We start from the raw sequence: 112,714 nt of genomic DNA on the forward strand, positions 1-112,714 counted from the left end.
CGCTGTAGGTCGATTGCAGCGCCAGCAGCGTTGCGGTGTTGGCCGCGAGCGCCATGCCGGTGCCCGCGGTTGCCGGCCGTGCGATCAGGAAACCGTAGAGCAGGAAGGTCGGCGCAAGCGCCACGACCAGGACCTCGAGATGCGAGATCGCAGGCACCAGTGCGAACAGATAGATCGCGACGACGACGATGGCGACCAGCGACCACAAGCCAAAGCTGCGAATGAAACGTGCGGGCTCATCCTGCGCGGCAAAGAAGGAACACGCGACCGCCGCCATCATCGGCGCAGAGGCGCCATCCGGCCAGCCGGTCCCGATCCAGAACGCGCAGCAGATCAGGATGGCCGCGGCCGCGCCGGCCGCCGACCACAAGGCAAGGCCGCGGTCGCGATGGCGTACCGGCGCGGCGCCGGCCTCGGACTGGAAGGCCAGATCGAGCGTCGAAACATTGCGGCTCTCGGCGATGGCCTCGCTAAGCACGCGGCAGTCGCACGAGAGGTCGACCAGCTCGCGCACCCGCAACAGCAGGCTCGTGGTGATGATCCGCTCCCACGAGGCGCTGTCATCGAGCACCGCCTGCCGCTCTGCGATCGCAGCGCGGATCCGCTCGGCCGGTTGCCGCGCGCCGACGTCGCTCGCAATCCATTGCGCAAGATCCTCCAGCAGCCGCTTCAGTTCGGGCTGCCGGCGCAGCGCCTCCTCCCCCAGCGCAGCCAGCCGATCCTCCAGCGAGGCGATCACCGGCAAGAGCATCAGCATGCGCAGCCGGATCTCGCTGAGGCCGTTCACCGCGTTGCGATCGGTCAGCCGGTCATACGCAAGATGGGTGGAAAGCGTGTCGATCTCGACGATGTCGGTCGCAAGCTTGAGCCGCCTGCCGCGGCGCGTTTCACTCGTTCCCTGACGAAGCAGCACCGCCTGGCTCAGGCGCTGCGCATCGGACAGCCAGGCGTCGACGCGATTGGCAACGGCTGGCGCGACGCTGCGGGGAAAGACGATGGTGGAGACGAGGCTCGCGCAGATGATGCCGAGGGAAATCTCCTCTACCCGCGCAACGGCGGTATCGAAGATGGAGCCGGGCTCGGAGACCGAGGGAAACCCGATCAGCGCGACCGTGTATCCCGCCAGCATGAAGATGTAGCTGCGCGGCGTGCCATCCAGCAGCGACAGATAAAGGCAGAGCCCGACCCAGAGCGCGATGGCAAGGCACAGCAGCTCCGGTGCATCGACCAGGTTCGGCACCAGCGCCACCGTCATGGTCGCGCCGACCAGCGTGCCCAGCACGCGGAAGAACGCCTTCGAGCTGGTTGCGCCCGCCAGCGGCTGCGAGGTGATGTAGACGGTCGCCATCGCCCAATAGGGCCGCGGCAGGTCCATGGCGAGTGCGATGACGAGCGCGAGCATCGACGCGGCGAACGTCTTCAAAGCAAAAATGAGGTCCGCGTGGCGGACCAGGAACGGCTCTTGCGCACGCATGCTATTTCGGCTCTGGACCGGTCTTGGTATCCTGCAGGCGACCGGCGCGCTGCTCGATGCGCTGAAGGGTCTCGAAGGTTATCGCAAGTTCCTCGGGCCCGATATCCTTGAGCAGGCTTGCCCGGACGCGCCGCAAGATCCGGTTGGTCTCCTCGACCTTGGCCTCGCCCGCTTTGGTCAGATGTAGCGTTTTGGCACGGCGGTCGCTCGGATCCTCGCGGCGTTCAACGAGCCCCTCGGCCTGGAGCAGATCGATCAACCGGACCAGCGACGGCCCCTCGATGCCGAGTTCGTCGGCGAGGACGCCCTGCCGCACGTTCTCGCCCTGCCGCGACAGCACCAGCAGCGGGATTGCGGTCGCATAGGACAGGCCGTGATCGGACAGCGCCTGATCGGACTCGCGGCGCCAGATCCGGCCAAGGCGCGCGATGAGCCGTCCAATCTCGGCGTGGATGAAGCCTTGCGAGGGAGCCATGCAAATTAGATAGGACACGAACTATTAGGCTGCAACTATATTAATCCGACGGATCGAGGCCAATCACGCAAATGCGAACGAGGACGACGTTGGATGGGACTGGGTTCCGCCACTGAGGCGCGGGAGGCAATCGTAGGCGACAGCGCGTTGACGCTGGTCCCGACCTTCGTCGTCGTCGCCGTAGATGCCACGGGCATGGGGATCATCCTGCCCCTGCTGCCCTTCTACTCGCAGCGGCTCGGCGCCACACCGTTCCTGATCGGCGCACTGATCTCGGTCTATGCCGTCTGTCAGCTCATCGCCGGCCCTGTGGTCGGCATCCTCTCGGATCGCTATGGCCGGCGGAAGGTTCTGGTCGTCAGCCAGATCGGGACCCTGATCGGCTTCGTCCTGCTCGCCTTGGCGGGCAATCTGACGCTGGTGTTTCTGGCACGCATCATCGATGGCCTTACATCAGGCAACATCTCGGTCGCGCACGCCTATGCCGCAGAGCACAGTGCGCCTGCAACCCGCAAGCAGGCGCTCGGCATGACCAGCGGCGCAATCGGGACCGGGCTGTTGCTCGGACCTGCGCTGTCGAGCTTCCTCGTCCATTACGGCCAGACCGCGCCAGTGTGGGCCGCGGCCGCACTCTCGCTGATCAGCATTTTCGCGACCATCGCCCTGCTCCCGCCGGATCACCCGGCCTCCGAGCCGCTCTACCACCACCGCGTGCCCGAGCCGACGCTGACCCTCAGCCTGCTCGGCATGCGTTACGCCTGGCGGCTGCTCGGCCTGCTCATCGTGTTCTTCTTCGTCAACTCGATGTTCCTGTCGCAGATCGGCCTGTTCCTCTCGGCGCGGTTCTCATGGGACGGGCATCCCTTCGGCGCGCGCGAACTCGGCTGGATGTTCGCCTATGCCGGCTTCATCAACATGGTGGTGCAGGGCCTCTTGATCACCCGCGCGAACCTGATCGCCTCCGACCGCAGCATCGTGATGGCGGCGTTCGCCTGTATGGGGCTCGGATTTGCGGGGCTGGCGGCCGGCAGCAGTGTCAGCCTGCTCGCGATCTACCTGACCCTGATCATCATCGGCACCATGTTCGCGCGCAGCACGCTGACGGCGGAGCTGTCGCGCTCGACCGCCATCAACCGCCAGGGCATGATCATGGGCCTTAACCAGTCGCTGATGTCGGGCGCGAATATCACCGCACCGCTTCTGAGCGGCGCGCTGATCGGTCATCGGATGTTCGTCTCGTGGGCGCTTGCGATGGCCGCGATCGCGGCGATCGGCGCGGCGCTGGCGGGCCAGTTGCTGGACACGCCGCGGACGCGGTAGAGCATGATCCGGAAAAGTGCGAAGCGGTTTTCCGAAAAGATCATGCTCCAATAAAGCCTAAAGCCCGCGTTTCACTTCACGAGATACACGTCCGGATCGGCGCTCGAGCTCGGGTTCTTGAAAGCGTTGCGCAGGGCCGGCGACATCGGGACGTTGTAGTTGATGCCGTTCGGCGGCGTCGGCGATTCCAGCCACTTCCGATAGAGCACCTCGATCTCCGGGCTTGCGTAGAGCTCTGCGGTGGCGCGATCGGCCAGCGCCTTGAACGGCGCATCCTCCCGCCGCAGCATGATTCCGAACGGCTCGGCCTTCGCGAACGTCTCGTCACTGATCATGAACAGGGCCGGCTCCTTCGAGCGCGCAATGGCGACCGCGAGCTGGACATCGTCGAGCGCGTAGGCCTGGGCGCGATCGGTCTCGAGCAGCAGGAACGCCTCGGCCTGATCCACCGCCGGCATGATCCTGATGCCGAGATTGCGCTCGGTATTGACCTTGGCGAGCTGGTTCAGGTTGACCGAGCCCGCGACCGCCGTGACGGCCTTGCCCTTGAGATCGTCGATGGTGTTGATCTTGGAAGCCTTCTTGGCGGCAAAGCGCGTCGCGCTGAGGAAGTGCGTGTTGGTAAAGGCGACCTGCTTCTGCCGGTCGGCATTGTTGGTGGTCGCCGAGCAGTGCAGGTCGAGCGTGCCATTGACCATCAGCGGGATGCGGTTCGACGAGGTCACGGCGACATAGTCGACGGCGATATCGGGCGTGGCGAGCTGCTTCTTCACGGCGTCGACGATCTTCAGGCAAATGTCCATGGCAAGGCCGACCGGCTTCTGGTTGCCGTCGAGATAGCTGAACGGGACCGACGCTTCCTGATAGCCCAGCGTGATCTTCCTGGTCTCCTTGATCTTCTGGAGCGTGCCCGAGAGATCTTCGGCAGACGCGGCCCCCGCAAGACAGGTGACGGCCAGGAGAATGGTGGGAAGACGCATCGGGGGCTCCTTAAGGGGATCATCGGCCGCGCCGGCGCGCAGGCCGCGCAGGTGTAGCCCAAGGGCACGGCGATCGCCAGACGAGGTTCCGCCTATCAGCTATCGCGGATTTATATGTATCGATGCGGGAGCAGGCAGCGCGCCGCGTCGTCAGGGTTGAGCGCGTTGCGGCGCAGGTGCGTCTAGGCGGACAACCAGTCAGCACAAGTTTTCATGGTGGGCGCGCAATACCTTGAGTCTCGCGAGGCCGCCCTTCCCTGCGATTTGATTCCGCATCGATTGCCGTGCGCTGCCTCGCCAAAAAGGACCGGTTGCCGTAAGCGCGGCCGGGACAACAAGGAATGGATGGCCGGGTGGCAGGTTCCGGGGAAACGCGTCGCGGCGCGAGCGAGGTGCTGCGCGTCGAAGGGCTGACCGTGCAGTATGGCGCGCTCGTCGCCCTGCGCGACGTGAGCTGGTCAGTCCATAACGACGAGATCCTTGGCATCATCGGCCCGAACGGCGCGGGAAAAAGCAGCTGCTTTGCCGCCGTCACCAATGCCGTCACCCATCGCGGCCGCACATTCCTCGACAAGGCCGACGTCTCGGCGCTCCGGACGTTCGACCTCGCCGGCCGCGGCCTGCGCCGCACCTTTCAGCAGAACTCGTTCTTCGGCGAGCTGACCGTCCTGCAGAACGCGGTGTCGGCCATCTTCCGCGATTTCTCGACCGATCTCGCCACATCCCTGTTCGCGCCCTGGCGCGAGGCCACCACGCGCCGCGCAGCCGAACTGGCCGCCGCACAACTGCTCGACTTCTTCGGCATCGCCCGACAGTACTACGACCAGCTTCCCGGCGACATTCCCTACGGCGTGCAGCGCCTGCTCTCGGTTGCACTCGCCTATGGCACCGGCGCAAAGGTGCTCCTGCTCGATGAACCCGCGGCCGGCCTCAGCGGCGGCGACATGAAGAAGCTCGCCGACGTCCTGATTGGCCTGCGCAAGCGTAACCTCGCCCTCGTCGTCATCGAGCACCACATGGACCTCATCATGTCGATTGCCGATCGCATCGTCATGATCGACCAGGGTGCGACGCTGGCGACGGGAACGCCTGTTGACATCCAACGCGATCCCCGCGTGCGCGAAGCCTATCTGGGACGCGACGAATGAGCGGCGTACTCCAGAGCGACGGTCTCTCGGTCCGCTACGCAGGCAATGTCGCGGTGTCAGGCGTCAATATCGGCGTGCCCGCGGGGCGAATGGTCGGCCTCGTCGGCGCCAACGGCGCCGGCAAGACCACGTTGGTCAATGCGCTCGCCGGCTGGTCCCGTGGCCGCGCCGCGGTCACCGGCAGCGTCCAGCTCGAAGGACGCAGCATCGAGAAACTCGCCGCGCACGAGCGGGTGGCACGCGGCCTTACGCTGGTGCCGGAGGGCAAGAACATCTTTGCGGAGCTGACCGTCGACGAGAACCTCGCGCTTGTGCGCCCGCCCGCGGACGCCACCGGGCGGCACCTCTTCACCATCCCCGAGGTCTTCGAGTTCTTTCCGCGCCTCGCCGAGCGCCGTTCGAACAAGGGCGCAGCACTCTCCGGCGGCGAACGGCAGATGCTCGCGGTCGGACGCGCCTTGCTCGCCGGCCCGCGCGTACTGATGCTGGACGAGCCTTCCGCGGGCCTCGCGCCCCGGCTGATCACCGACCTGCTCTCTCGCATCCGCCTCCTGGTCGATCGCGGCCTGCCGGTGCTGCTGGTCGAGCAGAACGTAAAGGCGGCGCTAAAGGTGGTCGATCACCTCTACCTGCTCGAACGCGGCAAGATCGTCGGCGAAGGTCCTGCCGACGTCATGGCCGCGGACCATCGCATCATCGAGGCCTATCTCGGCACCATCGCCGATGGAACGCCGGCATGAATATCGCGCAGCAGGTCATCAACGGCATCGTGCTCGGCTCCGGTTATGCCTGCATCGCGCTGGGCTGGACCATTTTGCTCGGCGTCGCACGACTGGTGAATTTCGCCCATGGCCAACTCTACATGCTCGGCGCCTTTGTCTCCTGGTACGCCATCACCAAACTGGGCCTGCCCTACCCGCTCGCCATTCTGATGGCGATCATCGTGCTCGGCGTCATCGGCCTACTGATGCAGAGCGCGATGATGCGCCTGGTCATGACGCAAAACCTCACCAGCCTAATGATCGTGACGCTTGGCCTCGGCTACGTCCTGCAGGGCGGCAGTGCGCTGATCTTCGGCGGCAATCCGCAGACGCTGCCCGGAACATTGGCGCGCGCCAAGATCGACATCGGTCCGCTCTGGTTCACCTGGCAGGACGTGCTGGTGTTGGTCGTAACCCTTCTTCTTTATGGCGCAGTCTGGCTGTTCACGCAGCGAACCCGCTTCGGCTCGGTCATCCGCGCCGTTGCCGAGGACCCGAAGCTCGCAGAGCTGTTCGGGATCAACGCAAAGCTCGTCTATCTCGGCGTCTTCGTGTTCGAATGCTCCGCGGTCGCGCTGGGGGCGGCGCTGGTGGCGCCCCGCTCGCCGATCCTGACCAGCATGGGTTTCAATGAGGTCATCATGACCTTTGTCGTGGTCGTGCTCGGCGGCATCGGCTCGATCGGCGGCGCGCTCGCAGCCGGACTCGGGCTCGGCCTGTTCACCGCTTTCTTCGGCGCGTTCGTCGCGCCGGCCTATACGACGGCGGCGGCCTTTGCGCTGTTGCTGGCGCTGCTCGTGATCCGTCCCGCAGGGCTTGCAACCAAATGACCGCGATCGAATCCCCGCAGCCCGCCTCGATCCCGCTCCTGCGCCTCGCCGCGGTCGCGGCCTTCATCGTGATGGGCTTCCTCCTGCCGCGCTTGCTCGGCGGTACCTCGGTCGCCTATTCCACGCTGACCACGATCGCGATCTTCGCGGTGATGTGCTACGGCGCCGACATCGTGCTGTCTTATCTCGGCGAGGTCAGCCTCGGCCACACCGTGTTCTGGGCCATCGGCGGCTATGCGGCCGCGAACCTCTCGGTCAAATACGGCCTGAACGGCTGGGCGACGGCGGCCGCAACGATCGCGCTGTGCCTCGCGGCCGCGACCTTCCTCGGCGCCGTCACCTTGCGGACCCGCGAGTTCGTGTTTTCCCTCGTGACCTATGCGGCCGCCGTGGTCGCTTACGAGATCGCGTTCAACTGGGACGCCGTCGGTGGATCCGACGGCGTCGTCGGCATTCCGCCGCTGAAGCTCCCATTGCTCCTGACCAACTTCTCCGGCGCTATGCAGGAAGATCTCTGGCCGATCGCCTTCGCGCTGCTGCTGCTCACCCTAGCCTTCATCGCGCGCTTCCGCCGCTCGCGGCTGGGCACCACCGCGCTGATGGTGCAGATGAACCCCGCGCTGGCCGCAAGCCTCGGCGTCGATCCGCGCCGGATCAGGCTCGCCGTGTTCGTGATCTCGGCACCGATCACCGGCCTTGCCGGCTGGCTTTACGCCTATCAGCGCGCCTATGTCGGCCCCGACATGTTCGAGTCCTACTTCCTCGTCATGATGCTCACCGCGATCGTGCTGGTCGGGCGCCGTATCCTGCTCGGCCCCTTGATCGGCACCGCCCTCCTGATTGCCCAGCAGAACTTGCTGTCGCTCGGCGGCGACTGGAACAAGATCGTATTGGGATCGGTGCTGGCGCTCGTCCTGATCTTCTGGCCCGCCGGGCTCGTGGGCCTCTACCGCCGTATCACCAAGAAGACGTAGAACGCATTGGGAGGAAGCGCATGCACAAGACGAAACTGGCTCTCGCGCTATTATTGGGTCTCGCATCTGTGCCTGCCGTGGCGCAGGACATCAAGGTCGGCACCATCTTTCCGCTCAGCGGCGGCGCCGGCCCTGATGGCCAGACCGTGACCAACGCCGTCAAGCTGATGGTCCAACAGATCAACGACAAGGGCGGCCTGCTCGGCCGCAAGCTGACGGTGATCTCCAAGGATGACGAGAGCACGCCCGCGGTCGGCGTCAGCCGCGCCAACGAGATGGTTGCCGAGAAGGCGGACGTCGTCATCGAAGGCTGGAACTCACCGGTCACGTTGGCGATGCAGCCGATTCTTGCCCGCGGCAACATTCTCGACTTCACCGCGGTCTCGAAGTCGGATCTGATCCTCAGCGGCGAGACGAACCCTTACGCGATGCGCATCAACAGCTCGAACGGCTTCGATGCGGAAGTCATCGCAAAATACGTCGCCCAGACGATGAAGGCGAAGAAAGTCGCCTTCCTCACCCAGAACGACGTCTATGGCAACGGCTTTCAGACCGCCGTCGAGGCCGAATTCAAGAAGATGAACTTTTCGGGCGAAGTCATCATGACCGAAAAGTTCGCGTTCAAGGACACCGATTTCCGCGTCCAGCTGACCAATATCAAGGGTGCCAATCCAGACGCCGTCATCGTCACTAGTTCGTCGAATTCCTCAGGCCTTCCCGCGCTGGTCGACCAGTATCGCCAGGCCGGCATAAAATCCACCTTCGTCGGCGCCGTCGGCATCATGCTGAGCACCGTGTACAAGGTCGCCGGCGAAGCCAACAACGGCGTGATATCGGCCGACATCTTTTTCCCCGACCTGCCGCCGTTCACGACGCAGCCAGAAAGCGTAGCGTTCGTCGCGGCCTACAAGAAGGCCTACGGCGTTGATCCGGACAAGAGCGCCGCGCTCGGCGCCGCCGCCGTGCAGGTGTGGGCGCAGGCGGTCGAACAGACCAAGTCGCTCGATCGCAAGACCGTGGCAGAGGCGATCCGCGGCAAGCCCGTCAAGGGCACCGTGTTCGGCGACGTCCAGTTCCTGCCGAATGGCCAGATGCAGCCTCGCTATGTCGTTTTCGAGGTGGTCGACGGCAAGAGCACCAAGCTCAAGGCATTGCAGTAACGACGGCATTCGTGCCACTGGAAGCGCTCGCCCGATCGTCAGGCGGGCGTTTTCCTGGTCGCCTCCTACTCGCAAGTGAGCTGCTGCTCGAACCAACCGGAGACGCGCTCCGATAGGGGCGGCCACATGTGCTGAAAACTTCCGAGCTTGCCGACATTGGCGCGGTAGATCGCCCGCAACTCCTGCTCGATGGCCGGCAGATCAACACCCACACAGATCCCGTCCCGCGCGATCGTCCTGCCGGCCACGACGACCTCCCTCACCAGCGAGGCATTGCCACGCGTGAACAGCAACGCCATGGGATCGACCGGCATGATCCTGTCGCGGTCGAGCCGATCCAGATCGATCACGACGTAATCGGCGGGGTTGCCGGCGAAGAACTCGCCGCTTCCGGGCGCACCGGTCGCGCGACGCCCGTTGCGAATGGCGAGCGCGAACATCTCGGCCGGCGTCCATGTCGCCTTGAAGCCGAGGCCGCCATGGACCATCTGCACCAGCCGCATCTCGCGCAGGATGTCGTCGTCCTCGTCCAGCGCCAGCCCGTCAACGCCGACGGCGATGGCGCAGCCGCACTGATGCGCGGCGGCGATCGGGGCGAGGCCCGAGCGCAGATGCATGTTCGAGCTGAAATTGGTGACGATGCGCGCCCCCGAAGCCGCGATCATCTCCAGCTCATCCGGGCGCGCGTGAATGCAATGCGCCAGCGTCAACCGCTCTGAGAGGAAGCCGATATCGCGCAGCCAGCGCACCATGTCCGGAAAATTCCGGTCGGCCCAGGCGCGCTGGTACACGGTTTCCAGCAGATGCATGTGGATGCGGCGGCCGGTCCGCGCCGAGTTGTCGGCGATCGCCTCCAGCAACGGCTTCGAGCACCATTGCACACCGGCGGGCCCGAGCTGCACGTCGACCATCGGGCCGGAGATGGCGGCGGCAATCGCATCGGTCAGCTCGATATACGCCTTGGGCGAGATCGGCGCGCGGACGAAGAGGTCTTCGATCGTCTTGCGCTCATCGCCGGAGAGGCCCGAGAGCACGGGCTCGGCATCGCCATAGACGATCGGATTTTGATCACGCACGGCAAGCGCAAAGGCGATGCGGATGCCGACGTCGGATGCGGCCCTGGCAATCGCCTTGGCCTCGTCCAGCAGCGGCATCGTCCCGCTCGGGCGGGTGTAGTGCACCATCATGGCCGCGCAGCCGGCCTTGGCCGAACGGGCCAGTGCCGACGCCGCGGTCAGATAGGGATCGACGGGCGTGCCGAGCGCGGTCCGCAGGATCCAGCTTTCCAGGGGAATACCGACCGCGCCGAAGGACGACGCGGTGGCGCGGGCGTGGTCATGCGCGTTGACGAAGGCCGGAATGACGAAGGAGCGCGGGCCGCGGGCAGGTTCCGCTCCTTCCGAGATGCCGGTGATCACACCACCGTCGTGCCGCAGGACGACGTTATGACTGATGCCGAGATCAGGGCCACGGAACAGGCTGGTTGCCGATATCTCCGTGGCCATGATCGTCTCTCCGGGTTTAGTTGGCAGTATACACCAGCTCCCGCTCCGCGCGCGGCGGCAGGAACTCGCGCGAGAACACCTCTGCCGGAGTCGGCGCGCGGGTGAGCTGGTAGCCCTCAACCACGATGCCGATGGCGCGCGTCATGCGGTCGTCCTTGATGTCGCCGATACCGATCTCCTTCATCTCCGGCGAGACGATGAGCTTGTCGAAGGAATATTGCAGCCGGCGCTTCTCAACGGTGACGTCGATCAGATTGTCGTAGTTCAGCGCCGCCTTCATGCCGGCGTTCTGGTCCTTGGCCACCGCGATCGCGCCCTTGTTGATGGCACGCACGAGGCCGGCGACCGCCTTCGGGTTGGCCGCGATCAGCTTTTTCGAGACCATCACGCCGTTAGAGTAGAGGTCGAGGCCGTATTCACCGAACGAGAACCATTTGAAATCCTTGTCCGGATCCTGACGGTTGAGCACGAGGTTAAAGTAGCTGGTGATGTTGAAGACCAGGGCCGCGTCGATGTCACCCTTGATCAGCATCGGCTCCTGGAGGTTCGGTGCCATGTTGGAGATCTTGATCTTCTCGCCGTCGAGCCCGTTCTTGCGCGTGAACACCGGCAACAGGCGCGTCGTCGGTGTGCCCTGCGCGCCGCCGAGCGTATGGCCTTCAAAGTCCTTGATGGTGTTGATGCCGCTGGTCTTCTTGGCGACGATCGCGAAGGGCGGCTGGTTCCACATCATGTAGACCATGACCGGCGCTTCCTGCGGCTTGGTCGAGGCGTTCTGGATGATGGCGTTGACGTCGCCGAAGCCGGCGTCATAGGCTCCGGACATGACGCGGGTGACGGTCGCGCCGGACCCCTCGCCCTGGTCGATCACGACGTTGAGGCCCTCTTCTTTGAAATAGCCGTTGTCCTTTGCGTAGAAGAACGCGGCGTCGCTGCCCTGCGTCTTCCAGCCCAGCGTGAACTTGATCGTGGTTTCCTCGGCCGCAGCAGCGCCCGCGGACAGGGCCAATCCCAGCAGCGCGACAGTTACTCTTCTCAACATCGAGACCTCCTCAGCTTCGTTGCGTGACGGTTCGGAAATTCAAGTGGCGATGACGTCGTTCTTGCGCGTGGCCCAGCCGGTGACACGGCCTTCGATCAGCGAGAACAGGACGTAGAGCGCGACGCCGAGGCCCGCGAGCACGAACAGGCCCGCGAACACCAGCGGCACATTGAAATTGGAGGACGCGGTCATCATGACGTTGCCGATGCCGCGGTTGGAGGCGACCGTCTCCGACAGCACCGCGCCGACGAAGGCGTAGGAGATCGCGACCTTCAGCGAGGCGAAGAAGAACGGCATCGTCCTGGGCAGACCGACATTCCAGAGGATGTCGAACTTGCTGGCGCCGAGCGCCTTCAACACGTCCTCGAGCTCGGGCTCGGTGGTCGCAAGACCTGTCGCGATATTGACCACGATCGGAAAGAAGCAGATCGACAGCGCGGTCAGCACCGCCGGCACCGTGCCGGAGCCGAACCACAGCACGAAGATCGGCACCACCGCGACCTTGGGGATCGAGGAGAAGCCGATCAGCAGCGGATAGCAGGTGTCGTAGGCCGTCTTGGACACGCCGATGATCGCGCCGAGGGCGACACCGAGCGCGACGCCGAGCACAAAGCCGAACATCGTGGTCGCAAGCGTCTGCACGATATGCGGCCACAGCACCGGAAAGCGCTGAAACAGGGTCACGAACACCTGCGAGGGCCGCGGCAGCACCAGGTCGGACATACCTGTCATCAGGCAGAACAGCTCCCAGGCGACGAAGAACAGCACGATCAGCCCGGCCGACCACGCCTTCTGCCTGATATCGATCCCGAACATCATGAGGCTGTCCCTTGCTGGGCTGAGCTACGCGCATCCTCGATGAAGGCGCGCAGCTTCTGGTTCAACGCGACGAAATCCGGCTCGAAGGTCATGGCCACGGTTCGCGGCCGCGCGAACGCGACGCGGCTGTCGTCGAGAATGCGGCCGGGACGCGCGCTCATCACGCAAATGCGGCTCGCAAGGAAACCGGCCTCGCGAAGGTCGTGCGTCACCAGCAGCACCGTCGGCTTGTGCGTCATCCAGAGATTCTGGAGGATTGCCCACAGCTCCTCGCGGGTGAACTGGTCGAGCGCGCCGAAGGGCTCGTCCAGCAGCAGCATGCGCGGCTCGTGGATCAGCGCACGGCAGAGATTGGCACGCTGAAGCATGCCGCCCGAGAGCTGCCAGGGATAGCGGCTGCCAAACCCTTTAAGGCCGACCTGCTCCAGCAGCGCGTTGGCCTTGTCGCGAAATTCGGTCTTGCGCAGCCGGCGAAAATTGGACCGGAACGGCTCGACGATCTTCAACGGCAGCATGATGTTCCGCTCGATCGTCATCCACGGCAGCATGGTCGGGTTCTGGAAGGCCATGCCGACGCGCAGCGCCCGCGCAGCGACTTCGCGGCCGCCGACGATGACGACGCCGCTGGTCGGCTGCATCAGCCCGCTGACGAGACGCAGGATGGTCGATTTGCCGCATCCGGACGGGCCAACCAGTGCGACAAACTCGCCGTCGGCGATCCGCAAGCTGGTCTTCGACAGAGCGGGCACGGCGCGATCGCCGCGCCCGAAGGTCACGGAGGCCTCGGACAGCTCGATGGCGACAGGGCCGGAGCCTTCGGGAACAGGCTGGCCGTCAAATTGGGCATTGGGTTGTATGCGCATCACAGAAAAAGTGCATGCAAGCTGGATGCCAGCCATCAGACCACCGAAAATCAACGGCCTAGCCGAATGATCCAGCAAACGGCCGGATTCGATTTAGGCACTTCCAAGGTGAAACTGCATGCAATTGGAGCGCTGGTTTGGCGCAGGGCTGTGCTAAAGAGAGCTTTCGACCCGACCCTCAAGGATTCGCCGATGGCGGCGCGCCCCACCAGCAAGACTTCTGAATCGTCAGACAAGGTCAGCGTGATCTGCCGCGCGCTGCGGCGCGCCATCATCGAGCAGGCGCTGGAGCCCGGCGCAAAGCTGCCGGAGGATTCGCTTGGTGAGCGCTTTGGCGTCAGCCGCACCATTGCGCGCCACGCGCTGGGGCAGCTTGCTGCCGAGGGCCTCGTCGAGCTCCGCCGCAACCGGATCGCGGTGGTGGCGACGCCGAGCTGGCAGGAGGCGCGCGATGCCTTTGACATCCGCATCGAGCTCGAGCGTCTGGTCGTCCGCCAGCTCGCGGGCAAGCTAACCAAGGCCCAGATCGCCGAGCTGAACTCCCATGTCGACGCCGAGGACGGCGCGCGCGGCGGTGCGGACGCGGTCTCGATCCGGCTCGCCACCGAATTCCACATCCTGCTCGCGCAGATGACGAACAGTCCGATCCTGGTGCGCTATGTCAGCGAGGTCGCCTATCGCTGCTGCCTGACGCTATCGCTCTACAGCCGGCCGCATTCCACCGAATGCGCGATCAACGAGCACCGCGCGATCATTTCGGCGCTGGCCAAGGGCGACGAGCGCAAGGTGATGGAATTGATGCATCATCACCTCGATTCCGTGGCCAATCGTGCATTGGTGGCCCCCACCCCGCAACGTGGCCGCGACCTGCTCGATATCCTTGCGCCCTATGCCGACGACGTCGCGAGCGATCGCGTCGTCAAGCTGCCCAAGGTCGCGCGAAGGGGTTAAGCCTCGATCCCGCGCTGGACCAAAATCCGCTCGGCGCTGTCGTTCCAGACGTCCATCTTCACGATCTGCCCACCCCGCACGACGAAGCGATCGACGTAGCGATTGCCCTCGAACGGCGTGCCGTCCATCCACTCGCCATAGAGCGTACCGACACTGTAGACGACGGTCTCGTCCGTGCCCGGACAGACGTCGAACCGGTCCATCGTCTTCTTGACCCAGCGATAGCGCTTGGCGTTGAAGCCGGTCGGCCCGCGCGGGTGATCGAACTCGCGCCCGCCGGTAAACGTGATCACGGTACCCGGCTTCATATAGGCCGCAGCCGCATCGGGATCGGGTATCATCGACGCCGTGAGATAGGCCTCCACGATCTCTGCGTCGGTCATCGGGCGTTCGGCTTTTGCGGGGACAGACATGGCGGGCTCTCCGAGGTGCCGGCATCCTACAATTCATACCACAAAGTGCATGCACATTTTTTGAACAATTTGGTGGCATAACTGCACACAATCTGGAGCTGCCAGCTTCCAAAGCTTCCGCTAGGCTACCACAGCTGAATCCGACGCCATGATCGCCCAACCCGCCTTCGACCTGATCTTCCGCAACACGCTGTTGCGATCATCCGCCGCACCCGTCGATATCGGCGTGAAGGGCGGCCGCATCGCCGCGATCGAGCCCAAGCTAACGAGCGAAAAGCTTGCCTGCGAGGCCGTCGAGGTCGATGTCGGCGGGCGCCTCGCGCTACCCGGGTTCGTCGACACCCACATCCATCTCGACAAGGCCTGCCTGCTCGACCGCTGCGGGCACAATCACGGCAGCGTCTCGGACGCGATCCGCGCCGTGGCCGGGATGAAGAAGGACTTTACGGCCGAGGACGTCTACGCGCGCGGCGCAAAAGTGCTCGAACGCGCCATCGTGCACGGCACGACGCGCATGCGCACCCATGTCGAGATCGACCCGCGGATCGGCCTCCGCGGCTTCGAGGCGGTCAAGACGCTGAAGCGCGACCATGCCTGGGCGATCGACCTGTCGCTCTGTGTCTTCCCGCAGGAAGGCCTGACCAACGACCCCGGCAGCGAGGAACTCCTGATCCAGGCGCTGCGCGACGGCGGCGAAGCGATCGGCGGCTGTCCCTACATGGACACCGACCCGGACGCCCATCTCGAACGCATCTTCGATCTCGCGCAGGAATTCGACGTCGACGTCGACCTCCATCTCGATTTCGACCTCGACCCCTCCTGGTGGCATCTCGACGAAGTCTGCCGGCAGACCGAGCGGCGCAACTACGGGGGACGCGTCGCCATCGGCCACGCTACTAAACTCTCGGCGCTGCCGCCGGAGCGGATGAAAGCCGCTGCCGCGCAACTGGCAAAATCAGGCGTTGCCGTCACCGTGCTGCCGGCAACCGATCTTTATCTGCTGGGCCGCGAAGCCACCCACAACGTGCCGCGCGGGCTGACACCCGCGCACAAGCTCGCCGGCGACGGCGTGCTGTGCTCGGTCGCAACCAACAACGTGCTCAATCCGTTCACGCCGTTCGGCGACGCCTCCTTGCTGCGGATGGCGAACCTCTATGCCAACGTCGCGCACGCCTCGATCAGCGACTTCGATACCTGCCTCGATCTCGTGACCGAACTGCCGGCGCGGCTGATGAACCTTGGCGATTATGGCATCAAGGTCGGCAACCCCGCCGATCTCGTCGTGCTCGAAACCCAAGACAGCCGCTTCGCCATCGCCGAGCTGCCGGATATCGTGATGGGCTTCAAGAGCGGCCGCCAGACGTTTGAGCGGCAGCGGCCCAACTTGTTCAGGCCCGGCTGACCGGCTTTCCGCGCCTTGCGCCCTACCTGCAGCTTGCGCGATGATCATCGCAATCGACCAACGGAGGAACCGGATGGCCTTCGACACGATCTTCCTGAACGCGCGCTTCGACGGCGGAGCCCGGCATCACATCGCCGTCGAGGACGGCCGCATCGCCGCGATCACGCCCGTCGATGAGCGTCCCGCAGCGAACGAGACCATAGACCTCAGCAACGCCCTCGTCGTTCCCGGCTTCGTCGAAGGCCACATCCATCTCGACACCAGCTTCTATGGCGACGCCTGGTGCCCGCACAAACCATGCACCAACGGATTCGACGTGCATGAACGCGTGACGTTTCAGGCCCAGAACATGGCCGCGGCCGCGCCGATGGATGTGCGCGCACGCAATCAGCTCGATCTCTGCATCGGCCACGGTACCACACAGATGCGCAGCCACGTCATGGTCGACGGCTCAGTCGGCCTGAAATCGCTCGAGACGATCTTGCGCGTGCGCGAGGAATACAAGGGCCTGATCGACATCCAGCTCGTCGCCTTTCCCCAGAGCGGCATCTTGTCGAGCCCGGGCACGCCGCAATTGCTGGACGAGGCCATCGGGCTCGGCGCCGACCTCATCGGCGGGCTCGATCCCGCAAGCTTCGATCGCGACGTCGAGAAGCACCTCGACGTGGTGTTCGGTGTGGCCGGCAAGCACGGCGTCGATGTCGACATCCATCTGCATGACATGGGCACGCTGGGCGCGTTCGAAATCGAGCAGATCGCAGCGCGCACGCGCGCGCTCGGCATGGAGGGACACGTTGCCGTCAGCCATGCCTACGGGCTCGGCGATATCTCGATGGATCAGCTCAAGAGGATCGCCGATATCCTCGCCCGTTCCGGCGTCGCGATCATGACCAATGCGCCGGGCGCCCGGCCCTTCCCGCCCATCCTCGCCCTGCGTCATGCCGGCGTCACCGTCTTCAGCGGCAATGACAACATCCGCGATTCCTGGTGGCCCTATGGCGACGGCGACATGCTGCGCCGGGCCACGACTCTCGGCTATCGCTCGGGCTTCAACATCGACGAAGAACTGCGTGTCGCCTTCGATATCGTCACCGTATCGGGCGCCAGGGCGTTGCGGCTCGAAGGCTACGGCCTGGACGTCGGCGCCAAAGCCGATCTCGTGACGCTGCACGCGGAACATGTTCCCGAGGCCGTCGTCGCCGTGCCGCAGGCGCGCTCCGTCTATAAGGAAGGCAGGCTTGTCGCATCGAACGGTAGGATCGTGGGGAAGCGCGGCTGATTGCCAGGGCGACATCCGTTCCATTTTACCGTTGACTGCTCCGACATTCCGAATCCGGTAGATTTCCGGATAGTAGATTCGCTCGGATTTCCCGATAGGTGGGCGCATTGCAAATCCCGCGGTGCCGGTCATGGAGGGCCTGCACTGAAGTCTGCATTCAACGGGGAAGCATTGACATGTTCAACGCATTCAGCAGCATCGACTATCATTCCATCCGGGCGAGAACGCCGAGCGAAGCCGCCATGAAGCGGCTCGACGGCATCGGGCAAGTCCTGTCGGATCTCGATCTTGCGGGCGTCCGGACGCACGATGACCTGACGCGCGCGCTTCTGACGCTCGACACCGCCGACAAATGCATCCGTGCGATCCGCGCAGAATTCCGCACCGAAGCCGCAAGCGATCGGCTGGTGCGCAAGGCCGAGAACCTGATGGAGCTGATCGAACGCGCGCGCGACGAGCTTACGGGCTGTCGCGCCGCAACGTCCTGAGTTGAAGCCCTACTTCTCGCGATTGATCTTCGTCAGGATCCGATCTGCCTCGGTCCGCCAGTCGGCGCTGCGGGCGAACTCCTTGGTGCCCTTGGTGCCGAACAAGCCTTCATCCGCGAGATCGGCGACCCAGGCCTGCCGCTCGGCCGTGCCCTGCGCCGACCACGGCGTCAGCCCGGCCTCGCGCACGGTCTCCGCGACCTCCCGCACCTCTTCGGCGCGGCGACGGCCGTGCTCGATCACGCGTTGGAAGAAATAGGCGCCCTGCTTCTCCCAGTCGATCGCGGGAAAGGTTTCAGCAAGCGAAGCCAGCACCGCATCCTCGACGCCGTAGGCGCGCGCGGTGGTGAAGCTTTCGATGACCATGGCCTCCAGGCCCTTGATCATGATGCTGCGGCACATTTTTACTGCCGAGGACACACCGAGCTTGTCGCTCGCAACCTTGGCCGCGAACCCGATTGCATTCAGCAGCGGCTCCAGCTCCCTCGCGCCGGGGCCGCCGAGCAGGAGCGGCACCTTGATGCGATAAGGCGGCACCGAGGTCATCACGGCGCCCTCGACATAGCGTCCGTCAGCGCCGTCGATCAGCGCGGCGGCGCGCTGCTTGGCACCTGGCGAGGCCGAATTGAAATCGAGGAACCAGGTGCCCTGATTGATCGCCGCCGCGCAGGCTTCTGCCACCGGCACGGCCTGGCTCGCCGTGACCGCGGAGATGATGAAATCGGATTTCGCGGTCAGCTCGGCGTGAGACGCCGCCAGCGCAACCCCGAACTTCGCCGCATGCTCCTTCAGTGCAGCGTCCCGCTCGCCTCCGAGCTTGATGTCGTAAGCGGCGACCTTGATGTCCTGCTGACGCAGATCCTCGGCCAAAATCCTGCCGACCTCACCGTAGCCAACCAGCCCGACCTGCCATCGCTTCGGATCCGCCATCAGTTCAATCCTCGAATCGTCTCGTCGAAGAGCTCCTCGACCGCATAGCGGCGCGGAATCAGCGCCTGCTGGAACGCGTAGTCGACGATCAGCTCCAACGGCTTCCTGTTCGCTTCGATCCCGAACGGAACGAGGTCGGGCGTTGCCGCAGGTCCGGCCTGGGCCTTGTTCTGCTTGAGGAGATCATAGACGCCCGCGACTATTTCGGGGCGCGATTTCGCAAGCTGCTCGGTCACGACCACGAGATGATTGACCGGCACGACGCCACGGCGCGCGAACCATTTGGCGGCTTCGGCGGCCGGATCGGGGAATAGCGGCTTTAGCTTGGGATCGTTCGAGGCCTCGCCGAGGACGGCATCGAGCTCGCCGTCGAGCAGCATCTGAAGAATCTTCTTGTCCTTCGGCGCACGCTCGGTGGTGTCGACATATTCCGCGACGTGCGGATCCTCGAACGTCACCCAGCGGATCTTGTCGAGGTTGACGCCATAGTCGTTGGCGAGGATGCCCCTGATCCATGCGCCCGTCGTCGTGGTGAAGGAACGGATGCCGACACGCTTGCCTTCGAGATCGGACGGCCCCAGCGTTCCCTGCGCCGGATTATAGAGCGCGTAGGAATGCTGGAAACGGCCGAGCATGGTCGCCGGCAGCAGCACCAGCGGCTTGCCGTGCGCCTTGGCCATCAGATAGGTCACGATCGCCATCTCGCAGACGTCGAAAGCCTGCTCGCGCACCATCGGCTTGAACGCCGTGTTGGTCGGCGCGTACTCGATGAAGTCCAGGTCGAAGCGGTCGGAGCGAAGCTCGCCGCTCTTCACCGCCTGGACGTGGGGGTGACTGCCGAGCACGGCTTTCAGCTTGAGGCGATCCATCCACCCGCTCCGCTTCTCCAAAGCATGATCCGGAAAAGTGCGCAGCGGTTTTCCGGAAAGATCATGCGTAAAACAAACACCTAAAGTGCGATGAAGATCATCGCGCTTTAGACGTCCTCGGGATTGTCGACATAGACCAGCCCGGCCTTCGCCAGCGCCTCGCGCATGTTGTACATGTCGAGACCCAGTTCGCCCGAGCCAAGCCGCTTGCGTTTGCCGCCCTCGTCCGCATTGCGCTTCTTCGCCTTCTCGGCGACCTCAGCGGCATATCGCTTCGGCACCACGACGACGCCGTCGTCGTCGGCCACGACGATGTCGCCGGGATCGACATTGACGCCGGCGCAGACCACGGGGATGTTGACCGAGCCGAGCGTGGCCTTGACCGTGCCCTTGGCCGAGACTGCGCGCGACCACACAGGAAACTTCATCTCGTGCAGCGCTTTGACGTCACGGCAGCCGGCGTCGATGATCAGCCCCTGCACGCCGCGGGCCTGCAGCGAGGTCGCCAGCAACTCGCCGAACATCCCATCGGTATTGTCGGTGGTGCAGCCGACGACGAGAATGTCGCCCTTCTTGCACTGCTCGACGGCGACATGGATCATCCAGTTGTCGCCGGGCTGCGCCAGCACGGTGACGGCGGGACCGGCGATCGACGCCCCCGCCCACGCCGGTCGCAGATACGGCTTCATCAGCCCGATGCGGCCATAGGCCTCGTGCACGGTCGAGACGCCGTACTCTGCCATTCCGGCGGGGTCGGCACGCTTGATGTTGCGAACGACGACGGGCTTCATGCCAGCTCCTCCGCAACCGTCGGGAACAGGCGCTGATAGGCCTCGCCATAAGTCATGGGTACGCCGGTGTTGCGGCTGCCCTGGATGCCGCGGTTGAGCGCGACGCGCTCGTAATAGCCCCAGAGATGTTTCTGCGCGGCGAGGATCTGGAACGCCTCGTACTTCTCCTTCCAGACCTCGTCGATCTTGAGCAGCAGATCGGGCTTGTAGTTGCACTGCTCCGGCTGGTGCGGCTCGAACAGGAACACCGGCGGCGCCGAATATTTGTACTGCGCGCCGGGCTTGTGGCCCATCGCCTGCGCGACAACGCGGGTCTCCTGCGCGAAATGCGCCGCGTTCGGGTGGTCGAAATTGTAGGGGTCTTCCAGCGCATGCGTCAGCACGAAGCTCGGATTGAGCTCGCGGTAGATGTCGACCATGCGGTCGAAATGCGCTTCAGTAAGCTTCAGCGGATAGTCGCCGCAATCGAAGAACTCGATCTCCGCACCGAGCAGCTTTGCGGCCCGCTCCGCCTCGTCCTTGCGGCCGGCCTTGACCGATTCCAGCGTCGCGCCCTTCTCCTTCCAGGCGAACTGGCTCTCGCCGCGCTCGCCGAAGGACATGCAGACGATCTTCATGCGATAACCCTTCTTCGCATGCAGCGCGATGGCGCCGCCGGCGCGCCAGACGAAATCGCCCGGATGGGCCGTGATCACGAGACCTGTTTTCATGGGACAAACTCCCCTCTTTCGTTCGTAAGCATCATAGACGGCCCGCCTCATGCAGGCCGCCAATTCATCAAGCCGCGGCAGCCATGGGTTCCTCACCGTCCAGCACGCGCTTCAAACGCTCGTCGTCGAGCGCGCCTTCCCATTTGGCAATCGCGATGGTCGCGACGGCGTTCCCGATCAGATTGGTCGGGGTCAGCCCCTGCGACATCAGACGGTGGATCCCGAGCACCAGCGCAACGCTCGTCACCGGAATGGAGCCAGTCGCCGACAGGGTTGCCGCGAGCACGACGAAGGCGGCGCCCGCGATCCCCGCCGCGCCCTTGGACGTCACGAGCAGGATCAGCAGCAGTTCGATCTGCTCTGCCAAACCAAATGGCGTGTTGGTCGCCTGCGCCAAAAACACCGAGGCGGCGGCGAGGTAAAGACAGGTACCATCAAGATTGAAGGAATAGCCGGTCGGGATCACAAGCCCCACCACGCTCTTCTCGCAGCCCGCCCTCTCCAGCTTGGTCAGCATCCGCGGCAGCACCGTCTCGGACGACGTGGTGGCGATGCAGATCAACAGCTCTTCCCAGATGTAGCGGATCAGCTTGAGCAGCGAGAAGCCGCAGAGACGCGCGACGGGGCCGAGCGCCACGATGATGAAGATCACGCAAGTGAGATAGAAGCTGCCCAGCAGCTTACCGAGCGAGGCCAGCGAGCCGACGCCGAATTTGCCGACCGTAAAGGCGATGGCACCGAACGCGCCGATCGGTGCCGCCCACATCACGAAGCCGACGACGGCAAACACCATCTTGGCGGCGATGTCGATCAGATGGACCAGCGGTGCCGCGCGCTCGCCGAGCTGCACCAGCGCGAAGCCACACAGGACGGAGATGAAGAGCACCTGGAGGATGTTGCCCTCGGCAAAGGCGCCGATGAAGGTCGCCGGCACGATGTTCAGGAGAAACGGAACGAAGCCGATGGCGCCGGTCTGCTTGACGTAGGGCTCGATGGCGCTGGCATTGATGCTGGCGGGGTCGATGTTCATGCCGACGCCGGGCTTGAGCAGATTGACCGCGATGAGACCGATGATCAGCGCGATCGTCGTCATGATCTCGAAATAGACGATCGCCTTGACCGCGACCCGCCCGACCCGCGCCATGTCGGCCATGTGGGCGATGCCGTGCACGACCGTGCAGAAGATGATCGGCGCGATCAGCATCCGGATTGCCTTGATGAAGGCGTCGCCCAGCGGCTGCATTTTGGCACCCGCCTCGGGACTGGCGATCCCAAGCGCGATGCCGGCTGCCATGGCGATGAGCACCTGGATCCAGAGCTCCCTCCACCAGGCGCGACCCCGCGGCTTGTCGATCGCGAGTGCTGTCATTGGTCGAACTCGAACAGCCGCGCAGGATTCACGACGAGGATCTTCTGCTGGAATTCCGGCTCGGGCGCGAACAGCGGGATCAGATCGACGAGGTCGCCATCATTCGGCATCACCTTGACGTTGGGATGCGGCCAGTCGGTGCCCCAGATGACGCGATCCGGCGCGGTCTCCACGATCTTGCGCGCGAATGGCACGGCATCGGTAAAGGGCGGTCCAGCCGAAGATACCCGTTCCGAGCCGCAGATCTTGACCCAGCATTTCTCGTCGCGCTGCATCAGCTCGATCAATATCCTGAACGGAAGCTGGTCGAGCCCCTCCGACGCCTTCACCCGCCCCATATGGTCGATGGTGTAGCTCAGCGGCAGCCTGGCCAGCATGTCGGCATATTCGGGCAGATCAATCGCGTCGAAATGCAGATCGATGTGCCAGCCGAGCGGCGCCACCATCGCGATGACGCGGTTGAACACGCCTTTGTCGGGAACGCCGCCGAGATGGCGGACGAAATTGAAGCGGCAACCGCGGAAGCCGCCTTCGTGCAGCACACGAAGCTCACGCTCGGTGATGGCGTCGTCGATATTGGCGACCGCACGATAGGCGCCATTGCTCTGCGCAATGGCATCGAGCGCCACTGTATTGTCGGTGCCGTGGACGCTGGCATTGACGATGACCGCGCGCTCCACCCCGAGCTTGGCATGCAGCGCACGGAAATCCTCCAGCGGCGCATCCGGCGGCGTGTAGGAGCGATCAGGCGAATACGGATATTTCGAGCCTGGCCCGAAGATGTGACAATGCGCATCGCAGGACAGCTTCGGCAGCTTGAACTTCGGCGTGCGCGTGTCCGGATCGGGCGGCGGAATGGTCGGCGTGTACATCATCGTCATCAGGTGAACTTGAACAGGCGGGCCGGATTGTCGACCAGCAATTTTTGCCGGATCTTCTCATCGGGCGCGTAGAGGGGGATCAGGTCAACGAGATCGCCGTCATTCGGCATGACCTTGACGTTGGGATGCGGCCAGTCGGTGCCCCAGATGACACGATCAGGCGCGTTGTCGATCAGCGCCTTCGCGAATGGCACGGCGTCGTGGAACGGCTTGCCGGCGGCGGAGGCGCGCTCGAGGCCGGTGATCTTCACCCAGCATTTCTCGTCCTTCTTCTGGAGGTCGAGCAGCGCGGTGAAGCCGGGATCGTCCAGACCTTTCGCGGCCTGAACCGTGCCCATGTGATCGATCACGTAAGGCGTCGGCAGTGCGGTCAGGATCGGCGCGAATTCGGCGATCGTATCCGGCTCGAAATAGACGTCGATATGCCAGCCTAGCTCGGCGACGCGATGCACGATGCGCTGGAACTTGGTCATGTCGCCGACGCCGCCGAGACGCTTGAGGAAGGCGAAGCGGCAGCCGCAGATGCCGCCCTTGTCGAGCGCCGCCAGCTCCTTCCCCGTCATCTCGTCATTGACGTTGGCGATGCCCTTGTAGGCGCCCTCGCTCTGGGCGATGGCATCGGTGACGACGCGATTGTCGGTGCCGTGCACGGTGGCATTCACGATCACGCAGCGCTCGACGCCGATTGTCTCGTGAACGCTGCGGAACGTCTCCAGCGGCGCATCGGCCGTGTTGTAGGGGCGCTTTTCCGCGAAGGGATAGCGGGACGCGGGCCCAAAAATGTGGGTATGGCTGTCGCAGGCTTTCGGCGGCAGCTTGAAGGACGGCGTCCTGGGCTTTGGGTCAGGCGGGGTGATCGTCGGCATTGCCTTCGGCTCGGCACCTTGCGCGTGCGCCTCGCTCGCGAGCGCCGCACCGGCCAGTCCGGTCAAGAGATGCAAGCACTCCCGCCTGTTCATGTCCTCAACACCGTGTCACATGGTCCGGGCGGAAGCGCGCGGCCGCGCCTCCTCCCGGGCGGTTTCTTTCAAGTCTTGCTGCTGACGACCGGCCGCCGCCGCATCGGCGCGGCCTGATCGAGCGCCGGCGCCTGGAACGCGGCGACGGTGGCCTGCACCAATTGTTCGATGGCGCTGGCGGCGTCGCTGCCGTCGGCCTCGCCGCGCGACAGGCGCGAGACACGGTCCGGCGTCACCAGCGAGTAATAGAGCGCACCGAGCAGGAAGTGGCTGCGCCAGACGATGTCGGTTCGCGGAATATGCGGCAGACTCTCATGGATCGCATCGATGAAGGCGTGGCTGGTGTCGTCAAAGGTCTGCGCGATGATTTTTCGCGCGACCTCGTTGCCTTCAGCGGACATCACGGCGCGCAGCCGCGTGAAGCGCGCCCCGCCACCGGCGAGATCGCTGCCCGAGGTGAAGGCCGGCACCACATAGGCGCGCACCACCGCTTCGAGCCGGTCCTGGAGATCGCGCACGCGCCTGGCGGCGGCGAGCAGCTCGGAACGGCGCAAATTCATCGGCCCGCAATGCCGCCGGTAGATCTCCAGCAGCAGGCCATCCTTGGTCTTGAAATGATAGGTGACGCTGCCGGGATTGGCCCCCGCGGCCTGCGCGATATCGCGGACCGAAACGGCGTTGAAGCCGTTGGTGGCGAACAGTTCCTCCGCTGCGGCGAGGATCGCCTCGCGCATGTTCGGCTTGCGGGCCGTTTCCTTGCTGGTGGGCTTGCGTACCATGTGATTTGTACTATCGTACAAAAGATCAGGTCTCGTCAACAAAAACCATGGGCGGCGCCGGACGGCTCGGAAGACCGAGGCCGGGATGCGAACGCCCGCAAGGAGTGCTGGAAAATGCTGGGTTTGAACAAGACAATCGGCAGTTTGATGCTCGGTGCCGGTCTGCTGCTGGCGGGCAGCGCCGCGCAGGCCGCCGATAATTATCCGAGCAAGCCGGTTCACATCCTCGTGCCCTACGCAGCCGGCGGCGCCGTCGACGTGCTCGCGCGCACCTTGGGCCAGGCGCTGGCGAAGACCTGGGGCCAGCAGCCGGTGATCGACAACCGTCCCGGCGCCGGCGGCATCGTCGCCTCGCAGGCGCTGACGCAGGCCGCACCCGACGGCTACACGCTGATCCTGGTCGCGAGCGGACATCCGCTCAACCAGTTCATCTATCCGAGCGTGCCCTATGACACGTTCAAGGATTTTACCGCGATCACCGAAGTCGCCTCCTCGCCGCTTGCGATCGTCGTGGCCAAGGACAGCCCCTACAAGACGCTCGGCGATCTCCTCGCCGCCGCAAAGAAGGACCCGGACAAGCTTTCGTATGGCATGTCCGGCAACGGCACGTCCGCGCATCTCGCCGGCGAGCTGTTGAAGCACATGTCCGGCACCAAGATCGTCGCGATCCCCTACAAGGGCGGCGCCCCGGCGCTGACCGCGGTGATCGCCGGCGAAATCCCGCTCAGCATCAATCCGCTCGCCGAAGCGATCGGCCAGCTCGAAGGCGGCTCGGTGCGCGCGCTCGCGGTGACCTCGGCCGAACGCTCCAAGGCGCTGCCGAACGTCCCGACCATCGCCGAGTCCGGCGTCCCCGGCTACGACGTCTCGGTCTGGTGGGGCGTTCTCGGTCCGGCCAAGATGCCGCCGGAGATCGTGGCGAAACTCGAAACCGATCTGAAGGCGGCGCTGCAAGACCCGAACGTGCTGTCGACGCTGGGCAAGATCGGCGCGGCTCCGGTCGGCACGTCCGCCAAGGACTTTGACGCCTACATGCACGCCGAGGCGACCAAGTGGGAGCCGGTGCTGAAGGCCGCCGACATCCGCGCGCAGTGAGGCTCTTCACATGAGGACCTCTTCTGGGCGATTTGCGCGCACCGCCCTGCTCGCATTTGCAATGATCGGCCTGCTCGGCGCGCCCGCGCGCGCCGACGGCGAAGCAAAGCTGCTGGCACCGAGCGGCACGTTGCGCGTCGGCATCTATCCTGGGAGCCCGACCTCGATGGTGACTGATGCCGCCGGCAAGCCGCACGGCCTCGCCTACGATCTCGGCGGCGAGCTGGCAAAACGGCTGGGTGTTGGCGTCGACTATGTCAGGTTCCAGCGCGTCGCCGACATCGTCACCGCCATCCATGATGGCCAGGTCGACTTCACCGTGACCAACGCCACGCCGGCCCGCGCCAATGATGTGAGCTTCAGCCAGGCCGTGCTGGCGATCGAGCTCGGCTATCTGGTTCCCGCGAACTCGCCGATCAGAGAGATCGAGGATATCGACAGACCGGGCGTGAAGATCGGCGTCACCAAAGGGTCGACCTCAGAACGGACATTGCCGGCGAAGTTCAAGAGCGCGACCATCGTTCCGGCCGAAAGTGTCAAAGTCGCCATCGCCATGTTCGGCCGCGGCGAGATCGATCTCTACGCGACTAACAAACCGACGCTGTTCGAGATGTCCGACCAGATGCCGGGCGCAAAAATCCTCGACGGCAATTGGGGCGCCGAGCATATGGCCATCGCGATCCCCAAAGGACGCGAGGACGCCCTTCCCCTGCTCAACCGCTTCGTGACGGAAGAGCAGTCGTCCGGCGCGCTGGATACGATCCAGCAGCAGGCCGGCTTGCGCGGCGCGACCAAGGCTCAATAAGGAAAGCACCGCACCGGTCAATTGTGGGCGGTCGCCCGCATCTTTTCCGGTGCAGTGGATCGCTGCAGGAACTCCGTGTCGTCGCCCCCTCCCTGCGGGATCAGGATGGCGCGCTCGCGCGGCAGGGCTTCCGGCATTTCGTCGCGGATGAACGCGATCAGCTTCTCCCGCATCTCGCAGCGCAGGTCCCAGGACTGCGGCGCATTCCGCGCGCTGACCAGCGCACGCAGCTCGATGGTGCGGGAATCCGCATCGATCACCTGGAGATTGACCACGGCGCCGTCCCACAGCTTGGACTCCTTCACCGCGCCCTCCAGCCAGCGCCGGATGCGCGGCACGTCGGCGCGGTAATCGACATGGAGCGCGATGACGCCGATCAGGGACGCGGTGTCGCGCGTCCAGTTCTGGAACGGCTTTTCGATGAAGTAGGACAGCGGAACCACCATGCGGCGCCAGTCCCATAGCCGGATCACCACATAGGTCGCGGCGATGTCCTCGACCCAGCCCCACTCGTTCTCGATGATCACGGCATCCTCGATGCGGATCGGCTGGGTGATCGCGATCTGCACGCCCGCGATCAAATTGCTCAGCAGCGGCCGCGCTGCAAGACCGACGATGATACCGGCAGCACCAGCGGAAGCGAACAGGCTGACGCCGTATTGCCTGACCGAATCGAACGTCATCAGCGCGGTCGACACCGTGATGATGACGATGATGATGTCGGTGACGCGCTTGAACACGCGCACCTGGGTGACATGCTTGCGCGCGACGAAGTTCTCCGTGACGTCGCGAAAATTCTGCAGATAGCGCGCCGCGCTCATGTCCACGATCCGGATCGAGATCCAGCCGATCAGCGCGATGAAGCCGACGACGAACAGGCTCGTCAGCGGCGTTCGGAACGCGCTGTCGAGCGGCGCGAGCGGCAGCACCAGAGCGACGGCGGCAAGACATAGCGCCAGCTGGGCCGGGCCGGAGGTGCGCTCGATGAACACGCTCATCAGCGGAAGCCGGGTTCCAAAGGCGCGGTTGAGCAGCCAGACCGCGAGCCGATAGATTGACAGGGCAATCAGGATCGCGCCAGCGACCAGGCTGAGCCCGACGAACCATGACGGTATCCACCCGAACATCCTGTCGATGTCGACCATGACGGCCTGCCAATTCATTGAGGTCCCCGCATTTCCATTCGCGTCTCAACGCATTGCGGCAGGCTTCGCTCCCCCGCTCTGTGCAACGCAGGATCCCTCAGGTGCAACCGTCGCCGAACTGCGCCATTTCTAGGCAATCATGACTCGCCGAACCGGCAGCGCCGATCTCCCCCTTCACACCGGCCGGGTTCCCCCCTGGCTCGCCACCCGCATGTCTTCGCTGGGTGCGATCGTCACGCAGGCGATCGTGCATCATTACGGCCGCGATGCGTTCCTGCAGCGGCTCTCGCATCCGTTCTGGTTCCAGTCGTTCGGCGCCGTGATGGGAATGGACTGGCACTCCTCTGGGATCACGACCTCCGTGATCGGCGCGCCGAAGCGCGGGCTCGGGCCGCTGCAGGATGAGCTCGGCATCTATGTCTGCGGCGGCCGCGGCCAGCATTCACGCAAGACGCCGGACGAGTTGCTGCAGCTCGGCGATCGCGTCGGCTTCGATGGCGCAAAACTTACGCGCGCCAGCCGCCTGGTGGCAAAAGTCGACAGCGCCGCGGTGCAGGACGGTTTCGATCTCTATCTGCACGGCTTCTTCGTCACCGCCGACGCCAAATGGACCGTGGTGCAGCAGGGCATGAACGGCGACAAGCGACAGGCCCGCCGCTACCACTGGCATTCCGAGTCGCTCCGGAGTTTTGTCGATACACCGCACAGCGCGATCGACGGCCCGCAGCAGGGCGAGATCGTCAATCTCACAGACCATCGCGCCGACGTCTCGCGCACCGCGCAGCTCGAGCTGTTGAGCGGTCTCGGCCCCGATCGCATCCTCACTGAATTCGAGCGGCTCGTTGGGACTGCGCCCGAACCGGCACAGGCGATGCTGCCGCATTTGATAATGCCCGCGCATCATGATGTCAGGCCGAAGGACGTATTCGCACGCCGCCTGCATGGCACGCTGGCTGCAGCAGCCGAGCGCGCCCCGGTCGACTTCCCGGAGCTATTGCTGACGCCCGGCGTCGGCGCGCGCACCGTGCGCTCGCTCGCCATGGTCGCGGAGGTCGTGCACGGCGCCCCCTATCGCTTCAACGATCCCGCGCGATTTTCGCTGGCCCATGGCGGCAAGGACCGGCATCCCTACCCCGTGCCGATCAAGGTCTATGACGAGACCATCCGCGTGCTGAAGGGCGCGATCCAGAACGCCAAGCTCGGACGCGAGGAAGAGATGCAGGCGATCAGGCGCCTCGACGATCAGGCGCGTCGGCTGGAGCGTACTGCCAGCGGCCCGTCGGTCGAGGCCTACATCGCCGGCGAGCGCGCAGCCTCGCCCGATCTCGACGGCCGCTCCGTATTCGGCTGGGAGCGCGATCTTGCAGCAGCGAAGTCCACCGGCTCCTGAGGGCCTGCTTAGCGCAATCGCCTAATCATCGGCTTCCTCATCATCGGTCAGCCTGTTGGCGGAATGATCCTGATACTGCTCCGTCTGGATGAATTTGCTGTCCATGCCGCGAATGTCGGAATGCTGCGCCTTGTCGCGGTTCGACAGGATCATGTTGTCGCCGATCTTGTCCTTGGGGATGTCCGTGAGCGCTCCGTTCCCTGTGCCCTTGCCGCGCGCACCCGAACCGATATGTGTCTTGCCTCCATGGGGCATGGATTGCTCCATCATTGTTGTCCACATCTGGCCAACGCCGGCACCGCGGAGTTTGTTTCGCGGTTGCATGAGGGAACGATGAGGTTCCTGCTCAGCTTGCGAGCAGATGCTCTGTCTCGCTTGACCGCCGCCTCTCTCCGGCATCGGCAATCACAGGCAGTTTCGCAATCATACGAATCCCCGGCCGCTTGCGCCAGCGGATCTCCGAGGCATCGACGGCAAGACCAAGCCGCGGCCAGCGCGTGAACAGCGCCTGCAGCGCGCAGGTCGCCTCGATCCGCGCGAGCTGATGGCCGAGGCAGAAATGGATTCCCGTGCCGAAGGACATATGACGGTTGGGCTTGCGTTCGAGATCGAGCCGCTCCGGCTGATCGTGCACCGCTGGGTCCATGTTCGCCGCGGCGAGCATTACCATGATGCGATCGCCTTTCTTCAGCCGCACGCCCGCCAGCTCGACGTCCCGCCGCACATAGCGCGGCTTTGAGAATTGCACCGGCGAGACGAAGCGCAAGAATTCCTCGACCGCGAGCCCGGCGCGACCCCAGTCCGCTTCCAGCCAGTCACGCAAACCGGGATTCCTGAGCAGTTCGTAGACCGACCCGCTGATCAGATGCGTTGTCGTTTCCGAGCCCGCCGCGAGCAGCAGAAAGACCATCGCCACCATTTCGTCCGGCGTGATCTCGCCGCCCTCGCGCTCGACCTGGACCAGTTCGGCGATCAGCCCCTCGCCGCCCTGCTTGCGCGCGATCTGCAACTGTCCTTCCAGATAGCGCCGCATCTTGCGCAGCGCGAACAGCAGGCGGACGAAGCTTGCGACATTCGTCAGCGATGACATCGCGTTGGCCCAGGCGATGAACGTCGGGCGATCGGCCATGGGAAGGCCGAGAAGCTCGGAAATCACCGACAGCGGCAGGATACGCGCATAATGTTCGACGAGATCGACCGGGCTTCCTCCCGCGAACAGTTTAGCGGCGAGATCATCGGCGATGGCGCGGATGCGCGGCTCCATCGCCACGATCGCGCGGCGTCGGAAGGCCTCGTCCACGATGCTGCGTAGCCGCGTGTGATCCGGCTCGTCCATCGTCAGCATGTTGTTGGCGATGGTGGTGACAAGCTTCGGCATCCACCAGCGGACACCCGCGACGTCGCCGTCCTCTTTACGCAGCGTGAAGGTCGAGCTGTCCTTCAGCACCTGCGCGGTGGCGTCGTGGGTGGTCGTGATCCAGACGTTGCCGACGAGGGGAAAGCGCGTCGCGACCACGGGGCCTTGCGCGCGTAACGCGGCGATGGCCGTGGGTGGATCGCGAAAGAAGGCCTCGCTGGTGAAATCGAGGCGCGGTGTCATGGGATCACCGGAATGGTTGGTGGCGCCTCAACCAGATGGGATGCAGGGCGCATCCTGCAAGAGCCGGAACTCTCGTGAGAGTTATCCACGCCCTTGCGAGCGCGGGCCCGTCTTGCGCTGCTGCTGGTTGGTGTAGGAGTCCCAGTGGCTCCAGCTGCCATTGCTGAGACTTTGCATGTCGGTGCCGAGCGGACGGCGCGTGCGCTTGTCGTGATCGGCGATCACGCGCTCGGATAGCGCGATCTTGCGCTTCAGTTCCGCGATGACTTTCTGGGTCTGGCCGTTGCGCTTCGAGGACGCGATCTCGCCCATCGTGAAGCGCGCCGTCTCCAGCGCCTTCAACTCGGCGCGGTTCTTCTTCAACTGGACCCGGTGCCAGGCGATGTTGCTGTCGCTGTCCGCAACCATGTGGGAACTCCGCTGATTCGTTCCCACATAGTATCAAGCGCCGAATCGGCGCCGCAACGCCCGTCCGGGGGCGAAAATGCGACCCTAATGCGCAAGAATTGCGCGCTTAGCGCTCGGCAAAGGCCTTTTCGACCACGAACTGGGCCGGCTCGCCGTGATTGCCCTCGACAAAACCGCGCTCGCCGAGGAGCACGCGGGTGTCCGCCACCAGCGCCGGGCTGCCGCAGATCATGACGCGGTCGTGGGCGGCTTCCAGGGCCGGCAGGCCGATATCGGCAAACAGCTTGCCCGAGGTGATGAGGTCGGTGATGCGGCCGCGGTTACGGAAGGGATCGCGGGTCACGGTCGGATAATAGATCAGCTGGTTCTGGATGTACTCGCCGAGCATCTCGTCCTTCGGCAGCGTCTCGGTGATCATCTCGCCATAGGCGAGTTCTTTCACGTGCCGGCAGCCGTGCAGCAGCACGACCTTCTCGAACCGCTCGTAGGTCTCGGGGTCCTTGATCACGCTCAGGAACGGCGCGAGGCCGGTGCCGGTGCCGATGAGGTAGAGGTTGCGCCCGTCTTCGAGATTGTCGATCACCAGCGTGCCGGTGGCCTTCCGGCTGACGATGATCTCGTCGCCTTCCTTCAGGTGCTGGAGGCGCGAGGTCAGCGGACCGTCCGGCACCTTGATCGAGAAGAACTCCAGCGTGTCCTCGTAATTGGCGCTGGCGACGCTGTAGGCCCGCAGCAGCGGCTTCTCGCCGACCTTGAGCCCGATCATGGTGAATTCGCCGTTACGGAAACGGAAGGTCGGGCTGCGGGTGGTCTTGAAAGAGAACAGCGTGTCGGTCCAGTGGTGGACGCTCAAAACGCTTTCCTGATTGAAATTGCTCATCTCACCTTCCCTGTCGCGTCTATTGCGGTTCCGAGGCGGGCAGCTATGCGTCGTTTGTACACGATCATTCGTATACTAATGAATAATCCTGCTTGATCCCGCGGTCAAGGCTGCCCAAGATCGCGAGCGTTGCAGTTAGGAATAAGGAGCCCCTTCCATGGCGCATGACGCACCCCAGGCCACCGGACCCTCGAAGCTCGTGATCCGGAATATCGGCCTGATCCTGTCCGGCGCCCTGGAAAAGCCGATCCTGGACGGCGACACCATCGTCGCCGAGAACGGCAAGATCACCGCCATCGGCCGCTTCAAGGACCTCAATACCGAAGGCGCGACCACGATCGTCGAGGCCAACGGCACCACGGTCGCGCCGGGCCTGATCGACAGCCACGTTCACCCTGTCGCCGGCGACTGGACGCCGCGCCAGAACCAGATCGGCTGGATCGACAGTAACCTGCATGGCGGCGTCACCACGATGATTTCCGCCGGCGAGGTTCACATGCCGGGACGCCCGCGCGACGTCGTCGGGCTGAAGGCCATGGCCATCTTCGCCCAGCGCGCATTCTGGAATCTGCGGCCCGGCGGCGTGAAGGTTCACGCCGGGGCGCCCGTGATCGAATGCGAGATGGTCGAGGAGGATTTCAAGGAACTGGCCGCGGCCGGCGTCAAGCTGCTCGGCGAGGTCGGCCTGGGCGGTGTCAAGGACGGCCCGACCGCGAGAAAAATGGTCGGCTGGGCGCGAAAATACGGCATCCAGAGCACGATCCACACCGGCGGCCCCTCGATCCCCGGCTCCGGCCTGATCGACAAGGACGTGGTGCTGGAGGCCGACACCGACGTGGTCGGTCACATCAATGGCGGCCACACGGCGCTGCCCGACGACCAGATCCGCTGCATCTGCGAGGGCTGCAAGCGCGGGCTCGAGATCGTTCATAACGGCAATGAGCGCTCTGCCTTGTTCACGCTGCGCATCGCGCGCGAGATGGGCGATCTGCACCGCGTCATCCTCGGCACCGACGCGCCCGCCGGCTCCGGCGTGCAACCGCTCGGAATCTTGCGCATGGTCTCGATGCTGTCCTCGCTCGGCGATCTGCCGGCCGAGCTCGCGTTTTGCCTGGCCACCGGCAACACGGCGCGGATGCGGCAGCTCGACTGCGGCTTGGTCGAGGTCGGCCGCTCCGCCGATTTCGTCATCATGGACAAGGCGCAGCACTCGCCTGGCAAGACCATTCTGGAGAGCGTCCAGCTCGGCGACCTCCCCGGCATCGGCATGACCATCATCGACGGCATCGTGCGCACCCAGCGCAGCCGCAACACGCCGCCGGCCGGCAGGGTGCCGGAAGTGGCGGCGAAATAACGCAGCCGGAGCGGCTCGCCGCTCCGCATCGCCCTCGAAAGCATTGAACAAGTCTGCTGCCTGCTGCGTCTAACGCAGGCAGCCCTCCGCGGCCGCAGTTCATTGCTGGAGGCCGTTGTCCATCACCAGCCTGCCGTTCGCCGCGATGGAGACCCGTGGATTGGAGCGAAACTTCTCGCCCTCACCTTCGCAGGCAAGCCGCATCTTCCAGCTTTGGTTGCCGTTTGCGGTGATCTCGCCGGCGCGGCAGCGCGTCTCGTACCAATAGAGGCGGTTGCCGCCTTCGATGCTCATGCGATTGGCGCTGTCCTGGTCGCGGCAATCTTTCTTGGTCGACGCCCAGAAGCCTTCGTAGGGCTGCGCGGCAAAGGCAGGGGCACAACTGCCCGCTAGCGCCGCACCGAGACCCAAGATTATCGCGAAACGCGTTGCCGCTCTCATGCCGCCGAACCTCGACACAACCTTCATCGAGGTTAGTCGCCCGACACCGCACCTTGTTCAACCGTCGTAGGCTGGGCAAAGGCGCGAAGCGCCGCGCCCACGATCCTTGCGGCTTAAGGAAGAATGGTGGGCACGCTTCGCCTTGCCTACCCTACGAGACCATCGCTACGGCGCCGTCCTCACCGCAGCTTGTTCAGCAGCGCCATCAGCATCTCGCGCTCCCTGGCGTCGAGCGGCGCCAGCGTTTCCCGGGTGATCGCGAGCGCATTCGGCGCGACCTTCTCCGCAAGCTGCTGACCGGCACGCGTCAGGCTGACCAGGAGTCGCCGTCCGTCCTCGGGATCCTGGCTGGTCTCGGTCAATCCTCGCGCGGTCAGGCGATCGATCACGCCCTTGATGGTCGCGACATCCATCGCCGTCAGCCGTCCCAGCTGGTTCTGCGAGCACGCCCCGGTCTCGGCGAGCTTCGACAGCGCTGCCCACTGCGTCGGGGTCAGATTGGTGCCGATATCGCGCGAGAAGATCGAGCTGTGGCGCTGCCAGACCTGACGCAGGATGAAACCAACCTGCTCGTCGAGCACGTAAGATGATTTTGCCAGTTTGACGCTTTTCTTCGCCGCGACGCTTCTCGCCATCCGCTCCCCGCCCCTCACAACGACAGATGCGCGTCGCGGATATCCGGACGCGCGTCGAGCTCGGCCATGGTGCCACCGAAGCAGATGCGGCCACGCTCGATGATATAGGCGCGATCGGAGATCAGCCGCGCAAAGTGCAGATTCTGCTCGGAGACGACGATGCTGACGCCTTCCTTCTTCATGGTCAGGATGGCATCGACCATCTGCTCCACGATCTTCGGCGACAGGCCTTCCGAGGGTTCGTCCAGCAGCACCAGCGACGGATTACCCATCAGCGTGCGCGCGATGGTGAGCATCTGCTGCTCGCCGCCGCTCATGCGGCCGCCCGGGCGGTTCTTCATCTCACCCAGATTTGGAAACAGCGTGAACAGTTTTTCGCGGGTCCAGTGCGGCGCGTTCGGACGCTTCGGCTGGCGGCCGACTTCGAGATTCTCCTCCACCGTCAAATCGGTGAAGATGCGCCGCTCCTCGGGCACGTAACCAAGCCCGTCGCGCACGATCTCGTGGGTCGGACGTGCCGAGACGTCCTTGCCTTCGAACATGATCCGTCCCGAGCGCTGCGCGACGAGCCCGACGATCGAGCGGAACGTCGTCGACTTGCCGGCGCCGTTGCGCCCGAGCAGCGCCACCACCTCGCCCTCGCCGACCTCGAAACCGATGTCGAACAGGATATGAGCCGGGCCGTAATGGCTGTTGAGGTCCTGCACCGTGAGCTTCATGTCGAGGCTCCCTCGCGATGCTCGGCATCGTAAAGCAGGCCCTCGCCGAGATAGACCGCCTGCACCTGGGGATTGCTGCGCACTTCCGCTGGCGAGCCTTCCGCGATCAGCGTGCCGCGGTTGAGCACGATGATGCGGTCGGCGTGCTCGAACACCACGTCCATGTCGTGCTCGGTGAAGAGCACGCCGATCGATTTCTCCCGCGCGATCTGCGCGGTCAGCCGCATCAGATCGACGCGCTCGCGCGGCGCCATGCCGGCGGTCGGCTCGTCCATCAGCAACAGTTTCGGCTGGTTGGCGAGTGCCACCGCAAGCTCGAGCCGCTTGAGGTCGCCATAAGCAAGCTCGCCGCAGGGACGATCGGCGTAGCCGCCCATGCCGACGAGTTCGAGCAGCCGCCCGGCCTCGCCGCGGTCGAAGTTCGGCGCCGAGCCGAAGAGATTGAACAGCTGGTTCCCATGCGAGATCAGCGCGACCTGCACGTTCTCGCGCACCGTCATGGTGGCGAAGGTCGCCGTGATCTGGAAGGTGCGCCCGACGCCGAGCCGCCAGATCTCACGCGGCCTCTTGCCGGTGGTCTCCTCGCCCAGCAGGCGGACATGGCCGGTATCAGGCTTGTTCTGGCCGTTGAGCATGTCGAAACAGGTGCTCTTGCCCGCGCCGTTCGGACCGATCAGCGCCAAAATTTCGCCGGCACGCAGCGAGAACGAGACGCCGCGCACGGCATGGATGCCGCCATAGGATTTGGACAGGCCTTCAACCGCGAGAAGTGGGGGTGCGACGCTCATTCGGCGGACTCGATCGGCTTGGCAAGCAAGGGGGATCCCGGCGGCGAGGACTTCCTGCGGCGCTGCGCCAGCATCTCCAGCATGCCGACGATGCCCTTGGGGAAGACGACGACGATCAGCACGATGAAGCCGCCGAGCACGAGCTTCGACAGGTCGGTCTGGCTGACCAGCCAGATGTTCAAAGCCTTGTAGACGATGGCACCGATCACCGCGCCCGACACCGTCTCGACGCCGCCGAGCAGCACCATGACGAGCGCGTCGACCGACAGCGAGATGCCGAGATTGTCGGGGAAGACGCTGCCCTTGAGGTAGGCGAACAGCGCGCCACCGATGCCGGCGGTCGTGCCTGCGATCACGAACGCCGTCCACTGGATACGCTTGGCATTGATGCCGACCGCCTCGCTGCGCAGAGGCGAGTCGCGCGTGGCCCGGAGTGCGTAGCCGAACGGCGAGAATACCATGGCCCGCAGCGCGGCCGTCACGAGTGCCGCAACGCCGAGCGCCAGCCAATAGAAATGCGACGGCCTCGCCGCCCAGCTCGAAGGCCAGACGCCGAGTATGCCGTTGTCGCCGCCTGTCACGCTCACCCACTGGAACGCGATCGACCAGACGATCTGCGCAAACGCAAGCGTCAGCATCGCGAAATAGACGCCGGACAGCTGCACCGCGAAGAAGCCGAACACGGCCGCGCCCATGCAGCCCAGCAACGGCCCGAGCAGCAGGCACACGACCATCGGCAACCCTGCCATCTTGGCGAGGAAGGCGACGCCGTAGGCGCCGAGACCGAAATAAGCGGCATGCCCGAACGAAGCGAGCCCGCCGACCGACATCAGGAAATGCAGGCTGACGGCGAAGATCACGAAGATCGCGATCTCCGAACCGACTGTGAGAACATAATTGCCTGCGAACAGCGGCAGCATCGCCGCGATGACGAGCGCGGCGAGCGCCGCGAGGCGCTCGTTCGAGGTCAGCGGCCGCCAGGGATCGACAGTGAGGCCCGGCGTCTTGCGCGCGGCCGCCTCGGGCTTGCCGAACAGGCCCCAGGGCCGGACGATCAGCACCACCGCCATCACCAGGAAGACCAGGATGATGGAGATCTTCGGGAAGATCAGGATGCCAAAGGCGTTGAGCTCGGAAACCAGCACCGCCGCGACGAAGGCGCCGACGATGCTGCCGAGGCCGCCGATCACGACCACGACGAAGACCTCGACGATAATGCGCAAATCCATGGCGTGATGCACGGCATCGCGCGGGATCTGGAGCGCACCGCCGAGTGCGGCGAGGAAGACGCCGACCGCGAACACGGATGTGAACAGCCATTTCTGGTTGACGCCGAGCGCTGCGACCATGTCGCGGTCCTGCGTCGCCGCGCGCACCAGCACGCCCCAGCGCGTGCGCTGGAACAGCAGCCAGAGAATGCCGAGCACGACCGGTCCGAGAACGATCAGGAACAAATCGTAGCTCGGGATGTTCTGGCCGAAGAAATCGACGGCGCCCTTGAAGCCCGGTGCGCGGCGGCCGACGAGATCATCGGGGCCCCAGATCAGCACGACGAGATCCTCGACCATCAAGGTCAGGCCGAAGGTCGCAAGCAGCTGGAACAGCTCGGGCGCGTGATAGATGCGGCGCAGCAGCACCATCTCGACGATGACGCCGATCAGGGCCACGGCAAACGCGGCCACGACGATCCCGCCCCAGAAGCCGAGCGCTCCCGAGAGCTGTTCGGTGAGCGTGAAGGCGATGTAGGCGCCGATCATGTAGAAGGCACCATGCGCGAAGTTCACGATCCGCGTCACGCCAAAGATGATCGACAGGCCCGACGCCACCAGGAACAGCGACGCTGCGCTGGCGAGACCGGTTAGAAACTGTACGACATAAAAGGCCATCGGCGGTCCGGGTTAGGTGTTGCATGCCGCGGCATGCGAGGCTTGGTTCACCTCTCCCCGCTTGCGGGGAGAGGGAGAAGAAAGCGATTAGTCCTTCGGACGCAGCTTCTCGATTTCGGCGTCGCTGGGCAGATAGTCCGAGCCCTTCTTGTAGACGGAGTCCACCATCACGCCCTTGCCGTCCTTCAGCGCGGTCTTGCCGACATAGGCACCGAGCGTCGACTGGTGGTCGATCTTGCGGAAGGTGATCTCACCGAACGGCGACGGCATCGACAGCCCCTCCGTCGCGGCAATCAGTTTCTCCGGATCGGTCGAGCCGGCCTTCGCTAGGATCGCAGCGGCCGCCTTGATGGTCTGGTAGCCGACGATCGAGCCGAGACGCGGGTAATCGTTGTACTTGGCCTGGTAGGCCTTCAGGAACGCGTCGTGCTCGGGCGTCTTGATCGAGTACCAGGGATAGCCGGTGACGATCCAGCCCTCCGGCGTCTCGTCCTTGAGCGGATCGAGATATTCGGGCTCGCCGGTCAGGAACGAGACGACCTCGCGCCCCTTGAACAGGCCGCGGGTGTTGCCTTCGCGCACGAGCTTCACGAGATCGGCGCCGAAGGTGACGTTGAGGATCGCCTCGGGATTGGCCGCGGCAACGGCCTGCACCACCGGACCCGCGTCGATCTTGCCCTGCGGCGGCCACTGCTCGTCGACCCACTGGATGTCGGGGCGCTTCTCCGACATCAGCTTCTTGAACACCGCGACCGCGGACTGGCCATATTCATAGTTCGGCGCGATGGTCGCCCAGCGCTTGGCCGGCAGCTTGCTGGCTGCTTCCACCAGCATCGCCGCCTGCATGTAGTTGGAGGGGCGCAGACGGAAGGTGTATTTGTTGCCCTTGGACCAGGTAATGGCGTCCGTCAGCGGCTCGGCCGCGAGGAAGAACACCTTCTTCTGGTTGGCGAAGTCGCTGACGGCGAGGCCGATGTTCGACAGGAACGTACCCGTCAGCATCGCCACGCCCTCGCTCGACACCAGTTCGTTGGCCGCGGTCTGCGCATCCGCCGGCTTGCCGCCGTCGTCCTTGGAGACGACGACGAGCTTCTTGCCGTTGATGCCGCCAGCCGCGTTGACCTGTTCGACTGCGAGCTGCCAGCCCTTGCGATAGGGCTCGGTGAACGCCGGCAACAGCGAGTAGCTGTTGATCTCGCCGATCTTGATCTCCTGCGCCATGGCCGAATGAGCCATGCCGCCCGCCAGCAGCGCGAAGGCCGCGCCGACGAAGTAATCTCTTGCTCGCATCCCAACCTCCAGTTTTGAACTCTCTACGTCTTCAGCGTGATCTTCTCGGAAAAGCTGTGCCCGCCTCCCCGGTTCAAACTCTATCTCAAACCGTCTTCGCCCTTCACTTCCGCAACCGTCAGCCCGCCGACGCGCGGCAAGGGACGCCCGCTGTCGGTGACAGCGACCGCGACCATGATCTCGTTGGCGCGCGGCGCGTCGTTGATCTGCACTTCCATGCCGTCGAAGTGACTGCGCACGAAAGCCGCGTCCTTGTGCCCGAGCGGAATATCCAGCGTCGTGCCCGGACCGCTACGCTTCTTCGACGACGGAATCAGCGCCGCGCCCTTGCTCAGCACCTTGCGCACCGGCGCACCCATCTTGGGGTGAAGGATCGCGGCGGCATGCTCCAACTCGCCGTTCTCGCCGACGGCGGCAGCCTTGCCATAGCTTTGCGCCTTCGCGCCGTCGATGCCGAGCGCCGCCACCGCCCGCTTCGACAGCAGTTCGCCGAGCTCCTCACCGATCGCGATCAACGGCGAAAGGTCCTCGACATATTTTCCGGCAAAGGGATTTTCGATCACGGCGATCGCAGCCGCGCGCCGCGTCGGCGGCGAGACCTGGCGGCCCATTTCCATCTGCGTCTCTTCGACGACGGTGACGATCTTGCGGATGATCGCGCTCATGTTTCGCTTCCCTGGTCAGACATGAACCGCATTCTCCAGCACAGCCGGGCGCGGTCGTTGCCATTCAATATCTTTCGGTCCGATGACAAGCATATCACCACAAAGCTGCAACACGGCACCCTCGATCAATCCGCGATCGAACAATTGCCGTGCACATTCCGCGCCAGATTCCAGCGCGGCCCCGACCTCGTTCCGCGACAAGTCACCGACCTCGCGGGTGACGAGACGCGCGCCGAGATCGCTGTCGGGCTGAAGCTCGTTCGCAGGCTTCCGGATGATGGCAGGATGCCCGGGCAGATCGACGGCATTGGCGATGATGGTCGCCGCCGCATCGGCCTGCGATGCCGTCGCCGCCAGCACCGTCACGGCATCCGCGATACCGAGCGAAAAGCTGCGGCCATGGCGCCCACTGGTCGCGATGCCGCGCGCGGAATCATCCGCATCAACCTTCATCGTTCGGATCACGCCGTCACCATCGGGGCGATCCATCAGACCGACAGAGAAATGCTCGCCTTCTCCGAGGTGGAGCGCGATGTCGCCGCCATTATTGACATAAGCCCGATCTAGCGGTGCGGCGCTCAGCATCGCACCGAGGATCTCTTCCGCCACGCTGCCGGCCACCGCAGCCATCGGCGTGATGAAGCAGTCGGCGGAATAGGGCGCGACGGCGGAGTACATACGACGCGCCACCACGCCTTTCAGCGAAGTCCCCCTCTCGGCAGCCCTCCGCAATTCCGGCAGCTCCGCGCAGAGCTCGTCGAGGAGCCCCGTGAACCTGTGCGCCGCAGCTTCATAGGCCGTGCGCACTGCGTTCGAACGCCCCCTCGCCTCAACGATCAGATCAATCGGTCCATCCTGCAAATGCAGCCGCCGGCCATCAGACAGCAATGCGATTTGCGGGAGCCGCGTCATGCCCGGCGTCCCGGGATCGGGTTCTGCCAGGGCAATTGGCGGACATCTTCACCGTTCTGCACTTCGGAGAGCGGTTTCACGTAGTCCATGTGGCCGCCGAGCGCGGCGTAGTCGGACAGCTTCATCGTGAACTCGATCGGTGCGACCAGCGCCGGCGTCGGAACATAGCCGAACGCGCCTGAAGGCATCTGCGTCACATCGACCATGTAGGTGATGCCGCCGCCCGGCCAGACATAAACCGGCGCGCCGCCGCTGGTGACGCGCGTCAACGCGTCCTTCACCGAACGCGTCAGCCGTACCGGATTGTCGGTGACGCCCGCGCGCAAGGAGCCGCCGGCCCCCGCCATGAACAGCACCGTGCACAGCGCCGGCTCGCAATTCTCCTGGATGCGCTCGACCGAGAACTTCAGGTCATCAGGCATCTCGGTCTCGACCGGTTTCAAGGCCTCGTCGAGCACATAGTAAGACGAATGCTCGCCGGTCGTGGAGACCATCAGCATCGACAGGCCCGCCTTGGCCTCCTTGGCATCGAACGGCCCGAGGATCGACAGCGGATCGGAAATGTTGGTGCCGCCCCAGCCCGTGCCGGGATCGGCGACCTGGAAATAGCGGCCGGGCGTCGAGCGGCGGCCCTTCATCTTGATGCCGGTGTCGGCGATATCGAGCAGCTTGCCGGCCTGGTGCTCGGAGAGCACGCCGGTGATGTGGTCATCGACGACGACGACCTCGTCGACCTTGCCGTGCCATTGCTTGGCGAACATGCCGATCGTCGCCGAGCCGCAGCCGACGCGCATGCGCTCTTCTTTCATGCCGTTCACGATCGGCGGCTGGCCGGCCTGCACCACCACGCTCGCGCCACCGTCGATGGTCAGCTCGACCGCCTTGCAATTGGCGAGATCCATCAGCGTGTCGCAAGTGACGCGGCCCTCTTTCTTGGAGCCGCCGGTGAGATGGTGCACGCCGCCGAGCGACAGCATCTGGGAGCCATATTCGCTGGTGGTGACATGGCCGACCGCCTCGCCCTGCGCGCGAACGGTCGCGGTCTCCGGTCCGAGATATCGGTCGGTGTCGATCTTCACCTTGATCCCGCAGTAGGAGAAGATGCCCTCGGTGACCACCGTCACCATGTCGACGCCATCGATCTCGGACGAGACGATGAACGGCGCCGGCTTGTAGTCGGGATAGGTCGTGCCCGCGCCGATCGCGGTCACGAAGGTCGAGGGCTCGTGGACGATCTTGCCGTCCCAGTCTTCAGTGCGGCTGAATGGGACGAGCTTGCCGCCATGCGAGACGGTCCGCTCCAGGATCACATGCGGGTCGACGCGAACGAGCTTGCCGTCGTGATTGGCATAGCGATCGCAGGCGCCCGCCGCGCCCGGCTTGATGTAGCACATCACCGGACAGGCATCGCAGCGGATCTTGTCGATGGCAGCGCTCGTTGTTTCCATCACCATGTCAAAGCCAGCGGCAACGCGGTTATCATTCGTATACGAACGATGTTGCGCGCGGTCCCGGAGGCTGTCAAGCGGCGGTGCAGCGCAAAAGTTGCCGCTGCCGCATAAAACCCCATTTGCCTATCCGCTCTGTCCACAAAGAAGGCAGTCGCGCTGCAGTGCGGCATGCACGGCTTGCACGTTTGTGTACAAACGGTATCGTCGCGACGTAGATTTTGGGCGATTTGGAATTTTTGCGATCGCATGGTCTTGGGCTTGGGAACGAGGATGACTCAGACACCGATCCGCCTCACCGTGAACGGCAGGATCCACGAGATCAGCGCGGCGCGCGATACGCCACTGCTCTATGTGCTGCGCAACGACCTCGCGCTGAACGGTCCGAAATACGGATGCGGCCTCGGCGAATGCGGCACCTGTACTGTCCTGATCGACGGCGCAGCCGCGCGCTCCTGCGTGATTCCCGTGAGCGGCTGCGCGGGCCGCGACATCGTGACGCTCGAAGGGCTGGGCACGCGCGACAAGCCGGATGTGGTGCAGCAGGCCTTCATCGACGAACAGGCCGCGCAATGCGGCTATTGCCTCAACGGCATGATCATGACCACCAAGGCGCTGCTCGCGATCAACCCGCAGCCCTCGGAGCAGGAGGCGCTGGCGGCGCTGCGCTACAATCTCTGCCGCTGCGGCACGCATGTCGAGATCTTGCGCGCGGTGATGCGCGCATCCGGCCAGCTCGCTGAGGCCGCGGATTGATGGCTTCCCCTCTTTCGAACAGAGCTGAACGGCAATCCGGTTCGCTCGTCGTCGTCCGCACCGTGGACGAGATCACATCAGAGACCTTTGTCCGCATCACCGCAGATGGATCGGTCTCGGCCTATAACGGTCATGTCGATCTCGGCACCGGCATCCGCACGGCGCTCGGCCAGATCGTCGCCGAAGAGCTCGACGTATCCTTTGCGCGCGTCGTCGTCGTGCTCGGCGACACCGCATTGGTTCCGAACCAGGGCGCGACGATTGCGAGCGAAACCATCCAGATCACCGCCGTTCCCTTGCGCAAGGCTGCAGCGCAAGCGCGACATTTCTTGATAGCGCGCGCGGCCGAGCGGCTGGAGCTACCAGCAAGCGAGCTCGAGGTCGAAGACGGCCTCGTCCGCGGGCACAATCGCAGCGTCAGCTACGGCGAGTTGATCGGCGGCGAGACCATCCGCCTCGAGCTTGCTGACGACGTCGCGGTCAAGCCTGTCGGCGATTACGCCATCGTCGGCCAGTCGATGCCGCGAGTCGACCTGCCCGCCAAGGCCACCGGCGAGCTGACCTTCGTGCACGACATCCGCCTGCCCGGCATGCTGCACGGCCGCGTGGTACGTCCGCCCTATGCCGGCGTCGATGCCGGCCCGTTCGTCGGCACCAGCCTGATCGCGGTCGAGGAGTCCTCGATACGTGACATTCCCGGCATCATTGCCGTCGTGTGTATCGGCGATTTCGTCGGCGTCGTCGCCGAGCGTGAGGAGAATGCGATCCGCGCGGCGGAGCAGCTCGCGGTGAGCTGGAAGCCGACGCCTGGTCTGACTGATCTCGCCGATGTCGAGACCGCGCTGCGCGCCAATCCATCGACGCCGCGCACCCTGATCGACAAGGGCGATGTCGACGCGGCGATATCAGGCGCGGCCAAGCCGATGAAGCGCACTTATGTGTGGCCGTACCAGATGCACGCCTCGATCGGCCCGTCCTGCGCGGTCGCTGATGTCCAGGACGGCAACATCCGCGTCTGGTCGGGCACGCAGAACCCGCATGTCCTGCGCAGCGATCTGGCGCTGTTGATCGAACGTCCCGAAAGCGAGATCGAGGTGATCCGGCTGGAGGCCGCCGGATGCTACGGCCGCAACTGCGCCGACGATGTCGCCGCGGATGCGCTGCTGCTGTCGCGCGCGGTCGGCCGACCGGTGCGGGTGCAACTGACGCGCGAGCAGGAGCACGCCTGGGAGCCCAAGGGCACCGCGCAGCTCATCGACGTCAATGGCGGCCTGAATGCCGACGGCGGCATCGCTGGTTACGATCTCGCCACGCGCTATCCCTCGAATGCCGCGCCGACGCTCGCGCTGCTGCTGACGGGGCGGATCTCGCCGGAGCCCATGGTGCTCCAGATGGGCGACCGCACTGCGATCCCGCCCTACGACTACGAGCACATGCGCGTCGTCGCCCATGACATGGCGCCGATCGTGCGCGCCTCCTGGTTTCGCGGTGTCTCGGCCCTGCCGAACACCTTCGCGCATGAATCCTATGTCGACGAGGCCGCGACCGAGGCGGGTGTCGATCCCATCGAATACCGCCTGCGCTATCTGAAAGACCAGCGCGCCGTCGACCTCGTCAATGCGGTGGCCGAACGCGCGGGCTGGACGCCCCGGCCGGTGCGCGAGGAGAAGGACGGCGAAATCGTGCACGGGCGCGGCTTTGCCTATGCGCTCTATGTCCACAGCAAGTTTCCCGGCTATGGCGCGGCGTGGTCGGCCTGGGTCGCCGACGTTGCGGTGAACAAGTCCACCGGCGATGTCAGCGTCACGCGCGTCGTCGCCGGGCAGGATTCCGGATTGATGATCAATCCGGACGGCGTGCGCCACCAGATCCACGGCAACGTCATCCAGTCCACCAGCCGGGCGTTGATGGAAGAAGTCTCATTCGAGCGCGGCGCAGTGGCGGCGCGCGAATGGGGCGCCTATCCGATCATCCCTTTCCCCGACGTGCCCAAGATCGACGTGCTGATGTTGCCGCGTCAGGACCAGCCGCCGCTCGGCGTCGGCGAGTCCGCTTCGGTGCCGAGCGCGGCCGCGATCGCGAACGCGATCTTCGATGCTACCGGCGTGCGCTTCCGCGAACCGCCGTTCACGCCGGATCGCATCCTGAAGGGATTGCACGGTGAGGCATCGCCCGTGCCGCAGGCCCTTCCCGCGCCCGCAGCGCCGCCGCCGTCGCGCGTCTGGGAGAATCCCTTCGCCAAGCGCGCCGGCATCGTCGCGACCATTGCGGCCGTCTGCACCGCCGCGATCGGCATCGGCGCCGCACTGCTGCCCGGTCGCGCAATCGCGCCGATCGCACGACCCGATGCGTCGGTGTATTCCGCCGCGACCATCGTGCGCGGCCAGCAACTCGCGGCGCTCGGCAATTGCGCGGAGTGCCACACCACGATCGGAGGCGTGCTCAACGCCGGCGGCCGCGCGCTGGAGACGCCGTTCGGCACGATCTACTCAACCAACATCACGCCTGACGCCGAGACCGGCATCGGCGCCTGGTCCTATCCAGCGTTCGAACGCGCGATGCGCGACGGGCTGCATCGCGACGGCCGGCAGCTCTATCCGGCCTTCCCGTACACGCACTTTTCGAAGACCAGCGATGCCGACCTTCAGGCGCTCTATGCTTACCTGATGGCGCAGCCGGCAGTACATGCGACGGCACCTGCGACCACGCTCGCCTTCCCGTTCAATCTCCGCCCGCTGCTCGCCGGATGGAATGCGCTGTTTCACCAGACGCGAGAGTTCAAGCCCGATCCCGCCAAACCCGAGCAGTGGAACCGCGGCGCCTATCTCGTCGAGAGCCTCGGCCATTGCAGCGGCTGCCATTCGCCGCGAAACGCGCTCGGCGCCGAGCAGCGCGAGGCCTATCTCGCGGGTGGATTTGCCGAGGGCTGGGAAGCGCCGGCGCTGACCTCGCTCTCACGCGCGCCGATCCCATGGAGCGAGGACGAGCTTTTCGCCTATTTGCGCACCGGCCATTCGCGCTATCACGGTGTCGCGGCGGGTCCGATGGCGCCTGTTGTCAGGGACCTCAAAGCCCTGCCCGACCCCGACATCCGCGCGATGGCGGTCTATCTCAACTCGTTCAATGACGGCGCGACCGATACGCAGGACCAGGATGCACTTGCGGCGAAGCTCGAAAGCTCAACGCAGGTCACGGTGGCATCCTCCACCGGCGCGCGGCTCTATCAGGGCGCGTGCGCCGTCTGCCACGAGGCCGGCGGCCTGCCGCTGTTCGGAACTCGGCCCTCGCTGGCGCTCAACAGCAATCTGCACAGCGCCACATCGGACAATCTCGTGCAGGTCGTCCTGCACGGCATCAATGATCCCGTCTCCAGCGATCTCGGCTACATGCCCGCCTTCAAGAACAGCATGAGCGATGCGCAGGTGGAAGAACTCGTCACCTTCCTGCGCAAGCAGTTCGCACCGGACAAGCCCGCCTGGACCGGCGTCCGCGAGACCACCGCGCGGGTGCGCACTTCAACGCATTGATTTCTGGAGCATGACCTAATCGGAAAACCGCTTCACACTTTTCCGGGTCATGCTCTAGCCGTGCTTCTTCACGTCGACCGGCGGCGTGCCGTGGGTGTGGAAGGACTCGATCGTCTTCAGGCCCCAGGCCTGGCCCTTCTTGCGCTCCTCCTCGGTCCACACGATCGGCTTCCAGTCGGGCGCGAGGATGAGGCGCGCACCGGCGTTGGCGACTTCGACGCGGTTGCCGCCGGGCTCATAGACATAGAGAAAGAAGGTCTGCTGGATCGCGTGCTTGTGCGGGCCGGTCTCGATGTGCACGCCGTTCTCCAGGAAGATGTCGGCGGCACGAAGAATCTCCTCGCGACTGTCGAGCGCGTAGGTGACATGGTGGAAGCGGCCGGGTGTGCCGGAGTGGTCCAGCGAATAGGCGAAATCGTAGCTCTTGTTCGACATCGTCAGCCACATCGCCGCTTCCCGGCCGTCATTGAGCACGATCTGCTCGGTCAGCCGGCAGCCGAGATAGTTCTCGAAGAACTCGCGGTTGGCCTTGATGTCGACGGCGAGGCAGTTGAGATGGTCGAGACGGCGAACGTTGACGCCGCGCGCAGGAAAACGCTGCGCCTGGTTCTTCAGCGCGGGTTTCAGCTCCGGCGGCGCCTGGTACCATTCGGTCTCGTAATAGAGCTCGACGATGTGGCCGTCAGGGTCGCGGCAGCGGAAGGTCGGTCCCTGCCCCATGTCGCCGTCGGTCCAGCCGATGTCGAAGCCCGAGCCTTTGAGCGCGGCGACGCGGCGCTCAAGCGCCTGCTGGCTGCGTGCGCGCAGCGCCATGTGCTCCATGCCTGATGTCTTCGACGCCGTGAGCTTGAGCGAATAGCGCTCGTAATCGTCCCAGCCGCGCAGGTAAACCGACTCGCCCTTCTGCCCGCTCACAGTCATGCCCATGACGTCGACGAAGAATTTCAGGCTCTCGTCGGGCTTCGGCGTCAGCAGTTCCATGTGGCCGAGATGCGCGAGGTCGAAGATCGGTTCGGGCTGCATGGTTTCCTCCAAAGCGTGGCTAGCAAGGCGTGGCTGCAATCCGCCGGACCGGATCGCGCAATCGGACGCTAGGCTGCAAATGCGCTCAGGCGTCCGGGGACGGCATCCAGGCCGCCGGTTCATTTGTACTAATGTACAAATGATTAGGTCCCGTCAACAAATCAAACATCGCCGCCCGAATCGAAACGACGCCTCCTCCGAGATGACATCCATCCCCCAAACGCCGGACCGAGTGGCCGAATGGTAAAATCTTCCTTAAGCGCTTTCGGGCCCGCCGCCTAGAAAAGCAGCATTTTCCGGCCGGTTCCGGCCGGAAGTATGCATTGGGAACAAACTTCGCAGTCGAATTGTCGCAGATTTAACGAACCGGCCGCGCCCGCCGTTTAACCGTTTGTGCAGCGGCCGCCGCGCATAATTCGGCGCAAACCCCTCGCTCTTGCCAGGTTCATTCATCGTGACATCCTTTGGACGCGTGATTTCGGTACGCGGGTCGCTCGCCCGGGTCGGGCTACTGGCTGAAAGCCGAATGCCGGTCTCGGAAGTTCGGGCCACCGTCGGCCGTTTCGTCAGCATCCGCTGCGCCAGCTCGGTCATCGTTGCCATGATCACCGAGGTGTCCTGCGAGAACCTCTCGAGCCCCGACTACATCGCCATCGCGTCGGTCGACCTGCTCGGCGAAATTCTCAATGCCGCGGACAAGGCCAAATTTCAGCGCGGCGTCACCAACTATCCGACCATCGGCGATGCGGTCGAGCTGATCACCAGCCAGGAGCTGCGCACGATCTACGCGCCGACCGGCTCGGACCAGATCAATGTCGGCTTCCTCCAGCAGGACCGCTCGGTCATCGCCTATGTCGACATCGAGGAAATGCTGTCCAAGCACTTCGCGGTGCTTGGATCGACCGGCGTCGGCAAATCGACCGGCGTGTCGCTGCTGCTCAACGAGATCCTGAAGGCGCGGCCGAACCTGCGCATCTTCCTGCTCGACGTTCACAACGAATATGGCCGCTGCTTCGGCGACCGCGCGCTGGTGCTCAACCCGCGGAATCTGAAGCTGCCGTTCTGGCTGTTCAACTTCGAAGAGATCGTCGACGTGCTGTTCGGCGGCCGCGCCGGCGTGCCCGAGGAGCTCGACATCCTCGCCGAGGTCATCCCGCTCGCCAAGGGCGTCTACACCCAGTACCAGAACGCCGACCGCATCGGTCTCAAGCGCATCGATCCCAAGCAGGTCGGCTACACCGTCGACACGCCGGTCCCGTATCGCCTCGTCGACCTGATGTCGCTGATCGACGAGCGCATGGGCAAGCTCGAGAACCGCTCCTCGCGCATCATCTATCACAAGCTGATCTCGCGCATCGAAGCCGTGCGCAACGACCCGCGCTACGCCTTCATGTTCGACAATGCCAATGTCGGCGGCGATACCATGGCCGAGGTGATCAGCCATCTGTTCCGCCTGCCGGCGAACGGCAAGCCGATGACGGTGATGCAGCTCGCCGGGTTCCCGGCGGAGGTCATCGATTCCGTCGTCTCGGTGCTGTGCCGGATGGCCTTCGATTTCGGCCTGTGGAGCGACGGCGTCTCGCCGCTGCTGTTCGTCTGCGAGGAGGCGCACCGTTATGCCTCCGCCGACCGCAATATCGGCTTCGGGCCGACCCGCAAGGCGGTGTCGCGTATCGCCAAGGAAGGCCGCAAATACGGCGTCTATCTCGGCCTCATCACCCAGCGTCCGGCCGAGCTCGACGCCACCATCATTTCCCAGTGCAACACGCTGTTCACGATGCGCCTTGCCAACGAACGCGACCAGGCGCTGCTGCGCGCCGCGGTGTCGGATGCGGCCGCGAACTTGCTGTCCTTCGTGCCATCGCTCGGCACCCGCGAGGTGCTGGCGTTCGGCGAAGGCGTCGCGCTGCCGACGCGCTTGCGCTTCAAGGAGGTGCCGCCGCATCAATTGCCGCGCGGCGAAGCCACCATCAGCAGCGTGCCGTCCGTCACCTCCGGCCACGACATGCATTTCGTCGGGGCCGTGCTCGAGCGCTGGCGCGGCGCCACCTCGCAACGCGACGTACCGAACGACCCGGTGTTTTCGCAGCCGCCCGCGAAGACGCTCGCGACCGCCGAAGCGCCGATGCTGCAGCCCTCGCTGGGGCTCGATCCGGACCGCTTCTCGCTGCTGAAGAAGCCGTTGCGGTAAAGACGGCGCGGCTGGGCGCGCACACCGCTCCCATGCCCCCGGCGGGGCTTATCCGGTAGGCCGCCGCTTCTCCGTCAACAACGCCGCCTCTGGAATTTCCCGAACAGCGGACAGTCGTGAAAGACGGGGAATGCCCGGATATCGCGGCTCGAGGCCGCGTCTCGCGGATAGCCCAAGGCTCGTCCTTCGTGCTACCGTTGCCTTTTGGAGCCGGTTTGAGCACGCGGGGCGCGACGATGTCCGTGGGCGGTGCCAATATTGCGGATCGTAACATCATAACGGTGCTCGCCGTCGACATGGTGGGTTCAACTCGCCACATCGCGGCTTGCGACCCCGATGAAGCTCAAGCTTTCTTGGACCAGTGGCTGGATCACATCCGCAGTTCCGTGGAGCGTCTCGGGGGACAGATTGTCCACTATGCGGGCGACGGTGGCATTGCCATATTCGGCTGGCCAACCGCATATGAGGATCATGCGGATCGTGCGTGCATCGCAGCCTGGGACATTCAGAGTCATAGCCAGTCGACCGGCCCCAGGGGAGATCCGGTCAATTTTCGCGTCGGACTTCACTCCGGCCTGGTCGGCTTACGCATAGGCGGCAAAAATGCCATCGCCCGCTTCGACGTTGCTGGAGCGACCGTGCACGTTGCTGCCAAGCTGCAGCAGGAAGCGGCGGCAGGCGAGATCAGGGTGAGCGCCGAAACCGCAAAGCTGTGCCGATCGCCACTAGACCTTACGGCACACAAGACGACTTCGGGAATCGCCGACCGGGTCATCGAGGCCTACACGCTGAATGCCCGGCCGGACGATGTCGATCACAACGAAATCGCCAGCCGCTATCAAAGCCCTATCGTGAATCGGGTCGACGAGCTTGCGGCGCTTCGGGAGCTACTCCCGCGCCCGGGCGCCAAAAGCTGCTCCGTCGCCCTGCTGGGCGAACCAGGTATCGGCAAAAGCCGCCTTGCGACAGCCGTGATGACCGAGGCGCTGACATCCGACGTGAGATGCTGCGTCTTTTATGGCGGCGTACAGAGACGTGCCACCGCATTCGCCGCCGCCCGCACCCTGGTGGGCGACATGCTCGCTGCAAGCAGCTCATCTTCGGATGAACACATTCGCGAGGCTCTCGCGGAACTGCACGTCGAGGCAGGCGATCGCAGAAAGCTCGAAGCCCTGTTCATCGTTGGAAAAGCGTCCTCTCGCCAACGTTTGACCGACAATACGCAGACGCAAATTGCGCGCGCACTTGTCAATGCCTTCCTCGCATTGGCGCTAAATAGACCGACTCTCTTGCTGATCGAAGACCTCCAGTGGATCGATCCGGAAAGCCGCCATTTCCTGAAATTACTCGCGCGCGCAAGGTCCCCACAGCCGCTTTGCATATTGCTGACCGGACGTCCGGAATCATCAGACCAGTGCATGGAGATTGCGGACTCGCTCATTCATCTGCAACCGCTGTCGCGGGCTAACATGGAGGCTTTGGGACGCCAATTGTGGCCGAAAACGCGATCCCCGACCGTGTTTGCGAGAGCAATCGATCGCGCCGACGGCGTCCCCTTCGTATTGGAAGAGTTCTTGCGTTCGGCGGACGCGACCAATGCAACGAGCGAACAATCGCTGCCACAGAGCGTCGAGTCCGTGATTCATGCGCGGCTGCAACGGCTTTCTCCGAAGATGAAGACATTCGCGCAGACGCTCAGCCTGCTGGGAGCGGAGGTAGAAATCCAATTGGCTACAACGGTGCTCGGCGTGGACGTAGGCGAGCTGCTGACTGCATTGTTCGAGCTTTCCCGATTTGCTTTTGTCCATCCGCTTGCGGGTAACGCCGTGCGTTTCCGGCATCAGATCATCGCCGAGGCCTGTGCAAACACGATACCGCGTGGCCGGCGTCTGGAAATCCACCAGGCCGCCGTCCAGGCGATCGTTCGGCGTTACCCGAAACTGGATGGTCGTTACGAACAGTTGGCCTTTCATGCAGAGGAAGCCGGAGATGCTGATGCTGCACTTGGCTATCTCTGGGAGGCTGCCGTCGAAGCGCGCCGGAACGCCGCAGCCTCATCGCTCAGTTTAATATACGACCGGGCACTCAAGCTCATCGAGCGTCTTGGGGAAGCCGCCGAAGAAAAATATGTCGACTTCGGTCGCATGAGCTTCGCTTCGATGCTGCAGCTCGGCGAATTCAAAAAGGTGAATATGCATTTGCCACGAACGCTGGAGCTGGCGCAGCGCCAAGGCAGGATTGCTCACGTGTGCAGCATCCAGTCGCAACTCGGGATGGTCTACTGGTTTGAGGGCCGGTATGAAGAAGGGCTGCAAATAACGAGCGAGGGATTGAAAACGGCTCGAGCGCTGAAATCGACCGCACTCGTATTTTCAAATCAGACCATCATGGCAAATGTGTTGTACAGCATGGGCCACGTCGATCGCGCGATTGCGGCGATGGACGAACTGAATGAAATGCTCACAGGAGAACTCGAGACTGCCCGCCTCGGGACACCGGCCGGTCCAAAATGCACGGTTTTGGCGTTCAGGAGCTGGTTCATGAATGCAACAGGTCAATATGCGGAGGCGCTCGAATTCGCATTGCGTGCATTGGAGATCGCAGTTCGTGAACAGGATTTATATGGGCAGGTGCTCGCCCGCATTACGATGGGGCGAAATCTCCTCATGCTCCATCGAAATGACCAGGCTGTGGAATGCTTGTCGATTGCAAAGGAGATTGTCGAACGTAACGGCTACGATGCCAGCAAGGCCAACCTGACCGGAGCAATGGCGACCGCTCTGGCACGAACGGGCCAGGCACATCAGGCCGTCGACCTGATAGACGCTTGTATGGAGAGCGGCGCGCATCTGCGGACAGGCCAGATCGAGCTCTGCTTGCTCTATGCGGGTTACGCTGAGGCTCTCGTTCGGGACGGGAAATCCGAACGTGGCCTGAGCGCCTTGGATTCTGCTCTTTCCATCGCCAGGACCATCAGGAATCCATGGATGATCGTCGAATGTCTTGGCTTGAGGGCGCGACTGCTCGCCGAGGCGAAGCTTGGCATTCCCCGCGTCGTTGGGGATCTCGCCGAGATGCGCGCGATTTGCGATCAGTTTGGCATTGTTGCCTGGGACGGATCCCGGCTCGCGGTTTAGCAAGGTTACTCGTGTCGAGACACACCGGTTCACAGGGCCCCGTGTCGCGGGCTCGCCGCGCTCAGCAGGCGTGGCATGCAATCCGGAGCTTCGATTCGGAGCAACGACCTTGACGGGACTTTGCCAAGAAGTACAATCTCGAGCATCCGACGGCTATTTCTGACGGCTCTCGTCGCTACCGGGCGAGTTGCGTCTCGCCCAGCTCCGCATAACTCCAAAGATTCTGGTTTCGAGAAAACAGGTGGTTCAATTGTAGTTCATGGAGGGTCATGCGATGCGTCGTATCGCTTTCCTCATTCGCTTTGCGCTGGTCGCCGCCGCAAGTTCGGGAATTGAGACCGCTCTCGGCGATCCGATATATGTCGACCAAGGCCCGAATTGGAAAGCGGAAGACAGGGCTGACTACTACACGCGCGACCAAGGCTCCCGCTTAATCAACCTCACCTGGTTACGCGCATTGAAAACGAAGGATGGACAACCGTTCCTCTCGGATGGTCTGACCCGATACGGCTTTCTCCCAAATCCGGGCAATAGTGCCAACCTCCCCGTCGGCCTCCACACCACCGGTCCCGCAGGGTCCCAGATGGTCGGGATAACATGCTCCGCGTGTCACACGCGGCAGGTTGAAGTCGAGGGCAAGACGTACCGCATCGACGGCGGTCCGGCCTTTATGGATTTCCAGGAGTTCCTGAGCGACCTGGACAAGGCGGTAGGAGACGTAACCGCCAGCGAGACGGCATTCGCTGCATTTGCTGAGGCCGTCTCCCAACCTGCGACACCTTCTGCTGCCGATGTTGCCGCACTACGTCAGAGGGTTGATGCATGGCACCGGCGCTTTCATGCATTCGTGGCCGGTACATTGCCGCCAGTTGGCTGGGGGCCTGGGCGGCTGGACGCCGTCGGGATCATCTTCAACCGCATATCCGGCACCGACGTCGGGCCGCCGCCTGATTTCTTGATCAAGGAAAACATGAGGTTTGCCACCGCTCCGGTGCGTTATCCTTTCCTGTGGAACACACCGATGCAGAACCAAACCGATTGGGCCGGTTTTGTGTTGAATGGAAACCGCGTTTTTGCACTTGCCCGGAACACCGGGCAGGCTCTGGCGTTCGCCAACTTCGAACCAAAGCGTTCCGGCTTATTCTTCGACTACGCCAACTCCATCAACTTCGATGGGCTGGAAAGACTCGAGAAACTGATCTTGAAGATGGGTCCACCAAAATGGCCACGGGAATGGCCGCCTATCGACTCGAAACTGGCTGACGAAGGCCAAAAACTCTACAAAACACACTGCAGTGACGGGTGCCACGAGAAGGAGGAGATACACGCCCTGCGTGACTTGTTTGCTACGACGTGGGAGACGCCGCTCAAGAATGTCGGCACCGACACTCATCAATTCGATGAGCTCGGCTGGAGAGTGAAGACCGGCGCGCTGAAGGGAGCAGGCACCCCGGGGGTCGCCAGGGATCTCAAGGAAGAGGATTACGCCGTCCACATGATGTTCAGCGCAGTCGCCGGTACGATTTTGAACTACAAGCTGTCTCGGGGGAGCGAGCTCGGTGCCGGTGACGGCTTTGGCTCCTCCTTGCCTCGCAACGGGCAAATAGCGCGCTCCGAGTCTCCGCTACCAGCGTCACCGGCTCCGGCACGGGCCTCCACCGAACCGCCCAGCGCGCAACCATCGGGACCGCCGGAAAGCCTGACGATCGAGCCTTGGACGTTTTTCAAACGCACCCTCAAGAGAGGCGAGTATGAAGCTCGCGTGCTGGAGGGAATTTGGGCCGCGGCGCCTTACTTGCACAACGGCTCGGTGCCGACATTGGCGGAATTGCTCGTACCGCCCGCGAAGCGCATGTCACAATTCAAAATTGGCGCGAGATACGACACCAAAAATGTTGGTGTTGACGTCACACAAGAGGGGCCAAATCGTCCACTCACCGATTGCAGTGACCTCAATTCAGGAAACAGCCGATGCGGGCATGACTATGGCACGCGCTTGAGCGACGACGAAAAGAAGGCACTCCTCGAATATTTGAAGAAGCTTTGAGAGCCTCCGCTCTGCCCGCGCTGGCCATGATGTAGGCCGCGCATGCGCTTTGCGCGAAGGACTGCGATCGACTATGTTCCGCGTTTCCCCGAGAGCCCGATCCGGAACATCGCCATGTCCCCTTCTCCCCAAAAACGCTTCCCCGCACCCGCCCTCGACACGCTCCCCGACGACATCCGCACGCGCCTGCTCGCCGTGCAGGAGAAGAGCGGCTTCGTGCCGAACGTGTTCCTGACGCTGGCTTACCGGCCCGACGAGTTCCGCGCATTCTTCGCCTATCACGACGCGCTGATGGAGAAGGACGGCGGGCTGACCAAGGCCGAACGCGAGATGATCGTGGTCGCGACCTCGGCGGCCAACCAGTGCCAGTATTGCGTGATCGCGCACGGCGCGATCCTGCGCATCCGCGCCAAGAACCCTCTGATCGCCGACCAGGTCGCGGTGAACTACCGCAAGGCCGACATCACGCCGCGGCAGAAGGCCATGCTCGACTTCGCGATGAAGGTCTCGGCGGATGCGCAACGCATCTCCGAGGAGGACTTCGCCGCGCTCGCGCCGCACGGATTCAGCGACGACGACATCTGGGACATCGCCGCGATCTCCGCCTTCTTCGCGCTGTCGAACCGGCTGGCGAACTTCACCGGCATGCGCCCGAACGAGGAGTTCTATCTGATGGGGCGATTGCCGAAAAAATGACGGAGCTCGACTGGCCCGAAATCCTTGCTCGTCTCGGTGCCGCGACCGTCGCCGCCGGCGCGATCGGCCTCGACCGCGACCTGCACGGCAAGCCGATCGGGCTGAAGACGCTCGGCATCGTCGGTCTCTCCACGGCGACCGTGGTTCTGCTTGCCCTGCAGCTCGCCGAGCCAACCAGGGTCGCCGATGCCGCGAGCCGCGTCATCCAGGGCATCCTCACCGGCATCGGCTTTCTCGGTGCCGGCGTCATCGTGCATCAAAGCATGGGATTTCGCGTCCGCGGGCTGACCAGCGCCGCCTGCACCTTTCTCGCCGCTTGTCTGGGTATCGTGTGCGGCGCCGGACAATGGAAGATCGTCATCGTCGCGGTGGCGCTGGCCTTCGTTCTGCTCACGGTCGGCCGCCGCATCGAACGCTGGCTGCACCGGATGCTCGGCGGCAAGGACGATCAGCACCCGCCGAAAACGCGCTCACCGGATGAGGGTTAGAACCGGAGCCGCCGCCCCCACAGCGGCTTCAGCAATTCGAGCATCGTCAGCAACAATAGCCCCGCCCCGAGCGTGATCATCAAATCGTGCGCATGCAGCGGACCAAAGCGGAACAGGCTGGAGGCCGGCGGCCAGAGCGGCGCGGTGGCGAGAACGACGGCGATCGTCGCGAAGATCCAGACCAATGCGGGATTTGGACGGAAGAATGCGGACGCGAACGTTGCGCTGAAGGACCGGTTGGCCAGCACGAGAGCGACAATGCAGACCACGAGGGTCACGAAGGCGAGCGTCCGCGCCTCGTCGGCGACGAGACCGGCGCGAAGCGCGGCGACGAATATGGCGGCGGTCAGGGCAAATGCGAGAACGCCCTGAAGAATGCTCCAGCCGACCAGCGCCCATGAGAACAATTCGGAATCGGCTCGTCTCGGCGGACGCGCCATCGCATCGCGTTCGCCCCGCTCCGCCTCGAACACCAGCGAGCACACGGGATCAATGATCAGCTCCAGAAACGCGATGTGCACCGGACTAAAGATCAGCGGCAGCCCGAACACCAGGGGCAGCAGCGCAAGTCCGGCGATCGGGACATGAACGGCGAAGATGAAGGCCATCGCCTTGCGCAGATTGTCGTAGATGCGGCGTCCCAAACGAATGGCCGACACGATCGAAGCAAAATCGTCGTCGAGCAGGACGATCGACGATGCCTCTCGTGCGACGTCAGTTCCGCGCCCTCCCATCGCGATGCCGATATGGGCGGCCTTGAGCGAGGGCGCGTCGTTGACGCCGTCCCCGGTCATCGCCACGATCTCGCCGTTGCTCTTCAGAGCCTGGACGATTCGCAGCTTCTGTTCCGGCAGGACCCGGGCGAACACGTTCACCTGCTTGACACGTTCCGCGAGCTCCGGGTCGTCCGCCAGCCTGACCTGATCACCGGTCATGACGTCGCGGACGTCGAGCCCGGCCTGGTTTGCGATAGCAACGGCCGTTGCCGGATAATCGCCCGTGATCATCACGACGCGGATCCCCGCCGCGCGGCACTCGCGAACCGCCTCGACGACGTGGGGACGCAGCGGATCGGCAAGCCCGACCAGGCCGACAAAGCGAAACGCGATATCCTCCTGAGACGGCGGGAGTGAAGCGTCATCGCAGACGGCAACCGCCGTCCCCAGCACGCGAAGCCCGTCCTTCGCCATCGCGCTCGCGGCATCTCGCACCGATTCCTGATCGGCAGCATTCATCCTGCAAAGCCGCGCAATCGCCTCCGGTGCGCCCTTGGCACATGCGACGAGGTCCGGCCGGCCGCGCATTCGCCAGACCTGCGTCATGGCCAGCAGCTCGGGACGCAGACCATAGGTGCGCACCAGCGTCCGGTAGCCATCCAGCGCATCACCTCCCGGCAGAGCGTCGCGCGCAAAAAGGTGCAGAGCCTTTTCCATCGGGTCGAACGGTTCCGGAGAGCTCGCCAGGGCGCCGCAGCGCGCCAACTCGACGAATTCGGGCCTGGCATTATCTTGTCCGGCCGCCGGGCGCATGCGCGCTCCATCGAGCAGCCGCAGCTCCGCGACCGACATCTGGTTCTGCGTCAATGTCCCCGTCTTATCGGTGCAGAGGACGGTCGCCGAACCGAGGACCTCGATGGCAGCGGCTCGCCGCGTCAGGACCCGGGCTTGCGAAATCCGCCAAGCTCCCATCGCCATGAAGACCGTGAGCACGACGCCAAATTCTTCCGGCAGCATCGACATGCCGATGGCGATGCCCGCAAGCAGCGCTTGCAGCCAATCGCCGCGCAGGACGCCGTAGAGCGCGACGGCGGCGAGGCTGACGACGGCGCCGCCGAGGAAGCAGAGCCGCACCAGCCTTGCGGTCTGTTGCTGAAGCCGGGGTGGCTCGGCCTTCAGGCCACGCAGCGACAAACCGATCTTTCCGATCTCGCTGCGCGGGCCGGTGGCCTCGACCAGCGCCAGCCCCTCACCGCGCACGACGAGCGAGCCGGAATAGACGAACGGCTGATCCTCACCGCCGGGCCGGTGATCGGCAGGTAGGATCTTGTCGGTGACCCGCTTGCGGACCGCCGCCGACTCGCCCGTCAGCAGGGATTCGTCGACTTCCAGATCACGTGCATCGACCAGCGCCGCGTCGGCCGGAATCCGGTCGCCTTCGCCAAGGACGAGGAGGTCGCCCCGCACGACCTCACGGCCCGGGATTCGCCGGCGAGCGCCGTCCCGCACCACGAGCGCACGCGGGCTCGTGAGGTCACGCAAGGCATCCAGCACGCGCTCGGTCCGGGTCTCCTGCACCACCGTGATCACGATCGACATCGCACCGAATGCCAGGAGGATCAGCGCTTCCCTGAGATCGCCGAGCACGAGGTAGACCAGCCCGCCGCAAAGCAGCAGCACGAGCATCGGCTCGCGCAGCACATCCATGACGATATGCAGGGGGCTGCGTCGTTCGGACCGAGGCAATTCGTTGGTGCCGTCCTTTTCCAGCCGCGCCCGAGCCTCGGCCTCGCTCAGTCCGGCCGGTCTCGCCCCCTCCGCGTAGCTCACGTCTTCCGCCGCAGGCTCCAGAGACTGCCGGCAAGCAAGACGGCGGTCACCAGCAGTATCGCGACGAAGGTCTGGATGATGGTGAAGTTCAGCGCGTCACGCGCAACGAACAGCGCGGTGATGGCTCCGGCGATGACGAACAGAATGCGAAGGATCAGGCTCATCGTCAGGTCTCCGGGTTGCATGACCGGAGTCCGCTTCGCCCCTTGTCATCGGGCGCGGTTCATCCATCATGTACGGCGACCGTAGCGGCCCGCACCAGCCCGGGTTTGCGGCATATCAAGAGCCTGCGTGCCATTCGGTCGCACAATTCAGATCGAGCCGGACTGGATGTGCGTCGTCTCGTCCGCCCAGGCCGGTTTGACCGCGAGCGTGATCGATATCGTCATGCAGAGAGGGCCTTCCTCGCGGACGTCCAGGTGCGCTGAACAAGTTTACGCCGGCACTGAACGCCAGACGCTGTTGCAGAAAGCGCGCGACGGCTCGGCAGCCGCCGAAATGCAGCACCTTCTCTCCTCACCTCGTCACACCGTTGCGTATCTGCGACTGCGAGGCATCACGCCGCTAGCGTTGCGCCATCAACTCGAGCGCCGGAGCAAAGCGCTCGGAAAACGTCAATGTCTTGGCGTGATGAACTGCGGCAAACGATGCCGAGATCCCTGCTGAAGCGACCGCGAGCAAGGCAACGACGAGAACCAGACGGCGCATTCCTGCCTCCTGTGTGAGCCCCACTACCGCTAAACATGGGATGGCTCTGTTTCAGGACGGCTTCGTGGGTGCGGAAAATGATTTCGCTCAAGAGGCTGTGATGAGGTCCGGTTTGTCGGGCTGCATGCCGGCCGATGTAGCGCCCTGCGCCTAATCGTCCTCCGCCGGTCCGCACCAGCCGGGCAGATAGATCGCATCCTTGCTCTTGGCCGAGGACAGCGCCTTCTCGAGCGCCTTATCGAAATTGGCATCGACCGCCTTGCGCGACAGTTTCCGGCGCAGAAAGTCAGCCCACAGGAATTCCGAGAACGGCGTGGTATCCTTGGCGAAGCCGCCCATGCGGCGGAGCTCGCCGGCAAGGCTTCGGAACGGATCGTCCTTGAGATCGGCAACCGATCTCGGCAGATCGCGGAACGGCCGCCGCTCACCCTTGGAATCGTAAGGGTAGACCCAGCGCTTGTTGTCCATCACACCCCAGAATGCCTCGCGCTCGACCATTCTGAGATCGCCGACCACGGTCACCAGCACTTCCTTGACGCCCTCGTCGTGCAATGCGCGGCCGAGATGATGATGGTCGATCACGTAGTAGCGTTGGTCCGGTCCGTAGACGACGGGGATCATGTGATTGCCGAGCAGGTCGGCCTGCTTCTTCTTGCCGTGCTCGCGCCAGCGCTTGCGCTTCTCCTTGACCTCGCGCATGCCGACCGTCATCTGCGTCGGCCGGAGCGACAGGATCGGCACCGGATGCACTCTCGGTTCGCGCGCGTTGGTGGTGGTCATGATCGAAGGCCCCTCACATGGTTGCAACCGGTGGTCCAGTTCCCTTGATTATGCCATGGGCCCCGCGGGGGCAAAATGCGTTCGACCCGGACGCGGAGATCACAAGCAGATGTTCACGAGAGCAGGCGATGCGTGCTTCAGGGTTGTTGCTGCAACGCAACCCGCGCTCCTGTCACCGACCTGAAAGCCGGCGCCGCGTTCGTTCGCGAGCCGCTCCAAGAACGCTACAAGAATATGCCATGAAAGATAGTGCGAAAGCGCAATGCACGTGCGCGTTGAGAAGATTTTCTGCAACGCATTCACGGCGTATGCTATCTAAAAATCGCTGCTTCGGAGTGATCCCCGCACCATGAAAACCCAGCGGCCCATAAGCTCGGATGACGAGCACCGGGTGCTCCAGTTCAGGCCGCGCAACGCGTCTCCCCCGACGGTCCAACGGGGCAGCGGCACCGTGCAGCCGCTACGCGTCGCGCCCGAGCCGCTCGACCTGTCGCGCTACGAGCAGCCGCGCCCGGAACCGGACAATTTCCGCCACCGCATGCTCGCCAATATTGCGGCGCTCGCCTTCACCATCGCACTGACCGCAATCGGGATCTGGCTCGCGGTGAGCATTGCCGACCTGCGCCGCACCCAGGACTGCGTGCTGATGGGCCGCCGCGACTGCGCCAAGATCACGACGCCCCATATCTAGGCACGCCCCCCGGCGGAAGGGCCTGCCGACGGCATCCCCAGCCCTGTCGCCGGGACCGCCCGGCTCCATTGAACTCAGGGCGGCGCTCCGATATACGGGCTTTCGACCCGGCCAGAGGGGGGTTGAGGGCGTCATCAGGGGCGCGATGCCCACCTACCGTTCCACTCTGGAACATCAGACAAATATCAGCAATATATCAAAGGCTTAGTGATGTCCTCCACATTCGATCAGGTCGCTACGATCATCGCTGAAACCTGCGACATCCCCCGCGACACGATCACGCCGGATAGCCACGCCATCGATGACCTCGGCATCGACAGCCTCGATTTCCTGGACATCGCGTTCGCGATCGACAAGCAATTCGGCATCAAGCTGCCGCTGGAAAAGTGGACCCAGGAGGTCAACGATGGCAAGGCGACCACGGAACAGTATTTCGTGCTGAAGAATCTGTGCGCCCGCATCGACGAACTGGTTGCGGCCAAGGGCGCGAGCGCCTAAGCGCGCGGTCATGCAACTCGAATACTTCCACATGATCGATCGCGTCGTCGACCTCAACGTCGACGCGAAGACGATTGTCGTCGAAGCCCAGGTCCCCCAGGAGAGCACCATCTTCGAGGGGCACTTCCCGGGCTACCCCTTGATGCCCGGCGTGCTCCTGATCGAATCGATGGCCCAGGCCTCGGGCTGGCTTCAGCTTGGCGTGCTCAAGTTCGAGCGCATGCCGATCCTGGCCGCCGTCAAGGAGGCCAAGGTCCGCGGCTCGGTGTTCCCCGGCGACCTCATGAGCATCGAGGCGACCCTGTCGCATCAGGGCTCGGGCTATGCGGTGACCGACGCCAAGATCAGGGTCGGCGGCAAGCTCCGCGCGAATTCGACGCTCACCTTCACGCAGATCCCCTTCCCCAATGCGGATATGCGCGGCTTCATGGACGCGGTCGCCAAACGCGTCGGCTTTCCGCAACAGGCCGTGTCGCCATGACTGAAATCGCTTCGAAGCCCGGTCAGACGGAAGTCTGGATCACCGGCATTGGCCTTGCCACCTCGCTCGGCGAAGGCCTGGACGCCAACTGGGCCGCGCTTCAGGACAAGCGCATCAATGTCGACGAGAAGGGCTTTGCGCCCTGCGTCGTGCATCCCCTGATGCCTGTTACCTTCGACAGCCAGATCCCGAAGAAGGGCGACCAGCGCCAGATGGAAGCCTGGCAGCGCATCGGCACCTATGCCGCGGGCCTTGCGCTCGATTCCGCCGGGATCAAGGGCAACAAGGACATCCTGTCGAAGATCGACATGGTGGTGGCCGCCGGCGGCGGCGAGCGCGACCTCAATGTCGACAGCGGCGTGCTCACGGCCGAGGTCAAGGGCGCCAATGCGCCCGGCTTCCTCAACGAACGGCTGATGAGCGATCTCAGGCCGACGCTGTTTCTGGCCCAGCTCTCGAACCTGCTCGCCGGCAACATCGCCATCGTGCACGGTCTCGGCGGCACCTCGCGCACGTTCATGGGCGAAGAGGTCGCGGGTGCCGACGCGGCGCGCATCGCGCTGGCGCGCATCGCCTCGGGCGAGAGCGACATCGCGCTGATCGGCGGCTCCCACAATGGCGAGCGCAAGGACCTGATGGTCCTCTACGAATTCGGCGACTTCAATCTGAAGGACAAGTTCGCTCCGGTGTGGGCGCGCAAGGATCACGCCGGGTTCGCGCTGGGATCTGCCGGCGCATTCCTGGTGCTGGAATCGAGGGCGCACGCGGAGGCGCGCGGCGCAAAGCCGTTCGCAAAGCTGTCGAGCGTCGTTGCCGACCTCGCCCGGCGCAAGCAGCCCGGCGACATGGCCGCGACGCTGGAGAAGCTTTGGGAAAAGCTGCCCAGGCGCGAGGGCAAGGGCGCGATCATATCAGGCGCGACCGGCGCGGAGCCCGCGACGTCAGAGGAGCGCGACTTCCTGAAGGGCCATGCTGACTTCCCGGTGCGTTCGACCGGCACGATGTTCGGCCACACCATGGAAACGCAATTCCCGCTCGGCATCGCGCTGGCTGCGCTCTCGATCTCGCGCGGTGCGCTGTTCCCGCCGAACGATTCCACCGGGACCGAGATTGAAATGCAGGGCGCGCCCACCCAGATTGTGGTGGTGGGGGCCGGACACTGGCGCGGCGAGGGCATGGCTCTGGTCGAGGCCGTAAGCTGAAGCGCGTCGCGCTTTGGCGGATGCTCTAGCTCAATCGGGGGATCGACATGACTGCACCACGCGACAAACTCGGGCGTCCCGTCGTCGTCGTCACCGGCATGGGCATCATGACCTCGCTCGGCACCGGAAAGGCCGACAATTGGTCGAAGCTCGTCGCCGGCGAATCCGGCATCCGCACCATCACGCGCTTTCCCGTCGACGGCCTGAAGACGACGATGGCCGGCACGGTCGATTTCGTCAGCGTCGATCCGTTCTCCTCCACCGCCCTGTCCGAGCGGATGGCTGAGCTCGTCACGCAGGAAGCGCTCGAGCAGGCCGGCATCGGCGCCAAGGCCGACTTCCCCGGTCCGCTCTTCCTGGCGGTTGCACCGGTCGAAGTCGAGTGGCCGCAGCGCCGTGAGCTCGGCCGCGCCGTCGGCGCGCAGGATATCACCTATGACGACCTGCTGCGCATCTCCGGCGGCGGCAAGTACACCGCCTATCATCACCGCTTCATGTTCGGCTCGGTGGCCGCACACCTCGCCGAGACCTTCGGTACCAAGGGATCCCCGATCTCGCTGTCGACGGCCTGCGCCTCGGGCGCGACCTCGATCCAGCTCGGCGTCGAGGCGATCCGCCGTGGCGAGACCGACGCCGCACTGTGCGTGGCGACCGACGGCACGGTGAACCCGGAAGCGCTGGTGCGCTTCTCGCTGCTCTCGGCGCTGTCGACCCAGAACGATCCGCCGCAGGCCGCCTCCCGCCCCTTCTCCAAGAACCGCGACGGTTTCGTCATGGCCGAAGGCGCCGGCGCGCTGGTGCTGGAAAGCTACGAAGCCGCAATCGCGCGCGGCGCAAAAATCCTCGGCGTGATCGCCGGCTGCGGCGAGCTCACCGATTCCTTCCATCGCACCCGCTCCTCGCCCGACGGCAAGCCGATCATCGGCTGCATGAACAAGACGCTGGCCGATGCCGGCATGACGCCGGACCAGATCGACCACATCAACGCGCACGGCACCGCGACGCCCGAGAACGACAAGATGGAGTTCAACACGACATCGGCCGTGTTCGGCGATCTCGCGCAGAAGATTCCGGTGACCTCCAACAAGTCGATGGTCGGCCACACCATCTCGGCCGCGGGCGCGGTCGAGGCGATCTTCTCGCTGCTCACCCTCGAGCATCAGCGCATTCCGCCGACGATCAACTACGACAATCCGGATCCCACGATCCTGTTCGACGTCGTCGGCAACAAGGCGCGCGATGCCCGCGTCACCGCTGTCATGTCGAACTCGTTCGGCTTCGGCGGCCAGAACGCCTCGCTGATCCTGACCCGCGAACCGGCCTGACCGGACGCATGGCGCAGTTACCTGCGAGCATCAAGGCCCGCGCGCGTGCGGCCGCCAAATCGCTCGGCGGAAGCCTGATCGGGGCCGCCACCGTCGGCATGCTGCGCACCACGCGCTATTTCGATCCGGCCAAGACCTCGGACTTCTTCTCCCGCGTGGTGAAGACGATCGGCCCGCGCCTGCGCGAGCACCGCATCGGCCGCGCCAACCTCACCGCGGCATTTCCGGAGAAGTCGCCGGAAGAAATCGAAACCATCCTGATGGGCGTGTGGGACAATCTCGGCCGCGTCGGCGCCGAATTCGCCCATATGGACCAGGTGTGGGATTACGACCGCGATCATCCGGAAAAAAGCCGGATCGAACTGCCCGAGCGCGGCATCGAGCTGTTCGACCAGATCCGCGACGACGGCAAGCCGGCGCTGATCTTCGCCGCGCATCTCGCCAACTGGGAACTGCCGGCGCTCGCCGCCGTCGAGCATGGGCTGGACACCGCGATCCTCTATCGCCGCCCGAACATCGCGTCCGCCGACCGCATCATCCAGGAGATGCGCCAGGTCAACATGGGAACGCTGATCCCTGCGGGGCGCGACGCCCCGCTCCGCCTTGCCCAGGCGCTGAAAGACGGCAAGCATGTCGCCATGCTGATCGACCAGTACCTGACCGGCGGCGTCGAAGTCACCTTCTTCGGCCGCAAGACCCGCGCCAACCCGATGCTGGCGCGCCTGCTCCGCCAGGTCGAATGCCCGATCCACGGCGTCCGCATCATCCGCCTGCCCGGCGGCCGCTTCCGCGGCGAGCTGACCGAGGAGATCAAGCCGGTGCGCGATGCCGAGGGCAAGATCGACATCCAGGGCACGACGCAGGCGATCACGAGCGTGGTGGAAGGCTGGGTGCGCGAGCATCCCGAGCAGTGGCTCTGGCTGCACAGAAGGTGGCGGTGATCTTGCACCGTTGTTGCGAGCGCAGCGAAGCAATCCAGACTCGTTCCGCGGAAACAGTCCGGATTGCTTTGTCGCTTCGCTCCTCGCAATGGCGGGCGCTATTAGCGCCCCGTCTTCACCTTGGTCCACAGCCGGTTGATGACACGTTGGGTCGCCGGCTCGCGCGCGGTGATGACGAACAGTTTTGAAAGCGTCGCCTCGTCAGGATAGATGTTCTTGTCGCCAAGGATCTTCGGGTCGACCAGCTTCTGGCTGGCGAGGTTGCCGTTCGCGTAGGACAGGAAGTCCGAGTTCTTGGCGGCGACGTCCGGACGGTAGAGATAGTTGATCAGCTCGTAGGCCTCCTTGACGTTCTTGGCATCGGCCGGGATCGCGAGATTGTCGAAGAACATCTGCGCGCCCTCCTTCGGGATCGCGTAGCCGATCTCGATGCCGCTGCTGTTGTCTTTCCTGGCTTCCGCCGCGCGGGCGCGGGCCTGCATGATGTCGCCGGACCAGCCGACCACGAAGCAGATCTCGCCGGTCGCGAGCGCGCTGAGATATTCGGACGAGTGAAACTTGCGCACCGACGGGCGGACCTTGGCGACGACGTCGGCGGCCTTCTCGAGGTCGGCCTGCTTGGTCGAGTTCGGATCGAGCCCGAGATAGTTCAGCGCCGCCGGAAAGATGTCGTCGGCGGAGTCGAGCATGTGCACGCCGCAGTCTTTGAACTTTGCCAGATTCTCCGGCTTGAAGACGATGTCCCAGCTGTCGATCTTGGCGTCGGGACCGAGGATCGCCTTCACCTTGGCAACGTTGTAGCCGATGCCCGTCGTGCCCCACATGTAGTTGGCGGCGTAGACGTTGCCGGGGTCGTAGATGCCAAGACGCTCGGTCACCACCGGCCAGGCATTGGCGAGGTTCGGCAGCTTCGACTTGTCGAGCTTCTGGAAGATGTTGGCCTTGATCTGGCGCTGGAGGAAGTACGCCGTGGGCACCACGACGTCATAACCGGACTTGCCGGCCATCAGGCGCGTCTCGAGCGTCTCGTTGGCATCGAACGTGTCGTAGACCACCTTGATGCCGGTCTCCTTGGTGAAGGCCTCCAAGACATCCGGCGCCATGTAGTTCGACCAGTTGTAGAAGTTGACGACCCGCTCCTCGGCGCCTGCGGGAGCGGAGAGCAACGTCAGCGCTGCGGCGATTGCAAAACCGAGGCAAAGCCAGGAAAAGCAAAGCCTCAAGCGGCTGACGTTCGTCACCGTGATCTACCTCTTGCGCCCGCGCACCGCGTCAGACAGCCGCTCCAGCGCGGTGTCGAGCGTCTCGTCCTTCTTGGCAAAGCAGAAGCGCACCACGGAGGTCACCGCGTCCTGCTCGTAGAAGGCCGACACCGGGATCGCCGCGACCTTGTAGTCCTTCACGATGCGCCAGCAGAACTCGGTATCGCTCTCATTCAGTCCAAGCGGCGACAGGTCGACGGTGAGGAAGTAGGTGCCCTGCGATTTCAGCACGGGGAAGCCGAGGCTCTCCAGTCCCTTGGTCAGGCGGTCCCTGCTCCGCGTCAAATCCTTGCGCATCGACAGGAAGTAGTCGTCGGACTTGCCGAGGCCGTAGGCGACGGCCGCCTGCAGGTTCGGCGCGGTGGTGAAGGTCAGGAACTGGTGCACCTTGGCGGCGACGCGCAACAGCGGCGGCGCGGCGCAGACGAAGCCGATCTTCCAACCGGTCAGCGAAAAGATCTTGCCGGCCGAGCCGACCTTGATGGTGCGATCGCGCATGCCGGGGATGGTGATCAGCGGGATGTGCTTGTGCTCGTCGAAGGTGACATGCTCCCAGACCTCGTCGCAGATCGCGATGGCGTCGAACTCCTGGCAGTAGCGCGCCAGCAGTTCGAGGTCCTCGCGCGGATAGACCACCGCGGACGGATTCAGGGGATTGTTGAAGAGCACCGCCTTGGTCTTTGAATTGAAGACGCTTTTCAGCATGTCCTCATTCAGCCGCCAGTGCGGCGGCTCGAGCCGGACGAGCCGCGGGATGCCGCCGGCCTGGCGGATGATCGGCAGGTAGGAATCATAGACCGGCTGGAAGCAGACCACCTCGTCGCCGGGCTGGACCACCGCGAGGATCGCCGAGGTCAGCGCCTCGGTGCCGCCGGAGGTCACCATCACCTCGCTCATCGGGTCGAGCTTGAGCCCGTGCCAGTGGCCGTAATGGGTCGCGATCGCCTGGCGCAGCTCCGGCAGGCCCATCATCGACGGATACTGGTTGTAGCCGTTCAGCGAGGCCTCGGCAGCGGCGCGGCGGATGTCCTCGGGGCCGGGATCGTCGGGAAAGCCCTGGCCGAGATTGATGGCGTTGTTGTCGCGCGCGGCCTGCGACATCGCCTCGAAGATGGTGACGGGAAGGTTGGCGAAGACCGTGTTGAGGGAAGAGCTCTTGGTCGTCATCGCGAGGTCAGCCACCGACCTTGCTGGGAAGACCCGCCGCTTTCCAGCCCAGCATGCCGCCGGCCAGATGCTTGTCGTAAGGCAGGCCCGCCGCCTGCGCCGCGAGGGAGGCCGTCACCGAGCGTTTTCCGGAGCGGCAGGCGAACACAACCTCCTTGCCGGCGGGATCGGGGATCGCCTTGGGGTCGAAGGTCGAGAGTGGAACCACGACGCCATAGGGATAGGCCTCGGCTTCGACTTCATTCGGCTCGCGCACGTCGACGAGCAGATAGCGCCCTTCCGCAACACCCTTGGAGACCTCGTCCGGGGTCAGATCCTGTACCTGGTTTGCCACATCATCCTCCAACGTCGCGAGCCGCCTGCCGGGGCGATCCCGGCGGGCGGCAACCTCGCCTCTCGGCAGGCGAAAATCAAGCGCTACAAAGGCTTGAGCTGTATGCCGCAAGTTAAAGCTAAATCGCAGCGACTTGAAGGGCGGCTTTCAGAATGCCTGAAACTCCTGCCTCATCTCTCACCGCGAGTTCAGTGTCATTCCCCGCGAAAGCGGGGAATCCAGTACGCCGCCGCGCCTCGGTTCTAGCCGCGCCGCCTCTGGAATACTGGATCGCCCGGGCAAGCCGGGCGACGATGGCGGGGGGCTAGATCGTCACCTGCGTTCCGACCTCGACCACGCGGCCAGACGGGATCTGGAAATAGTCGGTGGCGTCGTTGGCGGAGCGGCTGAGCGAGATGAAGAGGCGGTCCTGCCAGCGCGGCATGCCGGAATGGGCGGCGGGCTTGAGCGCCCTCCGCGACAGGAAGAACGAGGTCGACATGATGTCGAACTGCCAGCCGAGCTTGCGAGCGATCGCCAGCGCCTTCGGCACGTTGGGCGATTCCATGAAGCCGAACTTCAGCGTCACCTTGGAGAAGGTCGGTGAGATCTGCTCCAGCTTGACGCGCTCGGCCGGATCGATGCGCGGGGTCTGCGCGGTCTCGATGGTGAGAATGACATTCTTCTCATGCAGAACTTTGTAGTGTTTCAGACTATGCATCAGCGCAGTCGGCGCGCTGAGCGGATCGCTGGTCAGGAACACGGCGGTGCCGGGCACACGCTGCGGCGGCCGCTTCTCCAGCATCGCCACGAGGTCGGCGAGCGGGAACTCGAGCTTGCGCGACTTCTCGAACAACAGCCGGCTGCCGCGCCGCCACGTGTACATCAGGATGATCATGAGTGCGCCGAGCGCGAGCGGCACCCAGCCGCCCTCGAACACCTTGAGCAGGTTCGCGGTCAGGAAGGTCAGGTCGAGGCACAGGAACGGGGCGATCAGCGCGGCGGCGGCGAGCGGCTTCCACCGCCAGCCCTTCCAGATCACCACAAAGCCCATCATAGCGGTGACCACCATGGTCCCGGTGACGGAGATGCCGTAGGCGGAGGCCAGCGCGCTGGAGGAGCGGAACAGCAGCACCAGCAGCACCACCGCGACCAGCAGAAGCTGGTTGATGCGCGGGATGAAGATTTGGCCGGAATGGGCTTCAGAGGTATGGCGAATTTCGAAGCGCGGCAGCAGTCCGAGCTGGATCGCCTGGCGCGTCAGCGAATAGGCACCGGTGATGACGGCCTGGCTCGCGATCACAGTCGCGGCGGTGGCGAGCACGACCATGCAGCCGCGGAAGAAGCCTTGCGGGAAGAGCTGGAAGAATGGGCTCACGATCGCGCCGGGATCGCCGAGGACGAGAGCGCCCTGCCCCAGATAGTTCAGCGCCAGCGACGGCAGCACGATGAACAGCCAGGCGGTCTGGATCGGCCGCTTGCCGAAATGGCCGAGGTCCGCATAGAGCGCCTCGGCACCGGTGACCGCCAGGAACACGGCGCCGAGCGTCACGAAGCCGATGATGCCGTGGTGGAACATGAAGGACACGGCGTAGAGCGGGTTCAGCGCGAACAGCACCTGTGGCTGCTCCATGATCGGGTGGATTGCCGCGGTCGCGATCACCGCGAACCAGACGCACATCACCGGACCGAAGAACGCGGCGACGCGGGCGGTGCCGCGCGACTGCACGGCGAACAGGCCGACCAGGATGATTACCGTCAACGGGACGATGTAGGGCTCGAAGTGCAGAGTGATGTCCTTCATGCCTTCGATGGCCGACAGCACCGAAAGCGCCGGCGTGATCACGGCGTCGCCGTAGAACAGCGCGCCGGAAATGATCCCGAGCAGGACGATGGTCGCCCCGCCGGTGCCGACCGCGCGCTGGGCCAGCGCCATCAACGCCAGCGTGCCGCCCTCGCCATTGTTATCGGCACGGAGCAGGATCACGACGTATTTGAGCGTCACCACGACGATGAGCGCCCACAGGATCAGCGAGAGCACGCCGAGCACGGCCGCCGGCGTCGGCACCCCCTCCGCGCCCGAGGCCGCCATCACCGCCTCGCGGAACGCGTAGAGCGGGCTGGTGCCGATATCGCCGTAGACGACGCCGATGCTGCCGAGCGTCAGCGCGCCGAAACGGGCGGTGGTGTGGGCTTCGCCATGCTTATTGGCCGCCGCCGTTTCCGGGGCGGAAATCGCTACGTCACTTGTCATGGGAGAGCCCAGTGGCCTCTAGAAATGCTTCACTGCACAACGGCGGAAGAGAGCGCGCGGCTTATAGTCCTGCGCTGCCGGCATAGCCTAGCCCGATTTTGGGCCTTTGCCATGCGAAATTTGCATGGGTCAGCCAATTGCGTTCAGATGGTGACTTGAGTCCCGACTTCAACCACCCGTCCGGTCGGAATCTGGAAATAGTCGGTGGCGTCGTTGGCGGACCGGCTCAGCGCGATGAAGAGATGATCCTGCCACAGCGGCATGCCCGACTGGGCCGAGGCCTTGAGCGACCTTCGCGACACGAAGAACGAGGTCGACATGATGTCGAACTGCCAGCCCTGCTTGCGCGCGATCGCGAGCGCCTTGGGCACGTTCGGCTGCTCCATGTAGCCAAAGCGCAGCCGGACCTTGGAGAACTTCTCGCTGATCTTCTCCATCCTGAACCGCTCGGACAGGTCGACCCGCGGCGTGTGCGCGGTCTCGATGGTCAGGACCACGTTGTGCTCGTGGAGCACCTTGTTGTGCTTGAGATTGTGCAGCAGCGCGGTCGGCACGAAGGCGGGATCGCTGGTCAGGAACACCGCGGTGCCCTTGACGATGTGCGGCGGGCGCTTTTCGAGGCTGCGGATCAGGTCGTCGAGCGGCACCTCGATCCGGCGCGTCTTCTGGAGCAGGATGCCGGTCCCCTTGCGCCAGGTCCAGATCGTTCCCGCCATGGCGACACCGAACAGCAGTGGCACCCAGGCGCCCTCGAGCAGCTTGAGCAGATTGGCACTGAAGAAGCTGATGTCGACGACGACGAAGGGCACGATCACTGCCGCAGCCGTCGCGGCGCGCCAGTTCCACAGTTTCCAGATCACGACGAAGCCCATGACGCCGTCGGCAACCATGGTGGTGGAGACCGCGATGCCGTAGGCCGAAGCCAGATTGCTGGGGGTGTGGAACAGCAGCACCAGCAGCATCACACCGATCAGCAGCAGCCGGTTCACCCGCGGCAGATAGATCTGGCCGGCATGGGTCTCGGAGGTGTAGCGCACCTCGAAGCGCGGCAGGAGGCCAAGCTGCACCGCCTGATAGACCAGCGAATAGGCGCCGGTGATCACGGCCTGACTGGCGATCACGGTCGCCGCGGTCGCAAGTCCGACCAGCGGCAGCACCAGACTCTCGGGCACCATACGATAGAACGAATGCTCGATCGCGCTGGGATCGGACAGCACCAGCGCGCCCTGCCCGAAATAGTTGAGCAGGAGCGCAGGCAGCACGAAGAACATCCAGGCCGACTGAATCGGCTTGCGGCCGAAATGGCCGAGATCGGCGTAGAGCGCCTCGCCGCCCGTGACTGCCAGGAACACGGCGCCCAGCGTGACCAGCCCGATCGTGCCGTGCGACAGCAGGAATTGCAGCGCATAATAGGGATTGATTGCCACCAGCACCGACGGATCGTCGGCGATGTGCACGGCGCCCATCACCGCAAGAACGGTGAACCAGACCACCATCACCGGGCCGAAGGCCGAGGCCACCAGCGCCGTCCCCCTGCTCTGGACCGCAAAGAGCAGCGCCAGGATGAGAACGGTGAGCGGCACGACGTAGTGCTCGAACGCCGGCGTCGCGAGCTTGAGACCCTCGACCGCGGACAGCACCGAGATCGCCGGCGTGATCATGGAATCGCCGATGAACATGGATGCGCCGACCACGCCGAGCGCGAGCAGGAACCAGCTTCGCCGTCCGAGCGCGCGCTGGCCAAGCGCCATCAGCGAGAGCGTGCCGCCCTCCCCGTTATTGTCGGCGCGCAGCAGGAGCAGGACGTATTTGGCGGTGACGACGATAAAGAGCGCCCACAGGATCAGCGAGAGCACGCCGAGCACCATGACCCGCGACACCGGCTCGCCATGGGCCGCGCCCCTGACCGCCTCGTGGAATGCGTAGAGTGGCGAGGTGCCGATATCGCCGAAGACAACGCCGATGCTTCCGAGCGTCAGGCCCCAGAAACCCGAGGTGACCGGCCCGTCCTGAGCGTCGGTCGATGTGATGCTCGCCGTCATGAGAGATGAGAAACGCTTCTTCCCGAGAATTGATCCGGCGCCTTTTGACGGTTCCGGCGCGCCTGTCAATCGGCACACCACCATAGCAGCCGCCGGGGCAGATGCTGTGACGGCGTAGTAACTGTCGCCGCCAGCGCGACGACATGCCTCAGGTAAGATGGTAGCGCAAGTGCCCTACGGCTTCAAATTAGGCGGCAGCGGCGGATCCTCGCGCATCAGCGTGATCGTCACCCGCCGGTTGGCCGCAAGCGAAGGATCGTCCGGAAACAGCGGCTGGGTGTCCGCCTTGCCGGCGACGGCGAAGATGTGGGATGGCGGCAGGCCCTCGCGTTCGAGGATCTGACGCACGGCATTGGCGCGGTCGGCCGACAGGTCGAAGGCGCCATAGTCGCTGCGCGTCGGCACGAATCCGGCCGCGGTGTGGCCGGCGATCGAGACACGGAGCGGCGTTGCCTTCAGCGGGATCGCAAGCTTCTCGATCAGGCGGCGGGTGCGGTCATACGGCACCTTGGAGCCGTCGGCGAACATCGAGCGGCCGTCCTGGTCGACGATCTCCAGGTTGAGGCCCTGCTTGGTCTCCTCGAACATGATGTGCTTGGACATCTCGGTCAGTTCCGGCATGTCCTGCAACGCCTGGCGCAGCGAGGCCGCGGCGAGCGCGAAATTGCGGTCGACCTTGATCTTCGCGCCCGACGTGCGGTCGCGGTCCTCCTGATCCGGCGTCGGCGTGTTGGAAGCGTCCTCGGGCTGGATGTGGTCGACGTTCTTCAGCCGCGGGCGGGTCGGCAGGCCGTCGGACTCGACGATACCGGCGTAGCGCGCCTCGCTCTGCACGCCGAACGCGTCGCGCATGGAGCCCGCGACGATCTTCAGCTTGTTGGCGTCCTGCGTCGAGAACGCGACGAGCATCACGAAGAAGCTCATCATCAGGCCCATCAGGTCGGCGAAGGTCACGAACCAGCCGTGACCGCCACCGTGAGCATCGCCGCGCTTCTTCTTGGCCATCTCTCGAGATCCCGGGGAGCGGCTTTACGCCGGCACCGGCTCGCCCTCGGCGTGACGATGCTTCTCCGGCAAATAGGCCAGCAGCATTTCGCGCACGAGCGTCGGGCTCTTGGAGTCGCGGATCATCAGGATGCCGTCGATGATCAGTGTGCGGTTGGTTTCCTCGTCGAGCAGCTTGCCGTGCAGCTTGTCGGCGATCGGCAGACAGAACAGGTTCGCGACGAGTGCACCGTAGAGGGTCGCGAGCAGCGCGGTCGCCATGAACGGGCCGAGCTTGGAGGGATCGGTCATGTTGGCGAACATCTGCACCATGCCGATCAGGGTGCCGATCATGCCGAAGGCCGGGGCGCAGTCGCCGATGGCGCGGTAGATCTTGCTGCCTTCGTCGAGGTGCATGAGGAAGTTGTCGCGGTCACGCTCGAGATTGTCGCGGATGAAGTCGAGGTCGTAACCGTCGGCGACGTAGCGGATGCCCTTGGCGAGGAACGGCTCGTCGGTCTCGACCTTTTCGAGGCCGACCGGGCCCTGCTTGCGGGCGATCTCGGCGATACGGGCGAGCTCGTCGACGAGGTCATGGGCCGACAGGCGGCTCATGGTGAAAGCGAACTTGGCGCCGAGCGGAAGGCCGTGCAGGAGCGCGCTGAGCGGAAAGCGGATCATGGTGGCGGAGATCGAGCCGCCGAAGATGATGATCATGGCATGTTCGGAGACGAACATGTGGAGGTCGCCGCCCATGAAGATCATCGCCGTAATGACGATGATGCCCGCAATGAGCCCGACGCTCGTCATGATATCCATGGGACACTCCAACGCGAACGCAACAACGGCCGTCCTGGCCGCTGGCGCGGCCCAACCCCGAACCGCATCGGAAACCCTAGAGCGCCGCCCTTAAAGCCGCGTAAAGGTTAAGTTGAGCCGCCACGCCAGACCGGCGCGGCGCGCTGACAGGACGCCGGCCTTGCCGGCCACCGGCAGGAATCTCAACACTTCGCTAACCATGACAGTTCGCGACAGGGCAACAGGCCCACCACCTCAAGACTGAGCGCGCACCTTCATCGTGCGAGCGCTTCGGCTGCGGCCCTGGGCCACATCCGGGACGAAGGATCAATTGATATTCTGAAGCGGGGCGGCATGCTCATGGCGGGAGCCATCGCAATGTTGACGCTGTTCGGTCTTCTCACCGCGCTGCCCGCGGTGCTGGCGCTCCATCTGCTCGAGCCGGAGCTCGTCCTGCCGGCGTTCAGCGTGCTGCTGTTTGTCGAGGCCGGCTTTGCCGTGATTGCAGCGCGCCTGATTCACTTCCCTGATAATGCCGACAACATCACCCCGTGGGATCTTGCGGGCGGCTTCACCCTCGTCGGATGTGCCGCCGCAGTGTTCGGCGAGCCGGATCAAGCCGCCCTGTTTCTGACGGAACAGGGTGGCCCACGGCCGGCATCACGGCCGTAGGTCGTTCGGCCGGGCCTTAGTGAATCTCAGCCGAGCGCTTCAGCGCGGCCTTCAGCTTCTCCAGCGAGAAGTCGGGGCTGCGGGCGATCTCCAGGATCGGCGTCTCGCGGCGGCCGCAGAGCTCGGCGGCCTCAGGCAGTTTCGCGGCAATGTCCGGCGGGATCACGATCGCGCCGTGCTGGTCGGCATGGATCAGGTCATCCGACTTCACGGTCATGCCGGCGACGCGCACCTCGCCGCCAAAACTCTCGGCATGCACCCAGGCATGCGACGGGCCGATCGAGCCGGCCAGCGCCTGGAAGCCCGGCGCCCATTGCGGGATGTCGCGGATCGAGCCGTCGGTGATGACGCCGAGGCAGCCGAGGGCTTTGTGCACGTTGCTCTGCACCTCGCCCCAGAACGCGCCGTAGCCGACGTCGGGACCATCGATGTCCTGGATCACCGAGATGCGCGGACCGTGGCCGGTGCCGACATATTCGTAGTATTCGATGCGGCGCCTGGACTGCTCCTCCGCTGGCAGCGAGGATTTCAGCACCGAGCGGATCGCGACCGTGCGGGCATAGCCGACGATCGGCGGCAGATCCGGGAACGGACAGACCAGTTGCTTGGTGGTGTAGCCGATCAGGCGGCGCTCGGGCGCCACGATCTCCATGGCGTTGCAGATCGTCGGGGTGTCGTAGCGGCCCAGCGCTTCGAGGACGGAAGCGGGCAGCGGCCCGGTCGCTTTATCAGTCACGGCGTTCTCTCCCAGATTGGCGGCCGCTGTTGGCGCGGTGCCGCCGGCACAGGGCGATATAGCCGAGATCGGGCCTCAACCCAACTCAGCACGCCTTCATGGCAGATATCCGTGTGTCGCCGCTCAGTGCAGCCGTCCGGGCCGGTCGTCGTCCTGCGGCGGCTCCGACAGGTTCGCCAGCGTCGGCGCCGAGGGCGGTGACGAGACCTCGCCTCCCGACGGCGCGGTGGCCTCCATCGCGCGCGCCTGGTCGCGATAGGATTTGTAGCCGAGCGGAAGGCAGAGCATGTACAGCACCGTGCCGATCGACAGCACATGCCAGGGATAGGCGATCAGGAGCGCGATGAAGACGATCACCGCGACGAACGCCGGCAGCACGAGCTCTGGCGGCACGCGCATGCGCTTGGTCTTGCCGGAGAACACCGGCAGGCGCGAGACCATCAGGAAGGCAATCAAGAGCGTATAGGCCGCCGTCACCGCCGCAGGCAGCCGGCCGAGATCGAGGAAGGCGATATAGATCGGCAGCAGCACGGTGATCGCGCCGGCGGGCGCCGGCACGCCGGTGAAGAAATTGGCCGCGAAAGCGGGCTTGTTGGGATCGTCCATGGTGGCGTTGAAGCGCGCCAGACGGAGGCCGCCGGAAATCGCGAACACCATGGCGGCGATCCAGCCGGCATTGCCGAGCTCGTGCAACTGCCAGAAATACAACATCAGGCCGGGCGCGACGCCGAAATTGACGAAGTCGGCGAGGCTATCGAGCTCGGCGCCGAACTTGGACTGGCCCTTGATCATGCGGGCGATGCGGCCATCGATGCCGTCGAGCGCGGCCGCGAACACGATGGCGTAGACCGCGAGCGACATCCGCCCCTCGATCGACAGCCGGATCGACGTCAGGCCGGCACAGATCGCCAGCAAGGTGATGACGTTGGGCACCAGCATCCGCACCGGAATCGGGCGGAACCGCCGGCGGCGCGTATCGGGGTCTTTGAAGTCATAGGGCGTCATTGCTGGTCCTCACCTCAAGGCGAGATATAGCAAGCCGCGTTCCCCTCCGCCATTGCGGCGGAAGGCCCCCTTGGACCGGCTTTTGGTTAATTGGAGCGGTAGGCGCGGCTCGGGTCGTCCCCCACGAGATCGGCCAGTATGGTCTCGCCCGCGATCGCGGTCTGCCCTTCCGACACCAGCGCCTTGGTGCCCAGCGGCAGGTAGACGTCGAGCCGCGAGCCGAAGCGGATCAGGCCAAACCGCTCGCCCGCCCCGATTGCCTGCCCTTCCCTGACGAAGCAGACGATGCGCTTGGCGACGAGCCCTGCGATCTGGATCACGCCGATCTTGGCCGTCGGCGTCGTGATCACGAGCGAGTTGCGCTCATTGTCCTCGCTCGCCTTGTCGAGCTCGGCGTTGATGAACAGGCCGGGCCGGTAGGCGATGCGGTCCACCCTGCCCGCGATCGGGCTGCGGTTCACGTGGCAGTTGAACACGCTCATGAACACCGAGATGCGCGGCAGCGGCCGGTCGCCGAGCCCGAGCTCGGCCGGCGGCAGCGCCATGGTGATCATCGAGATGCGGCCGTCGGCCGGCGACACCACGAGCCCCTCGCGCACCGGCGTCACGCGCACGGGGTCGCGGAAGAACAGCGCGCACCAGACGGTCAGGATCGTGCCGATCCAGCCCAGCGGCGACCACAGCCAGAACAGGATGAGGCTTGCCAGCGCAAAGCCGCCAATGAAGGGATAGCCCTCCTTGTGGATCGGCGGGATCTGACGCTGGATCGAATCGAGAATGGACATCGCTATCTGCCGCCTAGGAGTTGATGGCGCGCGGGTCGTCCCCGTGCGGTGGAGTTGTTTAGGCCAGAGTTGGGACCCGAGACAAGGTCACTCCGCCGCCGCGGGCGTCGTCAGAACGTCCATGACCGGCGGCGGCTCCCGGTTGGGCGCCTCGCTGGAATCCGCCATCTTGGCCAGTTTCTCGCGCGCCGCCTCGGCCTCGCGCTGCCTGTTCCACATGCTGGCATAGAGGCCGCCCTGCGCGAGCAGCTTGGCGTGGGTGCCGCGCTCGGCGATGCGGCCCTGGTCCAGCACGATGATCTCGTCGGCGCCGACGATGGTGGAAAGCCGGTGCGCGATCACCAGCGAGGTACGGTTCCTGGCCACGCGGTCGAGCGCGCCCTGGATCTCGTGCTCGGTGTGGGTGTCGAGCGCCGAGGTCGCCTCGTCCAGCACCAGGATCGGCGGCGCCTTCAACACGGTGCGCGCGATGGCGACGCGCTGCTTCTCGCCGCCGGACAGCTTCAGGCCGCGCTCGCCCACCTGGGTCTCGTAGCCCATCGGCGCCATCCGGATAAAATGGTCGATCTGCGCCAGCCGCGCCGCCTCTTCGACCTCGGCATCATCGGCGTCCCAGCGGCCATAGCGGATGTTGTAGCGTATCGTGTCGTTGAACAGCACGGTGTCCTGCGGCACCATGCCGATCGAGGCGCGCAACGAGGCCTGCGTAACCTCGCGGATGTCCTGGCCGTCGATCAATATCCTGCCGCCGGAGACGTCGTAGAGGCGGAACAGGAGCCGCGAGATCGTCGACTTGCCCGCACCGGACGGGCCGACGATCGCGACCGTCTTGCCGGCCGGCACCTCGAAGCTGATACCTCTCAGGATGGGACGCGCGGGCTCATAGGCAAAGCGCACGTCCTCGAAGCGCACGGTGCCGGCAGAGACCGCCAGCGGCTGCGCGCCGGGGACGTCCTTGATCTCGGCCTCGCGGCCGATCACGCCAAACATCTTCTCGATGTCGATGATCGCCTGCTTGATCTCGCGATAGACCATGCCCATGAAATTCAGCGGCTGGTAGAGCTGGATCATCATGGCATTGACCAACACGAAATCGCCGACCGTGTTGGTGCCGTTGCGCACGCCGATCGCGCACATCAGCATGGTCGCGGTCAATCCCAGCGTGAATATCACGGCCTGGCCGGTGTTGAGCACCGCCAGCGAGGTATAGGTGTGGACGCTCGCCTCCTCGTAGCGCGCGACCGACTTGTCGTAACGCTGCGCCTCGCGCGTCTCCGCGCTGAAATATTTCACCGTCTCGTAGTTGAGCAGCGAGTCGATCGCCTTGGTGTTCGCCTCGGTGTCGGAATCGTTCATCTTGCGGCGGATGCCGATCCGCCACTCGGTCGCGATGTAGGTGTAGTACATGTAGACAGTGACCGTGATCAGCGTCGCGACCACGTAGCGCCAGTCGAACTGCCAGAGCAGCACCGCCATCAGCAGCGTGACCTCGACGATGGTCGGAATCAGCTGCAGGATCACCATGCGCACGATGACCTCGATGCCCTCGCGGCCGCGCTCGAGCACACGCGTCAGGCCGCCGGTCTTGCGCTCGAGGTGAAAGCGCAGCGACAGCTCGTGCATATGGACGAATGTGATGGTCGCGAGCTTGCGCACCGCATGCATGGCGACGCGGGCAAAGATGCCGTCACGCCACTGCGTCAGCACCGCCATCACGATGCGCATCACGCCGTAACTTGCAGTCAGCAGCAGCGGCGAGGCGATCACCCAGAGGTGCCAATTGTCCGCCTGCACCGGCGCGGTGTTGGCGCCGGTCAGCGCGTCCGTCGCCCATTTGAAGCTGAACGGCACGGTGAGCGTGATCAGCTTGGCGGCGAGCAGCAGCACCATCGACCAGACCACCCGCATCTTCAGGTCGACACGGTCGCCCGGCCAGATATAAGGCCACAGATGCGCCAGCGTGCCCATCAGCGTGGCCCGCTCCAGCGGTCCCCCGGCGGGAGGATCGGGAACGTCTGCGCCGTCGAACGATTGAGGTTGGTCCATCAAAAAGCCTGAAAGCCCGCCGGGTGCGGGCAGCGTTACGATTTGCGATTTTCGCCCGTCATATAAAGCCTTCCGGATGACAGCGCACCCCGCCAGATGGCGAATCTTTGATTGTTTGTCGCCATTTACCGGTAGATTTCCGGGGGATCCGAATCACCGATTGGGCTTGACGCCCCTTCGCTGCAATGCATCATGGCACCAATGAGCACGATCAAAACCGTCTGTGTCTATTGCGGCTCCGGCCCAGGAACCAATCCCAGCTTCACCGAAGGCGCCAAGTCGTTCGGCAAGGCCCTCGCCGAGAGCAACATCCGCCTCGTCTACGGCGGAGGCTCGCTCGGCCTGATGGGCTCGGTCGCGACCTCCGTGCTCGATCACGGCGGCACCGTCACCGGCATCATTCCCGAGTTCCTCCGCAAGCGCGAGAACGCGCTGACCCGCGTGCAGGAGATGATCGTCACCCCCGACATGCACGAACGCAAGCGGCTGATGTTCGAGCGCTCCGACGCCTTCGTGGCACTGCCGGGCGGCGTCGGCACGCTCGAAGAATTGGTGGAGCAGCTGACCTGGAAACAGCTCGGCCGTCACGCCAAGCCGGTGCTGCTCGCCAACTTCGACAATTTCTGGGAGCCGCTGTTCTCGCTGCTGTCGCACATGCGCCAGACCGAGTTCATCCGCGCCGGCCTTTCGGTCGACATCCTCAAGGCCGATCGCGTCGAGGATATTCTGCCGAAGCTGAAGGCGGCAGCGGCACAGATCGCCGAGTCTGAAAAGCAGCTCGCCCCGGAAGTGGCGCGCAAGCTCTAGCGCCTTACTCGGCCGGAAACGTCACCGCCTCGATCCGGTTGCCATCGGGGTCGGTCACGAACGCCGCGTAGTAGCGCACGCGATCATGCGGGCGGAGGCCCGTCGCGCCGTCGGACGCGCCGCCGGCGGACAGCGCTGCGGCGTGAAACGCATCGACCTCGGCCGTCGTCTTCGCCCGCAGGCAGATGTGCACGCCGCTCTCCGGCGCTACGTGCGGCATGCCTTCGCGTAGATTGATCCAGAACTCGGGATAGGCCTTGCCGAAGCCGATCGTCCGCGGCCGCGTGACGAGGCGCACGAGCCCGAGGGTGGCGAGCGTGGCCTCGTAGAATTTTGAGGAGCGATCGAGGTCGCTGACGCCGACGGAGATGTGGTCGATCATGCTTGGCCCCTCCTCACCTCCGCCGTCATCGCCCGGCTCGACCGGGCGATCCAGTATTCCGAGCCGCCAGAGAGCGACCGAGAAGCCGCAGCATAATGGATACCCCGCTTTCGCGGGGTATGACAGCCGCTGCGCGTCCTAAGCCGGCGCCCCCGACTTCACCAGCTTGTAGATCACCGAGTCCATCAGCGCCTGGAACGAGGCATCGATGATGTTCGGGGACACGCCGACGGTGGTCCAGCGATCGCCGTTCTCGTCCTCGCTTTCGATCAGCACGCGCGTGACCGCGCCGGTGCCGCCGTTGAGGATACGGACCCGGTAGTCGATCAGCGTCAAGCCCTCGATGTACTTCTGGTACTTGCCGAGGTCCTTGCGCAGCGCGACGTCGAGCGCGTTGACCGGGCCGTTGCCTTCGGCCGCCGAGATCAAGCGCTCGCCGGCGACGTCGACCTTGACCACCGCGAGCGCCACGGTGACGCGCTCGCCATGCGAATTGTAGCGCTGCTCGACATTGACGTCGAACTGCTCGACCTCGAAATAATGCGGCACCTTGCCGAGCGTGCGCCGCGCCAGCAGATCGAACGAGGCGTTGGCGGATTCATAGGCGTAGCCCGCCGCCTCGCGCTCCTTCAATTCCTCGACCAGCCGCGTCAGCTTCGGATCGCTCTTCTCGTAGGCGATGCCGGCGCGGTCGAGTTCGGCGATGACGTTGGAACGGCCGGCCTGGTCGGACACCAGCACCTTGCGGTGGTTGCCGACAGTCTCAGGCAGCACGTGCTCGTAGGTCTGCGGATCCTTCAGCACGGCGGAGGCATGAATGCCGGTCTTGGTGACGAAGGCGCTCTCGCCGACATAGGCCGCGTGCCGGTTCGGCACACGGTTGAGCATGTCGTCGAGCGTGCGCGACACCTTGACCAGCGTCGCCATTTTCTCGGCCGTAACGCCGATCTCGAAGGCGTCCGCAAACTCCTTCTTCAATTTCAGCGTCGGGATCAGCGAGCAGAGATTGGCGTTGCCGCAGCGCTCGCCGAGCCCGTTCAACGTGCCCTGGATCTGCCGCGCGCCGGCGCGCACCGCGGCCAGCGAATTCGCCACGGCCTGCTCGGTGTCGTTATGGGCGTGGATGCCGAGATGATCGCCGGGGATGTGCTTTGCCACTTCCGTGACGATGGCCTCGACCTCGTTCGGCATGGTGCCGCCATTGGTGTCGCACAGCACAACCCAGCGCGCGCCGGCCTCGTAGGCGGCCTTGGCGCAAGCGAGCGCGAAACTTGCGTCCTCCTTGTAACCGTCGAAGAAGTGCTCGCAGTCGAGCATGACTTCACGGCCGGCGGCCTTGGCCGCCGCAACGCTGTCGCGGATCGAGGCGAGGTTTTCTTCCTTCGTCGTCTCCAGCGCGACGCGCACCTGATAGGCGGATGATTTTGCGACGAAGCAGATCGCGTCGGCTTTCGCTTCCAGCAGACCGGCAACACCGGGATCGTTGGAGACCGAGCGCCCTGCCCGGCGCGTCATGCCGAAGGCGGTGAAGCGCGCATGCGAAAACTTCGGCTTGATGCCGAAGAACTCGGTGTCGGTCGGATTGGCGCCGGGATAGCCGCCCTCGACATAGTCGATGCCGAGATCGTCGAGCATCGCCGCGATGACCTGCTTGTCGGTCAGCGTGAAATCGACGCCGTTGGTTTGCGCACCGTCGCGCAGCGTGGTGTCGAACAGGTAGAGACGCTGCTTGCTCATTGCGCGGCTCCAAGCGTCTTCTTCATCGTGGTGTTGGCGAGCCACTCGTCGTTGATGGTGACGCTGTTGCGCTGCTGGGCGGTGTAACCGCGCTTGGCGAAAAAGTTTTGCGCGGTGTCGCTGGCATCGACCGTAAGGGCTGTCGCGCCGCGGCCGCCGGCGAGCTTCTCCAGCGCGTCGAGCAACATGGTCGCAATGCCCTGCCCGCTGACCGCCGGATGCACATAGAGCATGCGGATGTGATCGGTGCCGCGAAGCGAGGCAAAGCCGACCGGCGAGCCCTCGAGCGTCGCGATCAGCGTCAGGTCGGACGCGAGCCGCTTGCCGAACTCCTCGTCCTCGGCCGCCTCCATCCAGGCCTGCTGCTGCGCCTCATTGTAGTCGTCGCCGGTCAGCTCCTCGATGCTTGCCGTGAAGATCGCGGCGAGAACCGGCACGTCATCAGGCAGGAACGGCCGCAAGCCGGGTTTTGGCAAACTCTGTCCCATCGTCTTCACCACATCCCATAGAGTTTCAGCGCCAGCGCCACGGCGGCGGCGAGCAGCAGGAGCTTCAGCGCGATGTAATAGAGCCAGTGCCGCGGAAAGGGCGTGTCGGGCCGCTTCATCGCACGGCCTCCCAGGTCGTGCCTTCCTTGGAGTCCTTGATCGCAACGCCCATCGCGGCGAGCAGATCGCGGATCCGGTCGGATTCCTTGAAGTCCTTGCGCGCACGCGCCGCCGTCCGCTCCGAGATCAGGCGCTCGACCTCCCCGGCATCGACCCCGCTCGCCTGCTGCTTGCGAGCTTCCCACTGCGCAGCGCTTTCGGAGAGGAAGCCGAGCAGGCGCAGCGACCCTGCCAGGGCGCTCACGTCGCTGCCACGCAGGCCGTGCAGCGCCGCGATCGCCAGCGGCGTGTTGAGGTCATCGAGCAGCGGCTCGACCACGGACGCGGCCGGCTGGCCGGGCTCGGCGTCGGCCGCGACCCGATACCAGTCGTCGAGCGTCCTGGCGCTCTCCTCAAGCGACTTCATGGTCCAGTCGATCGGCGAGCGGTAGTGCGTCTTCAGCATGTTCAGACGCAGCACCTCGCCCGGCCAATCCGCGAGCAGCTCATGGATGGTGATGAAGTTGCCGAGGCTCTTCGACATCTTCTCGCTCTCGACCTGGAGGAAGCCGTTGTGCATCCAGTAGTTCGCCATGCGCTCGCGGTGGAAGGCGCAGCAGGTCTGCGCGACCTCGTTCTCGTGATGCGGAAATACGAGATCGATGCCGCCGCCATGGATGTCGAAGTGCTCGCCGAGATGCTTCCAGGCCATGGCCGAGCACTCGATATGCCAGCCCGGGCGCCCCTGCGCGGCGATCCCTGCCGGCGACGGCCATGACGGCTCGCCCGGCTTGGACGGCTTCCACAGCACGAAGTCGGTATTGCCCTTCTTGTACGGCGCGACGTCGACGCGGGCACCGGCGACCATCTCGTCCAGCGAGCGATTGGACAGCGCGCCATAGCGCGGCAACCCGGAGTTGGCCGCGTTCATGGCCTGCGGCGAGAACAGCACGTGGTCCTCGGCGGCATAGGCAAAGCCGCCGGCGATGAGCCTTTCGATGATCTCGCGCATCTCGCCGATATGCTCGGTCGCGCGCGGCTCGGCGGTCGGCCGGAGCGCGCCAAGCGCATCGACGTCGGCGTGAAACTGCTTGCCGGTCTGCTCGGTGACCTTGCGGATGGCCTCGTTCAGCGGCAGGCCGGGAAAATCGCGCGCGGCGCGGTCGTTGATCTTGTCGTCGACGTCGGTGATGTTGCGGACGTATTTGACGTGCGCCGCGCCATAGAGGTGGCGAAGCAGCCGAAACAGCACGTCGAACACGATCACCGGCCGCGCATTGCCGATATGGGCGAAGTCGTAAACGGTCGGTCCGCAGACATACATGCGGACGTCCTTCGCATCGAGCGGCGCGAAGGTGCGCTTCTCTCGGCTCAACGTGTCGTAAAGGCGCAATTCCATATGGATACCCGTCGGCTGTTGGCCGGGCGTCCAGTGCTCTCAATGTTTTTGAGAAAAGACGGCTCCAGCCAGCGAATCGCTAGCTCGTAATCTCGCGGCAAATGGCGCAAATGGCGAGGAGACCGTTCATGGCGGAACATATGGGCCACGAAGCGCCCTTGCGTCAAGAGAGCCGCGAAAAGGCCGTTTTATCTCCGCAGAGCGCGGCCGCCCCGCCTTGATGGTTCATCATCCTTAACCTTTTGAGTTTACTTGGAACCCGGCGGTTCCCTGAAGCCCCGGTGCACCCATGCGATCCCTGTTCGCGCTCGTCTCCTGTGCCTCCATCGTCGCGGCCTCCGCCGCATTGGCCGAGACCCGCGTCTTCATCATCGCCAACCAGGCGGACGGCTACGGCGTCGACCAGTGCCTCGCCAAGGGCGAGAAATGCGGCGCACAGGTCGCGCGCACCTATTGCCAGTCACGCGATTTTGCCCAGGCCTCGTCCTATCGCCGGGTCGATCCCGACGAAATTACCGGCTCTGTCCCCAAAACCGGCGCAAACTGCTCCCATGGCCATTGCGACGAATATGTCGCAATTACCTGCCAGCGCTGAATTCGCTCGGAGCTGGCGGACCTTAGGCCCAATCTTTGGCCCCTGAAACGACGTGACGATGCCGCAGGAAGCGGCTATTGGAGGGCGCGCTTCGGCCCCTTAAGTCGCATTGGGCCGTGACCTCGCTAGAATGGCGGATATGCCTGAATTTTTGTCTCTCTCCCGTGCCTGCTCCATCCTTGCCTGCACCCTGCTTCTGAGCACGGTCGCGCTCACCACCGGCGCGGTCGCACAGGCCGGCCCGCCCGGACCGCCGCCCCAGCCCGGCCAGAACGGGCTCGGACCAAATCCGATGTGCGTGCGGCTGGAAGGCCAGCTCGCCGCGCTCGATCGTGGCGGCGGCGGTGGTGACCCCGCGCGCGAAGACCAGATCCGCCGCTACCAGGAATCCCAGACCCGTCAGCAGACCGAGCTCGACCGCGTCACCATGCAGGCCAAGCGCATGGGCTGCGATTCCTCCGGCTTCTTCTCGCTGTTCAACGGCCAGTCGGCGCAATGCGGCCCGGTCAACACCCAGATTCAGCAGATGCGCGCCAATCTGGACCAGATCACCGGCAACCTCGAACGCCTGCGCGGCGGCGGCCCCGGCGGTTTCAGCCCCGAGCGCGACAACCAGCGCCGCTCGGTGCTGGTTGCGCTGGCGCAGAACAATTGCGGCCCGCAATATGCCAACGCCGCGCAATCGCAAGGCGGCGGCAACTTCCTGAGCAATCTGTTCGGCGGCAACAACCCCAACAATCCGCAAGGCGTGCCGCCCTCCGATCTCGGGCCGCAGTCGCAGTCCGGCACCTATCGCACCGTGTGCGTCCGCACCTGCGACGGCGCCTATTTCCCGGTCTCGTTTGCCACCGTGCCGGCGCGCTTCCCGGACGACGAGAAGACCTGCAAGGCGCTTTGCCCGGCCGCGGAAGCCGTCCTCTACACCCATCGCAATCCCGGCGAAGACATGAACTCCGCGGTCTCCACCAGTGGCCAGCCCTACACCGCACTGCCGACTGCGTTCAAATTCCGCAGCGAGTTCAACCCGTCCTGCTCCTGCAAGGCCGCGGGCCAGACCTGGGCCGACGCGCTGAAATCGGTCGACGACAAGGCTGCGGCCGAGCAGCAGGGTGACATCATCGTCACCGAGGAGAGCGCCAAGAGAATGCAGCAGCAGCGGCTCAACAAGGGCACCCCTGCGACTGCCAAGAAGGGCGCGGCTCCGGCGCCGACGACGGCCAGCGCACCGGTTGCGACGCCGCCTGCGGACACCGGCACGGCCACCAATTCGTCGGAGAACAAGCCGATCCGCTCGGTCGGCCCGACGTTCCTGCCGCAGCAGCAGAAGTAGGCCCTAACCCGTCATGCCCCGCGGAGGCGGCCGCCAGGCGCGGCCGTTTCGCGGTTAATGCTCACCCTCGCGGCTCCACGGGAAGAGATTGGCCGGGAAGTCCGCTGCGTAGCGCTTTCCCTTCGGAGGCGGCGGCGGCTCGTCCGGTGGATTCGGATTCGGCTCGACCACCCGCCGATAGAGGTGCCAGGTGGCGTGACCGAGCACCGGCAGGACGACAGCGAGACCGACGAAGAACGGCAGCGAGCCGATCACGAGCAGTGCCGCGACGATGAGACCCCATCCGGCCATCGCAACCGGGTTCGCCGCGACCGCTCGGAGCGACGTGCGGATCGCGTCGATCGCAGTCGCATGCCGATCGAGCATCAACGGAAACGACACGACGCTGACGCACAAGGCCACAACCGCAAACAGGAAGCCGACACCGCAACCGACGACGATGAGCGACCAGCCTTCCGGTGTCGTCAGCACGCGCGTTGCGAAATCGGGAATGCTTGCGGCCGCCGCGTGACCGAAGATTGTGACATAGATTGCGTTCGCGACACCGATCCAGGCTCCGAACAGGACCAGCAGGAGCACGCCGAGCTCGACCATGGCGCCGAACGACGGCGCGCGCAGCACCTTGATCGCATCCCATGCATCGACCTCCTCGCCGCGCTCGCGACGCCGGCTGAGTTCGTAGAGACCGATCGCGGCAAAGGGGCCGATCAAGGCAAAGCCGGCAGCCAGCGGAAACAGGAGCGGCAGCACCGAATAGCCGAGGACCATCCTGAACAGGACGAGACCGAGAACGGGATAAATCACGCACACGACGATCGCGTGGCTCGGCATCGCCTGGAAATCCTCCCAACCCAGGCGCAGGGCCTCGGTCAGGTCGGACAAGCTGATCTTGCGAATGGGATAGGAGGCCGCTTCGCCGAACAGGTGCCGCTTTACGATGTTGTCGGAATAAAGAGTGGCCATGGACACACCCTCCTCTGCTGAAAGTCGCAGCGGCAAACGGCGTGCTCTCCGGCCGCGCGTATCCGCCCTTATGTGCGGGAGACGCGATCGAGCCGAGTACGGCAGTTCCAGGCTCAACGAGGAAGGAGCTTAGCCGGACGAAACCCGTCGCGACCTGCGCCGCGAGCTTAGCGCGCGCGATCTGGAATGACCAGCGCGCTCCCGGCTGGGTGAATTGTGCGTCGCATATTTTGTGCGATGCATCACATCGAGAATGCGACCGAGGCTCGCCAGCTCGCACGGCAACATCGATCGCCCACGCCGCGTAAGCGTGTTGACATGCTATTGACGCCGGGTTCGCGGGGGATCATTTTAAACGCCTGGACGCCCCCAGCGGTCGCGGTCTTCCTCTTGAATATCGCGACCGGTTGAATGGGCGAGGCAACAGGCCGGCGATGGCATAGATGCCAGCCAAGAAAGGCCAGCCATCGCGACAGACATGAGCTCCGCCCTGGATTCGTATCCGTAGCCTTCGATGGCAAGGATGGATCAGGATGGTTGTCGCACTGATACTGCTTCTGGTCGCGATCGGCTCGGTGCTGTTTCACCTCTACAGCCCGTGGTGGTGGACGCCGATCGCCACGAACTGGGCCTATATCGACCACACCATCAACATCACGTTCTGGATCACGGGCTTCGTTTTCGTCGCGGTCATCGCCTTCATGGCCTATTGCGTCTTCCGCTTCCACCACAAGGAAGGAAGACGGGCCGACTACAATCCGGAAAACAAAAGGCTCGAATGGTGGCTGAGCGTCGGGACCGGCGTCGGCGTCGCGGCCATGCTGGCGCCTGGCCTCGTGGTCTGGCACCAGTTCGTGACGGTGCCTGCGGATGCCACCGAGGTCGAGGTCATGGGCCAGCAATGGCAATGGAGCTTCCGCCTTCCGGGCAAGGATGGGCGGCTGGGCACATCCGATGTCCGCAACATCGCTTCCGACAATCCGATGGGACTCAATCGTGACGACCCACACGCGCAGGACGACGTCGTGATCGAGAACGGCGACCTGCACCTTCAGATGGGAAAGCCGGTCAAGGTTCTCCTCCGCTCGGTTGATGTCCTGCACGATTTCTACGTGCCCGAATTCCGCGCCAAGATGGACATGGTCCCTGGCATGGTCACCTATTTCTGGATAACGCCGATCCGAACCGGAACGTTCGATGTTCTATGCGCAGAGCTTTGTGGCGCTGCTCACTATCAGATGCGGGCCAAGGTCATCGTCGACGAAGAGCGTGAGTATCACGCCTGGCTGGAGCAACAAAAGACGTTTGCCGAATTGTCGCCGGCAAGAGCTGTCGTGAAGGCGACGTACCAATCCGGTGGCAGGTAGCAGGCTGCCGCTGCGAAGATAGATAGATCGGGTGCAGGAGGCCAACGCCTCACCCCCGATGGAAACGACCGAGGAGGTTTCTATGGTCGATATTCCATATGAAGGGATCGCAGGCATCCCGCCTGCCGAAGTACCTGAAGTCGAGCTCTATCATCCAAGGAGCTGGTGGACACGGTATGTCTTCTCGCAGGACGCCAAGGTCATCGCCATTCAGTATTCGCTGACGGCCTCTGCCATCGGGCTGGTGGCCCTGGTGCTGTCGTGGCTGATGCGACTGCAACTGGGATTCCCCGGCACCTTCTCTTTCATCGATGCCAACCAGTACCTCCAGTTCATCACCATGCACGGCATGATCATGGTGATCTATCTGCTCACCGCATTGTTCCTCGGCGGCTTCGGCAACTACCTGATCCCGCTGATGGTCGGCGCCCGGGACATGGTCTTCCCCTATGTGAACATGCTGAGCTACTGGGTCTACCTGCTCGCAGTCCTGGTGCTGGCCTCGACATTCTTCGTGCCCGGCGGCCCCACCGGCGCCGGCTGGACGCTCTACCCGCCGCAGGCAATCCTCTCCGGAACGCCCGGGCAGGATTGGGGCATCATTCTCATGATGTCGTCCCTGATCCTGTTCATCATCGGCTTCACCATGGGCGGGCTGAATTACGTGGTCACGGTGCTGCAGGCGCGCACCCGCGGCATGACGTTGATGCGCCTGCCCCTGACGGTGTGGGGCATTTTCACGGCGACCGTCATGGCGTTGCTGGCATTCCCCGCACTCTTCGTTGCCTCGGTCATGCTGCTGCTCGACCGTCTCCTCGGAACCAGCTTCTTCATGCCCTCCCTCGTCGAGATGGGACAGCTTTCGAAATATGGCGGCGGCAGCCCGCTGCTGTTCCAGCACCTGTTCTGGTTCTTCGGCCACCCCGAGGTCTACATCGTCGCCCTGCCCGCCTTCGGCATCGTCTCCGATCTGATCAGCACGCATGCGCGCAAGAACATCTTCGGTTATCGCATGATGGTCTGGGCGATCGTGGGGATTGGTGCGCTCAGCTTCGTCGTGTGGGCGCACCACATGTATGTGAGCGGCATGTTCCCGCAATTCGGCTACTTCTTCGCCACCACGACGCTCATCATTGCAATCCCCACCGCGATCAAGGTCTACAATTGGGTGCTGACCCTGTGGCGCGGCGACATTCATCTCAGGGTGCCGATGCTGTTCGCCCTCGGCTTCATCATCACCTTCGTGAATGGCGGCCTCACCGGCCTCTTCCTCGGCAACGTCGTCGTGGACGTGCCCCTCTCGGATACCATGTTCGTGGTCGCGCATTTCCACATGGTGATGGGCGTGGCACCAATCATGGTCGTGCTGGGCGCGATCTATCATTGGTACCCCAAGGTCACGGGACGGATGCTGAACGACGTCCTGGGCAAGTTTCACTTCTGGGTCACCTTCCTCGGCGCCTACCTGATCTTCTTCCCCATGCACTATCTTGGACTGCTCGGGGTCCCGCGCCGGTATTTCGAACTCGGCGACACGGCGTTCATCCCGTCCTCGGCCCATTCACTGAATGCCTTCATCTCCGTGGTGGCCTTGACCGTCGGCTTCAGCCAGATGGTGTTCCTGTTCAATCTCGCCTGGAGCCTGTTCAAGGGTGAGGCCTCGGGCGGCAATCCGTGGCGGGCGACAACGCTGGAGTGGCAGACGCCGGAGACGCCCCCAGGGCACGGCAACTGGGGCAAGGAGCTCCCGATCGTGTACCGCTGGGCCTATGACTACAGTGTGCCCGGCGCCGCGGAGGACTTCATTCCGCAGAACCAGCCGCCACGCGCGACGCAGCTCGTTCAGGGAGCTGCTTCGTGAGCGCCATCATCCTGTTCCTGGCTGCGCTTGCGGTGATCGCCGGATGGTGGCTGTCGCAGCAGCGGCTGACGGCCAAGCCCTGGCTGGAGGAAGGCTCGGTCGGTGACTTCCCCGGCGGCGACAGCATGACCTGGCCTGCGGCGAAGGTCGGACTTGGCGTGTTTCTCGCCGTCGCGAGCGCATTGTTCGTCCTCTTCATCAGCGCCTACTCGATGCGCATGAGCGTGGTGGACTGGCGGCCGCTGCCGGTACCGCGGCTGCTGTGGGTCAACACGGGCGTCCTGGTCCTGAGCAGTGTCGCGCTGCAATGGTCGTACGTGGCTGCCGGGCGACAGGACACCGAGAGCGTCAAGATCGGCCTGCTCGCCGGCGGAGCATCTGCCGTGATCTTCCTCGCCGGACAGCTCCTGGCCTGGCAGCGGCTCGGGGCTGCCGGATATCTCGTGGCGTCCAATCCGGCGAATTCCTTCTTCTACCTGTTGACCGCGGTGCACGGGCTGCATCTGACGGGTGGCCTGGTGGCGCTCGGGCGAACCTCGGCCAAGGTGTGGCGCGGCGCCGAAATCGCCGACATGCGCTTGAGCGTGGAGCTGTGCACCATCTACTGGCACTTCCTGCTGCTGGTCTGGCTTGTCCTGCTCGGTCTTCTCACGGGCTGGACCGACGATTTCGTCAACATCTGCCGTCAATTGCTGAGCTAGGGAGGCGAGACCAGATGGCTGAAACCGTGCTGACACATGCGGGCCAATCGACTGCGCAGCTTGAAGGCTGGCGCGGCATCGCCGCCGACTGGGCGTCCGATCAGCGCGCCTTCAAGAACGTGTCCTGGGGCAAGGCCATGATGTGGATCTTCCTCCTCAGCGACACCTTCATCTTCAGTTGCTTCCTGCTCTCCTACATGACGGCGCGCATGTCGACGACCGTGCCGTGGCCGAATCCCAGCGAAGTCTTCGCCCTCAATATCGGGGGCAACCACATCCCCCTGATCCTGATCGCCATCATGACCTTTATCCTGATCAGCAGCAGCGGCACGATGGCGATGGCCGTCAATTTCGGCTACCGCCGCGATCGCGTCAGAACCGCGGCCTTGATGCTGGTCACGGCGGCCTTCGGCGCAACCTTCGTCGGAATGCAGGCCTTCGAATGGACCAAGCTGATCATGGAGGGCGTCCGGCCCTGGGGCAATCCATGGGGTGCACCGCAGTTTGGTGCAAGCTTCTTCATGATCACCGGCTTCCACGGCACCCACGTGACGATCGGCGTGATCTTCCTGATCGCCATTGCGCGGAAGGTCTTGCGCGGCGACTTCGATGTCGAGAGGCGCGGCTTCTTCACGAGCCGCAAGGGCTATTACGAGATCGTCGAGATCACGGGCCTGTACTGGCACTTCGTCGATCTCGTGTGGGTGTTCATCTTCGCATTGTTCTATCTTTGGTGAGGTCGGCGCATGACAAACGCGGCGGTACACATGGAAGGCCAGCTCCACACTCCGGCGCACGGCGCAGTCGCAACAGCAGCCGTGCACGCCAAGGGGCAACAGCACCCGATCAAGCTCTACCTCGTGGTCTGGGGCTGGCTGTTCGTCCTCAGCACGTGCTCCTACCTCGTCGACTACTTTGGCCTGCATGGCTATCTGAGGTGGTCGCTGATCCTGCTGTTCATGGTGTTGAAGGCCGGCCTGATCGTCGCCGTCTTCATGCACATGGCCTGGGAGCGGCTGGCGCTTACCTATGCCATCCTGCTGCCGCCGATCGCGGTGATGGTGTTTGTGACAATCATGGTTCTCGAATCCGAATACACGCACTTCCTGCGGGTGCTGTTTTTCGCAACCCCGTCATAGCGGCAATCTGAGTTCGCGCATCGCTCGATGTCATGCCCCGCCTTCGCCGATGATGACAGATAGACGTGTGGCGAGACCGTCCGCCTCTCTCCGGTGCTACCCCTCGAACGCGTCGATCGACGCCGTGCTGCCGCGCGAGACCAGCGTCTCGTCCGCCGCAGGCAACGGCTCACCCCTGTCGCGAAAGCGGTTGGTGATGGGATAGCGGCGGTCGCGGCCGAAATTCCTGGCCGTCACCTTCACGCCCGGTGCGGCCTGGCGGCGCTTGTATTCGGCGACGTTGAGCAGATGGTCGATGTGGATGACCGTGTCGCGGTCGAAGCCGGCAGCGATGATCTGGTCGAGCGGCTCCTCGCGCTCGATGAGACGCTCCAGGATGGCGTCGAGCACGTCGTAGGGCGGCAACGAATCCTGATCGGTCTGGTTCTCGCGCAGCTCCGCCGTCGGCGGGCGCGTGATGATATCAGGGGGAATGACCTCGCCCGCGGGCCCGAGCGCGCCATCCGGCTTCCAGCTGTTGCGCAGCGCGGCCAGCCGAAACACCTGCGTCTTGTAGATGTCCTTGATCGGGTTGAAGCCGCCATTCATGTCGCCGTACAGCGTGGCGTAGCCGACCGACATCTCCGACTTGTTGCCTGTCGTCACCACCATCAGCCCGGTCTTGTTGGAGATCGCCATCAGCAGCGTGCCGCGGGTGCGGGCCTGGAGGTTTTCCTCGGTGATGTCGGGCGGCAGATTCTGAAAGATGCCGGACAGGATGGTCTCGAACCCGGTCACGGCTTCGGCAATCGGCAGCACCTCGTAGCGGACTCCGAGATGCCCGGCGAGCTCGCCGGCGTCCGCGATCGAATGTGCTGCGGTGTAGCGATAAGGCAGCATCACGCCGTGCACCTGGTCGGCACCTAGCGCATCAACCGCGATCGCGGCGCAGAGCGCAGAGTCGATGCCGCCTGAAATGCCGAGCAGCACGCCGGGGAATCCGTTCTTGGCGACATAGTCGCGCAAGCCCAGCACGCAGGCCGCATAGTCGGCGTGGTCGCCCTCGGGCAGCGCGGCAATCGGCCCCGCGCAACGCCAATCGTCGCCATTCCTGGTGAAGCGCAGAGTGGTGACGCTCTCTTCGAACGCCGGCAATTGCGCCGCGAGCGAGAGATCGCCGTTGAGCACGAAGGACGCACCGTCGAACACCAGCTCGTCCTGGCCGCAGACCTGGTTGAGATAGACCAGCGGCAGGCCGCTCTCGGTGACCCGTGCCACTGCGACCGACAAACGGACGTCGTTCTTGTCGCGGGCGTAGGGCGAGCCGTTCGGCACCAGGATGATCTCGGCGCCGGTCTCGGCCAGCGTCTCGACCACGTTCTCGTAATCTTCGGATTCCTCCAGCCAGATGTCCTCGCAGATCGGCACGCCGATGCGCACGCCGCGGACGGTCACGGGACCTGCGGCAGGGCCGCGCGAAAACAGCCGCTTCTCGTCGAACACGCCGTAATTCGGCAGGTTGCATTTGAAGCGCAAGCCAGCGATGCGGCCGCCATCGAGCAGCGCGCAGGCATTGTAGAGCCTTCCGTCCTCGACCCAGGGCGTGCCGACCAGCATCGCCGGACCGCCATCGGCGGTCTCGCGCGCGAGCGCCTCGATCCCGGCGCGGCAGGCGGCCTGGAACGCCGGCTTCTGCACCAGATCTTCCGGCGGGTAGCCGGCGATGAACAGTTCCGGAAACAGCACGAGATCGGCGCCGTCAGCGATCGCCTGCGCGCGCGCGGCACGAACCTTCGCGGCATTGCCCTCGACGTCGCCCATGGTCGGATTGAGCTGGGCGAGCGTGACCGCGAATGCGTTGAGACGTTCGGGCATGGCCGCCGCACTCCGCTTCAGAGGAACCCCAATCGCTCGATGATGGCGATGATCCAGAACGCGCCGGCCATCAAGAGCGCAACGCCGACCGCGGCCGAGCCCATGTCCTTGACCCGGCCGATCTGCTTGTCGTGATCCATGGTCAGGCGATCGGCAAGCTTCTCGATCGCGGTGTTGAGCAGCTCGACCACCAGCACGAACGCGACCGCACAGACCAGCTCGACCGCGCGCATCGCGGTCGCGCCGATGAACCAGGCCAGCGGCAGCGACAGGAGGAGCGCAAAAATCTCCTCGCGGACGGCCTGCTCCGATCGGAACGCAAAGGCCAGACCGTTACGGGAATTGATCGTGGCCTTCCAGATCCGCAGCAAGGTTTTAGAGTCCCGCTGCGACCGGCATCGGCCTGGCCTTGCCGGCGCGTTCCTGCTTGAGGAGTTCCGCGACCAGGAAAGCCATGTCGATCGATTGCTCGGCATTGAGGCGGGGATCGCAGACCGTGTGGTAGCGATCGTTGAGATCCTCGTCGGTGATCGCACGGGCACCGCCGATGCACTCGGTGACGTCCTGACCGGTCATCTCCAGATGCACGCCGCCGGCGTGCGTGCCTTCCGCCGCGTGGATCGTGAAGAACGACTTCACCTCCGACAGGACGCGGTCGAACGGGCGCGTCTTGTAGCCTGACGTCGAGGTGATGGTGTTGCCGTGCATGGGATCGCACGACCAGACCACAACCCTGCCCTCGCGCTTCACGGCGCGGATCAATCCCGGCAGATGGTCGGCGACCTTGTCGGAGCCGAAGCGGTTGATCAGCGTCAGCCGGCCCGGCTCGTTGTCGGGATTGAGCACGTCGATCAGCTTCAAGAGCTCGTCGGGCTTGAGCGACGGGCCGCACTTCAGGCCGATCGGGTTCTTGATGCCGCGGAAATATTCGACATGGCCGTGATCGAGCTGGCGGGTGCGGTCGCCGATCCAGATCATGTGGCCCGAGGTCGCGTACCAGTCGCCGGTGGTGGAATCGACCCGGGTCATGGCCTGCTCGTAGCCGAGCAGCAGTGCCTCGTGGCTGGTGTAGAAATCGGTGGAGCGCAGCTCGGGATGGGCCTCGAGATCGAGGCCACAGGCGCGCATGAAATTGAGCGCGTCCGAGATGCGGTCGGCCAGCTCCTTATAGCGGCGGGACTGCGGGCTATCCTTGAGGAAGCCGAGCATCCACTCATGCACGCTGCCGAGATTGGCGTAACCACCTGTCGCAAACGCACGGAGCAGGTTCAGCGTCGCTGCCGACTGGCGGTAGGCCATCAGCTGGCGCTGCGGGTCCGGCACGCGCGCTTCCCTGGTGAAGGCGATGTCGTTGACGATGTCGCCGCGATAGCTCGGCAGCTCGACGCCGTTCATCTTCTCGGTCGGCGACGACCGCGGTTTTGCGAACTGGCCGGCAATGCGGCCGACCTTCACCACCGGCACCGCGCCGGCATAGGTCAGCACCACCGCCATCTGGAGCAGCACGCGGAAGAAATCGCGGATGTTGTTGGCGCCGTGCTCGGCAAAGCTCTCGGCGCAATCGCCGCCCTGGAGCAGGAAGGCCTCGCCGGCCGCAACGCGCCCCAGCGACTTCTTCAGATTGCGCGCCTCGCCCGCGAACACCAGCGGCGGAAAGGTCGCAAGCTGCGCCTCGACGTCGGCCAGGGCCTTGGCGTCAGGATAATCGGGCACCTGTAGCACCGGCTTGCTGCGCCAGGACTCGGGCGTCCACCGCTCGGACATCGCAATCTCTCCGTGAAGCAAAAAAGCACAACCTGATCTGTGGGTTGCGAGGGCCGCCTTATACACAGCCCGGTCCCCCGCCGCCAGTTGTAAATCCATTTCGCACTGCAAACCCTTGCGGCGAAAGCCGAATTCGCATTTGCTGAGGGCTGGCACGGAAACTGGCAGGACATTGGCTGCCCATGGACGCGGCGCGCGACGACGTTTTCATCGACGAGATCACCTTCCCGGCGACGGACGGGTATCCGCTGGCCGGCACCCTGTTCCTGCCGCGCGGCACCAAACGCCATGCCGTGCTGATCAACTCCGCCACCGCCGTCCCGCGAAAGATCTATCGCGGCTTTGCCTCCTACCTCGCCCATCGCGGCTGCGCGGTCATGACCTACGACTATCGCGGCATCGGCGACTCCCGGCAGCCGGCGATGGTCGGCTACAACCAGCCGAAATCGCTTGTCGGCTTCAAGGCCTCGATGTCGGACTGGGCCGCGCAAGATGTTACCGCCGCGGTGCGCTGGATGCGCGAGCGCTACAATACCCTGCCGCTCGCCTATGTCGGCCACTCCTTTGGCGGCCAGGCGCTCGGACTCATCGCCAACAACAGCGACATTTCGCGCGCCGCCTTCGTGGCCTCGCAGGCCGCGACTTGGCGGCTGATGACGTCGCCGGAAAAATACCGCGTCTTCGCCTTCATGAATTTTGTCGGCGTGCCGCTCGTCCACACGCTCGGCTACGCGCCTGGCTGGGCGGGCATCGGCGAGGATCTGCCCAAGGGCGTCTTCCTGCAATGGGCGGACTGGGTCTCGAGCCCGCGCTACCTCTTCGATTCAAAACTGCCGGCGCTGGAGAATTTTGCAAACTACAAAGGCGAGCTGCGCGCGCTCTGCTTCTCCGACGATCCCTGGGCGACGCGGCCCGCGGTCGAGCTGCTCACGAGCGGCTTCACCGCGATCAAGCCGGAGGTGCTGACGGTCAAGCCGTCCGACGTCGGCGCCAAGGCGATCGGCCATTTCGGCTTCTTCCGCCCCGAGCACCGCGACACGCTGTGGCGCGGCGTGGCGGAATGGATCCAGGGGGAGTAAGCCTTAGCGGATGATCGTCGTCAGAGACGAGTAGCGCCGGTTCGGCTTGGCCTCGCCCGGCGCAAACTGCGCGAAGGCCTCGCTGACGCGGACCGCCGGCGGCGTGTCGCTTGCGAAGCGGAATTCCTTTGGCCGCGGCGCGTAGAAGCTGGCGCTGTAATAGGCGTCGTCGAAACGCGCCTCGCCGACGCCGAACAATGCGTCGCAGACGAACAGGAGTGCGTAGACTCCAGCGACCGCCACGACGATCTCCTTGAAAATTGACATGCAAATGCCCCAGCCTTTTGCGGTGAGAATGCACGCCGGTTCCAAAGCCGAGGTTTAAGGCCACAGCCTTCTTGTCCGCAGGGTTTGCCGCCGCTGAGCGGATTGCAGACGATTTTATCGACTTCAAAAAAAGAGCCCGCCTGACCGGATCAGGCGGGCCCAGGATTGGCCGATCGGGAGGTTATCAGACGGCCAGATTCATCCAGACAGCCTTGGGCTCGGTGAAATTGTCGAGCGCGGCGGTGCCGTGCTCACGGCCGAGGCCGGAGTCGCGCTCGCCGCCCCAGGGCAGACGCACGTCGGTGTAGCCATAGGTGTTCATCCAGACCGTGCCCGCCCGCGCCCGCTTGGCGAAGCGCTGGAGCTTGCCGACGTCGCGGCTCCAGACGCCGGCGGCGAGGCTGTAGGCCGTGCCGTTGGCGATCCTGAGCGCGTCGGCCTCGTCCTTGAACTTGATGACGCTGACGACGGGGCCGAATATCTCCTCCTGCGAGATCCGCATCTCGTGCGCGACGCCTGCGAACACCGCGGGGCTGATGAAATAGCCGCGATCTCCGACTTTCTCGCCACCGGTGACGAGGGTCGCGCCCTCCTTCTGGCCGATGTCGACATAGTCGAGGATCGACTTCATCTGCTTCTCGGAGATGACGGGGCCGAGCGCCGTCTTGCGATCGAGCGGATCGCCGATTCTGAGCGACTTCGCGCGCGCGGCGAGACGCTCGACGACCTCGTCATAGGCCTTCTCCTGCACCAGCACCCGGGAGCCTGCCGAGCACACCTGACCCGCATTGAAGAAGATGCCGGAAGCCGCAGCCTTGGAGGCCGCTTCGAGATCGGCGTCATCGAAGATGACGTTGGCCGACTTGCCGCCGAGTTCGAGCGAGACGCGCTTGAAGTTGCTCGCCGCACCCTTCATGATTCCACGGCCGACGCCGGGCGAGCCGGTGAAGGTCACCTTGTCGACGTCGGGGTGATTGACCAGCGCGTCGCCGACGACACGGCCCGGCCCGGTGACGACGTTGAAGACGCCCGCCGGCAGGCCCGCTTCGAGTGCAAGCTCGGCAATGCGCAGCGCCGACAACGAGGTCAGCTCGGCCGGCTTCATCACGATGGTGCAGCCGCAGGCCAGCGCCGGCGCGAGCTTCCACATGCCGATCATCAGCGGGAAATTCCACGGCACGATCGCTGCGACCACGCCGACCGGCTCACGCACGGTGTAGGTCAGCGCATCGTCGCGCACGGGCACGACGTCTCCGCTGATCTTGTCGGCCCAGCCGGCGTAGTAGGTCAGCGTGTCGACCGCGGCCGGAAAATCCTGGCGCGTCGTCGCGGAGATCGGCTTGCCGGCGTCGATCGACTCGAGCTCGATGATTTCTTCGGCGTGCGCCTTGAGCAGGTCCGCCCAGCGCAGCAGGATCTGCCCCCGCTCGGAGGCGCGCATCGTGCGCCACGGGCCTTCGAACGCCCGGCGTGCGGCCGCGACTGCGTGCTCAACATCGGCCTCGCCGCCTTCGGCGACGACAGCGATGACCTGCCCGGTGGCGGGATTGAGGGATTTGAAGGTACGGCCGGAGCTTGCGGGGACGCGGCGGCCGTCGATCAGCAGATGCTGCGGCCGGGCCATGAACTCGGCGGCCGGCGAATGCGCGAAGTCATATGCAACAGACATCATATTTCCTCCTGTTCTGGTATGCCAGGATAGGCCGCGATTGGCTGGAGTAAATATGATATGATCTGCAAATGGATGCCCTACATATGAAGCGTAGTTCATAAGGTTTTCAGATGCTTCAGATCGAGATCGAAGCCGTCTGGCGATTTCGCCACGAGGGCAGCCCGCGCACCGCAGTCGTCATGCTCGGCGTGCTCAACGAGATCCGGAAGACCGGAAAGATCACGAGCGCGGCCAGCGATGCGCACCTGTCCTACCGGCACGTCTGGAACCTGATCGAGCAATGGTCGGAGTTCTTCGGAACTCCTCTGGTCGAAACCCAGCGCGGCAAGGGCTCAAAACTCACGCCGTTCGGCGAGCGGCTGGTGTGGGCCGGCGAGCGCATGCAGGCCCGGCTCGGCCCGCAGCTCGAAAACCTGGCGCAGGAGCTGGCGAGCGAGATCAAGCCGTTCCTCGAACAGCGCCCTTCGGTGATCCGCGTTCATGCCAGCCACGGCTTTGCCGTGGCAAAACTGCGCGAATTCCTCGATCGCGAGCCCGGCATCGGCGTCGACCTTCGCTATGTCAGCAACCAGCATTCGCTGGTTGCGCTGGCGCAAGGCGCCTGCGATCTCTCGGGCCTGCATCTGCCGCACGGCGCGTTGCGCGCGCAAGGCATCAAGGCGGCACGCGAATGGCTGGATCCGCGCGAGGATCGCATCATCAGTTTCGTCACGCGCGAGATGGGGCTGATGGTCGCGCGCGGCAATCCGCTGCGCATCGCTTCGCTTCAGGATCTCACCGGGCCAAAAGTCCGCTTCGTCAACCGCGACCATGATTCCGGCACGCGGCTGTTGTTCGACCAGCTGCTTGCCGCGAACGGCATCGACGAGAGCAGGATCAACGGCGCGCAGCAGATCGAGTTCACCCACGCCGCGGTCGCTGCCTATGTCGCGAGCGGCATGGCGGATGCGAGCTTTGGCGTCGAGGCGGCCGCTCGCCACTTTGGCCTCGATTTCATCCGCATCCTCACCGAGGATTATTTCTTCGTCTGCAAGCGCGCGTTCCTCGATACCGGGCCGATGCAGCGCATCCTGGAGATCATGCGCAGCGCCGATTTCCGCGCCGCCGTCGCCACCCTGCCCGGCTACGTGCCGTCGGATACCGGCAACGTGACCGGCGTGAAGGCGTTTCTGGAGATGCACGCCGTGCGGTGATGTCGCATGCCGCATGCAGGCCATGCGCACGGCAGATCCGGCCCGGAACCGTCTGGACGAGGCCCGGCGTTCGTTATATCTATACAGATATAGCGGATACCGTCGAAAGACCCCGCGCAACAGGGTTTTGTGGATGTTTCAACGCCGCCGGTCTGCCGTCGCGCTCCGTCACGTGGCCTTCGAGGATCTCGGCCTGCTGGCGCCGATCATGGAACGTGAGGGCTGGAACGTGTCGTTCTGCGAGGCGCCGGTCGACGATCTCAGCCATTGCTCGATTGGGGATGCCGACCTGCTGATCGTGCTCGGCGGCCCGATCGGCGTCTACGAGACCCAGAGCTATCCGTTCCTCACAAGGGAAATTGATCTCCTGGAGCGCCGCCTTGCGCAGGGACTGCCGACACTCGGGATCTGTCTCGGCGCGCAGCTCATGGCGAAGGCGCTCGGCGCGCGCGTCTATGCCGGAGGTGTGAAGGAGATCGGCTGGGGATCGATAACATTGTCGGACGCAGGCCGTGCCTCCAGCCTGAAGCCGCTCGCCGAGGGCGCGCCGGTTCTGCACTGGCACGGCGACACGTTCGATCTCCCCGACAACGCCGCGCGACTCGCCTCGAACGAAAACTACGCGAACCAGGCATTTGCCTTTGGCAGCAACGCGCTCGCGCTCCAGTTTCATCTCGAGGCCGATCCGCGGCAGCTCGAGGAATGGTATGTCGGCCATGCCGTCGAGCTCGCGTCCGCCAGGATTTCGGTGCAGGAGCTTCGCGCCAGGACGGCCGAGGTCTCAAAGACCGTCGCACGCGCCGCCGACCGAGTGTTCACGACATGGCTCAGCCAGCTCGGCCAGGGAAACGCCGCTGGCAAAACCGCACAAGCAAGGTGAAGAACAATGGCGGAATATCCTCTGATCGAACTCTACATCGACGGCCAATGGAAGCGCGCCAGCGGACAGCCGATCATCAATCCCGCCGACGAGAGCGTGCTGGGCACCGTCCCCACCGCCACCAGGGCCGATCTCGACAACGCACTCGCCGCCGCCGAGAAGGGCTTTGCGATCTGGCGCAGCACCGCGCCCGCCAAGCGCGCGCAGATCATCCTGAAGGCCGCTTCCCTCATCCGCGAACGCGTCGATGTGATGGCATCAGCAATGACGCTCGAACAGGGCAAGCCGATCGAACAGGCGCGGCTCGAAATCCTGCGCGGCTGCGACATCATCGAATGGGATGCCACCGAAGGCCTGCGCCTCTACGGCCGGGTGATCCCGAGCGAGCCCGGCATGCGCCACACCGTGCTGCGGCAGCCGATCGGCCCGGTCGCGGCGTTCTCGCCGTGGAATTTCCCCATGAGCTCGCCGGCCCGAAAAGTGGCAGGCGCCCTCTCCGCCGGCTGCTCGATCATCCTCAAAGCCTCCGAAGAAACGCCAGCGGGCGCGTTCCAGCTGGTCCGCGCCTTCCATGACGCGGGTCTTCCGGCCGGCGTGCTCAATCTCGTGTTCGGCAATCCCGCCGAGATCTCGGAATACCTCATTCCGCAATCGCGCATCCGCCTCGTCACCTTCACGGGCTCCATTCCCGTCGGCAAGCATCTCGCGGAGATGGCCGGCCGCCACATGAAGCCCGCGATCATGGAGCTTGGCGGCCACGCGCCGGTAATCGTCTGCGACGACGTCGATCCCGTTGCGACCGGGGCCGCCTCTGCTATCGGCAAGTCGCGGAATGCGGGACAAGTCTGCGTCGCGCCGACGCGCTTCTTCGTGCAGGAAAAGATCTACGAGCAGTTCGCGCAATCCTTTGCCGAGCGCGCCAGCCAGCTGAAAGTCGGCAACGGCCTCGATCCCTCGACCCAGCTCGGGCCGCTGGCCAATGCACGCCGCATCGATGCCATGGAGACGCTGGTTGCGGACGCCAAGGCCAAGGGCGCGCGCGTGCTCGCCGGCGGGCAGCGCATCGGCAATCGCGGCTATTTCTTTCCGCTCACCGTGCTCGCTGATCTGCCCGACGATGCCCGCGCCATGAACGAGGAGCCGTTCGGGCCGCTCGCGCTAGTCAATCCGGTCAAGACGCTGGATGAGGCGATCGAGAGGGCCAACGCCCTTCCCTACGGCCTTGCCGCCTACGCGTTCACGCGCTCGGCGAGCAATGCCGAGCGCCTCGCCGAGAGCGTCGAGGTCGGAAACCTCTCGATCAACCATTTCGTCGCCTCCGTCGCGGAGACGCCGTTTGGCGGCGTGAAGGACAGCGGTTACGGGCGTGAAGGCGGCACCGAGGGCTTGCAGTGCTACACCGTCGTCAAGAACGTGTCGCATAAGACGCTGTAGGATCGTTCATGCAGGACGCCGCACCACGCCACCAGGACGGCAGCGCCGGCGACGCCAATTACGGCGCCATCGGCAAGGGCTACACGAATTTCCGCCGCCCGGACCCACGCATCGCCGAGCTGATCGACGCGGCGCTCAGCGAGGCCCGCACCATCCTCAATGTCGGCGCGGGCGCCGGCTCCTACGAGCCGGTCGGCCGCACCGTGACGCCGGTCGAGCCGTCGCAATCGATGCGGGCGCAGCGGCCGGCTCATCTTCCCGCGGCGATCGATGCGGTCGCGGAGAAGCTGCCCTTCGAGGACGGCGCGTTTGGCGCCGCGATGTCGACCTTCTCGGTGCATCAGTGGAAGAACCTGAACGCCGGCCTCTCCGAGATGCGGCGGGTGACGCGCGGCCCGATCGCGATCATGACCTGCGCCCCCGACGAGCTCGATCGCTTCTGGCTCAACGCCTATTGCCCGGAGGTGATCGCGGTCGAGGCTGTGCGCTATCCGGCAATCCGCGAGATCGCGGAAGGCCTCGGCGGCACAACGGATGTCCTGCCCGTCCCGATCCCGCTCGACTGCACCGACGGCTTCAACGAGGCCTATTACGGCCGCCCCGAGATGCTGCTCGATCCGGCCGCGCGGCTCGCCTGCTCGGCCTGGAGCTTTGTTGCCGACGATGTGGTGCGGCGTTTCGAGGACCATCTCGGCAGCGATCTCGCATCCGGCCGGTGGGATGAACGGCACGGGCACTATCGGCGGCGTCCGACTTTCGTCGGCTCGCTCAAGCTGATCGTCAACCACATCTGACCCGGCGCGGCACCTTATTGCCGAGCGCTCGGACTCAGCAGGCAGGCCGCAAGCTCGGTGCGGTTGTGCACGCCGAAGCGTCGGCACAGGTTCGCGACGTGTTCCTTCACGGTCTGATCGGAAATCCCCATCTCGCGGGCGATTTCCTTGTTGGTCTGGCCGCGGCAGACCCGGATGGCGACGTCCGCGGACCGTGGCGGAAGCGATGCCGAGAGCGTCGCCACCGGCGTCGCTGCCGGCTCGGGGACCCGGATTGCGGCAGGATGAGCGTCGATCGCGCCCGCGTTCGTCATGTTGGTCAAAGCGAGCGAACCGGCCCGACACAGCATCTCCATGCGCTGCCGCGACCGCATCGTGTAGGGCGCGTCCGTATCGGTCGTCGCCGTAAACAGCACGCCGACGATCTTCTGTCCGCACCACAACGGGCCGCCCATGTTGTATGCAAAGCCCCACTCGTGGAGCATCTCGAAGGACGGACTGTGCCGCCATTGCTGCGGACCGATCACCGTTTCACCGTCGACCGCGCGGCCTTGGGTCATGATGCAGTCGAGCACGGGGTCGCGCTTCCAGAAGCCGGCCCTGTAATTGTCGAGCAGGCCTTCTGCGACGTGCCGGCTGTAGACCAGTTCCGGTTCAAGCCCATCGAGCAAATAGAGGCCGACGGTCGGCGATCCCGTCAATTCCGTGATCGCCGAGCAGCAGGCAATGCCAAGCGCGCGCACCGAGCGGCTCTCGGCGATGGACATCAGTCGATCTGCGAGCTGGCGCTCGGGCAGACCATCCAAATGCTCCCGCTCGGCTCTCACCGCCACTCCTCGCGCGAACACGGGGTGCCCTCGGACACACGCGCGTCATTGCCGATTGTTATAGGCTTAAAATTTCTGCCTCGCCTGATCTTTGGTCAAGCGAAAAGAAGCGGCAAGAAACTGCTCTCCCGGCCCAGCTTTGCGGCAGAGCAGCATGGCCAACACCCCCCATGATGGGGGATTGCTGTTTTGGCCGCCTCATCTCTAGCATCCCGGCCGTCGGGGATCGCGTAACGACGTTCGCGCGGTTCCGACGGGGACATCTCGACACCAACGCGAGCCGTTCGTCGCGCGCACCAACAGTCATTGGCGCGTGTGGGCGGAGTCTTGCCCGCGACCGGTGTCTGTTCCGCCCGACCGAGATCTTCGCGTCCAGCAGCGTTGCGCGAAGAACCAACAGCCCGACGTGGAGACACCGACCATGAGCCCTTCCGTGCAACTCGCCGTAAAACCTTCCGCGACCCCGACGGTGGCCGAGTTCCATGCGCGCCTCGACGCGCTGCTACCGCTGGTCGAATCCAGAGCCGCGGAGGCCGAGGCACAGGGCTATCTGACTGACGACGTGGTGGCGGCGCTGCGCAAGGCCGGCATCTACACCATGCTGTTCCCGAAGGAGGTCGGCGGCGCCGAGCTTCTGCCTTACGACGCCATGACCGTGATCGAGCGGCTCGCTTACGCACACGCCTCCGCCGGCTGGTGCGTCATCGGCAACAACATGGAAGGCACGACGCTCGCCATCTACATCGAGGACGAAGGCATCAAGAAAGTCTTCGCGGGCGGGCCCGACATCACGATTGCCGGCAACGGCGTGCCGCGCGGCTTCGCCCGACCGGTCGATGGCGGTTACATGATCCGCGGCAACTGGGCCTATGGCAGCGGCATTCAGCACGCCGAGTGGGTCCATTCAGGCTGCTTCGTCACCGACGCATCCGGCAAGGACATGGTGTTTGGCCCGAACGGCCAGCCCAAGATCGTCGTCACCCATCATCCGCGCGCGACCATCAAATTGATGGGCAATTGGGACGTGCTCGGCCTGCGCGCGACGGGAAGTTTCGACTACACTTTGAGCGAGGGCGACGAGTTGTTCGTGCCCACGCACATGACCTACGATTTTGACATTGGCGCGCCGCGCCGAGGTGGTGTGCAGGGTGCACTGGGGCTGGCGGGCTACAGCGCCTGGGCGCATTCCGCTTGGGCCGTCGGTGTCGGCCGCCGCATGCTCGACGAACTCGTCAAGGTGATCGTCCAGCGCCAGGATCCATTCGGCAAGTCGCGCGACAGCGCGAGCTTCAAGTTCCAGTTCGCGCAGGCCGAAGCTCGTTTCCGCGCAGCACGTGCATTGGTCCACGAAACCTGGAAGGACGTCTCGGAGACTTGCGCCCGCGGTGAAAGTCCGTCGCTGGAGCAGATGACGATGATCAAGCTGTCATTGCGCCACGTCCACGACGTTCTGTCGGATGTCGCGACCTTCGCGCATCGTGCCGCCCGCGGTGCCTCGCTGCACAACACGCCGATGCAGCGGTTTTATCGCGACATCCATTCGGGCACGCAGCACATCCTGATGGCCGACCAGATCGTCGAAGAGTGCGGTCGCGCGCTGCTCGGCCTCCCCGGCCCTGGTGCGCAATGGACGGTCTTCGGGGTGACGGGCTGAGCAAGCGACCAGACACGAGGGCGTCGAGGTGAGGACATCCCGCATCGTTGGTTTCTGCGGCAATAGTTGGCGCCCGGCGAAGTCGCGCATGCTGGTGGAAGCCGTCGCCGCCGATCTTCAGGCGCAGCATGGACTGAAGACCACCGTCCTCGACCTTGTCGACGCCGGTTGCGGCATCGCCGGCTTCACCCGGACCGCACTCGATGACAATGCGCGCGCCGTCGTCGAGGCCATCGAACAGGCCGACGGCCTCGTGATCGGATGCCCGGTGTTCCAGGGCTCTTATCCCGGATTGTTCAAGCACCTATTCGACTTGATCGAACCCAGCGTGCTGCGCAATCGCCCGGTGCTGCTTACCGCGGTCGGCGGCGGCCTGCGCCACTCGCTGGTGGTCGAGCACCAGCTCCGCCCGCTGTTCGGCTTCTTCGAAGCCTGCACCGTTTCGACGGCGATCTACGCCAGCAGCGGCGAGATCGTACCGGGCGAACCGCTCGCACCAATGACGGCCGCGCGGCTCGCCAACGCCGTCGAACAATTCGCCTCACTTCTCAGCGGTCGCCAGGAGGCCGCCGCATGACTCACCAACGCCCGGCCCTGCCGCCTTCAACCGGAGATGACCATGCTTGATACCGTCAAACCCTCGCCGGATCTGACCGGCTTCTCCCGCGCGGAATATGCGATCAACCACGTGCGGACCATCGTCCACAGCATCGGAAGCGGCCCGGCGCTGGTGTTCCTACACGGCACCGGCACCTTCACCGGCTTCGAGATGGCGCGCGAATGGGCGAAGCGGCACACGGTCATCATCCCCTATCATGCGGGCTTTGGCGACTCCGGCGACGCCGAGACGATCGACACCGTCGAGGATCACGTCCTTCACTACATGGATCTGTTCGACAAGCTAGGCCTTGAGCAGTTCGACCTCGCCGGGTTCTCGCTCGGCGGATGGCTTGCCGCAGAGTTCGCGATCCGTCAGCCGCATCGGGTCCGTAAGCTGGTGCTGGTTGCTCCCGCCGGTCTTGTGGTCGGAAGCGCGCCTGCGCCCGGGTTGTTTGAGATCGCACCGCATGAACTGCCAGCCTATCTCGCGCACGATCCGGCCGCGGCACTCCGTTACTTTCCCAAGGCGCCCGATCCGGCCTTCGATGCCCAGCTCGGACGCGAGGTGACGGGCTTTGCCAAGCTGATCCGCAGCGAACCGCAGGGCAATCCCAAGCTCGCGCACTGGCTGCATCGGATCACGATGCCGACGCTGGTGCTGTGGGGAGCCGCGGATCGCCTGCGCCCGACCGCCCAGGCAGATGCCTGGAAAACAGGGCTCCCCGACGCACGCGTGACGCTGGTGCCTGCGACCGGTCATCTCGTGTTCGAGGAAACGCCGTCTTCTGCACACTACGTCACCGATTTTCTCGCCGATTGATCCGCACACAACAGAGGACACCACCATGATCGAGATGCCTCCGGGCGTGACCCCTGCCAAAGAAGGCTTTGGCAACGTCATCTGGAACATTCTGGGCCAGACCTACACGCTGAAGCAGCATTCCGAGGCGTCGATGGCCTGGCATGCCGTGTTTCCGGATGGCACCTTCGTGCCGCCGCACGTGCATCCGACCCAGGATGAATTCGTCTATGTGCTGAGCGGCCGCTACGACCTCTGGCTCGATGGCAAGGACTTTGTCGCCAAGGCCGGCGACCTCGTCCGCATGCCCAAGGGCATCCCCCACGGCATTTTCAACAAGTCGGGTGAAACCGCCACCAGCCTGTTCTGGGTCGCACCGACGCGGTCGCTGAAAGAGCTGTTCGAGCGCATCCACAATCTCCCCGATCCGCAGGAGGTCGTGCGACGTGCCGCCGAACACGAGGTCAACTTCCTGCCGCCGCCCGCCTGAGGCCACGCCGATTCCGTCGACACTCAAACCGCGAGAACCGATGATGACATTGCTGACAACAACTTGGACGTCCATCTCCGAGAACGACCGCCGTCGGATAGCCCGTTGGCAAAAAGGCATGCTGGCGCTCGCCATCCTCTGCGAGATCTTTCTCGCCGCCGACTGGTATGCCTTCGCGGCCGTACTGCCCTTCGTCTCCGAGAGCCTCAAGCTCAATCCCGCCGAGGCAGGACTCGCCCAAGGCATCTTTGCGCTGACCTACGGCATCGGCATGGTCGTCTGGTCGCCGGTCAGCCGGTCGATGACGGCGCGCAACATGCTGCTGATCGGGCTTGCGGGCACTGGTATCGGCATGGTGCTCCAGGTGTTCGTGCAAAGTTACACACAGCTCGTGATGCTCCGGCTCGTGATCGGCTTCTTCGACGCCGGCATCTTCATCGGCAACATGAAGCTGATCTTCGACTGGTTTCCGCAAAGTCGGCGCGGCTCGGTGGTAGGCATCATCCTCGCCGCCTACAGCCTCGCCATCACCATGGATTTCGCGCTCGGCATTCCCCTGACGATTGCGACCGGTTGGCGGACCTTCTTCGCCGTGCTGGCGATCGGCACCCTGTTCGTCGCGGCGGTCGACGCGCTCGTCGTCCGTAACAATCCGCGCGAGCTTGGCATCGACGGTTTTACCTGGGGCAATGAAACACCTCAGGAGCACCTGCCGCTCGGCGAGATCTTCCGCTCGAAATGGATCGCGGTCGCCGGCTTCGGCATCGTGGCCTGCACCTTTGCGATCGCCGGCACCGCCACCTGGGTGGTGCCGGCCTTCATCAGTGTACAGCACATGCCGCCGGAAGCCGGCGCTGTCATCGGCACCGTCATGGGGTTGTCGCAGGTGCTATTCCTGGTGATTGGCGGCTACATGTCCGATCGGCTCGGCAAGCCCTTCATGATCAAGCTCACCGCATGTCTCGCTTTCCTGACCGCGCTGATGTTCCTGTGGAGCGTGGTCACACCGATGTCGTTCGCGATGCTGGTGCTGTTTGCAGCACTCAGCGGTATCGCGCTGCTCGGCGGCGGCGCTATCTTCGCTCTGCTCAGCGAAAAATACTCCGGCGCGCTCGCACCGGCCGCGATTGGATACGCCGAGGTATTTGGCATCTTCTCGGCCTTCGTGGCGCCCTGGATGATGGGCGCCATCATCAACGCCTCGGCCGGCTCGTTCACCGGCGCCTTCATTGCTTTCGCGGTGGTCGAGCTCATCATCGTCGGCCTTTTGATGATCCTCGCCCGCGAGGACGTCAGTCAGGGTGCGGTGATCGGAAGCCCCGCGGAATAAGATGCAGCGATCACGGGCACGGGGCTGAAACCCGTGCCCTGAAGACGTCGACAAAGGTCCATCTTTTGGGAAATCAGGCGCCCTCACCTTGTCCGCGGCGGGCAAGAGTGGCAATCTCGCATGCAAGTACCCCAAGAGACCCCATCATGTCGCGCGCGAGCGCCAAATCCCTCCCCCAGCTGAGCCTTCGCATCGACCTCGACGGCGAGGATCGGATCGGGCCCGGCAAGATCGAGCTTCTGGAGCAGATCCGCGAGCACGGCTCGATCTCGGGGGCCGGCCGGGCCATGGACATGTCCTACAAGCGCGCCTGGGATCTGGTCGACGAGATCAACCGCATCTGCGGACATGCCGCGGTCGAGCCGCAGGCCGGCGGCAAGAACGGCGGCGGCGCCATGCTGACCCCGTTCGGCGAGAAACTTGTTGCGCGCTACCGCAAGATCGAGCGCGATGCCGCGCGCGCCGTGCACAAGGAGCTCGAAGCGCTCAAGAGCGACATCGCCCGTTCCCGGAAATCGTGAGCGCGCGTGCGCATGGACGAACCTCTGCTCATTCGGCCCGCTTTGCCCGCCGATCTGCCGCCGCGGGTGGAAGCAGGCGACTGACGCCGCCGCCTAGTTCGGCCGCACCGACATTTCCGGCATCGGCCGGGTCAGCGCTTCGCCGAGCAGGCTTTGCTCGTCCCTGGGGATCGCAAAGCGGACCTTGAAGCCGTCCTCGGTCTGGAGCGTGATGATGCGCTGGGTGGTGTCGGTCGACTGCTCGATCGCCCAGGACGCCAGCGGATAGGCGTAGCGTAGGCTCTGGTCGCCGTAGCGGGCCTTCAGCGCCGCCTCGAGCAGCCCGGGCAGCGTCATGATGAGGGCGCCGACCTGGTTGAGCGAGACGCTGACCGCGGCGGGGTTGCCCGCCAGATCCTCGAAGCCCAGCGAGATCGCACCGCCGTCGGCAGCCACCTCGCAGGTCGTGAGCTGCCTCACCTTGATTTCCATCGCCAGTCCCGGAACGCAATTCGCTATATCCATCACGATATATCGATATGTCCATCTGCCCAGCCCTGCTTTTCTGGAATTGATCGAACCGGCCGCATGGCCGGTTCGGCGGAAGCGTGATATATAGTTCGATATAACGAGGCCCGAACGGCCCGTTTCTTCAAGGGAGCGCAAAGCCAATGAGCGACTACAATCTTCTCATCGACGGCAAGATGGTGCCCGGCGACCAGACCATGCCGGTTCTCAATCCCGCGACCGAAGAGGTGCTGGCGCAGTGTCCGCGTGCCTCGAAGGCGCAGCTCGATGCCGCCGTCGCCGCAGCGAAGGCCGCCTTCCCGGCCTGGGCCGCGACCCCGATGGCGGAACGTCGCAAGCTCGTGAACAAGATGGCCGACGTCATCGAGGCCAATTCGGGCGAGCTCGCCCACATCCTCACCAGCGAGCAAGGCAAGCCGCTCGGCGACGCCACCGGCGAAGTTTTGGGGATGGCCGCGTTCTTCCGCTACCTCAGCTCGCTCGAATTGCCGATGAAGGTGATCGAGGATTCCGGCGACCGCAAGGTGGAAGCCTATCGCCGCCCGCTCGGCGTCGTCGGCGCCATCATCCCCTGGAACTATCCGCTGCTGATCCTCAGCTTCAAGCTGCCGTCGGCGCTGCTCGCCGGCAACACGCTGGTGGTGAAGCCGGCGCCGACCACGCCGCTTGCGACCTTGCGCTTCGCCGAGCTGATCAAGGACGTCCTGCCAAAGGGGGTTCTCAACTTCATCACCGACGCCAACGATCTCGGCGGCGAGATGACCAAGCATCCCGACATCCGCAAGATCTCCTTCACCGGCTCCTCCGCCACGGGGCAGAAGGTGATGGCGAGCGCAGCGCAGACGCTCAAGCGCATCACGCTGGAGCTCGGCGGCAACGACGCCGGCATCGTGCTCGACGACGTCGACCCGAATAAGGTCGCCCCCGGCATCTTCGAGGGCGCGTTTCAGAACTCCGGCCAGGTCTGCCTCGCCATCAAGCGGCTCTATGTCCATGAGTCCGTCTATGACGAGCTCTGCAACGAGCTGGTCGCGATCGCCAAGAGCACGGTGGTCGACGACGGCGCCAAGCAGGGCACCAAGCTCGGGCCGCTTCAGAACAGGATGCAGTACGAGAAGGTGAAGACGTTCCTCGAGGACGCCCGCAAGAACGGCAAGGTGGTCGCGGGCGGCTCCGCGATGGATCGGCCCGGCTATTTCATCGAGCCGACCATCGTGCGCGACATCCAGGAAGGATCGAAGCTGGTCGACGAAGAGCAGTTCGGCCCCGTGCTGCCGCTGATCAAATACTCCGACAAGAACGACGCGATCCGCCGCGCCAATGCCACGACCTATGGTCTCGGCGCGTCGGTCTGGTCGTCCGACGTCAAGCGCGCGCACGAAGTCGCGACCCAGCTCGAGTCCGGCACGGTCTGGATCAACAAGCATCTCGACATGGCCCCGCACATCCCGTTCGGCGGCGCCAAGCAGTCGGGCATCGGCACCGAATTCGCCGAGGAAGGCCTCGCCGAATTCACCCAGCTCCAGATCATCAACGGGCCGCCGGCGGCCTGATCCGGAATCCGGGGCCGCGGCGGAAGCGTCGCGGCCCCAATTCTTTGCAGTCAAACGGAGGCGGACCATGTTCGATGCGCAATGCGACCTCGCCGCCCTCGTCTACCAACCGCATCAGGACCCCGACGCGGTCCTGCGCAGCTTCGCGGCGGATCTGAATGCGCGCGGCTTCCGCGTCGTCGGCATGGTTCAGGCCGGCCAATGCGCGGACTCGAGCCTGTCGGCGGTGCTGCTTCACAACGGCGAGACGCTTCTGCTCGCGCAGGATTTCGATCCGGCCGCGCGCGGCTGCCGTCTCGATCTCGCGCGGCTGCAAAATGCCGGGATGCGGATCACGGACGCCCTCTCGCATGGCGCCGATCTCGTTGTCATCAACCGCTTCGGCAAGCGCGAACGCGACGGCAAGGGCCTGTCCCAGCTGATCAAACGCGCGCTCAATGCCGACATTCCCGTGGTGATCGCGGTTGGCAGAGACCATTTCGCCGACTGGATCAAGTTCGCCGGCGGCATGAGCGTCAGGCTCGGATGCGAGCGCGAGGCGTTGGAGGCGTGGTGGCGGAGCATCTCCACAAGCAACGCGCGGCGTGACGTCGGATCACATCCTACGGTGTGCGAAATTCTGAAGTGAACGATCTGAGCCTGCCGGACTCGCGTCCTTGTCCGTGAGGTCCTCACAGCATCGCGCCGACTTCCCCAGTCGCCGCCGCGCTGGCAGTAGTTTCCCGGAATATGGCCGATGGTCGGGCCTCTGATACTCTTCTGCTGTCCAACCCAATCACCCCGACATACCCTGGGATACCGAATGCCGGTCCGTCGGCTAAAACCATCGCGCGTCCTCGGCGTCGAGCGCTTCTCGGACTTCGGCGAATTTCGCGCCAACGAGGTGCTCGGTCTCGGCACCAGCACGCCGCTCCG

107 protein-coding genes and 1 pseudogene (2 of these 108 running past the window's edge) are annotated in these 112,714 nt (G+C 64.5%); 50 read left to right on the forward strand and 58 right to left on the reverse strand.

Annotated features, from left to right (window positions below; all coding sequences use genetic code 11):
• Both JQ627_RS00765 and JQ627_RS00770 read right to left on the reverse strand, forming a co-directional pair.
• Positions 1-1,474, reverse strand: the 5' portion of a protein-coding gene (locus JQ627_RS00765; RefSeq protein WP_212482261.1) for an FUSC family protein. The gene continues 578 nt to the left of window position 1, outside the view; only the first 1,474 of its 2,052 coding nucleotides appear in the window; its start codon is at positions 1,472-1,474; the stop codon falls past the left edge of the window.
• 1 nt (position 1,475) lies between these two features.
• Entirely contained in the window at positions 1,476-1,949 is a 474-nt protein-coding gene (locus JQ627_RS00770; protein ID WP_212482262.1) for a MarR family winged helix-turn-helix transcriptional regulator, read from the reverse strand.
• Positions 1,950-2,042: 93 nt separating this feature from the next.
• Between JQ627_RS00770 and JQ627_RS00775 the strand changes: the two genes are divergently transcribed.
• Positions 2,043-3,269, forward strand: a complete 1,227-nt coding sequence (locus JQ627_RS00775) for an MFS transporter (RefSeq protein ID WP_212482263.1) — start codon at positions 2,043-2,045, stop codon at positions 3,267-3,269.
• A gap of 71 nt (positions 3,270-3,340) precedes the next feature.
• On the opposite strand, the gene JQ627_RS00780 is transcribed toward JQ627_RS00775, so the two are convergent.
• The gene (locus JQ627_RS00780; RefSeq protein WP_212482264.1) at positions 3,341-4,249 is read right to left on the reverse strand and encodes an amino acid ABC transporter substrate-binding protein; all 909 of its coding nucleotides are present in this window, start codon (positions 4,247-4,249) and stop codon (positions 3,341-3,343) included.
• A gap of 353 nt (positions 4,250-4,602) precedes the next feature.
• On the opposite strand from JQ627_RS00780, the gene JQ627_RS00785 reads away from it, so the two are divergent.
• Genes JQ627_RS00785 through JQ627_RS00805 form a run of 5 tightly spaced genes read left to right on the forward strand, consistent with a single transcriptional unit; the run spans position 4,603 to position 9,122 of the window.
• Entirely contained in the window at positions 4,603-5,397 is a 795-nt protein-coding gene (locus JQ627_RS00785; RefSeq protein ID WP_312015720.1) for an ATP-binding cassette domain-containing protein, read from the forward strand.
• Positions 5,394-6,137, forward strand: coding sequence for an ABC transporter ATP-binding protein (locus JQ627_RS00790; protein ID WP_212482266.1), 744 nt, complete (start codon positions 5,394-5,396; stop codon positions 6,135-6,137). The genes JQ627_RS00785 and JQ627_RS00790 overlap by 4 nt, the downstream gene beginning before the upstream one ends.
• The gene (locus JQ627_RS00795; RefSeq protein WP_212482267.1) at positions 6,134-6,988 is read left to right on the forward strand and encodes a branched-chain amino acid ABC transporter permease; all 855 of its coding nucleotides are present in this window, start codon (positions 6,134-6,136) and stop codon (positions 6,986-6,988) included. Before JQ627_RS00790 ends, JQ627_RS00795 begins: the two co-directional genes overlap by 4 nt.
• Positions 6,985-7,962, forward strand: coding sequence for a branched-chain amino acid ABC transporter permease (locus JQ627_RS00800; RefSeq protein ID WP_212482268.1), 978 nt, complete (start codon positions 6,985-6,987; stop codon positions 7,960-7,962). The genes JQ627_RS00795 and JQ627_RS00800 overlap by 4 nt, the downstream gene beginning before the upstream one ends.
• Positions 7,963-7,982: 20 nt before the next feature.
• A complete protein-coding gene (locus JQ627_RS00805) occupies positions 7,983-9,122 on the forward strand; it encodes an ABC transporter substrate-binding protein (protein ID WP_212482269.1) in 1,140 nt (379 codons plus the stop codon).
• A 65-nt stretch (positions 9,123-9,187) separates the two neighbouring features.
• Here JQ627_RS00805 and JQ627_RS00810 read toward each other — a convergent pair whose 3' ends face one another.
• The 4 genes from JQ627_RS00810 to JQ627_RS00825 are packed head-to-tail and all read right to left on the reverse strand — an operon-like array spanning position 9,188 to position 13,351.
• Complete coding sequence (locus tag JQ627_RS00810; protein WP_212482270.1) at positions 9,188-10,627, reverse strand: amidohydrolase family protein; 1,440 nt, start codon at positions 10,625-10,627, stop codon at positions 9,188-9,190.
• A gap of 16 nt (positions 10,628-10,643) precedes the next feature.
• Positions 10,644-11,669 (reverse strand): ABC transporter substrate-binding protein, encoded by a 1,026-nt coding sequence (locus tag JQ627_RS00815; RefSeq protein WP_212482271.1) that lies wholly within the window; start codon positions 11,667-11,669, stop codon positions 10,644-10,646.
• A 39-nt stretch (positions 11,670-11,708) separates the two neighbouring features.
• The gene (locus tag JQ627_RS00820) at positions 11,709-12,485 is read right to left on the reverse strand and encodes an ABC transporter permease (RefSeq protein ID WP_212483125.1); all 777 of its coding nucleotides are present in this window, start codon (positions 12,483-12,485) and stop codon (positions 11,709-11,711) included.
• Positions 12,485-13,351 carry an ABC transporter ATP-binding protein gene (locus tag JQ627_RS00825; RefSeq protein ID WP_212482272.1) on the reverse strand — a complete coding sequence of 289 codons (867 nt, stop codon included), beginning with the start codon at positions 13,349-13,351 and terminating at the stop codon, positions 12,485-12,487. Before JQ627_RS00825 ends, JQ627_RS00820 begins: the two co-directional genes overlap by 1 nt.
• A gap of 192 nt (positions 13,352-13,543) precedes the next feature.
• On the opposite strand from JQ627_RS00825, the gene JQ627_RS00830 reads away from it, so the two are divergent.
• The gene (locus JQ627_RS00830; protein WP_212482273.1) at positions 13,544-14,302 is read left to right on the forward strand and encodes a GntR family transcriptional regulator; all 759 of its coding nucleotides are present in this window, start codon (positions 13,544-13,546) and stop codon (positions 14,300-14,302) included.
• Here the strand turns inward: JQ627_RS00830 and JQ627_RS00835 are convergent.
• Positions 14,299-14,715, reverse strand: a complete 417-nt coding sequence (locus JQ627_RS00835; RefSeq protein ID WP_212482274.1) for a nuclear transport factor 2 family protein — start codon at positions 14,713-14,715, stop codon at positions 14,299-14,301. The genes JQ627_RS00830 and JQ627_RS00835 overlap by 4 nt on opposite strands.
• A 148-nt stretch (positions 14,716-14,863) precedes the next feature.
• Between JQ627_RS00835 and JQ627_RS00840 the strand changes: the two genes are divergently transcribed.
• The 3 genes from JQ627_RS00840 to JQ627_RS00850 all read left to right on the forward strand — a co-directional run bounded on the left by JQ627_RS00840 (position 14,864) and on the right by JQ627_RS00850 (position 17,884).
• Positions 14,864-16,117, forward strand: a complete 1,254-nt coding sequence (locus JQ627_RS00840; protein WP_212482275.1) for an amidohydrolase family protein — start codon at positions 14,864-14,866, stop codon at positions 16,115-16,117.
• A 73-nt stretch (positions 16,118-16,190) separates the two neighbouring features.
• On the forward strand, positions 16,191-17,396 hold the full coding sequence (locus JQ627_RS00845; protein WP_212482276.1) for an amidohydrolase family protein: 1,206 nt from the start codon (positions 16,191-16,193) through the stop codon (positions 17,394-17,396).
• A gap of 176 nt (positions 17,397-17,572) precedes the next feature.
• Positions 17,573-17,884, forward strand: a complete 312-nt coding sequence (locus JQ627_RS00850; RefSeq protein ID WP_212482277.1) for a hypothetical protein — start codon at positions 17,573-17,575, stop codon at positions 17,882-17,884.
• Between the two features lie 9 nt (positions 17,885-17,893).
• On the opposite strand, the gene JQ627_RS00855 is transcribed toward JQ627_RS00850, so the two are convergent.
• The 8 genes from JQ627_RS00855 to JQ627_RS00890 all read right to left on the reverse strand — a co-directional run bounded on the left by JQ627_RS00855 (position 17,894) and on the right by JQ627_RS00890 (position 25,172).
• Entirely contained in the window at positions 17,894-18,814 is a 921-nt protein-coding gene (locus JQ627_RS00855) for a DUF1932 domain-containing protein (protein WP_409363790.1), read from the reverse strand.
• Complete coding sequence (locus JQ627_RS00860; protein WP_212482278.1) at positions 18,814-19,683, reverse strand: ABC transporter substrate-binding protein; 870 nt, start codon at positions 19,681-19,683, stop codon at positions 18,814-18,816. The genes JQ627_RS00855 and JQ627_RS00860 overlap by 1 nt, the downstream gene beginning before the upstream one ends.
• 107 nt (positions 19,684-19,790) lie before the next feature.
• Positions 19,791-20,474, reverse strand: a complete 684-nt coding sequence (locus JQ627_RS00865; protein ID WP_212482279.1) for a 4-carboxy-4-hydroxy-2-oxoadipate aldolase/oxaloacetate decarboxylase — start codon at positions 20,472-20,474, stop codon at positions 19,791-19,793.
• Complete coding sequence (locus tag JQ627_RS00870) at positions 20,471-21,184, reverse strand: PIG-L deacetylase family protein (RefSeq protein ID WP_027517331.1); 714 nt, start codon at positions 21,182-21,184, stop codon at positions 20,471-20,473. The genes JQ627_RS00865 and JQ627_RS00870 overlap by 4 nt, the downstream gene beginning before the upstream one ends.
• Positions 21,185-21,251: 67 nt before the next feature.
• Positions 21,252-22,553: a C4-dicarboxylate transporter DctA gene (gene dctA, locus JQ627_RS00875; RefSeq protein WP_212482280.1), complete on the reverse strand. Its 1,302-nt coding sequence runs from the start codon at positions 22,551-22,553 to the stop codon at positions 21,252-21,254.
• On the reverse strand, positions 22,550-23,434 hold the full coding sequence (locus JQ627_RS00880) for an amidohydrolase (RefSeq protein ID WP_212482281.1): 885 nt from the start codon (positions 23,432-23,434) through the stop codon (positions 22,550-22,552). Before JQ627_RS00880 ends, dctA begins: the two co-directional genes overlap by 4 nt.
• Entirely contained in the window at positions 23,434-24,393 is a 960-nt protein-coding gene (locus tag JQ627_RS00885; RefSeq protein WP_212482282.1) for an amidohydrolase, read from the reverse strand. The genes JQ627_RS00880 and JQ627_RS00885 overlap by 1 nt, the downstream gene beginning before the upstream one ends.
• 68 nt (positions 24,394-24,461) lie before the next feature.
• Positions 24,462-25,172: a TetR/AcrR family transcriptional regulator gene (locus JQ627_RS00890; protein WP_212482283.1), complete on the reverse strand. Its 711-nt coding sequence runs from the start codon at positions 25,170-25,172 to the stop codon at positions 24,462-24,464.
• A 114-nt stretch (positions 25,173-25,286) separates the two neighbouring features.
• Between JQ627_RS00890 and JQ627_RS00895 the strand changes: the two genes are divergently transcribed.
• A complete protein-coding gene (locus JQ627_RS00895; RefSeq protein WP_212482284.1) occupies positions 25,287-26,267 on the forward strand; it encodes a tripartite tricarboxylate transporter substrate binding protein in 981 nt (326 codons plus the stop codon).
• A 10-nt stretch (positions 26,268-26,277) separates the two neighbouring features.
• Positions 26,278-27,072, forward strand: coding sequence for an ABC transporter substrate-binding protein (locus tag JQ627_RS00900; RefSeq protein WP_212482285.1), 795 nt, complete (start codon positions 26,278-26,280; stop codon positions 27,070-27,072).
• Positions 27,073-27,089: 17 nt separating this feature from the next.
• Here the strand turns inward: JQ627_RS00900 and JQ627_RS00905 are convergent, their stop codons facing one another.
• Complete coding sequence (locus JQ627_RS00905; RefSeq protein ID WP_212482286.1) at positions 27,090-28,235, reverse strand: mechanosensitive ion channel family protein; 1,146 nt, start codon at positions 28,233-28,235, stop codon at positions 27,090-27,092.
• 121 nt (positions 28,236-28,356) lie between these two features.
• On the opposite strand from JQ627_RS00905, the gene JQ627_RS00910 reads away from it, so the two are divergent.
• Entirely contained in the window at positions 28,357-29,607 is a 1,251-nt protein-coding gene (locus JQ627_RS00910; protein ID WP_212482287.1) for a DUF763 domain-containing protein, read from the forward strand.
• Between the two features lie 21 nt (positions 29,608-29,628).
• Here the strand turns inward: JQ627_RS00910 and JQ627_RS00915 are convergent, their stop codons facing one another.
• The 4 genes from JQ627_RS00915 to JQ627_RS00930 form a co-directional block, all read right to left on the reverse strand.
• The gene (locus JQ627_RS00915) at positions 29,629-29,862 is read right to left on the reverse strand and encodes a hypothetical protein (RefSeq protein ID WP_212482288.1); all 234 of its coding nucleotides are present in this window, start codon (positions 29,860-29,862) and stop codon (positions 29,629-29,631) included.
• 91 nt (positions 29,863-29,953) lie between these two features.
• Entirely contained in the window at positions 29,954-31,207 is a 1,254-nt protein-coding gene (locus tag JQ627_RS00920; protein ID WP_212482289.1) for a cytochrome P450, read from the reverse strand.
• A gap of 81 nt (positions 31,208-31,288) precedes the next feature.
• On the reverse strand, positions 31,289-31,615 hold the full coding sequence (locus JQ627_RS00925; RefSeq protein ID WP_212482290.1) for a hypothetical protein: 327 nt from the start codon (positions 31,613-31,615) through the stop codon (positions 31,289-31,291).
• A gap of 106 nt (positions 31,616-31,721) precedes the next feature.
• The gene (locus JQ627_RS00930) at positions 31,722-32,495 is read right to left on the reverse strand and encodes a ferredoxin--NADP reductase (RefSeq protein WP_212482291.1); all 774 of its coding nucleotides are present in this window, start codon (positions 32,493-32,495) and stop codon (positions 31,722-31,724) included.
• A 157-nt stretch (positions 32,496-32,652) separates the two neighbouring features.
• On the opposite strand from JQ627_RS00930, the gene JQ627_RS00935 reads away from it, so the two are divergent.
• Positions 32,653-33,849, forward strand: coding sequence for an amidohydrolase family protein (locus tag JQ627_RS00935; protein ID WP_212482292.1), 1,197 nt, complete (start codon positions 32,653-32,655; stop codon positions 33,847-33,849).
• 99 nt (positions 33,850-33,948) lie between these two features.
• On the opposite strand, the gene JQ627_RS38920 is transcribed toward JQ627_RS00935, so the two are convergent.
• The 9 genes from JQ627_RS38920 to JQ627_RS00980 all read right to left on the reverse strand — a co-directional run bounded on the left by JQ627_RS38920 (position 33,949) and on the right by JQ627_RS00980 (position 42,639).
• Complete coding sequence (locus JQ627_RS38920) at positions 33,949-34,143, reverse strand: hypothetical protein (RefSeq protein ID WP_249142811.1); 195 nt, start codon at positions 34,141-34,143, stop codon at positions 33,949-33,951.
• A 326-nt stretch (positions 34,144-34,469) separates the two neighbouring features.
• Positions 34,470-34,925 carry a MarR family winged helix-turn-helix transcriptional regulator gene (locus tag JQ627_RS00945; protein WP_212482294.1) on the reverse strand — a complete coding sequence of 152 codons (456 nt, stop codon included), beginning with the start codon at positions 34,923-34,925 and terminating at the stop codon, positions 34,470-34,472.
• 14 nt (positions 34,926-34,939) lie between these two features.
• Positions 34,940-35,644: an ABC transporter ATP-binding protein gene (locus JQ627_RS00950; protein WP_212482295.1), complete on the reverse strand. Its 705-nt coding sequence runs from the start codon at positions 35,642-35,644 to the stop codon at positions 34,940-34,942.
• On the reverse strand, positions 35,641-36,432 hold the full coding sequence (locus JQ627_RS00955; protein ID WP_212482296.1) for an ABC transporter ATP-binding protein: 792 nt from the start codon (positions 36,430-36,432) through the stop codon (positions 35,641-35,643). Before JQ627_RS00955 ends, JQ627_RS00950 begins: the two co-directional genes overlap by 4 nt.
• On the reverse strand, positions 36,429-38,318 hold the full coding sequence (locus JQ627_RS00960; RefSeq protein WP_212482297.1) for an ABC transporter permease: 1,890 nt from the start codon (positions 38,316-38,318) through the stop codon (positions 36,429-36,431). Before JQ627_RS00960 ends, JQ627_RS00955 begins: the two co-directional genes overlap by 4 nt.
• 87 nt (positions 38,319-38,405) lie before the next feature.
• On the reverse strand, positions 38,406-39,608 hold the full coding sequence (locus JQ627_RS00965; protein ID WP_212482298.1) for an ABC transporter substrate-binding protein: 1,203 nt from the start codon (positions 39,606-39,608) through the stop codon (positions 38,406-38,408).
• An 80-nt stretch (positions 39,609-39,688) separates the two neighbouring features.
• Positions 39,689-40,273, reverse strand: coding sequence for an amino acid synthesis family protein (locus JQ627_RS00970; RefSeq protein WP_027557295.1), 585 nt, complete (start codon positions 40,271-40,273; stop codon positions 39,689-39,691).
• A 15-nt stretch (positions 40,274-40,288) separates the two neighbouring features.
• Positions 40,289-41,185 carry a UPF0280 family protein gene (locus JQ627_RS00975; RefSeq protein WP_212482299.1) on the reverse strand — a complete coding sequence of 299 codons (897 nt, stop codon included), beginning with the start codon at positions 41,183-41,185 and terminating at the stop codon, positions 40,289-40,291.
• Entirely contained in the window at positions 41,182-42,639 is a 1,458-nt protein-coding gene (locus JQ627_RS00980; RefSeq protein WP_212482300.1) for a 6-hydroxynicotinate reductase, read from the reverse strand. Before JQ627_RS00980 ends, JQ627_RS00975 begins: the two co-directional genes overlap by 4 nt.
• Before the next feature lie 267 nt (positions 42,640-42,906).
• On the opposite strand from JQ627_RS00980, the gene JQ627_RS00985 reads away from it, so the two are divergent.
• Both JQ627_RS00985 and JQ627_RS00990 read left to right on the forward strand, forming a co-directional pair.
• Complete coding sequence (locus tag JQ627_RS00985) at positions 42,907-43,389, forward strand: (2Fe-2S)-binding protein (RefSeq protein WP_212482301.1); 483 nt, start codon at positions 42,907-42,909, stop codon at positions 43,387-43,389.
• Positions 43,389-46,916 carry a molybdopterin cofactor-binding domain-containing protein gene (locus JQ627_RS00990; protein ID WP_212482302.1) on the forward strand — a complete coding sequence of 1,176 codons (3,528 nt, stop codon included), beginning with the start codon at positions 43,389-43,391 and terminating at the stop codon, positions 46,914-46,916. Before JQ627_RS00985 ends, JQ627_RS00990 begins: the two co-directional genes overlap by 1 nt.
• 54 nt (positions 46,917-46,970) lie before the next feature.
• On the opposite strand, the gene JQ627_RS00995 is transcribed toward JQ627_RS00990, so the two are convergent.
• On the reverse strand, positions 46,971-47,939 hold the full coding sequence (locus tag JQ627_RS00995; protein ID WP_212482303.1) for a catechol 2,3-dioxygenase: 969 nt from the start codon (positions 47,937-47,939) through the stop codon (positions 46,971-46,973).
• A gap of 454 nt (positions 47,940-48,393) precedes the next feature.
• On the opposite strand from JQ627_RS00995, the gene JQ627_RS01000 reads away from it, so the two are divergent.
• From JQ627_RS01000 to JQ627_RS01020, 5 genes are all read left to right on the forward strand, one after another.
• A complete protein-coding gene (locus JQ627_RS01000) occupies positions 48,394-50,130 on the forward strand; it encodes an ATP-binding protein (protein ID WP_212482304.1) in 1,737 nt (578 codons plus the stop codon).
• Positions 50,131-50,366: 236 nt separating this feature from the next.
• Positions 50,367-53,267: an AAA family ATPase gene (locus JQ627_RS01005; protein ID WP_212482305.1), complete on the forward strand. Its 2,901-nt coding sequence runs from the start codon at positions 50,367-50,369 to the stop codon at positions 53,265-53,267.
• Positions 53,268-53,541: 274 nt separating this feature from the next.
• The gene (locus JQ627_RS01010) at positions 53,542-55,314 is read left to right on the forward strand and encodes a di-heme-cytochrome C peroxidase (protein WP_249142813.1); all 1,773 of its coding nucleotides are present in this window, start codon (positions 53,542-53,544) and stop codon (positions 55,312-55,314) included.
• Positions 55,315-55,428: 114 nt separating this feature from the next.
• Complete coding sequence (locus tag JQ627_RS01015) at positions 55,429-56,010, forward strand: peroxidase-related enzyme (RefSeq protein WP_212482306.1); 582 nt, start codon at positions 55,429-55,431, stop codon at positions 56,008-56,010.
• A complete protein-coding gene (locus JQ627_RS01020; protein ID WP_212482307.1) occupies positions 56,007-56,498 on the forward strand; it encodes an MgtC/SapB family protein in 492 nt (163 codons plus the stop codon). Before JQ627_RS01015 ends, JQ627_RS01020 begins: the two co-directional genes overlap by 4 nt.
• Here JQ627_RS01020 and JQ627_RS01025 read toward each other — a convergent pair.
• From JQ627_RS01025 to JQ627_RS01040, 4 genes are all read right to left on the reverse strand, one after another.
• Entirely contained in the window at positions 56,495-59,044 is a 2,550-nt protein-coding gene (locus JQ627_RS01025; RefSeq protein WP_212482308.1) for an HAD-IC family P-type ATPase, read from the reverse strand. The genes JQ627_RS01020 and JQ627_RS01025 overlap by 4 nt on opposite strands.
• Complete coding sequence (locus tag JQ627_RS01030) at positions 59,041-59,208, reverse strand: hypothetical protein (RefSeq protein ID WP_167520681.1); 168 nt, start codon at positions 59,206-59,208, stop codon at positions 59,041-59,043. The genes JQ627_RS01025 and JQ627_RS01030 overlap by 4 nt, the downstream gene beginning before the upstream one ends.
• A 400-nt stretch (positions 59,209-59,608) precedes the next feature.
• Positions 59,609-59,752, reverse strand: a complete 144-nt coding sequence (locus JQ627_RS01035) for a hypothetical protein (protein ID WP_212482309.1) — start codon at positions 59,750-59,752, stop codon at positions 59,609-59,611.
• A 150-nt stretch (positions 59,753-59,902) separates the two neighbouring features.
• Positions 59,903-60,532, reverse strand: coding sequence for a ParB-like protein (locus tag JQ627_RS01040; protein ID WP_212482310.1), 630 nt, complete (start codon positions 60,530-60,532; stop codon positions 59,903-59,905).
• Between the two features lie 349 nt (positions 60,533-60,881).
• Between JQ627_RS01040 and JQ627_RS01045 the strand changes: the two genes are divergently transcribed.
• The 6 genes from JQ627_RS01045 to JQ627_RS01070 all read left to right on the forward strand — a co-directional run bounded on the left by JQ627_RS01045 (position 60,882) and on the right by JQ627_RS01070 (position 65,670).
• Positions 60,882-61,223, forward strand: coding sequence for a hypothetical protein (locus JQ627_RS01045; protein ID WP_212482311.1), 342 nt, complete (start codon positions 60,882-60,884; stop codon positions 61,221-61,223).
• 210 nt (positions 61,224-61,433) lie between these two features.
• Complete coding sequence (locus JQ627_RS01050) at positions 61,434-61,721, forward strand: acyl carrier protein (RefSeq protein ID WP_007592476.1); 288 nt, start codon at positions 61,434-61,436, stop codon at positions 61,719-61,721.
• Positions 61,722-61,731: 10 nt separating this feature from the next.
• Complete coding sequence (locus JQ627_RS01055) at positions 61,732-62,202, forward strand: 3-hydroxyacyl-ACP dehydratase FabZ family protein (RefSeq protein WP_212482312.1); 471 nt, start codon at positions 61,732-61,734, stop codon at positions 62,200-62,202.
• Complete coding sequence (locus JQ627_RS01060; RefSeq protein WP_212482313.1) at positions 62,199-63,404, forward strand: beta-ketoacyl-ACP synthase; 1,206 nt, start codon at positions 62,199-62,201, stop codon at positions 63,402-63,404. Before JQ627_RS01055 ends, JQ627_RS01060 begins: the two co-directional genes overlap by 4 nt.
• Positions 63,405-63,451: 47 nt before the next feature.
• The gene (locus JQ627_RS01065; RefSeq protein WP_212482314.1) at positions 63,452-64,729 is read left to right on the forward strand and encodes a beta-ketoacyl-ACP synthase; all 1,278 of its coding nucleotides are present in this window, start codon (positions 63,452-63,454) and stop codon (positions 64,727-64,729) included.
• Positions 64,730-64,737: 8 nt separating this feature from the next.
• A complete protein-coding gene (locus JQ627_RS01070) occupies positions 64,738-65,670 on the forward strand; it encodes a lipid A biosynthesis lauroyl acyltransferase (RefSeq protein WP_212482315.1) in 933 nt (310 codons plus the stop codon).
• A gap of 101 nt (positions 65,671-65,771) precedes the next feature.
• Here JQ627_RS01070 and JQ627_RS01075 read toward each other — a convergent pair whose 3' ends face one another.
• From JQ627_RS01075 to JQ627_RS01105, 7 genes are all read right to left on the reverse strand, one after another.
• Positions 65,772-66,911 carry a polyamine ABC transporter substrate-binding protein gene (locus JQ627_RS01075; protein WP_312015721.1) on the reverse strand — a complete coding sequence of 380 codons (1,140 nt, stop codon included), beginning with the start codon at positions 66,909-66,911 and terminating at the stop codon, positions 65,772-65,774.
• Between the two features lie 6 nt (positions 66,912-66,917).
• A complete protein-coding gene (locus JQ627_RS01080) occupies positions 66,918-68,099 on the reverse strand; it encodes an aminotransferase (RefSeq protein WP_212483129.1) in 1,182 nt (393 codons plus the stop codon).
• A gap of 7 nt (positions 68,100-68,106) precedes the next feature.
• Positions 68,107-68,433, reverse strand: a complete 327-nt coding sequence (locus JQ627_RS01085) for a rhodanese-like domain-containing protein (RefSeq protein WP_015686918.1) — start codon at positions 68,431-68,433, stop codon at positions 68,107-68,109.
• 304 nt (positions 68,434-68,737) lie between these two features.
• On the reverse strand, positions 68,738-70,666 hold the full coding sequence (locus tag JQ627_RS01090; RefSeq protein WP_212482316.1) for a potassium transporter Kup: 1,929 nt from the start codon (positions 70,664-70,666) through the stop codon (positions 68,738-68,740).
• 143 nt (positions 70,667-70,809) lie between these two features.
• Positions 70,810-72,708 (reverse strand): potassium transporter Kup, encoded by a 1,899-nt coding sequence (locus tag JQ627_RS01095; RefSeq protein WP_212482317.1) that lies wholly within the window; start codon positions 72,706-72,708, stop codon positions 70,810-70,812.
• Positions 72,709-72,882: 174 nt separating this feature from the next.
• Positions 72,883-73,713 (reverse strand): flagellar motor protein MotB, encoded by an 831-nt coding sequence (locus JQ627_RS01100; protein WP_014496126.1) that lies wholly within the window; start codon positions 73,711-73,713, stop codon positions 72,883-72,885.
• Positions 73,714-73,737: 24 nt separating this feature from the next.
• On the reverse strand, positions 73,738-74,511 hold the full coding sequence (locus JQ627_RS01105; protein WP_212482318.1) for a motility protein A: 774 nt from the start codon (positions 74,509-74,511) through the stop codon (positions 73,738-73,740).
• 357 nt (positions 74,512-74,868) lie between these two features.
• On the opposite strand from JQ627_RS01105, the gene JQ627_RS01110 reads away from it, so the two are divergent.
• A complete protein-coding gene (locus JQ627_RS01110) occupies positions 74,869-75,162 on the forward strand; it encodes a hypothetical protein (protein ID WP_212482319.1) in 294 nt (97 codons plus the stop codon).
• A gap of 16 nt (positions 75,163-75,178) precedes the next feature.
• Here JQ627_RS01110 and JQ627_RS01115 read toward each other — a convergent pair whose 3' ends face one another.
• From JQ627_RS01115 to JQ627_RS01130, 4 genes and pseudogenes are all read right to left on the reverse strand, one after another.
• Positions 75,179-75,898 (reverse strand): RraA family protein, encoded by a 720-nt coding sequence (locus JQ627_RS01115; protein WP_212482320.1) that lies wholly within the window; start codon positions 75,896-75,898, stop codon positions 75,179-75,181.
• A gap of 123 nt (positions 75,899-76,021) precedes the next feature.
• On the reverse strand, positions 76,022-76,903 hold the full coding sequence (locus tag JQ627_RS01120) for a phosphatidylcholine/phosphatidylserine synthase (RefSeq protein WP_212482321.1): 882 nt from the start codon (positions 76,901-76,903) through the stop codon (positions 76,022-76,024).
• Positions 76,904-76,989: 86 nt separating this feature from the next.
• Positions 76,990-77,709: pseudogene (locus tag JQ627_RS01125) on the reverse strand (phosphatidylserine decarboxylase); the annotation flags it as partial.
• 66 nt (positions 77,710-77,775) lie between these two features.
• A complete protein-coding gene (locus tag JQ627_RS01130) occupies positions 77,776-79,734 on the reverse strand; it encodes an ABC transporter ATP-binding protein/permease (protein ID WP_212482323.1) in 1,959 nt (652 codons plus the stop codon).
• A gap of 201 nt (positions 79,735-79,935) precedes the next feature.
• Here JQ627_RS01130 and JQ627_RS01135 point away from each other — a divergent pair, with 201 nt between their 5' ends.
• Positions 79,936-80,541 carry a TIGR00730 family Rossman fold protein gene (locus JQ627_RS01135; protein ID WP_212482324.1) on the forward strand — a complete coding sequence of 202 codons (606 nt, stop codon included), beginning with the start codon at positions 79,936-79,938 and terminating at the stop codon, positions 80,539-80,541.
• A 4-nt stretch (positions 80,542-80,545) separates the two neighbouring features.
• On the opposite strand, the gene JQ627_RS01140 is transcribed toward JQ627_RS01135, so the two are convergent.
• From JQ627_RS01140 to cysS, 4 genes are all read right to left on the reverse strand, one after another.
• Entirely contained in the window at positions 80,546-80,923 is a 378-nt protein-coding gene (locus JQ627_RS01140; RefSeq protein WP_212482325.1) for a VOC family protein, read from the reverse strand.
• Between the two features lie 138 nt (positions 80,924-81,061).
• Entirely contained in the window at positions 81,062-82,660 is a 1,599-nt protein-coding gene (gene cimA, locus JQ627_RS01145; protein ID WP_212482326.1) for a citramalate synthase, read from the reverse strand.
• A complete protein-coding gene (locus JQ627_RS01150; RefSeq protein WP_212482327.1) occupies positions 82,657-83,148 on the reverse strand; it encodes a GNAT family N-acetyltransferase in 492 nt (163 codons plus the stop codon). Before JQ627_RS01150 ends, cimA begins: the two co-directional genes overlap by 4 nt.
• Positions 83,149-83,263: 115 nt before the next feature.
• Positions 83,264-84,646, reverse strand: coding sequence for a cysteine--tRNA ligase (gene cysS / locus JQ627_RS01155; protein WP_212482328.1), 1,383 nt, complete (start codon positions 84,644-84,646; stop codon positions 83,264-83,266).
• Positions 84,647-84,935: 289 nt separating this feature from the next.
• Between cysS and JQ627_RS01160 the strand changes: the two genes are divergently transcribed.
• Entirely contained in the window at positions 84,936-85,241 is a 306-nt protein-coding gene (locus tag JQ627_RS01160; RefSeq protein WP_212482329.1) for a hypothetical protein, read from the forward strand.
• A gap of 130 nt (positions 85,242-85,371) precedes the next feature.
• Positions 85,372-86,571: a DUF2865 domain-containing protein gene (locus JQ627_RS01165; RefSeq protein ID WP_212482330.1), complete on the forward strand. Its 1,200-nt coding sequence runs from the start codon at positions 85,372-85,374 to the stop codon at positions 86,569-86,571.
• Between the two features lie 54 nt (positions 86,572-86,625).
• On the opposite strand, the gene JQ627_RS01170 is transcribed toward JQ627_RS01165, so the two are convergent.
• Positions 86,626-87,534: a DUF2189 domain-containing protein gene (locus JQ627_RS01170; protein ID WP_212482331.1), complete on the reverse strand. Its 909-nt coding sequence runs from the start codon at positions 87,532-87,534 to the stop codon at positions 86,626-86,628.
• A gap of 533 nt (positions 87,535-88,067) precedes the next feature.
• Between JQ627_RS01170 and JQ627_RS01175 the strand changes: the two genes are divergently transcribed.
• From JQ627_RS01175 to JQ627_RS01195, 5 genes are all read left to right on the forward strand, one after another.
• Entirely contained in the window at positions 88,068-88,901 is an 834-nt protein-coding gene (locus JQ627_RS01175; RefSeq protein ID WP_212482332.1) for a cytochrome c oxidase subunit II, read from the forward strand.
• Positions 88,902-88,983: 82 nt separating this feature from the next.
• The gene (locus JQ627_RS01180; protein ID WP_212482333.1) at positions 88,984-90,762 is read left to right on the forward strand and encodes a cbb3-type cytochrome c oxidase subunit I; all 1,779 of its coding nucleotides are present in this window, start codon (positions 88,984-88,986) and stop codon (positions 90,760-90,762) included.
• Positions 90,759-91,463: a cytochrome c oxidase subunit 3 gene (locus JQ627_RS01185; RefSeq protein ID WP_212482334.1), complete on the forward strand. Its 705-nt coding sequence runs from the start codon at positions 90,759-90,761 to the stop codon at positions 91,461-91,463. Before JQ627_RS01180 ends, JQ627_RS01185 begins: the two co-directional genes overlap by 4 nt.
• A gap of 14 nt (positions 91,464-91,477) precedes the next feature.
• Positions 91,478-92,200, forward strand: a complete 723-nt coding sequence (locus JQ627_RS01190; RefSeq protein WP_212482335.1) for a heme-copper oxidase subunit III family protein — start codon at positions 91,478-91,480, stop codon at positions 92,198-92,200.
• A 9-nt stretch (positions 92,201-92,209) separates the two neighbouring features.
• On the forward strand, positions 92,210-92,602 hold the full coding sequence (locus JQ627_RS01195) for a cytochrome C oxidase subunit IV family protein (protein WP_212482336.1): 393 nt from the start codon (positions 92,210-92,212) through the stop codon (positions 92,600-92,602).
• A 96-nt stretch (positions 92,603-92,698) separates the two neighbouring features.
• Here the strand turns inward: JQ627_RS01195 and JQ627_RS01200 are convergent, their stop codons facing one another.
• The 3 genes from JQ627_RS01200 to JQ627_RS01210 are packed head-to-tail and all read right to left on the reverse strand — an operon-like array spanning position 92,699 to position 96,220.
• Positions 92,699-94,456 carry an NAD+ synthase gene (locus tag JQ627_RS01200; RefSeq protein WP_212482337.1) on the reverse strand — a complete coding sequence of 586 codons (1,758 nt, stop codon included), beginning with the start codon at positions 94,454-94,456 and terminating at the stop codon, positions 92,699-92,701.
• Positions 94,457-94,473: 17 nt separating this feature from the next.
• Complete coding sequence (locus tag JQ627_RS01205) at positions 94,474-94,827, reverse strand: diacylglycerol kinase (protein ID WP_212482338.1); 354 nt, start codon at positions 94,825-94,827, stop codon at positions 94,474-94,476.
• A 4-nt stretch (positions 94,828-94,831) separates the two neighbouring features.
• Positions 94,832-96,220, reverse strand: a complete 1,389-nt coding sequence (locus tag JQ627_RS01210; protein ID WP_212482339.1) for a class II 3-deoxy-7-phosphoheptulonate synthase — start codon at positions 96,218-96,220, stop codon at positions 94,832-94,834.
• A gap of 182 nt (positions 96,221-96,402) precedes the next feature.
• Between JQ627_RS01210 and JQ627_RS01215 the strand changes: the two genes are divergently transcribed.
• On the forward strand, positions 96,403-97,299 hold the full coding sequence (locus tag JQ627_RS01215) for an alpha/beta fold hydrolase (RefSeq protein ID WP_212482340.1): 897 nt from the start codon (positions 96,403-96,405) through the stop codon (positions 97,297-97,299).
• Positions 97,300-97,302: 3 nt separating this feature from the next.
• Here the strand turns inward: JQ627_RS01215 and JQ627_RS01220 are convergent, their stop codons facing one another.
• Complete coding sequence (locus tag JQ627_RS01220) at positions 97,303-97,566, reverse strand: hypothetical protein (RefSeq protein ID WP_212482341.1); 264 nt, start codon at positions 97,564-97,566, stop codon at positions 97,303-97,305.
• Positions 97,567-97,750: 184 nt separating this feature from the next.
• Positions 97,751-99,235 carry an aldehyde dehydrogenase family protein gene (locus tag JQ627_RS01225; protein WP_212483130.1) on the reverse strand — a complete coding sequence of 495 codons (1,485 nt, stop codon included), beginning with the start codon at positions 99,233-99,235 and terminating at the stop codon, positions 97,751-97,753.
• Positions 99,236-99,348: 113 nt separating this feature from the next.
• Here JQ627_RS01225 and JQ627_RS01230 point away from each other — a divergent pair, with 113 nt between their 5' ends.
• The 4 genes from JQ627_RS01230 (at position 99,349) to JQ627_RS01245 (ending at position 103,539) form a co-directional block, all read left to right on the forward strand.
• Positions 99,349-100,431 (forward strand): substrate-binding domain-containing protein, encoded by a 1,083-nt coding sequence (locus tag JQ627_RS01230; protein ID WP_039150072.1) that lies wholly within the window; start codon positions 99,349-99,351, stop codon positions 100,429-100,431.
• 133 nt (positions 100,432-100,564) lie between these two features.
• Positions 100,565-101,311 (forward strand): glutamine amidotransferase, encoded by a 747-nt coding sequence (locus JQ627_RS01235; protein WP_212482342.1) that lies wholly within the window; start codon positions 100,565-100,567, stop codon positions 101,309-101,311.
• Positions 101,312-101,317: 6 nt separating this feature from the next.
• The gene (locus tag JQ627_RS01240) at positions 101,318-102,745 is read left to right on the forward strand and encodes an NAD-dependent succinate-semialdehyde dehydrogenase (RefSeq protein WP_212482343.1); all 1,428 of its coding nucleotides are present in this window, start codon (positions 101,318-101,320) and stop codon (positions 102,743-102,745) included.
• An 8-nt stretch (positions 102,746-102,753) separates the two neighbouring features.
• Positions 102,754-103,539: a class I SAM-dependent methyltransferase gene (locus JQ627_RS01245; RefSeq protein ID WP_212482344.1), complete on the forward strand. Its 786-nt coding sequence runs from the start codon at positions 102,754-102,756 to the stop codon at positions 103,537-103,539.
• A gap of 14 nt (positions 103,540-103,553) precedes the next feature.
• On the opposite strand, the gene JQ627_RS01250 is transcribed toward JQ627_RS01245, so the two are convergent.
• Entirely contained in the window at positions 103,554-104,285 is a 732-nt protein-coding gene (locus tag JQ627_RS01250) for a response regulator transcription factor (RefSeq protein WP_212482345.1), read from the reverse strand.
• 481 nt (positions 104,286-104,766) lie between these two features.
• On the opposite strand from JQ627_RS01250, the gene JQ627_RS01255 reads away from it, so the two are divergent.
• The 6 genes from JQ627_RS01255 (at position 104,767) to JQ627_RS01280 (ending at position 109,739) form a co-directional block, all read left to right on the forward strand.
• Positions 104,767-105,999 carry an acyl-CoA dehydrogenase family protein gene (locus JQ627_RS01255; RefSeq protein WP_212482346.1) on the forward strand — a complete coding sequence of 411 codons (1,233 nt, stop codon included), beginning with the start codon at positions 104,767-104,769 and terminating at the stop codon, positions 105,997-105,999.
• A 28-nt stretch (positions 106,000-106,027) separates the two neighbouring features.
• The gene (locus JQ627_RS01260) at positions 106,028-106,576 is read left to right on the forward strand and encodes an NAD(P)H-dependent oxidoreductase (RefSeq protein ID WP_212482347.1); all 549 of its coding nucleotides are present in this window, start codon (positions 106,028-106,030) and stop codon (positions 106,574-106,576) included.
• 42 nt (positions 106,577-106,618) lie between these two features.
• On the forward strand, positions 106,619-107,419 hold the full coding sequence (locus tag JQ627_RS01265) for an alpha/beta fold hydrolase (protein WP_212482348.1): 801 nt from the start codon (positions 106,619-106,621) through the stop codon (positions 107,417-107,419).
• Between the two features lie 25 nt (positions 107,420-107,444).
• The gene (locus JQ627_RS01270; protein WP_028159377.1) at positions 107,445-107,888 is read left to right on the forward strand and encodes a cupin domain-containing protein; all 444 of its coding nucleotides are present in this window, start codon (positions 107,445-107,447) and stop codon (positions 107,886-107,888) included.
• Between the two features lie 118 nt (positions 107,889-108,006).
• The gene (locus tag JQ627_RS01275; RefSeq protein WP_212482349.1) at positions 108,007-109,218 is read left to right on the forward strand and encodes a nitrate/nitrite transporter; all 1,212 of its coding nucleotides are present in this window, start codon (positions 108,007-108,009) and stop codon (positions 109,216-109,218) included.
• Between the two features lie 146 nt (positions 109,219-109,364).
• Entirely contained in the window at positions 109,365-109,739 is a 375-nt protein-coding gene (locus JQ627_RS01280; RefSeq protein ID WP_014496164.1) for a winged helix-turn-helix domain-containing protein, read from the forward strand.
• 93 nt (positions 109,740-109,832) lie between these two features.
• Here the strand turns inward: JQ627_RS01280 and JQ627_RS01285 are convergent, their stop codons facing one another.
• Positions 109,833-110,210: a hypothetical protein gene (locus JQ627_RS01285; RefSeq protein WP_212483131.1), complete on the reverse strand. Its 378-nt coding sequence runs from the start codon at positions 110,208-110,210 to the stop codon at positions 109,833-109,835.
• A gap of 179 nt (positions 110,211-110,389) precedes the next feature.
• On the opposite strand from JQ627_RS01285, the gene JQ627_RS01290 reads away from it, so the two are divergent.
• From JQ627_RS01290 to JQ627_RS01300, 3 genes are all read left to right on the forward strand, one after another.
• Positions 110,390-111,799 carry an aldehyde dehydrogenase family protein gene (locus JQ627_RS01290; protein ID WP_212482350.1) on the forward strand — a complete coding sequence of 470 codons (1,410 nt, stop codon included), beginning with the start codon at positions 110,390-110,392 and terminating at the stop codon, positions 111,797-111,799.
• 67 nt (positions 111,800-111,866) lie between these two features.
• Positions 111,867-112,427, forward strand: a complete 561-nt coding sequence (locus tag JQ627_RS01295) for a DUF2478 domain-containing protein (protein WP_212482351.1) — start codon at positions 111,867-111,869, stop codon at positions 112,425-112,427.
• 174 nt (positions 112,428-112,601) lie between these two features.
• On the forward strand, positions 112,602-112,714 hold the 5' end (the start) of the coding sequence (locus tag JQ627_RS01300; RefSeq protein WP_212482352.1) for a helix-turn-helix domain-containing protein. The gene runs 835 nt beyond the window's last position; 113 of the gene's 948 nt are visible here — the first part of the coding sequence; the start codon lies at positions 112,602-112,604; its stop codon lies beyond the right edge, outside the window.

Origin of the sequence: Bradyrhizobium liaoningense, from assembly GCF_018130785.1 — a bacterium.
In the GTDB taxonomy this organism is placed as follows: domain Bacteria; phylum Pseudomonadota; class Alphaproteobacteria; order Rhizobiales; family Xanthobacteraceae; genus Bradyrhizobium; species Bradyrhizobium liaoningense_A.

What these genes read in the sequence shown, in the direction of transcription:
- JQ627_RS00820 (WP_212483125.1), bottom strand. Translation starts at nt 12,485, where the DNA reads ATGTTCGGGATCGATATCAGGCAGAAGGCGTGGTCGGCCGGGCTGATC.
- JQ627_RS01235 (WP_212482342.1), top strand. Translation starts at nt 100,565, where the DNA reads ATGTTTCAACGCCGCCGGTCTGCCGTCGCGCTCCGTCACGTGGCCTTC.
- JQ627_RS01220 (WP_212482341.1), bottom strand. Translation starts at nt 97,566, where the DNA reads ATGTCAATTTTCAAGGAGATCGTCGTGGCGGTCGCTGGAGTCTACGCA.
- JQ627_RS01285 (WP_212483131.1), bottom strand. Translation starts at nt 110,210, where the DNA reads ATGGAAATCAAGGTGAGGCAGCTCACGACCTGCGAGGTGGCTGCCGAC.
- JQ627_RS00905 (WP_212482286.1), bottom strand. Translation starts at nt 28,235, where the DNA reads ATGAATTGGCAGGCCGTCATGGTCGACATCGACAGGATGTTCGGGTGG.
- cysS (WP_212482328.1), bottom strand. Translation starts at nt 84,646, where the DNA reads ATGGAATTGCGCCTTTACGACACGTTGAGCCGAGAGAAGCGCACCTTC.
- JQ627_RS01255 (WP_212482346.1), top strand. Translation starts at nt 104,767, where the DNA reads ATGAGCCCTTCCGTGCAACTCGCCGTAAAACCTTCCGCGACCCCGACG.
- JQ627_RS01265 (WP_212482348.1), top strand. Translation starts at nt 106,619, where the DNA reads ATGCTTGATACCGTCAAACCCTCGCCGGATCTGACCGGCTTCTCCCGC.
- JQ627_RS01195 (WP_212482336.1), top strand. Translation starts at nt 92,210, where the DNA reads ATGACAAACGCGGCGGTACACATGGAAGGCCAGCTCCACACTCCGGCG.
- JQ627_RS00935 (WP_212482292.1), top strand. Translation starts at nt 32,653, where the DNA reads ATGGCGCATGACGCACCCCAGGCCACCGGACCCTCGAAGCTCGTGATC.
- JQ627_RS00890 (WP_212482283.1), bottom strand. Translation starts at nt 25,172, where the DNA reads ATGGTACGCAAGCCCACCAGCAAGGAAACGGCCCGCAAGCCGAACATG.
- JQ627_RS00995 (WP_212482303.1), bottom strand. Translation starts at nt 47,939, where the DNA reads ATGCAGCCCGAACCGATCTTCGACCTCGCGCATCTCGGCCACATGGAA.
- JQ627_RS00850 (WP_212482277.1), top strand. Translation starts at nt 17,573, where the DNA reads ATGTTCAACGCATTCAGCAGCATCGACTATCATTCCATCCGGGCGAGA.
- JQ627_RS00845 (WP_212482276.1), top strand. Translation starts at nt 16,191, where the DNA reads ATGGCCTTCGACACGATCTTCCTGAACGCGCGCTTCGACGGCGGAGCC.
- JQ627_RS01190 (WP_212482335.1), top strand. Translation starts at nt 91,478, where the DNA reads ATGGCTGAAACCGTGCTGACACATGCGGGCCAATCGACTGCGCAGCTT.
- JQ627_RS00795 (WP_212482267.1), top strand. Translation starts at nt 6,134, where the DNA reads ATGAATATCGCGCAGCAGGTCATCAACGGCATCGTGCTCGGCTCCGGT.
- JQ627_RS00770 (WP_212482262.1), bottom strand. Translation starts at nt 1,949, where the DNA reads ATGGCTCCCTCGCAAGGCTTCATCCACGCCGAGATTGGACGGCTCATC.
- JQ627_RS00775 (WP_212482263.1), top strand. Translation starts at nt 2,043, where the DNA reads ATGGGACTGGGTTCCGCCACTGAGGCGCGGGAGGCAATCGTAGGCGAC.
- JQ627_RS01055 (WP_212482312.1), top strand. Translation starts at nt 61,732, where the DNA reads ATGCAACTCGAATACTTCCACATGATCGATCGCGTCGTCGACCTCAAC.
- JQ627_RS01060 (WP_212482313.1), top strand. Translation starts at nt 62,199, where the DNA reads ATGACTGAAATCGCTTCGAAGCCCGGTCAGACGGAAGTCTGGATCACC.
- JQ627_RS01080 (WP_212483129.1), bottom strand. Translation starts at nt 68,099, where the DNA reads ATGACGACCAAGAGCTCTTCCCTCAACACGGTCTTCGCCAACCTTCCC.
- dctA (WP_212482280.1), bottom strand. Translation starts at nt 22,553, where the DNA reads ATGACAGCACTCGCGATCGACAAGCCGCGGGGTCGCGCCTGGTGGAGG.
- JQ627_RS00965 (WP_212482298.1), bottom strand. Translation starts at nt 39,608, where the DNA reads ATGCGAGCAAGAGATTACTTCGTCGGCGCGGCCTTCGCGCTGCTGGCG.
- JQ627_RS01150 (WP_212482327.1), bottom strand. Translation starts at nt 83,148, where the DNA reads ATGGGACAGAGTTTGCCAAAACCCGGCTTGCGGCCGTTCCTGCCTGAT.
- JQ627_RS01065 (WP_212482314.1), top strand. Translation starts at nt 63,452, where the DNA reads ATGACTGCACCACGCGACAAACTCGGGCGTCCCGTCGTCGTCGTCACC.
- JQ627_RS00780 (WP_212482264.1), bottom strand. Translation starts at nt 4,249, where the DNA reads ATGCGTCTTCCCACCATTCTCCTGGCCGTCACCTGTCTTGCGGGGGCC.
- JQ627_RS01180 (WP_212482333.1), top strand. Translation starts at nt 88,984, where the DNA reads ATGGTCGATATTCCATATGAAGGGATCGCAGGCATCCCGCCTGCCGAA.
- JQ627_RS01090 (WP_212482316.1), bottom strand. Translation starts at nt 70,666, where the DNA reads ATGACAAGTGACGTAGCGATTTCCGCCCCGGAAACGGCGGCGGCCAAT.
- JQ627_RS00880 (WP_212482281.1), bottom strand. Translation starts at nt 23,434, where the DNA reads ATGACGATGATGTACACGCCGACCATTCCGCCGCCCGATCCGGACACG.
- JQ627_RS01275 (WP_212482349.1), top strand. Translation starts at nt 108,007, where the DNA reads ATGCTGGCGCTCGCCATCCTCTGCGAGATCTTTCTCGCCGCCGACTGG.
- JQ627_RS00900 (WP_212482285.1), top strand. Translation starts at nt 26,278, where the DNA reads ATGAGGACCTCTTCTGGGCGATTTGCGCGCACCGCCCTGCTCGCATTT.
- JQ627_RS00805 (WP_212482269.1), top strand. Translation starts at nt 7,983, where the DNA reads ATGCACAAGACGAAACTGGCTCTCGCGCTATTATTGGGTCTCGCATCT.
- JQ627_RS00970 (WP_027557295.1), bottom strand. Translation starts at nt 40,273, where the DNA reads ATGAGCGCGATCATCCGCAAGATCGTCACCGTCGTCGAAGAGACGCAG.
- JQ627_RS00860 (WP_212482278.1), bottom strand. Translation starts at nt 19,683, where the DNA reads ATGGATCGCCTCAAGCTGAAAGCCGTGCTCGGCAGTCACCCCCACGTC.
- JQ627_RS01140 (WP_212482325.1), bottom strand. Translation starts at nt 80,923, where the DNA reads ATGATCGACCACATCTCCGTCGGCGTCAGCGACCTCGATCGCTCCTCA.
- JQ627_RS01040 (WP_212482310.1), bottom strand. Translation starts at nt 60,532, where the DNA reads ATGACCACCACCAACGCGCGCGAACCGAGAGTGCATCCGGTGCCGATC.
- JQ627_RS01250 (WP_212482345.1), bottom strand. Translation starts at nt 104,285, where the DNA reads ATGTCCATCGCCGAGAGCCGCTCGGTGCGCGCGCTTGGCATTGCCTGC.
- JQ627_RS01070 (WP_212482315.1), top strand. Translation starts at nt 64,738, where the DNA reads ATGGCGCAGTTACCTGCGAGCATCAAGGCCCGCGCGCGTGCGGCCGCC.
- JQ627_RS01045 (WP_212482311.1), top strand. Translation starts at nt 60,882, where the DNA reads ATGAAAACCCAGCGGCCCATAAGCTCGGATGACGAGCACCGGGTGCTC.
- JQ627_RS01225 (WP_212483130.1), bottom strand. Translation starts at nt 99,235, where the DNA reads ATGTCTGTTGCATATGACTTCGCGCATTCGCCGGCCGCCGAGTTCATG.
- JQ627_RS01230 (WP_039150072.1), top strand. Translation starts at nt 99,349, where the DNA reads ATGCTTCAGATCGAGATCGAAGCCGTCTGGCGATTTCGCCACGAGGGC.
- JQ627_RS01020 (WP_212482307.1), top strand. Translation starts at nt 56,007, where the DNA reads ATGACGGAGCTCGACTGGCCCGAAATCCTTGCTCGTCTCGGTGCCGCG.
- JQ627_RS00855 (WP_409363790.1), bottom strand. Translation starts at nt 18,814, where the DNA reads ATGGCGGATCCGAAGCGATGGCAGGTCGGGCTGGTTGGCTACGGTGAG.
- JQ627_RS00950 (WP_212482295.1), bottom strand. Translation starts at nt 35,644, where the DNA reads ATGAAGCTCACGGTGCAGGACCTCAACAGCCATTACGGCCCGGCTCAT.
- JQ627_RS00915 (WP_212482288.1), bottom strand. Translation starts at nt 29,862, where the DNA reads ATGCCCCATGGAGGCAAGACACATATCGGTTCGGGTGCGCGCGGCAAG.
- JQ627_RS00960 (WP_212482297.1), bottom strand. Translation starts at nt 38,318, where the DNA reads ATGGCCTTTTATGTCGTACAGTTTCTAACCGGTCTCGCCAGCGCAGCG.
- JQ627_RS38920 (WP_249142811.1), bottom strand. Translation starts at nt 34,143, where the DNA reads ATGAGCATCGAAGGCGGCAACCGCCTCTATTGGTACGAGACGCGCTGC.
- JQ627_RS01215 (WP_212482340.1), top strand. Translation starts at nt 96,403, where the DNA reads ATGGACGCGGCGCGCGACGACGTTTTCATCGACGAGATCACCTTCCCG.
- JQ627_RS01110 (WP_212482319.1), top strand. Translation starts at nt 74,869, where the DNA reads ATGTTGACGCTGTTCGGTCTTCTCACCGCGCTGCCCGCGGTGCTGGCG.
- JQ627_RS00985 (WP_212482301.1), top strand. Translation starts at nt 42,907, where the DNA reads ATGACTCAGACACCGATCCGCCTCACCGTGAACGGCAGGATCCACGAG.
- JQ627_RS01015 (WP_212482306.1), top strand. Translation starts at nt 55,429, where the DNA reads ATGTCCCCTTCTCCCCAAAAACGCTTCCCCGCACCCGCCCTCGACACG.
- JQ627_RS01165 (WP_212482330.1), top strand. Translation starts at nt 85,372, where the DNA reads ATGGCGGATATGCCTGAATTTTTGTCTCTCTCCCGTGCCTGCTCCATC.
- JQ627_RS00810 (WP_212482270.1), bottom strand. Translation starts at nt 10,627, where the DNA reads ATGGCCACGGAGATATCGGCAACCAGCCTGTTCCGTGGCCCTGATCTC.
- JQ627_RS00885 (WP_212482282.1), bottom strand. Translation starts at nt 24,393, where the DNA reads ATGAACAGGCGGGAGTGCTTGCATCTCTTGACCGGACTGGCCGGTGCG.
- JQ627_RS00835 (WP_212482274.1), bottom strand. Translation starts at nt 14,715, where the DNA reads ATGTCTGTCCCCGCAAAAGCCGAACGCCCGATGACCGACGCAGAGATC.
- JQ627_RS00865 (WP_212482279.1), bottom strand. Translation starts at nt 20,474, where the DNA reads ATGAAGCCCGTCGTCGTTCGCAACATCAAGCGTGCCGACCCCGCCGGA.
- JQ627_RS01130 (WP_212482323.1), bottom strand. Translation starts at nt 79,734, where the DNA reads ATGGACCAACCTCAATCGTTCGACGGCGCAGACGTTCCCGATCCTCCC.
- JQ627_RS00800 (WP_212482268.1), top strand. Translation starts at nt 6,985, where the DNA reads ATGACCGCGATCGAATCCCCGCAGCCCGCCTCGATCCCGCTCCTGCGC.
- JQ627_RS01270 (WP_028159377.1), top strand. Translation starts at nt 107,445, where the DNA reads ATGATCGAGATGCCTCCGGGCGTGACCCCTGCCAAAGAAGGCTTTGGC.
- JQ627_RS00830 (WP_212482273.1), top strand. Translation starts at nt 13,544, where the DNA reads ATGGCGGCGCGCCCCACCAGCAAGACTTCTGAATCGTCAGACAAGGTC.
- JQ627_RS01160 (WP_212482329.1), top strand. Translation starts at nt 84,936, where the DNA reads ATGCGATCCCTGTTCGCGCTCGTCTCCTGTGCCTCCATCGTCGCGGCC.
- JQ627_RS00825 (WP_212482272.1), bottom strand. Translation starts at nt 13,351, where the DNA reads ATGCGCATACAACCCAATGCCCAATTTGACGGCCAGCCTGTTCCCGAA.
- JQ627_RS00990 (WP_212482302.1), top strand. Translation starts at nt 43,389, where the DNA reads ATGGCTTCCCCTCTTTCGAACAGAGCTGAACGGCAATCCGGTTCGCTC.
- JQ627_RS01050 (WP_007592476.1), top strand. Translation starts at nt 61,434, where the DNA reads ATGTCCTCCACATTCGATCAGGTCGCTACGATCATCGCTGAAACCTGC.
- JQ627_RS01200 (WP_212482337.1), bottom strand. Translation starts at nt 94,456, where the DNA reads ATGCCCGAACGTCTCAACGCATTCGCGGTCACGCTCGCCCAGCTCAAT.
- JQ627_RS01010 (WP_249142813.1), top strand. Translation starts at nt 53,542, where the DNA reads ATGCGTCGTATCGCTTTCCTCATTCGCTTTGCGCTGGTCGCCGCCGCA.
- JQ627_RS00895 (WP_212482284.1), top strand. Translation starts at nt 25,287, where the DNA reads ATGCTGGGTTTGAACAAGACAATCGGCAGTTTGATGCTCGGTGCCGGT.
- JQ627_RS01240 (WP_212482343.1), top strand. Translation starts at nt 101,318, where the DNA reads ATGGCGGAATATCCTCTGATCGAACTCTACATCGACGGCCAATGGAAG.
- JQ627_RS00925 (WP_212482290.1), bottom strand. Translation starts at nt 31,615, where the DNA reads ATGGTTGCGGACAGCGACAGCAACATCGCCTGGCACCGGGTCCAGTTG.
- JQ627_RS01135 (WP_212482324.1), top strand. Translation starts at nt 79,936, where the DNA reads ATGAGCACGATCAAAACCGTCTGTGTCTATTGCGGCTCCGGCCCAGGA.
- JQ627_RS01105 (WP_212482318.1), bottom strand. Translation starts at nt 74,511, where the DNA reads ATGGATATCATGACGAGCGTCGGGCTCATTGCGGGCATCATCGTCATT.
- JQ627_RS01005 (WP_212482305.1), top strand. Translation starts at nt 50,367, where the DNA reads ATGTCCGTGGGCGGTGCCAATATTGCGGATCGTAACATCATAACGGTG.
- JQ627_RS01290 (WP_212482350.1), top strand. Translation starts at nt 110,390, where the DNA reads ATGAGCGACTACAATCTTCTCATCGACGGCAAGATGGTGCCCGGCGAC.
- JQ627_RS01030 (WP_167520681.1), bottom strand. Translation starts at nt 59,208, where the DNA reads ATGAGCCTGATCCTTCGCATTCTGTTCGTCATCGCCGGAGCCATCACC.
- JQ627_RS00840 (WP_212482275.1), top strand. Translation starts at nt 14,864, where the DNA reads ATGATCGCCCAACCCGCCTTCGACCTGATCTTCCGCAACACGCTGTTG.
- JQ627_RS01120 (WP_212482321.1), bottom strand. Translation starts at nt 76,903, where the DNA reads ATGACGCCCTATGACTTCAAAGACCCCGATACGCGCCGCCGGCGGTTC.
- JQ627_RS01035 (WP_212482309.1), bottom strand. Translation starts at nt 59,752, where the DNA reads ATGCGCCGTCTGGTTCTCGTCGTTGCCTTGCTCGCGGTCGCTTCAGCA.
- JQ627_RS00945 (WP_212482294.1), bottom strand. Translation starts at nt 34,925, where the DNA reads ATGGCGAGAAGCGTCGCGGCGAAGAAAAGCGTCAAACTGGCAAAATCA.
- JQ627_RS00790 (WP_212482266.1), top strand. Translation starts at nt 5,394, where the DNA reads ATGAGCGGCGTACTCCAGAGCGACGGTCTCTCGGTCCGCTACGCAGGC.
- JQ627_RS01280 (WP_014496164.1), top strand. Translation starts at nt 109,365, where the DNA reads ATGTCGCGCGCGAGCGCCAAATCCCTCCCCCAGCTGAGCCTTCGCATC.
- JQ627_RS00975 (WP_212482299.1), bottom strand. Translation starts at nt 41,185, where the DNA reads ATGACGCGGCTCCCGCAAATCGCATTGCTGTCTGATGGCCGGCGGCTG.
- JQ627_RS00980 (WP_212482300.1), bottom strand. Translation starts at nt 42,639, where the DNA reads ATGGTGATGGAAACAACGAGCGCTGCCATCGACAAGATCCGCTGCGAT.
- JQ627_RS00815 (WP_212482271.1), bottom strand. Translation starts at nt 11,669, where the DNA reads ATGTTGAGAAGAGTAACTGTCGCGCTGCTGGGATTGGCCCTGTCCGCG.
- JQ627_RS00930 (WP_212482291.1), bottom strand. Translation starts at nt 32,495, where the DNA reads ATGAGCAATTTCAATCAGGAAAGCGTTTTGAGCGTCCACCACTGGACC.
- cimA (WP_212482326.1), bottom strand. Translation starts at nt 82,660, where the DNA reads ATGAGCAAGCAGCGTCTCTACCTGTTCGACACCACGCTGCGCGACGGT.
- JQ627_RS00910 (WP_212482287.1), top strand. Translation starts at nt 28,357, where the DNA reads ATGACTCGCCGAACCGGCAGCGCCGATCTCCCCCTTCACACCGGCCGG.
- JQ627_RS00955 (WP_212482296.1), bottom strand. Translation starts at nt 36,432, where the DNA reads ATGAGCGTCGCACCCCCACTTCTCGCGGTTGAAGGCCTGTCCAAATCC.
- JQ627_RS01100 (WP_014496126.1), bottom strand. Translation starts at nt 73,713, where the DNA reads ATGGCCAAGAAGAAGCGCGGCGATGCTCACGGTGGCGGTCACGGCTGG.
- JQ627_RS00920 (WP_212482289.1), bottom strand. Translation starts at nt 31,207, where the DNA reads ATGACACCGCGCCTCGATTTCACCAGCGAGGCCTTCTTTCGCGATCCA.
- JQ627_RS01245 (WP_212482344.1), top strand. Translation starts at nt 102,754, where the DNA reads ATGCAGGACGCCGCACCACGCCACCAGGACGGCAGCGCCGGCGACGCC.
- JQ627_RS01170 (WP_212482331.1), bottom strand. Translation starts at nt 87,534, where the DNA reads ATGGCCACTCTTTATTCCGACAACATCGTAAAGCGGCACCTGTTCGGC.
- JQ627_RS00870 (WP_027517331.1), bottom strand. Translation starts at nt 21,184, where the DNA reads ATGAAAACAGGTCTCGTGATCACGGCCCATCCGGGCGATTTCGTCTGG.
- JQ627_RS01095 (WP_212482317.1), bottom strand. Translation starts at nt 72,708, where the DNA reads ATGACGGCGAGCATCACATCGACCGACGCTCAGGACGGGCCGGTCACC.
- JQ627_RS01210 (WP_212482339.1), bottom strand. Translation starts at nt 96,220, where the DNA reads ATGTCCGAGCGGTGGACGCCCGAGTCCTGGCGCAGCAAGCCGGTGCTA.
- JQ627_RS01295 (WP_212482351.1), top strand. Translation starts at nt 111,867, where the DNA reads ATGTTCGATGCGCAATGCGACCTCGCCGCCCTCGTCTACCAACCGCAT.
- JQ627_RS01175 (WP_212482332.1), top strand. Translation starts at nt 88,068, where the DNA reads ATGGTTGTCGCACTGATACTGCTTCTGGTCGCGATCGGCTCGGTGCTG.